The sequence below is a fragment of the Cytobacillus spartinae genome (genome assembly GCF_042865285.1).
GTDB lineage: Bacteria > Bacillota > Bacilli > Bacillales > Cytobacillaceae > Robertmurraya_A > Robertmurraya_A spartinae.
This window is the reverse complement of sequence record NZ_JBIACK010000015.1, coordinates 1-115343: the sequence shown is the minus strand read 5'-3', so window position 1 is coordinate 115343 and position 115343 is coordinate 1. Positions and strand designations below refer to the sequence as shown.

Here is a 115343-nt window from a genome sequence, read left to right as displayed (position 1 = left end):
AGTATTAAAGTGTATTTTTTATCATATGAACCTCAGTTAAAGAAGGTGAATTCTTTTGCAGGAAAATAAAAAACTCTTTGCTCTTGATATAGGAACCCGATCGGTAGTCGGAATTATTCTTGAGGAAAACGGTGAAACCTTTCATGTTGTTGATATGTTAGCCATAGAGCATTCGGAAAGAGCGATGTTAGATGGGCAAATCCATGACGTTTTATCCGTTTCAAAAATTATTGTTGAAATTAAAGAAGAACTAGAGAAAAAACATGGTCCATTAATAAAAGTCTGCGTGGCTGCAGCTGGAAGAGCTTTAAAAACAGAACGAGCAAAAGTAGCTGTAAATATTAAAGGAAAACCGATGATGCAGAAGCAAGACATTTTGCATTTGGAATTAAGTGCCGTTCAAAAAGCACAGGCTTCGGTAGCTGAAAAACATGAACAAGATAAAAGTCATTATTATTATTGTGTCGGATATTCAGTACTTTATTACCGTTTAGACGGTGAAGAAATCGGAAATTTAATTGACCAACAAGGTGACGAAGCTTCCGTTGAGATTATTGCTACTTTTTTACCAAAAGTTGTTGTTGAATCACTTATCTCAGCGCTTCATAGAGCTGACCTTGAAATGGATGCTTTAACATTAGAGCCTATCGCAGCCATCAATGTTTTAATTCCTCCTTCCATGAGAAGGTTAAATGTTGCACTTGTTGACATTGGTGCAGGAACATCAGACATTGCCATAACAGATATGGGAACGATTATTGCATTTGGCATGGTTCCTATTGCCGGTGATGAGATAACTGAAGCCATTAGCGACCATTATTTACTTGATTTCCCACTTGCTGAAATTGCAAAAAGAGAACTACATACCAATCAATCGATTACAGTAACTGACATCCTTGGTTTCGATACAGAGGTTTCAAAAGAAGAAGTTATTTCACATATATCACCAGTTCTAGACCGTTTGGCTTCTTCTATTTGTGATGAGATTTTGACCCTTAACAACCAGAAGTCTCCTAAGGCGGTTATGTTAGTAGGAGGAGGAAGCCTTACACCGGAGCTTCCCAAAAGGGTTGCCGATAAGCTTAATTTGCCGGAAAATAGGGTTGCCATTCGTGGAATAGATGCAATATCCTCCTTAACCATTTCTGAAGAAATTGCTAAAGGTCCTGAATTGGTTACACCTATTGGAATTGCCATTGCTGCACAGAAATCCCCGGTTCAGTATATTACGGTTTACGTAAATGAGCAGCCAGTTAGATTATTTGAGGTTAAAAAGCTTACCGTTGGAGATTGCCTACTTGCTGCAGGAGTAAAGATGAATAAACTATACGGAAAGCCTGGAATGGCAATGATTGTTTCTCTGAACGGGCAAAACGTTACGATTCCAGGACAGTTTGGGGAACCTCCAAAGCTCTGGAAAAATGGAGAGTTATGCTCCCTAGATGATCAAATTAGTAACGGAGATCAACTGACTGTTGAAAAAGGCCTAGATGGTGAGAAAACCACTTTACAAATAAAAGAACTTGTCGATGACATTCCTTCAAAGGAAGTGTTCATTAATGGGGTAAAATATGTGATTGCACCTACTTTTATTTGTAATGATTTTGTAGTTTCTTCAGATAAATTGATTGAAGATCGTGACCGAATTGAGTGGAAAACGGTAGAAACCATTGAGGAACTTCTAAAGAATTTAGGATTAGTGGAACTTCAATCAGAGCTTAAGCCATTTCGTATAAAAATTAACAACAAAGAGACCTTTATTCCCTCCTTATCCGGAAAAATTAAACGAAACCAGCTAGAAGTAAAGTTACAAAGTAGCTTCGAACATCTTGACCATCTAACCATCGAAAATAAGAGAAATCCAACCGTCAAGGAACTAGCAGATATAAAGAATTTAATGCTAAAACAATCCATCCCCATCACGTTTAATGGAAAAGAGTTAACACTTTCTAAGACCATTACTGTGTTTAAACGAGAAGATCAAGTCCTTTCAGAAGAGGATCTGATTCAAGACGGTGAAGAAATCATTATCTCTCAAAATAGGTTGGAACCATTTATTTTTCAAGATTTATTTAAGGAAGTTGAAATTACAATGCCACAAAAGGCAAATGGAAGCTTTATCCTATTGAAAAACAAAGAAGAAACAACTTTTTACGATAAAATTGAACCAGGTGACAAACTGGAGCTAGTTTGGCCAGTTACTTATTCATAATAGTAAGATAAGAAAAGGATGACCTTTATTTGCAATGGTCATCCTTCTTTATTTATTGCTGGTTTTCCTGTAAAGCTTTCTCTAGTGATTCAAATGTAATTTTCCAATGTGATGCATGCCAGACTACATCTCCATTCATAAACAGAATCGCTTGAGGTGATTCGTGCTTAATGTGAAATGTTTCAGCAATGTGATTGGATAGAGGACGAGCCTCTTGAACAGCTAAATAATATGTATGATTTTGTAAGTGTTCACTAGCGAACTTCTCATACTCCTCATAGGCAGCATGGCTAATAGGACATGTTAAGGAGTGCTTTAAAATAAAAATCGTTTCTCCTTCATTAACTGCTTGATCAAACTGCTCAACACTATCAATTTTCTTCATCAACTTACCTCCTGTAGCAACATCACAAGTGATTAGGGGGGGTTCTATATCCCCCATCTATTGATTTAATCGAGATTCCGTTTCATCAAAAGCTTGCTTTGTCTCTTCTAATTTCCTTTTAAGGTCCTCAACATTTTTTGGAGCTGTACGATTAGCTTCTTCTTCATATAGCTCTTCTGATAGTTTTCCAACTCTTACTTTATTTAATAACTCTGAAGACTGCTTTGATACCATGCTACCAATATTACTAGTTTTTTCTTTTGCCACCTCTGTGAGCTCTGTACTTTTAACCTTAGCATTCTCTCTAAGCTTATCTGTTCTTTCTTTTAAAGAAGTGGCTTGTAAGTTTAAGTCGTTACGAATTTCCTTTCCTGACTTTGGAGCAAAAACTAATGCTGATACTGCTCCAACAATTCCGCCAATTAAAGCACCTATCAGAAAGTCTTTTGAATTAATATTGTCATTTTGATTTTTACGATCTTCATTTTCCATCTGTTTTTCCTCCTTTTATTCTCTTCCTCTACTTCTTTCCCTAATTACAGGTTCCTCTATATGCTCTTCTTTCTTTTTAGCCTTCCATTTATCCTTTAGCTCAAGCAAAACATTGCTCCATTGAATGACCTGTGAAACCTTATCTTTATTCTGCTCTACACTCCGATTTACCGAAGTTGTAATCGTTTGAATGGATTGGTTAAATTTTTGTATAGACGTGCTGACATCTTTTACAGCGTCTACAACTGTATTTAAACGATCCGACTTTTTCTGTATATCATCTGCTAAATGATTCGTCTTATGTAATAAATCTGTCGTTTCACGAGTTACCCCATCAAGTTGTTTCTCTAGGCCTTGTAAAGTATTAGAGACACTATCTAACGTAACCTGAAGAGATTTTAGTGTTTTCGTTAAATAAATGACAAGAATAAAAAATGCAATAGCAGCTAAAGCTGCACTTAAATAAAGAATAATTTCCAAAGAAAAAGCACCTCCGTATGTATTTTATTTACCCTATTAGACAATCTACCAAACATATTTTTAGGCATATAACTTAATCTCATAACCTAATTAAGAAAAAAATTCATTGATAAGAAAATATTAACATAAATAATGACTAGATTTCAGTCTTTGGTTAATAGTTTTTAATTGTATTCAACATAAATAGAAAATTCGGTTACAATAGTATAGTGGTTGATGAAGAGTTTTGGATTATTTTAACGAAATTTAAAATTCTTGTTAGTAAGTATCTATAATCTTCAATTATTAAAACTTTTTGGAGGGAAAAGGTCATGAAGGATCCCCGTATTGCTACATTAGCAAAAAATCTAATCAACTATTCTGTTCGTCTTCAGAAGGGCGAAAAAGTACTTATTGAGAACTTTGGTCTTCAAAGAGAGCTAGTTAATGCTTTAGTAAAAGAAGCATATGAAGCAGGAGGCTACCCTTTTGTACTATTAAAAGATCACCAAGTAGACCGTGCTCTTTTATTAGGTGCACAAGAGGAGCAATTCAATATGATTGCGGACTTTGAAGCAAATGTTATGAGTAAAATGGACGCATACATAGGTCTTCGTTCTGGTGATAACATTAACGAGCATGCAGATGTTCCAGCTGATAAAATGAAAATCCATGGTTCTACAATTGGGAAGAAAGTACATCGTGATATCCGTGTACCTAAAACAAAGTGGGTAGTACTCCGATATCCAAACTCTTCTATGGCACAGCTTGCGAAAATGAGCACAGAAGGATTTGAGGACTTCTATTTTAACGTATGTAATCTGGACTATGGGAAAATGGATCAGGCAATGGACAGTCTAGTAAGTTTAATGGATCGAACAGATAAAGTGAGAATTACAGGGCCGGGTACAGATTTAACATTCTCAATTAAAGATATACCAGCCATCAAGTGTTCTGGCCAAATGAATATCCCTGATGGAGAAGTGTACACGGCACCAGTTAGAGATTCTGTAAATGGTGTAATTACTTATAACACTCCTTCTCCGTATCAAGGCTTTACATATGAAAACGTTAAGTTAACGTTTAAAGATGGAAAAATTGTAGAAGCAACAGCAAATGACACAGAAAGAATTAATAAGATTTTTGATACAGATGAAGGAGCACGCTATATAGGTGAATTTGCCATTGGTGTAAACCCTTATATCCTACATCCAATGCAAGACATCCTTTTTGATGAAAAAATTGACGGAAGTTTCCACTTCACACCGGGTCAATGTTACGACAATGCATTTAATGGAAACCACTCCAACATTCACTGGGACATGGTAAACATCCAACGTCCTGATTACGGTGGGGGAGAAATGTATTTTGATGATGTACTAGTACGTAAGGATGGGCGTTTTGTTCTTCCTGAATTAGATGCTTTAAACCCAGAAAACCTTAAGTAAATAGGAAAGGATGCTAGCTTATAAAAGCTGCATCCTTTTATTTTTATTGTAACGACTTTTCATAAGCATCTTGAAATTTTTGAATGTCCCCAGCGCCCATGAAAATAATCACACTATTTTCATGCTTCGCTAAAACAGATGTAGATTCTTCATTGATAATCTCACACTCATCAATTTTTTCACGTAAATCCTCAATTGAAAGCTTCCCGTGATTCTCTCGAGCCGATCCAAAAATATCACACAAGTAAACCTTATCGGATAAATTTAGGCTTTCGGCAAATTCATTTAAGAATGTTTGTGTCCGTGTAAATGTATGAGGCTGGAACACCGCAATAATATTCTTGTCCGGAAATTTCTGTCTTGCCGCTTCAATTGTAGCTTTTATTTCAGTAGGATGATGCGCATAATCATCAATTAAAATTTGAGTGCCAATCTTTTTCTCTGTAAAACGCCTTTTGACACCTTTAAAGCTTAATAATTGATCCTTTACTATTTCCGAGCCAATCTCTTCATAATGGCAGACTGCTATAACAGCAAGTGCATTTAATACATTATGGTCTCCATAACTTCTGATAGAGAATGAATCGTAAAACGTGTTTCTTACGAATACATCAAATGTTGTACCCTCTGTAGACTTTACGATATTCCTAGCTTGGAAATCATTATCCTCACCGAATCCATAAAATAGTACAGGTACCTTTGCTTGTATCTTTTGAAGGTGCTCGTCATCCCCACATGCAAAAATTCCTTTCTTCACCTGCCAGGCCATTTCCTGAAAGGCTGAAAACACATCATCTACATTTGCAAAATAATCAGGGTGATCAAAATCAATATTTGTCATGATTGCGTAGTCTGGGAAATAAGATAGAAAATGTCTTCTGTATTCACATGCTTCAAAGACAAAATACTCCGCATCTTGCTCTCCCTTACCAGTACCATCCCCGATTAGATAAGAAGTTGGCTTTGCACCTCCCATGACATGGGAAAGCAAACCGGTAGTCGATGTTTTACCATGAGCACCCGTTACAGCTATACTTGTAAAGTTTTGCATAAAATCGCCTAAAAAGCGGTGATATCGAACGATAGGCAGACCTAATTTCATCGCTTCTTCAATTTCTTCATGTGTATCTGGATAAGCATTTCCTGCAATGATGCTTAACCCAGGCTTTATATTTTCTTTTTGAAAGGGAAGGATCTTAATACCTGATTCTTCAAGGGCTAGCTGTGTAAAGAACCTTTTTTCTACATCTGACCCTTGAATATCGTAATTCATATCGTGAAGAACTTGTGCTAAAGCACTCATTCCAGACCCTTTTATACCCACAAAATGGTAAATAGTCATATAAAGAACCTCCAACCATCGTCTATCTCTAACACAGTATATGACATTTATCTACTTTTGCTATTTTAATGAACTCATCCTACCAAATTCCCACAACTGTGACTCACTAAAGGGGAAATGAAACAAGGTTACTATGTAAACAAATCGCCAGTTCATAGCAAAAAATCATATATTAAGTAACTGTAGTCATCATCATATTCACACATTATAACATTTTTTATATATAAAAACTATTCACTTAAAATGCACATAATATTATGTATGAAACAGAAATTTTATTGCTGTTCTTTTTAAAAAGGTCATCCAGCTACTTGGTTGATCTTCTTTTACTGTCATATCATACTCTCTTTCTAACCGTTCTAGAACACTCTTATCGTTTACCCTATACATATTTCCAATTACCAAGTCCCTTTTGATAATGGAGATTTTTCTGACGAAATATAGGTCACCCTTACTTATGGATGAAAAGTCAGCTTTTTCATAAAACAGTAAACATTGTTTTCCTGAAAAAACCTCAGATACAAACAATTCATTTTTCTCAGGGTAAATCTCCTCGATTTGAACAGGTTCAAAAACGGAGGTTAAAAAGAGAGCCCCTTGTATAAGTTCGGGCTCTGTTAGATGTTGATGATACTTTCTCAAAAATAAACTAAACATGGTTAAACCTTGAATGGTTTGATAATCATAAAGAAACCACTCCGTAAAAGCTTTTTCCTGATTGGGAGAAAATATTTGTTCCTCTGAAAGACCAATTAGGTTTCGAAAAAGGTTTCTTGCCCTAACTTTTTCGCGTATATTAGCGTTTCTTTCAGTAAACTCCATCACCTTTCGGATTAAGCCTTTAGCATTATATTCTCCTTGATTCTGCTTCTTATCTCGATAAGCTGAAATATTTAAAATTGAACGTTCCATACTCATTCCAACTATTCTACTTTTTCTAGTCTAGGATTAGGACGATATTTCCTTCCTGCTTTTGCTTCGTGCTCTCCATTAATTAGTACATTATCCCCTGTAAAACCAATATTGATTTTAAGAAGACTGCTTCCCACCCCATACATATCGACAGGAACACCTTGCTCTTCAAATTCTAAGATTCTCGTCTCATTAAAACCACCACTAACAACGATTTTCACATGATTATACCCTTCATCGTCTAATGCATTTCGAAGAGCAAAAATTAGCTCTGCGTTAACGCCCCTCGGATCAAATGTTCCTAGTACGTGTTGATTTCTTAAGAAATATTGGTCAATTAACATCCTAGATGTATCTACTCGAACACCTTTAAGCTCCGAGCCAAATTCTCTAGCAACTTTCAATGAATCATTAATGGCGTCATTGTTATAATCCACAAGTGCAATTAGATCATCTTCGGGAAAGGTGTCTTTATAAGCTTTAGCCGCCGCTACAACATCTCCGTTAAAAAGCTGTATTAAGGCATGTGGCATCGTACCAATCCCTTTTTTGCCCCACCATTCGTTCATGGCATGAGTTGCTTGAGCTGTAGCACCACCGATAAACGCTGCATAGCCATCCCCAGCCTGCGTAATATAGTGATCGTCTCGGTCACCCATAAAGATTACTTGTTTTTGAGTTCCTGAAACTCTGGCAGCCTTGACGACATTGTATACATTGGTGGCAACAGAAGTTCTTCTTGCTAAAATCCCATCAATAATCCCTTCTAAATAGCCGAAATTTTGATAAGAACCCGTAATTGTTAGTACAGTTTCAAAAGGGCTTATTTTGTCTCCATCTTTTAAAGAGTAAATTTCAAGCTCATCTGGATTATCAGCAAATTCTTTAAGTAGGGCAATTACCTCGTCCGTACCACATAGGACTCCACTACTTTTTTGGAAAAATTGCATGGTAATTATATTATTTTCTTTATGTTTCTTTACGATTTCTCTCGTTTTTAAAAAGTATACAGCAGAAAACCAGCCGTCTCGGACACGCTCATCGAACTTGAATGTTTCGTTCGTTAGTCGCTTAATTTTTCCCTGTAACTTTAATTCAATTTCCTTCATTCTAAAGCTCCTTACAAGCATTAAAGTACTTGAGATTAATTCGAGGAATACAGTTTGCCTATATCCTTAGTATGAAAAACATGCAAGTAAAGAATACCATGTATTAATTTATAGTACTAGTGTCTTGTATTGATTCAAGGTCTGATTCGGTAATCAGCACATCCCGAGGTTTGCTGCCCCTTGCTTCAGAAATGAAGCCTTGGTCTTCCATCATATCAATCAAACGGGCAGCACGATTATAACCTATTTTAAAGCGACGCTGAAGACTTGACGTAGATGCTCCACCTTGATCAACGACAAACTCACATGCTTCTAAAAATAACTCATCTTCTTCTTCACTTACTTGAGCTTTTTTCAATAACTCCTCTTGTTCAAATAAATATTGTGGTTTTTGTTCCCTTTTTACATGGGCTACTACAGCATCGATTTCTTCATCAGAAACAAAAGTTCCTTGAAGTCTTACTGGCTTTGATGAGCCGTTTTCTAAAAACAGCATATCTCCTTTTCCAAGGAGCTTTTCTGCACCACTAATATCAATAATGGTTCGTGAATCAATTTGGGATGAAACTGAAAACGCGATTCTTGTTGGTACATTTGCTTTAATTAAGCCTGTAATAACATCAACGGAAGGTCTTTGGGTCGCAATGATTAAGTGAATTCCACATGCGCGAGCCTTCTGAGCGATGCGACATATGGCTTCCTCAACATCCCCTGGTGCCATCATCATTAAATCTGCCAACTCATCTATAATAATCACAATATAAGGTAGCTTATCTGAATATTGCTTATGACTTTCTGCAAGCTCATTGAAACGAGTAATATCTCTTACACCTGTATGAGCAAACAACTCATAGCGTCTTTCCATTTCTTCCACTGCCCATTTTAACGCTGCTGTTGCAGCTTTAACATCCGTTATAACAGGACTAACGAGATGTGGAATTTGGTTATAAGGAGCTAGTTCAACCATTTTCGGGTCGATGAGTAATAGCTTTACGTCATTTGGATTTGCTTTATAAAGTAAACTAACTAATATGGTGTTTATGCATACACTTTTACCTGAACCTGTAGCACCTGCGATTAAGCCATGTGGCATTTTTCTTAGATCCGTTACAATCGGCTTGCCTGATATGTCTAACCCAAGTACTGCTGTTAATGATGAGGGTTGATCTTGAAACTCAGGACTATTGATGATCTCACTAATAAAAACAGGTCTGCTTTGAGGATTCGGTACTTCAATCCCAATTGTGTGCTTCCCTGGAATAGGTGCTTCAATCCGAATATCCTTTGCTGCAAGACTAAGCTTAATGTCATCCGCTAAGTTGGTTATTTTATTTACCTTTACACCTGGTTCTGGCTGAACCTCAAATCTTGTAACTGAAGGACCTTGAGTGACATTCACTACATTAGCCCGTACATTAAAGTTCAATAGCGTTTCATTCAGTAGCTGTCTCTGATAATCTAACCATTCGGTGCTCATATCTTGATTAACAGATGGCTTTAATAAGTCTTGAGAAGGGAAAACATAATACTCATTTGTTTCGTTTTCTTCTAAATCATCTTCTTGTTGAATGGAAACAGCCGCTTCTTTCCAGGCTTGATTCACAGATTCATTCGTTTGTTCTCTCGGGTTATTAATAGACTCTTGAACATTATTTTCTTCTACCCTAGTTTTCAATTTTTGCTCAAGCTTATATTTATCTTGTTTTAGCATAAGAACATTAAACGGAATATGTGACCTTTTTGCTTGGGAGGTTGTTTCATCATTCTGCTGAATAGCAGTTTCTTCTTGGTTAACATTATTCAAAACTACTTCATTATCTGATTGGGTTTCCAAGGAATCTACTTCTATGCTTTCCTCGGGGAGAAGTTTTTCTTTATCAGTATCTTCTTCATAAAGGACATTTACTTCTTCTTGAATAGACAATTCTCCCTCTTCATAAAGGACATATGCTTCTTCTTTAATAGTAAGATCTTCATCTTCCATCTGTAGACTAATATCTTCTATCAAATCTGTTTCTTCAAAGTCATCTTCTTGTCTATCAAGCTCGTCTGATAGATGATGTTCTTCTAGTACAACAGAATCTGTGAAAATGTCCTCTTTATGAATTTCCGTTAAATCACCCTGGTTTTCCATTTGAATAAAGTGTTTATCCTCCATAATCTCTCGTTTGGTTGAGAATTCATTAGAGGGACTAGAAATTAAGTCTTGAGCAGAAGTTTCTTTGTCCTGATGGTACTCGCTATCAACGAATTCATCTGAACTAGTTTCAAATCCCCCCTGAACAGTAACAGGGTTTACCGCTTGCTTAAGGTTTGAATCATTATGTATTTCTAAAGTGTCTTCTCCATGTTCGAATGGTGTTTTTATAAATTCATCTAATTCATATTCCACAATATCCGATTTTCTTGGCCTTTGCTCATACCCAAAAATAGGTGAAGGTATTTCAGTAGGACGAAAAGGTCTCTTAGAATAGTTATTCTCTTTCTTTTTTGGGATTTCTATATTGGTTTCCTTCGACGTCTTCGATGGAGCTGGTTTCTTACCAGAATCCTGCCTGATTACTTTTGGTTTTCTCCTCTGTTCTAAATCACCTGCTTGATCCTTTACCTGATGCGCTCTAGAAGACCTTTCTCTTCCTCTTGGTTGCTCATCAGGAATTAATGGAAAGCGAAACTGCCCTTTTGGATACTGGTATAGCACTTTCGCATCTACATCTTTTTGATCGTTATAACGCGGTGGGGTTGAATACTTAGTTTCCTTAATACTTTCACTGCTTATATCTATGGTTTCATCATACTTATCTTTATTTTGAAATTTTCCTAGTATCTTTTTCATCCAACTCAAATTAATCACTCTTTCTACTTAGCTATTTTCAAACAGTCTTCCTCTACTTTAATGATGACGATCCTACATGCTGACTGAAGAACGACAATCCAAATAAAAACAGCCCTACTTCTTTCTCTCTTATTTTATCAGTAATTCATAAAAATTCGATAAAAAATAATAGAATGCTACTTTTTAACGATATACTCCAGTTTCTCTTAAGGCTATTGAACCTTTCATAATAACTGAATAATAAATTGAAATAAGAAAAGGATCACCCTTGTTTTGGTGACCCTCTAACTCATTTTTTTCTATTTTTCCCTAATATAAAAATTGGCTCCAACTCACCGTTCTCATATAAAAAGGATAGTGCGGTGATAGGAACACGTCCGCTAGCAAAAAAGCTCATAGTCATCTGTGCCAGAACGTCGTAGCCTGTATCGTTTTGAATATCAGCTATAATTAACACATCCTGATGTGGTACAGCTACTGCCATTTTACCCGTAAGCTGTGACTCCATCTTTTTCAAAAAAGACTCATTCAGAATTCTACTAGCGTCATACCCATCATTCCTGTTTAAAAAATAGAACGTGTTGCCGGCTACTTGATCTTCCTTCATGCTTGTTGGGAGGGATCTAACATTAAACATCGCAATTTCACGGATTCGTTCTAAGTCCCAACCTTCTTTTTCCAAAATCTTTTGATCTATTAGGCGATAGGTTTTTTCCATATCAAGCGCATAGTATATTCTCGTTTCTGCCGTATGCTCGTCAAAAACGAAAGGAATATCCTCATTTGTCTTTATCGGGAAAGATGTAGAACGAATAACCGGAAAGATCCGCTTTTCCTCACCTGTCATCGTTAAATCATTTTCCATAGCTTGAAGACCTTGTTCTACATAGTAAACAACCTCATCTATAGCTTGATCCTTTTTTTCTTCCCATTTTGCAATAATTCCTGGTAAAGCAATCGTTATTCCTTTACCAGACTGTTTATTCTCAATTCTTAACTCGTCCTTTTTCCGATCATAGGTAAAAGTTCGATTTGAATTTGATAACCTTTTTTCAAGTTCACTTTTCATTCTCTTACTATCCATTTTCATGATAGCCCCTCCTTTTAGGGATGTACGGTTCTCATTTTACATGAAAAGCCCCCTCATCTCAAAGAAGAGGGGGTAATCGGTTCCATTTATTTTAAACCTTCAATAAATTCCTCAATTTCTTCTTGCGTTTTACGGTCTTTACTCACGAATCTTCCTAGCTCTTTTCCATCTTCAAAAGCAACAAAGCTCGGGATTCCAAAAACATCTAATTGACCACAAAGATCAATAAATTGGTCACGGTCAACATAAATAAATGTAAAGTCCTGATATTTTTTTTCTACTTCCGGTAAAATCGGTTCTATCACACGGCAGTCCGGGCACCAATCAGCCGAAAACATAAAGATATGTTTTCCTTGGTCGCGTAATTGCTGAAATTGCTCCATCGATTCAAGCTTTTTCATTTTTGTTCTCCTCCTGTTTGGATTAGCATATCTCCTGCCTTAATCCATCCTTTTTTCCTCATATATTCAGATAATAACAAGCTTATGATTGCAGGTCCAACGAAATGCAAAAGAATCACTTTAAACCAAATGTCTCCTCCAAAGCCCATGGTAGTAAAAGTCATAATTTGTCCGACCAAACCACTTGTACCCATCCCTGCGCCAGCAGCATTATTTTCTAATAGTAAAATAGTTGTTCCTAATGGTGCTAGCAAAGCTCCAGCTACAGTTGGCGGAATTAAAATCCGCGGGTTTCTTACAATATTCGGAACTTGCAACATAGAAGTACCCAAACCGATAGCAAACAAGCCACCTACTTTATTTTCGCGATAGCTACTTACTGCAAAGCCAACCATTTGTGCAGCACATCCTATGGTTGCAGCACCTGCGGCCAAACCATGTAAATCAAGCATAAGCGCAATAGCTGCACTTGAAATAGGAGCTGTTAAAGCTAACCCCATTAAAACAGCAACGACAATCCCCATGATGATCGGTCTTTGTTCTGTTCCCCACATAATAATATCTCCAAGACCCTGCATGAGGTAGTTAATACCAGGTCCAATGGTTGCGGCAATTGTATAACCAGTAAAAATGGTTACAAATGGTGTGACGATAATATCAATTTTGGTTTCCTTGCTAACTAATTTTCCTATTTCCGTTGAGATTAGCGCAGCAATAAAACTTCCAGCTGGTCCTCCTAGTGCAGCTCCTGCCGCACCACTTGCAATAGCGGAAAAGATAACTAGAGGTGGTGCTTTAAGTACATAGGCAACCGCAACCCCAATTGCAGGTCCCATTAAGCCCATTGCCAGAGTACCCATCTCAGTAAAAAATGGAAGCCCCACTCTGTCTCCAATTGTTTTTATAATCAAGCCGATAATTAAGGATGAAAAGAGTCCAAGTGCCATTCCACTTAAAGCATCAATAAAATAAACTTTTGGTGAAAGTGTAACACCTTTTCTATTTAAGAAATTTTTCATAATAGGTTATCCCCCTTTATTCTTACATGTGTCAAGACAATTGTTATGTGTCTATTGTAATCTTCTATTGGCAGAAAGGGAAACATTTTACATCATGGTTGAATTCTTATTTTGCGACACAAATATGTATTAGATTCAAAAACTTATTTTATTACAAAAAAAGAGCGAAGATGAACAAATCATCTTCACTCTTCATTATTGTTGTAGCTTCACTGAATTTACAATATCCATCATAATTTCAGCTTCTGATGCTAGATTTCTTGTTTTAATTTCTGTGGTAAGTTTAACTCCACCAATTCCAACAGTAAGAGAGTTTAAATCATCATCTAATTTTCTAATTAGAATATACCCAAACTTCTTATCCTTCGTAAATGTCTCATTTACATCATATTTTTCGTTTTGTTGTACCGTTGAGTTGTAGACCACTTGACTATCTGATCCTTCGTGCTGGTTATAAAATAAGATATAATTCTTAGATCCATTTTTTAATAGGACATTGTTTGGTGTTTCTTCCTCTATCTCAAATCCAAATGGTATATGAAAGTTAATTACTTCACTATCTTTATTAGGCTTAATAGGTTCTTCATCAAAAGCTTCCTCAACTGCAAGCTTTGCTGCATCTTGTTCTTCATCAAAGGAAGCGGAGCACCCGCTGAGTAATAATAGCGCAGTGATAAGACCAATTACTGCTTTTAAGTGCTTACTCATACTTTTTTCCTCCTTGCTAGGAACTATGTCACCCTTTCTATCATACCTTGCCTAGTAAACATCTGACAACCCTGGAATTTTTCCAATTTACTAAAAAAGCGGAGGGGGCTCGTTTAGCGGCGTATGAACTGGAGCCAAACCGTATGAGATAAAGGAAACACGATGAACGCTAGTGAATCGATGTTGACTTATCGTAAGGAGGGTTGGTGAAGTTCACTAGACGCTGAGCACCCGGAGCTGGACATAGAAAAGCGGAGGGGGCTCGTTTAGCGGCGTATGAACTGGAGCCAAACCGTATGAGATAAAGGAAACACGATGAACGCTAGTGAATCGATGTTGACTTATCGTAAGGAGGGTTGGTGAAGTTCACTAGACGCTGAGCACCCGGAGCTAGACATAGAAAAGCGGAGGGGGTTTAGCGGCGTATGAACTGGATTCAAACCAGTTTTAGGGGGGCCCTATCACTTAAGGTTTCTAGAGAGAAATGATAAGATAGAATTAATCTATGACAGGAGGGACTCTTTTTGGAATTAACTATATATCTAGCTGGGGAAATTCATAGCAATTGGCGCGAGGAGATTAAAGAGAAAGCAAAATCTCTTGATTTACCACTAAAATTTGTAGGTCCCATGGAAAATCACGATCGTTCAGATATGATTGGAGAAGAAATTTTAGGTGAGCAACCAGATAAGATTTTTCGTGATGAGGCAGCTTCTAGCATCAATAATTTAAGAACACAAGTGTTAATGCAAAAATCTGATATTGTCGTAGCGTTGTTTGGCAAGGAATACAAACAATGGAATACAGCTATGGATGCGAGTGCTGCGGTTACGCTAGGAAAACCACTTATTCTTGTTAGACCAAAAGAACTCCATCATCCGCTTAAAGAGTTATCAAGGAAAGCAAATGTAACGGTCGAGAACGTCGATCAAGTCGTGAAGGTGCTTTCTTATATTTTTGAAGACAAATAAACAATGAAACTAAAAACAAGGAGTTGGCTCAAAAAAGCCTAAACTCCTTGTTTATTTCTATATTCATATTGTCCAACCAATAACTTCATTACATGTCCGAACATGTCCGCTCGATTAATTAAGCCATTAGTAAAAATCCCAACAGCCCCTTCATTTTTTCGAACATTCTCTTTTTTACTAAAATCATCCATGACCGGGCCTAGTTCTTCTCCTGCTAACAACCTCTCTGCTATAACATTTGGTAAAAGTATTCTAGCACCTCCACCTATTATAGGAGGTTGATTTTTTTCAACTAGAGCACCCCAATTACATAAAAACAGGCCATGTTCTGTTTTTTGAACTCCTCCTTCAAGACCTATGCCAATATTTCCTTCACCTTGTTCTAGTGCTAAATTGGCTCGATTGATTGCACCTCTAATTGTTTCATCGTCTGAAAAAGGCTGTTCGCTCACACCAGAAGGCACATCTAAATATAAAAAACTAGAACTATAATTCGAAAAAGCTTCTTCTACAGCCCTCGTTTTCGCTGGGTTCAGAGAACCAATAATAATCTTCATATCCTTCCTCCCAAACACTTAAAAAGAGGCAGCCATCGGCCGGCCACCCCTCTTTAAGTTTATCATTAACTATTTTGTTTAATAGAATCAACTGTAGACTGATCACATGATTTCACTAATTTTACTAAAAGTTCTTTTGCAGCAGCATAATCATCCACATGAATAATTGATGCTGAAGTATGGATGTAACGTGAGCAGATTCCCACAACAGCACTTGGTACACCTTCATTAGATGTATGTACTCGTCCTGCGTCAGTACCACCTTGGGAAATGAAATACTGATAAGGGATGTTATTTTGCTCAGCAGTATCCAACACAAATTCTCTCATTCCACGGTGGGTTACCATAGAACGGTCAAGGATTCTTAATAGAGTACCTTTTCCTAAATGACCGAATTCCTTTTTATCGCCTGACATATCATTAGCTGGACTTGCATCCAAAGCAAAGAAAATATCTGGCTTAATCATGTTAGCAGCCGTTTGAGCTCCCCTTAGACCAACTTCCTCCTGAACCGTAGCTCCAGAATAAAGGATGTTAGGTAACTTTTCATCTTTTAATTCATCTAATAATTCAACAGCTAATCCACAACCATAACGGTTATCCCAAGCCTTTGCTAAAATCTTTTTATCGTTAGCCATCGGAGTAAATGGACAAACTGGAACAATTTGTTGACCAGGCTTGATTCCAATTCTGATTGCATCTTCTTTGTCATCCGCTCCAATATCAATGAGCATATTGCTAATTTCCATTGGCTTCTTACGTTTTTCCTCGTCTAATAAATGAGGAGGGATTGATCCAATAACCCCAATAACAGGACCATTATCAGTTATCACTTCAACTCGCTGAGCTAACATAACTTGGTTCCACCAGCCACCTAAAGTCTGAAAACGTAGCATGCCATTATCAGTGATCGATGTAACCATAAATCCAACTTCATCCATGTGGCCTGCAACCATGACTGTTGGCCCTGTTTCATCTCCTCTTTTTACACCAAAAATGCTACCTAATTTATCTTGGACTACCTCATCTGAATATTTAGCAAGCTGTTCACGCATAAACTTACGAACTAAATGCTCATTTCCAGGAGCACCCGGAAGTTCTGTTAACGTTTTAAAAAGCTGTAATGTTTTTTCGTTCATGTAATCGACCCCTTTTCAATATGTAGGCTTTTCCATATGTATATTGTCTATTTTACAGAACTTTCTTACGTCTTACCACCTTAAAGTTTAGGCTTCCTAAATACTTTTTCTTTTCTTCTATAAATATCATTTCACATGAATCTTGACCATACATTATGATTAGAGTAATAAATACAAATTATTATGTTTTTTTAACTCATGTTCTTCAAAAATAAATTAACACATATAAAAGCGGGTAAAGATTAGATATACTACATCGTTCTTTGCTATGATGAATATAAAGAGAGAGTTCTATTAATAGGAGGGATTGCTACGTGAATTGGAAATCTTTTTTATACGGATTGGGAATTGGCTTAGTAAGTGGCTACGCGACCAAAGAAATACTAACTCGTAAAACATTTGTCTCACCTGAAAAAGCTTTAGCCAATGCTAAAAACACCTTCAAAGAATTGGGATCGATAAGTGGCTCGTGGATTCATATGAAACCAGAGGTCTTCGAAAAACAACATATTACGTACAATGTATACAAAGGCGGGATCTCCAGATTTGTTGAGGAAGTACTAGAACAATATGAGTTTGTTGCAGATGCGGAAACTGGAACGATATTAGATGTATATAAAATCTAGTCCGATTGTTAACGGAACATATAAAATAAAACCCCCAAAATGGAGGTTTTATTTTATATGAGGATCGGATATCTATCTATCGTATCCTCTCCACTTTATCTAAAATGTTGTTTTCAGTATCCCATTTAATTGCTCTGTAAAACGCATCGTGATAGAAAGTGAACCAAGCTTTATTTTCTAATCCATACTTCATCCATTTGTCTTTTGCCTTAATTGAATCCATTGGATAGTCATCATAGGCCATAACCCATAAAACATTTTGGTGGGCGTGGGTACCCATGATATCTGCCATATGGATAACTAAGTCTTCACCATCCTCAATAACGACGATAGAATGCCCATCACTATGACCACCAGTGTGAACCATTTTAATTGGACCTAAATTCCACTCATCTTCAAAAGTTTCTACTTGATTTTGTATGGCTTCCCAATTTTCTCTCCAATATGTATTTTTAGATCGGATGTTTGGCTCTCTCATTTCATCCCATTCTACTTTTGAAGCAATAATTTTACTATTAGGAAAAACAGAAACATATTCACCATCTTGACTTCTTGTTAAACCACAAGCATGGTCAAAATGAAGATGAGTCATTAAGATATAGTCGATATCCTCAAACGATAACCCTAAAGATTGTAGCTCATCTTCAATCTCGGATTCCTCTAACACTCCAAAGTTTCTTTTTTGTTTTTCATTTAGCTTTCCCTTACCAATCCCAGTCTCAATTAATATATTTTTGCCTTCCCATTGGATTAAAATGGGGTCTGTTCGTAGCTCTATTTGATTATTTTCATTATGCGGATATTTTCTTGACCAAAGAGCTTTTGGAACAACTCCAAACATTGCTCCCCCGTCCAGATGAGTGACTCCACCCTTTAGCCATGTTAGCCTACAATTGTTTAATTGCAATGTCTCCATCTAGCTTCCCCCTTCTGAATCATACTATCTATATTTTAACATTTTAATGGTAGACTTGTCAGAAGATTCATGCAGAGAAGTGTTTGGTTACTAACAAAAACATCTAAATTATTGCCTTGGCCGTTTTATACATAGCTCCCTAATATCTTTATAGATTACTTTAGCAACAAAAAGAGTACTCAGCATAATCGAGCACCCTTTTTACACAACGTATTCATCTATCGATATTGAACCTCACAGCGATAAATTCTACTTCCCTTACTGGAGAATTTTTCTTCATATTCGGTCATGATATTACCTTCAAAATCGCTATTATGTAGGTCTAGGCTAACATACTTTAATAGTAAACCGTACTCAGAAAAACTCATTAGAGAGTATTCAAACAATCCTTGGTTATCGGTTTTAAAATGAATTTCTCCCCTGTCCTTAAGAATTCCCTCATATACCTTCAAGAAGCTTTTGTAGGTTAACCTCCGTTTGGCATGACGAGTTTTCGGCCAAGGATCGGAAAAGTTTAAATAAACTTGATCAACCTCTCCTTTTTCAAAAATATCTCCTAAATCATTAGCGTTTACATTCATAAGTCTTAAGTTCGGTAAATTCTCTTCGATTAATAAATCCAAAGCTGTCACAATGACGTTTTCATTTAATTCAATCCCAATATAGTTAATATGAGGATTTGCCTTTGCCATCCCAGTAATAAAACGCCCTTTGCCTGTTCCTATTTCGATATGAAGAGGCTGATTTTTAACAAAAACCTCATTCCATTTACCTTTATATTGTTCCGGAGAAGACAGAACGTATTGAGGGTAGGATTGTAATTTATCCATTGCCCAAGGTTTATTTCTAACACGCATGTTGACACCCCTAAAAAAATAATATCGTTCAAACCATATCATGCAACGATTAATGATGCAACAGTCTTTGGGAATTCTATAAGAGATCTGAAAGAATGAAGCTTTTACATTCCATTACTTATTATTAGCAAATTTAAAAATTTGAGTAATCATCATAAGATGGGGTGTTTTTCATGATTTAGCGTATAAATAAAAAAAGGAATTCACAACCTACACGTGAATTCCTTTTTTTTGTTTCACTAAAAAAAAGTACCCTAGAGAGGTAGTGTCCGTATGCCATTGAATCAATATGACCAAGTAGGTCTGCTAAAAGATATATTGAACAACCACCAAATGGATTGCTGCGGTTCAGTTGCAGAGCTTAAACAATTAGAAAGACTCATTAAGTCCTTGTTAGCAAACACGAACATTGACCAAAATGTAAAAAGTGTATTGGAAGAGATATATTACTATAGCCAACATGGGATTAACTCAAATAACTTAGATCAGCATATTGAATCCCATCAAGGTAACTTATCACAGTGGGTAAGTGAGATTGATCAATTCTCATAGAAAGTGTAAGACCGTTAGCAATTAACTAACGGTCTTAAATTTATACTATTCTTTTAAGATGAAGAATCGCTTTTTCCATTTCTTCTAAGCGATTTTTCGTTTTGTAAAATTGAATAGAAGTGATGGTTTGAGTAATTACATACCATTTCATTCTAAGGGTTAGCTGGTCTGTTAATTCAATTCCGTAGAGCCTTACCCAATCTTGCCATGCATTTTCAGGAATATACCAATACAGTAACATTCCTAAATCAATAGCTGGATCTGCAATCATAGCTCCATCCCAATCAATTAAATACAATTCGTTCGTATCCGTCATCAACCAGTTATTATGATTAACATCACAATGACAAACAACCATTTCCTCACAATACACATTCGTAAGCTCTTTTTTTAAAAAATTCATAGAAGTTAATATGACTGGAAGATTACGAACCTCCAAATCTAATTCTTCTTCTAACAATTTTAGAAGCTCTTCAGGAAGAAGTGGAGATTTCCCAAGTCTCTTTAACATGCCTAACAACGGTTCTGATTGGTGGATTTTTTGCAGTAGCCTTGCCACACGTAACCCATTCATTTCTGAAGGTTCCAACACCCTCCCGCTTAACCATTGCTGTGCAGAGATCACATCTCCATTTTCCAATCTCTTTGTCCAAACTAGTTTAGGAACAATTCCTTCTGCTGACAAAACGGCAAGGAAAGGAGAGGAATTACGCTTTAAAAAAAGCCTCTGTTGGTCATGTTGTGCAATAAATGCTTCTCCGGTAGCCCCGCCGGCAGGGACAATCTCCCATTCTTGTCCAAGTAAGTGTTCCAAAATCGTTCACCTTCATTTGTGTATATTTCATATAAGATAGGCATTCCAATGAACTAAATTTTGTATGTTATGAACAAAATGCTAGCTCTTTATTTAGATCAGTAGAATAAACAAAAATAGCCTAAAACAATTAAAAACCCACTGGAAATGTCAAAATAACGTGTGGGTATTCTCTGGATTATTTATATAAAGTGAAAGAAATATTTTAAAATAAAAAAACAGCTATTGTAGCAAGAAACAACAATAGCTATCCTTTTAAATTTTATCTCCTAGTTGCTACCTTCGTCAACCCATCTAGCGTAATATCCTCATTAATTTACAAGAAACCATAATGCCTATTAGGGTTTTAGTCATAGTAAATTATTATAAGAAAATAGCTTTTAAGCTAAATTATTTGGCAAGAACAAAGCAGCTACAAGGCATGATTGTCACTTTTCCATCTTTTATTATAGTGATAGGTTCTAAGCCAGCAACCGACTCGTTGACCAATAAGTTCCATCCTTTATCGGGTAAATCAACTCCAAATTCTTCCTTTTTTGGATTAAATATTGTGATAATGGTACCCCAATTACCAAATTGTGCGACATCATTTAATGAGTATCCAATGAGAGGCTTTGGTAGAGACAGAAACTTCACGTGTTTTCTTATTAAATCTGAATCAGGAAGCCTAAATGCTCCATGAGATTTTCTTAGTTTGATTAAGCCCATAACATACTGAACATATTCCATGTTCTTTTCCTTCAAATCCCAGTCTAATTGATTTACTTTATCTAGCGAACGATAACTGTTCCCTTCTCCATTTTTCGTACGGAAAAATTCCTGTCCACTATGGAGAAAAGGGATTCCTTGTGATAAAAGAACCAAGGCATTAGCAAGCTTTTGCCTTTTCTTCCTAAACTCTACAGTTTCATCCGCTTCACACACATTGAGTTTATCCCAAAATGTATGATTATCATGGGACTCCACATAATTCACACATTGATTTGGTTCTAAAAACAATCCCTTATCCTTTTTAGAAAGGCTTACACTACCAGCAATCACTTTCTTTGCAGAATCATAATAATGCTCATTCGCTAGTGCATATCCTTTGTCATAAAGGTTAAACGTACTTCCTTTTATAGAATCACGGAACCAATCGTTAAACTGGCCAATACGAGGCAATTCGCGCTGATTCCTTATATTTGATTTTTTCTCGGCAGGAAGCGGCGTGTTTAAATCCCACCCTTCTCCAATGATCATTGTCTTGTTATCCATTTGGTCCAAAGCATTCCTTATTTCTCTCATCGTATCTACATCAAGAATACCCATGAGATCAAAGCGGAAGCCATCGATGTGATACTCACGTTTCCAAAAAGTTACGGAATCAACAATAAACTTCCGGACCATCAATCTTTCCGAAGCAATATCATTCCCTACTCCTGTTCCGTTGGAGGGCATTCCGTTTTCATCGTGTCGAAAAAAATAGCCAGGAACTATTTTTTCAAAAGCTGATTCTTCACGGATGTATACATGATTATAGACAACATCCATGATGACTCTTAGGTCTTCCTGATGAATTGTCTGAATCAATTGCTTTAGTTCTTTTATTCTTGAGTAAGGGTCAGCCGGATTCGTAGAATAGCTCCCATCCGGTACATTGAAATGAAGAGGATTATAGCCCCAATTATATTCCTGTTTTTCGCCGGATTCATCTACTCCTTCAAAGTCATTGAAGGGCAGAAATTCAATATGAGTGACGCCTAATTCTTTTATATAAGAAAGACCCGTTAATGTCCCTTTCTTCCCCTTGGTATGGAGTTCGCCAGCTCCTAAGTAGGTTCCCTTCCTTGTTACGCCACTATTTTTATGGATTGTAAAATCTCTAATATGTGTCTCATAAATAATACAGTCAACAGGATGTTCAAGTTGGCGGGATGGTCTAACATTTTCTAATCTAGTCTTGGACAAATCTACAATGACTCCAAGTTTCCCATTTTCATTTACCGCAACAGCATAGGGATCAACCGCTTCCCTCCACTCTAAATTTACACATACTAAAAATGAATAACGATAACTCTCTATATCCCTATTAATCGAAATGGTCCAAACCCCTTGTTGTTCTCTCTTCATATTAATAGGTTCTTCTTCTACTTCGTCAGGTGTTGCTAGCTTTAACCTTACGTTTGTAGCTGTAGGAGCCCAAATCTTAAAGGTTGTTTCATTCTTGCTGTATTGAAAACCAAGTTCCCCTTTAAAAAAGAACCTTTCATCAAATTCTCGTGTCCGAATAACTGCTCCAATCTGAAGGTCTGTTCGGCAGTTGTGTTCATCAACAATCCAATACTGACGCCCAATTTCAGGCTCTTTCTCACAAGAACAAATATACTTAATAGAATGATCTAGCTCCAGTTGCTCTTTTATCGTTAGTTGTTGGGAACTCCCCTCTTCTTCTTCTAAAGTAAACGTAGAGGATTTTCCTCCGTAATATGTTTTAGGTAACAAGATTGTGATCTCATTGACTTGATCTAAATAACACTGGAATTCCCTATCAATTACAATCATTAGAAGTCAGCTCCTTTACCTCCTCTTCATTCTTTATTCCCCTCTTAAGAATTGGTAACACCTGGTGACAAGCCTGAATTTTCAAAGGAGTTCCTCCGATATATTCACCATCAACATGAACATCCATAGGGTTTTGAGATTGAATCCCTATACTTCTACCTTTTAAGAATTTTACTTCTCTAAAACGGGTGTGCCCGGCCCAAAAGACCGTTATAAATACAAATAACAGCTTTACCCTAGAAAGCTTTTGAACAACTGTGACATCTAACAGGCCGTCATATGGTGAGGCTTCTGGTGAAATTTTCATTCCTCCCCCATAATAAGGCTGGTTTGATACCGTCACAAACCATGTAGATTCGAACAAATGTGTCTTACCATCTATCACGACTTCAACCGTTTTAAGTTCGTAAGTAAATAGATTTTTTAGTAAGAAATACACGTATACGAAACTTGTGAGTCCTAGGCGATTTAATATACCTTTCATTCTAGAAGAATTAGCTTCTTTCGATACCAAGGCATCAAACCCTGCTCCCATGCTACTAATAAAGAATGCCTCATCAGAACCATGTTCAATTCTACCAATATCCACGTACTGATCTTCTTTTTTTATTTGACGCAATATGAGTTTGAGGGCTGCAATAGGATCTTTGGGTATATGGTACCCCCTTGAGAAATCATTTCCAGATCCACCTGGAATAAACCCTGTTATAACATTTTTATATTTTACAACCCCATTAACTACTTCATTCATCGTACCATCCCCGCCAACAGCAACGATAACGATTTTTTCCCCTTTAGACTTCTTTACGATTGAGTGAACAATTTCCTGGGCATTCCCACGGTATTTAGTAAAAAAGGCCATATAAGGGATCTTTAAATCACAAAGTTCTTTTTCAACCTGTGCCCACACCTTCTGACTATATCCATTTCTTGCTTGAGGATTGATAATAAAATAGATTGCCTTCATACAATCTTCCTTTTTCTATTTGTTTAGCTCTGTTAAAGAACCATGTGTTTTTTCACAGTGTAGATTGGAGGGGAATTCAACTCCCACGTTTAACAGAGCCATTTATTACATGCCGAATGTATTAATCATTCATCTCCCATTCAAGTCGCTTCACACTCGTAGTCTGGCAGTATTGTAACAATGCTTGAGCCGCCTTAAACTGGATGTGCTTAAGCGGAGACCGATGAGCTCTCATCGTTTGAAACCATTTTTCATAGTTTCTCCTTTCAACAAATTGAACATCATAAGGTACAGTTGGATAATCAATGTATCCATTTCTGCTTAATACTACCTTATGTATCGGAAGCTCTATTTCGTACAATTCTAAAATTTTCTTTATGATTTTTTCTGTTCTGTTTAAAGCAAGTAGTGGATTTAAAACTTTTTCTTCTTTTTCTTGATTACGCTTAATCCAGAAACGTTCCTTTGATCCTACATACACAGACAAATCCTCATCCTCTAGAAAAGTAATACACCAGATTTCGGTTGGCGTTATGATAATGGGATCAACTTCTACAGGTGCCTTTTTTAATAAAAAGATAGGATTATATAAAACGAGAAACGTATCCGGGAACCTTTGTAAAAAATATTTTAATCGTTCATCAAAATAGTAACTTTTTTCTACAAATGATTGTTCTGTTATAGTGGTACTTGCCCATTTCATTTGAAAGCGAAATAACTGATCTAGGAATTGTAATTTCAATTCATCTATTGTGTTAGGTCTAAATGAGAAGGAGGGGTTGAATTGCAGAGAGGAATACCCTTCCTCCTCATATTCTTCTTCCTCTTCCTCTATCTCCTCTTGTTCATCAAGCTCCATGTCTTTTTTCCGAATCTTTAAGAATCCTTTTAATTTATTGAATAAAGGTTGTTTTTCTTCTAACCATTCAGGGATAGAAGGCTCTTCTTCAAAAGACTGAACAAACGTTGATTCGTTTTCCCATAGGGATTGGACTTTCTCCCACTGTTGTTTTTTCAGTCGGACATATCTTGAAGGGTATTGAAAAATATTTTGTTCATAGCGCGATACATAATCTTGTAGTTTTATTAATTGTCCCATTAAAAAATTGACCTGCCTTACTCTGTATATTTTTAAGGCTGTGCCCGTATAGACTATCTTTTATCAAGTCTGTCTATTGACTAAGCGGAAACGTTTGAATCGTTTCGTACTTTGGTATTCGATCTAAATTTGTTTGGTATAACACAACCTCATTGGCTGTAAACGTCACAGGTTGTTTTGAAAAAATATTACTGTTTTCAAGCTGTTGCTGTGTGAATGGCTGGTCACCAACCCACTTCCTAGCAAATGTAATATGTGGTCGGAATGGTCTTGTTTCTAGTTCAAATCCTGCCTCTAGACAGGAGGAAAAAACTTGTTTTCTTACACCATCTAAAAGAGGCTCTTTTTGAACATCAGCCCAAAATATTCTTGGAAACTCCTGCTTTCCAAAGACTCCTAGTTGATGAATCGTTAACGTAAAGCTAGGACAATCGACGATATTACGTTTGACAAGCTCTACTGAAGATTTCAGTTTAAGTTCAGGAGCATGTCCTAGAAATGCAAGAGTAATATGTAAATCTTCATGATGGACCCACGTTTTAAAAGAAAGCTTACTTTTTAAGTCCACCATTTGCTCATTTAACATTTCTTTAACTTCACGAGGCAAACTAATCGCATAAAAATAATGAGCCTTCTTATCCATTATAACGTCCTTTCTTAACACATTTTTAATAATTTTAGCAAAAAGGGGTTGAACTAGCATTATAAATAAAAGCAATGCATAGAGGAGTTAGCTGCTTATAGTCAATTAAAATAAAATTCACCCTTACCTGAGGCAAACGCTACCATGAACAAAAGACAACAACATCTTCGATAGTAAAAAGCCTAAATAAATATCCTAGTATACCCTTTGATTTGATTGGAATAGTATGTTTTATGTATGATAATAGAAAGTAAACTAATTATGTTTAGACTACCTATTTAAGAGCATTTTAATCCCAAAGGGAAAACGATTTGGGATTCATATTTACTTTTAACATTGGTTTTTAAAAATAGATGCCTTACCTAGAAGGAGAGAAAAGGGAAAATGAAAGTAGTCGGTAATATTTCAGATTTAATTGGAGATACCCCTTTAGTTAAGTTAAACCGTTTAGCACCTGAAAATGGTGCATCTGTCTACTTAAAACTTGAATTTTATAACCCAAGTAAAAGCGTTAAAGACCGTGCAGCCTTTAACATGATTGTAAAGGCTGAAGAGGCTGGTCTTTTAAAAAAGGGATCAACCATTATAGAACCTACTAGCGGTAATACAGGAATAGGGCTTGCAATGAACGCTGCTGCGCGTGGCTATCGAGCTATTTTAGTCATGCCTGACACGATGACCCTAGAGCGAATCAATATTTTAAAAGCATACGGTGCTGAGGTAGTACTAACTCCAGGAGATGAAAAAATGCCTGGGTCTATACAAAAAGCAAAAGAACTTGCAGAAGAAATACCAAATAGTTTTATTCCTATGCAGTTTGAAAATGATGCAAATCCAGATGCTCACAGGCAATCTACAGCTCTAGAAATTATTGAGGCAATGAAAGAGATTGGTAAGCCACTCAAGGCCTTTGTAGCTACAGCTGGGACAGGTGGAACGATTACAGGAACTGGAGAGGTTCTAAAAGAACATTATCCGGATATTCAAGTTCACGTGGTAGAACCCGCAGGATCACCTGTATTGTCTGGAGGCAAGCCAGGAAAGCATAAGCTTGTAGGAACAAGTCCAGGGTTTATTCCAGAAATATTAAATCAAGATGTCTACGACAAAATTCATAAAATTAAAGATGAGGAAGCGTATGAAATTACACGCCGATTAGCAAAAGAAGAAGGAATATTAGTAGGTCCATCCTCTGGTGCAGCATGTTTCGCCGCTATAGAAGTAGCGAAAACTTTACAACCAGATGAAGTAGTTATTTGCATTGCTTGCGATACGGGTGAAAGATACTTATCAAGTGACTTATTTATGTTTGACTAGAATCAATAAAAGAACCTCTAGAGGTTCTTTTATTTTTTATTTGGCTAATTCATAAATTGCTTGAGCATAAATAGCCGTTGCCTTTACTAAATCATCAATGATCATATATTCATCTTTTTGGTGTGCACAATCGGGTCTCCCTGGAAATAGTGGTCCAAAAGCCACTCCTGCCTTCAGAGACCTTGCATATGTTCCTCCACCAATAGCCAATAGTTCAGCTCTTTCACCAGTCTGCTCCTCATATACCTTCTGTAAGGTGGTAATTAAGAATTCATTCTCGTCAACATGGTGTGGCGCTGAATTTGAAAAGCTTTCAATTGTAAATCCAGATTCATTTACAACTGTATGTAAAGTGTCCTTCATTTTATCAACATTCGTGGTAACAGGATATCTAAGATTAATCCCAACTGTGCCACCCTTCTCGTGGTGAAAGGATAGCTTACCGACATTAATCGTTAAGTCCCCCGAAATAGCGTCTTCATATGCAATTCCAAGCTTTTTCCCTCTAGAATCGTACAAAAAGTATTGAGTAACGAATTTGAAATAGTCTGTTGCAAATTCATCAATGTTTAACTTTGATAAGAACAATCCTAAAAACAGCCCTGCATTTACACCATTGTTAGGCTCCATTCCATGAGCCGAAACACCTTCAACTTCTAATATCAATTCTCCACCATCGATATGGTACTTTCCTTTAAGGTCTTGTTCTTTAAGAAAATCCTCAAACATTTGAACAATGACTGTTTCATTATCCGCTGTAACAAGGGATACCTTAGCATAATCTGGAACCATGTTAAATCTTCTACCTGACTCAAAATGGACTACTTTATTTCTAGTGTCGGTATTAGATTCCCTAGTACGACTCTGAACGATAACGATATCACATATCCCCTTTTCAGCGTTTATGATTGGGAAATCAGCATCTGGAGCAAAGCCCATAGTCGGCATTTCTTCATGCTTAAAATAATGATCAACACACCGCCAGTTGCTTTCTTCGTCAGTCCCAATGATCATGCGAACTCGCTTATTAATAGGTAAACCTAATTCTTTCACAATCTTCATAGCGTAGTAGGCTGCCATTGTCGGCCCTTTGTCATCAATTGCCCCGCGAGCAAATATTTTGCCATCTCGAATGTCAGCACCATAAGGATCGCTAGTCCAGCCATCTCCTTCTGGTACCACATCAACATGACAAAGAATGCCAACACTTTCTTCACCTTTACCGAATTCCAAATGCCCTGCTAAGTTTCCTACATTTTTAGTAGTAAAACCATCTTTTTCACCTATATTTAACATGAATTGAAGTGCTTCTTTAACTCCCTCTCCTAGTGGAGCATCAGGGGTAGGATTTTCTTCGTCTAATACACTTTTAATCTGCAGTAGACTCTTAGTATCCTCTAAAAGCGCTTCTTTTCTTTCCTCAACCTCTTGCAGCCAATTAATTTCTTTCATCTAGCCTTCCTCCTTAATGCTCATTCCCGACGATTTTTTTGTATGTTTCTTCGTTACATATTATATAGAGTTTAGAATGAACATCAATGGCTTCATCTAATCTACGATTAATGTTAAGATTTTCTCCGTTGCTAATCAATGTAGCTCCTTGTTCTAAGAGGTCATGAAATGCATCGCGATAAGTAGTCCACTTTGGGTTTGTTGGAATCTGATACAGATCATCCCCTAGTTTTCTACTCATTAGTTGCGAGTAAATATTCGTTACCCCTCTAGCAAGAACAGATTGTGCAGCCATTTTTGAAATCATTTCATCTGAAATAATAAACTCATCGACAGATACATGCTTAAACAATTCAATATGCTTCTCCACTTGGATCTCTACTGTTATATGTAAATCCCCAGCTAATCTCTCAATACTGGTTGCAATGAGTAAGGATTTCCCGTCCGATAACTGACTGTCTTTAATCGTATCATCAGCAAAGATAATGACACTCCTAGAATACTTGATATTTGCCTTGTTTAGAATGATGTCATCCGTTGCATCTCCATGGATGAAGTGAACACGATCATGTTGAATCGGTGTCTTTTCTAGCATTGAAATTAAAACAATCTCAATTTTAGAATCAGCTTCTAGTATTTCCAATAAAGCATAATGAGCTTTTTTGGACCATCCTATGATTACAACGTGGTTTTTATCAAGATAACTCATCTTACCCTCCTCTTGTTTCAAACGAAATTGAGCAAATCCCTCTACTACTTTCCCAATGACGACTCCAATGAAGCCAATGCCAAATAAATATAAAAATACAGCATATAGCCGGCCTAAGATTGATACGGGATAAAAGTCCCCATACCCTACTGTTGTGACCGTCGTCATGACCCACCAAAAGGAATCAAAATAAGTGGGGAACGTTTCAGGTTCAATGAATCTCATAATGACAGTGCTCACAAAGATTAGCACGACACTTGAAGAGATAATCAGCCAATTATTTAAAGTTAACAACTTCTTTAAGAACCGTTGAAAGAAAATAACAATCCCTCCAGTCTTTACTTTTTTAAAATGGCAGTCTTTCCGTTACTAATAAGCCTACCACGAAAATAATCGTTGTTAAAATAAATGCAACACTAAATAGACTATTCATGCAAAAACTCATAGCTTTAAAGTATCCTTCCTCCTCCTCATACTTTTTCATAAGAGGGTGAGAAACCGTAATTTTCTTCCATAATAACCCTAACCACGAATATAAAACGATTAGAAAGCCTACTAGGATAATAATTTTTATCCAAATAGGTGGTACAACAATAAGGGCAGTGGCAGTAACAAATATGATTTGTAAATAGGCGAGCCAGTAGGAGTGATTTCTAATAAACACCTTAATAAAAAGTTCAATAAATCCATTTGCTGCCGTTCTTTTTTTAAATATTCTTTTAGATCTTTTATTAAGAAAGGGCTTTGTCCTTGTCGACACATTTGTCTTCTCTATTTCATATGAAAATTGATAAATAACATGAACGTATTTTAATTTTTCTTCTTTTTCAATCGCTAGCTCGTATTCAAAGGAATCTATTTTTTTAATCGTGGGGATATGTAAAAGAATGGATATAACCGATATCAGTATGGAAATCATACTACAAACCAGCCCAAAACCAGCTTCCCAGAAGAAGAGCATCGTATAAGATAGGACTCCGAATAATATTAAGCAGATAAACCCAGTCAAATAACGAAGATCTTTTCTACCGATCCTTCTGACCCTTGCCTTAATATACATGGATAGCATTTTTATAGCTAGCAAATAGATAAAATATTGAACAACCAAGATGGGTTCTAAAGAAAAATGCCGTATCAGGAAAGGTAAGAGCAGTGTGGTTATAAGAATTGTGTTTAAACTCTGAACGACAATGGAGTAGATAAATCCTTCTCTTTTCATATTAAGAAATAACCGATTATTTTTAATTAGAAAGACTTTATCAGCCTCTTTGACGAATGTTCGATATTGCCCCGCCAAGGCTAGCAAGCATCCAATAAATAACAAAAGATGGAGAGGAATCGCTTCAATCCATACCGGTGATTCAATCCACCATGAGCGATAAACAAAAGAAAAAATCGCTAAACTTGGAATGATGATGTATAAAATAATGGTCCAATCGGCAACCGATCTTATAATTTTATATTGAAATTTCCACTCATCTATAAGTCTATTCATAAAAAGTCGTGTACTATTCATCTTCTAATTCCTCGGCAATAAAGTGAAAACAATCAAATAATGATCCTTCTGGCAAGTTACATTGCTGACGTATTTCCTTAATTGTTCCAGACGCAGCTAGTTTTCCATTGTTTACAAGAAGGAAACGGTCACAAACCTTTTCGGCAGTGTCTAAAACATGGGTAGACATCAAGATCCCTACTCCACGTTTTCTTTCCTCTTGAATGGATGTTAAAAAGGACTTCATTGCATTTGGATCTAGTCCTATAAATGGTTCATCAATAATATAAATTTCAGGAGAAGTAATGGTAGCTAACACGAGCATTGCCTTTTGCTGCATCCCCTTTGAATATGTGGTAGGAAGTTCGTGTCCAAAATCTAGAAGCTTGTATAATCGAAGTAGTTCTTCCGCCTTCTTCTTATAAGCTTTATCTTCCAATTCTTCCACTGCAGCAATAAAATCCAAATGCTCCCATAACGTCAATTCATCATAAAAAATGGGTCTTTCAGGTATGTATGAATATCTATTATCATAAAAAGAAATTTCACCTTCCATATTCTCTATAAGCTGTAGGATTGATTTTATGGTTGTACTTTTCCCAGCACCATTAGGACCAATAAGTCCAACTAGTTCTCCCCTCTGTAAGGAAAACGCAATATCTTGAATAATGTTTTTTTCTTTGTCATATCCAGCATTTTTTATATCGACTCTCAATAATGTCATGACTACTTCCCTCCTGCCCATATATACGAATGAATATTGGAAAAGTTTTCAATTCTTTTAGGGGATATCAAAAAAAATAGACTGCCAGATGACAGTCTAGTAAATCCTATTCCTGCAGATAGGAATCAAATAATTGAATAAAATTATTACTTTCGTATTGGACCGCATAATCATAGGCTGTTAATCCGTCTGTATCCACATAACTTAGATCTGCATGATATTGTAATAGCAATTCTGCCATTTCAATATCATCCATGAATACCGTACTCATCAAAGGAGTAGTATCATAAGAATCCTGTGTATTTGGATTAGCGCCTTGTTCTAATAAAAATTCAGCTGCCTCATAGCTATTATAAAAAACAGCCCAGTGAAGTGCAGTAGAACCATCGTTATCAACTTCATCAATATCATGACCTTCGTCCAATAACACTTGTAACTCTTCTACATCATTAGAGCTCGCTGCATCCATTAAAGGGGTAGTCCCTTCTAACCCAGCAAAAATTTCAGAAAACATGTCCACTTTTTCTAAAGTTTTATAGCCTGCGAAAAGACCTGTACTAACAAGAATGGTCGAAAACATGGCAATAATTAAGCCAATCCACACTTTTCTTTTCGGTTCACTTAGCACCTCTGTCGTGTCAGAAGCAAAGAGGATAGAAAGAGAATAGATTCGTTTTGGTAAATGAGGATGACTGGATAATTTTTCATTTAACCAAACAAAGAATCCTGACTCTGTTTCTAACTGCTTCATATATGCTTGCTGGTTTACTTTTGAATAAAGCTCTTTTCCAATTGCTAAAATGGTTAATGCATTTTTAGCAGCATCTAGAGATTGAACATAATAAGCTGCATAGCGATCACAAGTATACTCACAAGCTCGCATATATGCATTCCCTAAAAAAGGAACCCACATAGCAGGTAGAAGCAGCAAGCTCACGATAACGTGTTTTCTTTTTAAATGTGTGAATTCATGGGCAAGGACAAATAATACTTCCTTCTCCCCTTCTCTTTCAATCAATTCAAAAATATCAGAGTACAGTACAACCATGTTTCTACCGAAAAACCTTGTAGCAAATGCATTTAATATTCCTGCCGACTCCACTACATAGATATCAGGGATTTTCTTTAAACCTATATCAGTTGCCACCTTAACTGCTTTTTCATATAAATCTGGAAACTGCTCCTCACTGAGCTTTACTCCATTTCTTCTGATTCCCCCCATCATTAATCCGTGAAAAATAACAGAGATAAGAACCATGAAAGCAATAATAACGATCCCTATTATGGAAAATGCCAAAAAGATGTAAGTAAGTATGCTAAACAATAAAACAAAAGCAAAGTAAATATTTTCTTTTCGATGCGTTAATTGAGACTGTATCGATGGATCCAAAATTTTGTCGTCCTTTCAAGGAAAATGGAAATACGTGAAGATTATAATAGAAAAATAATTGTACGAATAGAGGAAATTGTGTCCTATTTTTTCTAATTTTCAAACGATTATCATATTTACAAGCCTTCATCCCATATGATATATCGAAAGCCCTAGAAAGGAAGGTGAGCGGAAAAAGTATAATTTTTATAAATTCTGTTAATATTTTGTAAAAAGTAATGAAAAAGTAGAAATTATTTGAAAATAAGGTTACAATAGTAACAAGATCTTTGACATCTAGATTTTTCTCATCTTAGAACACGAAAAGGAGTTGTCTAGGAAAAGAAAATTACATACTTTTGAAGAGTAAACTTCAAAGAAGCTGTCGGTTGCAGGTATATGCCATGGTTTGAAAAAAGGATAGGGAGTGGTTCTTTGAAACCTTCGACTAACCGGATGTTAAACCGTATCAAATCCATCTACATGTTTATTAATAATCATGGGACCGTTACAACCCAAGAACTAGTGGAGGAATTTGGTATAACCCCTCGTACGATCCAAAGAGATTTAAATGTCTTGGCTCATAACGACTTGGTGAAAAGTCCCAGCCGCGGCAAATGGACAACGACGCAGAAAAAAGTAAAGATGACATCTTAAATTTAAAAATCAAATATAAAGAAAATCGCCCTATTTGGGCGATTTTTTTGTTATATGAACAAAGCTTTTTATTTTAACTCTCGTATTTCATTAACATCTGAACTTCCTCATCTGTTAATTCTCGGTATTCACCTAATTCTAATGTTTCATCAAGTTTTAGTGGCCCCATAGATATTCTTTTCAGATAGGTAACCCTCTTTCCAACGGCTTCAAACATCCTTTTTACTTGATGGAATTTACCCTCCGTTATCGTAAGTTCAATATCCGAGCGGATTCCTGATTTAAGAATCTGAAGTTCTCCTGGTTTGGTTACATAGCCGTCATCTAATGTAACCCCTTCTCTAAAAGCGATCACGTCTTCTTCCGTCACTTCCCCATCTATAACAGCAAAGTAGGTTTTAGGTACATGCTTTTTAGGAGAAAGTAGTCTGTGTGACAGCTGCCCATCATTTGTTAATAACAATAACCCTTCTGTATCTTTATCAAGACGTCCAACTGGGAATGGAGAAAATACTAAATCCTCCATCTCTAATAAATCTACTACTGTTTCATCTCGCTGATCCTCTGTTGCTGATATAACACCAGGAGGTTTGTTCATCATTAAGTATATAAATTCTTTATATTCAATGACTTCCCCATTTAACGTAACCACATCGTTTTCGGGGTCCACATGGTGCTTCGAATCTTTAACTGGCTTTTCATTTACTAAAACTGCACCGTCTTTTAAAAGCTTTTTAACCTCTTTCCGGCTCCCATAGCCAAGGTTAGCAAGCATTTTATCTATTCTCATAATATTCTCCTCCGTAAAGACTTGGAAAGAGTCTTTTTCATTCTCTATTGAACAGAGCCCTATGTCTTAAGACGTAGCTTTCTCATTAGTCTATCCACTCTTTGACCGAATAAAAAGTATACTAACTTAGATTTTATCCCTAAGAAGAAGTAGATTCCTGCTCCGACAAGTGCACATATACTAATCATAGCCAAAGACTGAATGACAGATGTTGGACTTAAGAATAACAATAAGATTTTATATGTTACGCCAGCAGCCACAAACATAATGATGGTAAAAATAACAATTAATAATCCCCTTCTTAAAACCAGTCTAAAACGGTACTTTGAGTGCGATTTAATGACATACATATTAATTAAAATAGCTACTCCATATCCTAATGCTGTCGCTAGGATAGCACCATGTGTTTCAAATAATTTAATGAGCGGAATATTTAAAGATAGTTTCACAAGTATCCCAACAAGCAAGCTTAAAATTGTAAACTTCTGCTCATCTAACCCCTGTAGGATAGCAGCTGTTACCGAAAACAGAGCAAATAACATGGCAACTGGAGCGTATGTACGTAGCACTTCTGCTCCTAAAAGATCGTGTTCATAAAAGACTCTGTAAATCGGTTCTGCTAACAAGGACAAACCAACTGCGGCTGGCAACGTTAGAAATAATAGTACTTGAAACGTTTGATTCAACTGACGATTCATATTGTTTTGATCCTGCTCAATAAAAGCCTTTGTAATACTTGGAACCAATGTTAGCGAAAATGCAGTTGCCAACGATACAGGAATAATAACAAGTTTATGCGTTTGATAATTCAAAATAGATAGAGCATCCTCTGATATATGAGTTAATCCTATTGATGTCATCGCTCTATTGAATGTTAATAAATCGATCATTTGGAATAATGGGTTGGCAATCCCTATTAGTACAAACGGAATTGAATAGATAATAATTTCTTTGTACATATCCTTAAGGGAAATATCCATCTGCCTTTTATCTTGCTCTAACAACTGATCAAGGTGGGGCTTTCTTTTATACCAATACCAAAATAACACCCCTAAACTACCCAATCCCCCTATAAATGCTGCGAACGTAGCTACACTTACAGCAGTAACTAAGCTCCCTTTTAATACATTTAAAACAACGAATGCTCCCGCTAGTAGAAAAATGATTCGTACTATCTGCTCTACTACTTGAGAAACAGCTGATGGTCCCATCGATTGATGACCCTGGAAGAACCCACGAATCAAACTCATAAAAGGGATGATAATCAATGCAAAGCTAACCGCTCGAATAACCGTAACAACATCACTTGGTTTAGATTTTAAGTCATTATCATTAATGATGATTTCTGCTAGCATAGGTGCAGAGAAGAAGAGGACGAAGAAGGATGTGATACCACTAGCTAGCATAATAAGAAGTCCAGATTTAAATAGCTTTCTTCCTACTGCATATTCCTCTAATGCATTGTATTTTGATATAAACTTAGAGACCGCTAAAGGTACACCAGCGGTTGCAATACTAATAAAAATCGTATAGGGTACGTATGAATATTGATATAATAGCGTCCCCTCTGAGCCCACAATTTTATAAAAAGGAATGACATAAAATAATCCTAATACTTTTGAAATCATTGTTCCTAAAGTTAAAATGAAGGTCCCTCTTAAAAGCTTTGATGACATATAATCCCTTCCTACTTTTAAAATTCCAATCCCGTTTCGTAAGGGTCGATAATTTTTTGCACTATTTGTAGTTTACACTTCTACAACTAGAAGTGCTAGCCTCATTATTATGTTATGTATTCTTTCCTTCCTTTTTGTGAATGTTCTATAATAGTACAAGGCTACATGTCAGGCCTTTGATTTAAACATTGTAAATAGAAAAGATGGTGACAAAATATGAAATACGAATACGATGTAATTGTAATTGGTGGAGGTCCTTCTGGTCTTATGGCTGCCATTGCTGCAGGTGAGCAAGGTGGGAACGTCCTTTTAATTGATAAAGGTGACAAACTTGGCAGGAAACTTGCTATTTCAGGTGGCGGGAGATGTAATGTTACAAATCGACTACCTGTTGATGAAATCATCAAACATATTCCAGGTAATGGGCGTTTTCTTTACAGTGCCTTTTCCATTTTCAGCAATGAAGATATTATCCGATTTTTCGAAGACTTAGGAATTAAATTGAAAGAAGAAGATCATGGGCGAATGTTCCCTGTTACTGATAAAGCACAGTCAGTAGTAGATGCACTCATACATAAATTAAAAACCCTTAAGGTTGATATACGTACGAATGCTCCCGTTGCAGACATAGAATTCAATGAGCATGCTTCAATGGTTCATATGAAAGATGGAAAAAGCTATGAAGCAACATCAATTGTGATAGCCGTTGGGGGAAAATCGGTCCCTCATACGGGTTCCACGGGAGATGGGTACATCTGGGCTAAAAAAGTAGGTCACACGATCACAGATCTTTTTCCTACAGAAGTACCGATTACTTCAAGTGAGCCATTCATTAAAAACAAAACGTTACAGGGCTTATCACTTCGAGACATTAATCTAAGTGTTCTAAATCCAAAAGGAAAACCACTAGTTTCGCATAAGATGGATATGATTTTTACCCACTTTGGCGTAAGTGGCCCTGCTGTATTGAGATGTAGCCAGTATGTCGTTAAGGCTCTTAAAAAATGGGATTTAAAAGAAGTAACGATGAGCTTAGATGCTATCCCTGATCAAAAAGAAGAACCATTATTTCAAGATGTATTAAATCAACTTAAATCAGAACCAAAGAAAAGTGTAAAAAACATTCTTAAAGGGCTGCTTCCTGAGAGATATCTTTTATTCTTATTAGAGCTAAACGATATCGATCCTTCTGCACAAGCTGGAACGATTTCCTCACAGAAAATTAGAAGCTTCGTGAAAACATGCAAGGATTTCACGTTCAAAGTAAATGGAACATTACCTATTGAGAAAGCCTTTGTAACCGGCGGTGGAGTCTCTGTTAAAGAAGTAGAACCACAAACAATGGCCTCAAAAATAAAAGAAGGACTTTATTTCTGTGGAGAAATTTTAGATATTCATGGATATACCGGCGGATATAATATTACTTCTGCCTTAGTAACAGGAAGACTTGCTGGAAAAAATGCAGCTGAGTTTGCCTTGTCGGTTAGAAAATAAAAGAACTTAGGGAGGGAATCAATTTTCTTTTTGATTCCCTTTTTCTTAGTTCCCACTTTTGCTGACAATGCTTAAATTAGGTACTAATCTCCCACTTTAATTCCACTTTTTTGAGGAATATGATGATTTTACGTATTAACCTACAGACTTAATGACCATTTTTTATGAAATAAGCTTAATTTTTGGTAGTAACACGCTATCTTAAGACCATTTTCTGAGGAATTCGCTATTTCTAGGTATTAAGCAGTCAGCACTTAAACCTATTACACTCGGTATATCACCATTGCTGAAAAACAGTAAATCTGCTCATCTTCCTCTTCTTGAATAGCAGCAACATTGTATTTAATATCAATAAGCTTATTTTCATCTATCTTTTCAAGGAAGCGATTCATCATCACTTCTAAATCTTTCTCATGCTCTTGATCAAAAAGTTTGACCTTAATCAACCTTCTCTCCCTCTCTCGCTTTTTTATTAACCAGTTTAGCCAAGTTTGTTAGATTTTAAAAAAACAAAAAAGCTAGCCTAAGCCAGCTTTTAAACAATCTTTATTTCGTTTCTCCAGTCCACTCTAGCATTCCGCCAATCATATTACGTACTTTGTAGCCTTGATCCTTCAAATAGTAACAAACATTTTCACTTCGACGACCTGAACGACAAATAAAGATATACTCTTTGTCTTTGTCAAAATAATCTAGATTCTCCGGAATTTCTCCCATTCGAATATGCTTAGCTCCCGGAATCATTCCTTGTTCTACCTCTTCAAATTCCCTAACATCTACAAGTTCAAGATTTTCCCCTTTTTCTAGTTTGTTTTGCAATTCTTCTGTTGTGATGATTTCGATATCCATATTAGTTCAACCCCTCTATTTTTGTAGTCCAAGTTAACATTATTCACATGTGTTTTTTATTATATAACAAATTATGTGAACTGACCCAAATTAAGCCATCAGTATAAAAAGCATCCCCTAAAATTAGGAGATGCCAATAAATTAATTCGCTACAATATTAACAAGCTTGCCTGGAACAGCAATGACTTTTCGTACGGTCTTCCCGTCAATTTGTTCTTTGACTGTGTTATCATCCATTGCAATTTGCTCTAATGATTCTTTATTTGCATTGGCTGGAACCAAAAGTTTAGCTTTTACTTTCCCATTAATTTGAATAACAATTTCGACTTCGTTATCAACAAGCTTTGCTTCATCGAATGCAGGCCATGCTTCGTATGAAATGGTCTCACTATGTCCTAACTTCGCCCATAGCTCTTCGGCGATATGTGGAGCGATCGGAGCTAATAATTTCACGAATCCTTCCACATAGTTCTTCGGAAGAACTGTAGCTTTATAAGCTTCGTTGATGAATACCATTAGTTGCGAAATCGCTGTGTTAAAGCGTAAGCCTTCAAAATCCTCAGTAACTTTTTTCACGGTTTGGTGATAGATCTTCTCTAACTGAGCATCGTCACTTTCTTGAACTTTGGCACTCAATTCACCATTTTCTTCGATAAATAGACGCCATACACGATCTAAGAAACGGCGAGCACCATCAAGTCCTTTCGTTGACCAAGCGATTGATGCATCTAAAGGTCCCATAAACATTTCATAAAGACGAAGTGTATCTGCCCCATGACTTGCAACAATCTCATCTGGATTTACAACATTCCCTTTAGACTTACTCATCTTTTCATTGTTTTCACCTAAGATCATTCCTTGGTTGAACAACTTTTGGAACGGCTCTTTCGTTGAAACAACACCGATATCATAAAGGAATTTGTGCCAGAAGCGAGCGTATAGCAAGTGAAGAACTGCGTGCTCTGCTCCACCGATATAAATATCAACTGGAAGCCATTCCTTTAATTTTTCTGCATCAGCTAATGCTTCTGTGTTCTTTGGATCGATATAACGTAAGTAGTACCAGCAGCTTCCTGCCCATTGTGGCATCGTATTTGTTTCACGACGGCCTTTTTTACCTGTTTCAGGGTCAACAACATTAACCCAGTCAGCAATATTTGCTAATGGAGATTCACCTGTACCAGATGGGCGAATTTCAGTTGTTTTAGGTAGAACTAACGGAAGCTCTTCATGAGGAACTGCAGACATTGTGCCATCTTCCCAATGGATAATCGGAATCGGCTCTCCCCAATAACGCTGACGGCTAAATAACCAATCACGAAGACGGTAAGTTACTTTCTTCGTACCAATGCCTTTTTCTTCTAGCCAAGCGATCATTTTGCTGATTGCCTCATCTTTATTTAAACCATTTAAGAAGTCAGAATTAACGTGCGCTCCGTCTCCTGTATACGCTTCTTTAGAAATGTCTCCACCAGCTACTACTTCTTTAATTTCAAGGTTGAACTTCTGTGCAAATTCATAATCGCGCTCATCGTGACCTGGAACTGCCATGATTGCACCAGTACCATAGCTTACAAGTACATAATCAGCAATCCAGATTGGCATTTTCTCGTTATTCACTGGATTAATCGCATAAGCACCAGTAAATACACCTGTTTTGTCTTTAGCTAAGTCTGTACGCTCTAGATCACTCTTGCTTTTAACTTGGTCAAGATATTGTTCAACTGCTCCACGCTGATCTGCGTTCGTAATTTTTTCCACTAATGCATGTTCAGGTGCAAGTACTGCGTATGTTGCTCCATATAATGTATCTGGTCTAGTGGTAAACACAGTGAACGTGCTATCATGTCCTTCAATATTGAAAGTAATCTCAGCACCTTCTGAACGCCCAATCCAGTTACGTTGCATGTCTTTTAAGCTCTCTGGCCAATCTAACTCATTTAAATCTTCTAATAGACGATCAGCATAAGCAGTAATTTTTAACATCCATTGCTTCATTGGACGACGTTCAACCGGATGTCCACCGCGCTCACTTTTACCATCAATGACTTCTTCGTTTGATAAAACCGTTCCTAATGCTGGACACCAGTTCACCGCTACCTCGTCAATATAAGCTAATCCTTTTTCGTAAAGCTTTAAGAAGATCCATTGCGTCCATTTATAGTAGCCAGGATCTGTTGTGTTTACTTCACGATCCCAATCGTATGAGAATCCTAACGCCTTAATTTGACGCTTAAATGTTTCAATATTTAATTTCGTAAATTCCGCAGGATCATTCCCTGTATCTAATGCGTATTGCTCCGCTGGCAAACCAAATGCATCCCATCCCATTGGATGAAGTACATTATAGCCTTGAGCACGCTTCATTCTTGAAAGGATATCTGTCGCAGTATATCCTTCAGGATGGCCTACGTGTAGTCCTGCACCTGATGGATATGGAAACATATCCAGCGCGTAAAACTTGCGCTTACCTTTTTCTTCACTTGTTTTAAATGTTTTGTTTTGCTCCCAGTGACTTTGCCACTTCTTTTCAATTTCTTGATGATTGAAGCTCATCGTAATTTCCTCCTAAGACTTAGTTACAATTGATTATTACCTTTAGAAAAATAAAAAAACCCCTCGCCCCAAAAAGGGACGAGAGGATTATGTATAAATCTCCCGCGGTACCACCCACATTAGTGACAATTAATGTCACTCGCTTCATTCATCCTTAACGCGGCAAACGGCAAGCATTACTATTACTTCACACTTGCGACTCAAGAGGCGAGTTCATGATGGGCCTGATTGACTTTCACCAACCGTCAACTCTCTAAAACAGGGTTACACCACTACTATTCCTCGTCATAGTCATTCATTTATAAAAGTATAACGTTATTTTATTAGATTTCTCTTGCGGATGCAAGTCAATGTATAGATAGTTGCTATTTTATGTAAAAAAATGGGTTTTGTGACTTATTTCAGGGTAACTAACTACATAGTATACCTATATTTCCGCGATAGTTTAGAACTTTTCCGCGATTTTATCTCCTTGGGCGCGGTACGATTCCCTGCCTTCCCTGCCACGAATTCAGCGTTTTATCCTTGGTCACGGCACGATTCCCCGCCTTCCTTACCGCGAATTCCCCATTTTCTCCTTGGGCGCGGCACGATTCCCCGCCTTCCTTACCGCGAATTCCCCATTTTCTCCTTGGGCGCGGCACGATTCCCTGCCTTCCTTACCACGAATTCACCATTTTCTCCTTATTCACGGCACGATTCCCTGCTTTCCTTACCGCGAATTCCCCATTTTCTCCTTAGGCGCGGCACGATTCCCCGCCTTCCTTACCGCGAATTCACCATTTTCTCCTTGGGCACGGCACGATTCCCTGCCTTCCCTGCCACGAATTCTCCATTTTCTCCTTGGGTGCGGCACGATTCCCCGCCTTCCTTACCGTGACTTCCCTATTTTCTCCTTTGGCGCGGCACGATTCCCCGCCTTCCCTGCCACGACTTCCCCATTTTCTCCTTGGGCGCGGCACGATTCCCCGCCTTCCTTACCGCGACTTCACCATTTTCTCCTTGGGCGCGGCACGATTCCCCGCCTTCCTTACCGCGACTTCCCTATTTTTTCCTTGGTCGCGGCACGATTCCCTGCCTTCCTTACCACGACTTCGCTATTTCCTCCTTGGTCGCGGCACGATTCCCTGCCTCCCCTACAATGACTTCACCATTTTCTTTTTAGGCGCGGCACGATTCTCCGCTTTTCTTAGGTGCCATGCTAAGCTTAAACAGCATTACATTAATAGTTTTTAAACATAAACATAATAACAAACACACTCACTGAAAACTCGAGTTTGTAAGCAAATATAAAAAGACAGCCCCCCACAAAAGGAGCTGCCTTCCCAACACATATTCCTACTGAACCGTATATCCACCATCCATAACAACAGCCTGGCCAGTAACACCTTTAGCTTTATCACTCGCTAAAAAGATTGCATAATCAGCGATTTCATCAACCTCTAACAATCTCTTTTGCGGTACTAATGGGTAAATAACCTCTTCTAGCACTTTTTCTAATGCTACATTTCTAGTTTTTGCTAGGTCAGCTAACTGATTTCGTACTAGAGGTGTATCTACATACCCAGGACAAATAGAATTCACTGTAATTCCATGTGGAGCTGTCTCTAGTGCAGCTACCTTCGTTAAACCAATAACGCCGTGCTTTGCACTATTGTATGCAGCTTTTCCAGCAAATCCAACTAGACCGTTAATCGATGCCATATTAATAATTCTTCCAAACTGCTTTTCTTTCATATACGGTAATGCATGTTTGATGGCAATGAATGGTGCCGTCAGCATAACCTTAATCATGAATTCAAATTTCTCAGTTGGAAAATCCTCAATATAAGACACATGTTGTAATCCTGCATTGTTGATTAAAACATCAATTGATCCAAAATGGTTTACTGTTTGTGAGATTGCCTGCTTAATATCTTCTTCAGAAGTCACGTCACATTTAATCCCTAACGCGTCGTATCCTTCTTCTTTTAACTTATCAGCAGCCTCTTTAACCGCTTCTTCTTGAATGTCTGTTAAAACAACTTTTGCACGCTCTGAAGCAAATTTTTTACCGATTTCATAACCAATTCCTTGTGCAGCTCCAGTTATGAAAACTACTTTATTTTCAACCATAAAATCCCCTTCCTAAATACCCAATCCGAATGAGAACAAGATGATAGCTAAAGCAACACCGATTAACGGTACAATAACCGTAACAGCTCCTACCGCACCATAAGCGTCTTTGTGAGTCTCACCACAGATGGCTCTTACCGTTGTTACAACATATCCATTATGAGGTAGTGAATCTAATGCACCTGAAGATATGGCAACAACCCTGTGTAGAGCTTCCGTATTTACGCCCATGTCCATATAATGTGGGGCAATTAAAGGTAAAGCAATTGCCTGACCACCTGATGCTGAACCTGTCATCCCAGCAATAACACTTACTGCGATAGCTCCACCGATTAGTGGACTTCCTGGAATACTTGTCATGAAATCTACTGCTGTTGCGAAGGAAGGAACAGCCTTAGCAACTCCACCAAATCCTACTACTGCAGCCGTATTACCGATAGCAATTAATGCACCTAGTGTACCTTCAGAAACTGCATTCCAGAAATTCTTAAAGTATTTACGATTTAATAGATAAGTAGCAATTACTCCACCAAGTAGGGCAATAATAAGTGCTGATTGTTTTAGTGAATCATGGAAAATGAAAGAAATCACTAATACAACTAGTAATGGAACAAATCCCATAAATGGATTTGGTAAATCTCTCTCCTCAGATACTGGATCTGAATTTCTAGCAACAAATCCTTCTCCCTTTGCGACAGCCTTCGTGATCATGCGTTTTAACCACCAATATCCAAAAATCATCATGAACACTGCAACAATTAAACTGACTTCCCATCCTGCATAAGGTGAAGTTCCTAAGTAATCAATTGGAATCCAGTTTTGAATTTCTGGAGAACCAGCTGATGTCATCGTAAATGTTACTGATCCAAATGCTAAAGCGGCTGGAATAAATCTTCTTGGTAAATCCGCTTGTTTGAATAAGCTTAACGCCATCGGATAAACAGAGAACGCTACAACGAATAAGCTCACTCCTCCATAAGTTAACACAGCACAGGCAATGACGATTGCTAAAACAGCATACTTCATTCCTAATTTATCAACGATAAGTTTAGAAACGCTATCAGCTGCCCCACTATCCTCCATAACCTTACCAAAGATAGCACCTAATAAGAACATTAGATACCAAGCAGTCACAAACCCAGAAAATCCAGTCATGTAGTTTCCAACTAAGTTTGCTTCCCCTTCACCAACCAATTGTGGAAACAATGGCATTCCATTTAAAACTGCTACAAATAGAGCTGATAATGGACCTGCTACAAGCAAGTTCATCCCTCTCATCGTTAGCACGATTAGTAATACTAATCCACCAACTAAACCTATCATACCTAGCATTTCTTTTCCCCCTTAATTGTGAATGTTGATCCTACGGGCTTTTTCCCCAAGTTAAAAAGTATATGAAAAGTACAAATTCTTTAGGAAAAAATCCATAGATTTATAGTCATTATTTTTCTAAATAAAAGAAAAATAACAAATACCCCTTTGTAAAAAGCCATTGATTAAAAGCCGACGGTTATACCGTTACCCCTACTTTTACATCGTCAATAATCAAAGTTGATTCTGTGGAATTTACAATATCTTCTACTGTAAAGCCTTCAAAAACTTCAACAAGCTTCAGACCAGCCTCAGTAACATCAATAACTGCTCTTTCCGTAATAATACGGTTAACAACTTTCTTACCAGTTAAAGGTAAGCTGCAAGCGTTTACAATTTTTGGGCTTCCATCCTTTGAAACATGCTCCATGATCACAATGATTTTTTGAGCCCCGTGCACCAAGTCCATTGCACCGCCCATCCCCTTAATCATCTTTCCAGGAATCATCCAGTTAGCTAAATCTCCGTCACTAGAAACTTCCATGCCACCAAGGATTGCAACATCTATGTGTCCCCCTCGAATCATTCCAAATGACTCTGCACTACTGAAATAAGAAGCTCCCTTTATTGCAGTTACTGTTTCTTTTCCTGCATTGATTAAATCAGCATCTACCTCATCCTCTGTCGGATATGGGCCAATACCTAGCAAACCATTTTCAGACTGAAGCACAACTTGTTTATTTTCCTGAATAAAGTTGGCTACTAATGTAGGCATACCGATTCCAAGATTAACATAGTTGCCATCATTAATTTCTTGCTCTGCTCGTTTCGCAATACGCTCTCTTAAGAGTTTTTTATCCATAAATTTACCTCCTCTACGACTTATCTTGTTGTTACTCTCTCAATTCTCTTCTCTTGTTTCGCAACAAGTAGCCCTTGCACATATATCCCTGGAGAATGAATATGATCTGGGTTTATCTCTCCCGCTGGGACTAGTTCCTCTACTTCTGCAATCGTTACCTTACCCGCTGCAGCAATCATTGGATTAAAGTTTCTTGCTGTTTTATTGTAAACAAGATTTCCCATGTCATCTGCCTTATGAGCTCTGACTAAACTAAAGTCCGCTTTCAAGGCTGTTTCCAACACATACTCTTTGCCACCAAAACTACGAATCTCTTTATTTTTAGCAACTTCAGTTCCGACTCCAGCTGGAGTATAAAACGCAGGAATTCCAGCGCCACCGGCACGAATTCTTTCTGCTAAGGTTCCTTGCGGGGTTAATTCTACTTCGATTTCACCAGCAAGTACTTGTCTTTCAAACTCTTTATTCTCTCCAACATAAGACCCGATCATCTTCTTAATTTGCTTGTTTTTTAAAAGCAAACCAAGCCCCCAATCATCAACTCCACAGTTATTTGAGATAACAGTTAAATCTTTTGTTCCTTTTTCGACTAGGGCTAGGATTAATTGTTCTGGAATACCTACAAGACCAAATCCTCCAACCATAATGGTTGAACCGTCTTCAATGGATGCAACTGCTTCTAAAGGACTTTGATAAAACGCTTTCAAAAAAAGACCTCCTTAATTTGTTCTCCCTAAAAACTAATGCAACTTCCGTGCCAAAACTTAAAATAGTGCGAATTCTGTATTTTTGAAATTTTTGTGAATATTTTTTCCGAAAATCCGGAAATCAAGACTACAAAGAAATAAAGCAAAAACTTCTAATTAACAAAATAAGGTCTATAAAAGGTTGAATCTTCTAACAAAATATAAAAAGTCCGGATTTCCGGAAATTATTCCAGATATTCGGACTGTTAATTTTCAAGATTATATTTTTTTAATTTTTCATACATCGTTGACTTACTAATCCCTAATACTTTGGCTGCTGCAAGCTTATCGTCACTATATTTATTTAAGCTCTGCTGCAGTATTTTTCTCTCAGTTTCCTCTAAAATTTCTTTAAGTTTCTTTTTTCCAAGAGGATATAGAGATGTGTCCTTTATATAATCTGGTAAGGAATCAACTGTAATACTTTCATTACTGGTTAAATGGATTGCTGCTTCAATCACATTTTCAAGTTCTCTGATATTTCCGGGCCAGCTATAGCTGTTAAAGACGTCTAAAACTTCTTCCTCGACATGATTAATCCGTTTACCAGACCTTTGGGTTATCTTTTTAATAAAGAACTCGAGGAGAAACGGGATATCTTCCATTCGCTCTCGCATTGCTGGTATTCTAAACGGAATAACATTAATTCGGTAAAATAAATCCTCTCGGAACCGTTTTTCTTCCATCATTTTTTCAAGAGGCCGATTAGTAGCGGCAATAATCCTCACATCTACTGAAAGAGTTTTGGTAGACCCAACGCTTTCTATCTCACCTTCCTGGAGTGCTCTTAATAACTTCACTTGCATATTTAAAGGCATGTCACCGATTTCGTCTAAAAACAAAGTTCCCCCATCAGCTAACTGAAACTTTCCTTTTTTTCCACCTTTTTTAGCACCTGTAAAAGCTCCTTCCTCATATCCAAAAAGCTCAGATTCGAGTAAATGCTCGGGAATCGCACCACAATTTATTTTTACAAACGGTTGATGACTCCTATTGCTAAGCTGATGAATACTGTGGGCAAAGAGCTCCTTACCCGTTCCACTTTCCCCTCTGATTAGAACTGAGATGTCAGTTGCAGCAATCATCTTCACTTTCTCTTTTAAGCTACGAATCTCTTTTGATTCACCTAGAATATCCTCAATTCCGTATTTCACACTTCGATCAATATCTTGGATGTAGGTTTGGATTTTGGCAAGCATGCTCTTAACATGGCTGTTCATTTTTTTCCATTCTTGTGTATCGCGAAAAAAAACAGTACCAAAAGCACCAACTACTTCACCGTTAGATATGATAGGGATTCGGTTTGCAATCATATAATTTCCTCGTATATATTGGAGGTCCGCAATTTCTTCTTTACCGGTTTCAGCGACAATATGCATCCTAGAATTTTCAATTACATCTGTAACATGCATTCCGATTACATCATTTCTATTAACCTGAAGAAAGTCACAATAATTTTTATTAATGTATATTATTTCTCCTTGCTGATTAACGACTACTAACCACTCAAAGGCATTTTCCACAATAGTTTCAACGATTTCAATTGGAATATCTAATAGAGTCGTTCTCATAGAAATCTCCCTTACAATAAAAATTCAACTCTCTCTATATTATCATAGCGCTTACATATTTAAAGAGCTGTAAGTTTTTACCTTACAGCCCCATAAGAGATTAAATATAAGCAGTTTATCCGAAGAAGTTATTGTAGTTTAAACTCTACTTCTCCCACACCTAGTTCTGTATTTACCGTAATAACCTTATCTGAATCCTCATATACATCATTTACATAGACTCCATCCCCTTGCGAAATAAAGCCCTTAAATTCAGCACTTCCAATTCCTTTTTTCGAAACAATCTTTACACCTACATCCTTAGGTAAAAGTACTTCTGTTTTACCAACCCCCATTTTTAGATCCACATTAAAACCCTCATTCCATTCACCAGTTAAGTCTACCGTCATATCCCCAACACCAGCATTTACATCTAGAGAAGTAAGCTGAACTCCTTTTAGGCTAAGATTCGTATTTGAAGCTCCGGCGTTCACGGTTAAATCAATGGGGACGTCATTAGAAAGTTTCAAATCCCACTCGTTCTTAATGTCTCCCATTTTAATATTTGAAAGGCTTTTTTGCTTTTGCTCAATAATTAAATGCCCTTCATCACCATTCATATCATAATTAACTTTAGGTTCAAGCTTATCGTTATTGTAAACAACCTCTCCCTCTAACCACTCACCTGTTCCTTTTGAAACGATTAGCTCACCAGCACCCATATTTAATTCAACTTCTAATTTTTCCGCATCATCCTTAGCAACTTCGATTGATTTTTGCTCAGTTTTTTCTGTTGCCATAACATTACATCCTGATAATACTAACAGGGCTCCAGCAGCGGCAGCGCCTAACATCCACATTTTTTTCATTTCTAATTTCCTCCTAAGTCATCTTATACACTTATTGTAAGGAAAACTTTGGAACCTAATAACAGGCTCCCGCTTTAAAATAATCTAAGACTTAGGGCTTATATCTTTTAACGTACTATAGAAAAAGTAAATACCTTTTAGTAAAATATAGAAAAATATATTAAAATAGAAACTTATTCCTATTAATAAAGAAGGTTGAATAAAATGTTACGTCAATTTAGTCATGAGCAGCTGTTCTTTAACGCCTTTCAGAATGCTGCCATAGGGATGGCCATTATGTCGCTTGATGGTAAATGGATGAAGGTAAATCCATCTTTCTGTCAGAAAACAGGCTTATCTATGGAAGAATTATACGAATCTCATTTCTCAGATATCATTCACCCAGATGATCACGAATATATTGTAAATAAATTAAGAGAATTTGAGAATGGAGACATTAGTTATAACCAATTAGAAGTCAGGTGGATCGACAAACAACAAAGAGTTTTATGGGGGAATGTGACCACTTCTTTAGTTAGTGATCAACAAAACGAACCACTTTTTTTAATTGTTCAAATTGAGGATATAACCGAGAGGAAACAAATTGAAGAAAATTTACTAAAAAGTGAAGAACTTTTTAGAAATATGTTGGACAACTCTCCAGATCCAATGGCAGTTCATACCGATGGCGTTCTTGTTTATGCCAATTATGCAGCAGCGAAAATTGTTGGTGCCAAGGACCCTTCCCAGGTTATTGGAGTAAAAATTGAAGAGTTTTTGGAACCTTCTTTTATAGAAAAATCAAATGAAGTACAAGAGTACGTAAAAAGTACTGGCCATTCATTGGAAAATGTGGAATTTCAATTAAAAACAGCTACAGGAGAAACAGTCGAGATTATCCTTTCTTGTTCATTAATTACCTTTAATGGAAGAGATTCGATTCAGGTTAGTTACAAAGATATTACTACTAGAAAGACTTTAGAAGAAACACTCTCGAGAAATCATATGCGTCTTCAGGGGATGTTTAACGAGGCAGGAGTTGCGATTGCCCTAGTGGACGGAAATACAGGAAAAACGATTGATTGTAATCCGGCGCTAGAATTATTTACAGGATATACAAAAGATGAATTATCAAAAATGTCCTTTTCCGACTTTACCCATAAAGATGATATTTTAAAAGATTTATCTCTTTTGACAAAGCTTCTTGCGAGGGAAATGTCTTCTTATCGTATGGAAAAAAGATATGTGACAAAATCAGGAGAAATTGTCTGGGGATTGCTAAATGTATCCCTTCTTGAAGATGTAAGTCCAAATTATGTAATCGGTGTTGTTCAAGATATTACCCAACAAAAACAAGTGGAAGAGAAACTCCAAATCGCTAACAAACAGTTGACCCTGTATTCTTATCAAGATGGATTAACAGGTATCTTTAACAGAAGATATTTTGATGATTATCTACAAACCGAATGGAATCGAGCTTACCGTGAAGGAACACCTCTCACACTAATTTTGTTCGATTTAGATTGCTTCAAACTGTATAACGATACGTACGGACATAATCTCGGTGATATGTGCTTGAAGAAAGTAGCCGAAACAGCCAAAAATACAGCTATGCGTCCTGGGGATGTAGTTGCTCGTTATGGTGGAGAAGAGTTCGCTATGATTCTTCCAAATACTCATAAGTTTGGCGGGGAAAAAAAGGCCGAGGAATTAAGAGCAAGAATTGAAGAACTGGCTATTCCACACATCCGTTCAAAAGTAAGCACTTTTGTAACTATTAGTGTCGGGGTGGCAACGATAACCCCTACCGCTCATGAGCTTCCTTCGACTATTATACAAGCAGCCGATGAAGCCCTTTACTTGGCGAAAAAAGAGAATAGAAACTGTATCAGAGTGTATTAAAAATAAACGGAGAGATATCCTACATATCTCTCCGTTTTGTATTAAGAAACTTTGGAAGCTAAGTTTTCTCCTTCTTTTAGCTTTTTATCATAAATGGATGTTGTAAATATGGCTACGACAAATAATAAAATTAATACCGTAAAGAGCATAGACATCCCATACAGATCCACTAGCACACCGCCTAATAGAGGCCCTATCATTCTTCCTCCTGTTGCCGTACTATTTACAATTCCTTGATAAAACCCTTCTCGACCCTTCGGTGCAAGCTGGTCAGCAATGGTTGGAACAGCTGGCCATATTAACATTTCCCCAATAGTTAAAATAACCATCGCAGTTACAAACGCAGAAAAATGATTGGCTGATGCAGCAACTGCAAACGAACCAATAAAGATCACCATACCAACAAGCATCTGTGATTTTAGGCTTTTACCGAAGTACTTAATCGCCCTATTCATAAATGGCTGTCCTAGCACAATTAGGGCACCATTTACTGTCCATAGAATACTGTATTGCTTCAAGGTAATGTTAATTTCTTGTGTATACGCGGCAATTGTAGACTGCCATTGCACATAACCAATCCAGCATAACAAATAACCAAAGCACAAGATTAAAAGAGCATAAAGCTTCGTGTAATTTTTTATCACTGGTTTTGCCTGTATAATATTTGTTTGGTTTCCCTTTGTTTCGATTCCACGATAGCCAAAGACAGCAATCAAGAGGAAGACAATATACATAAGTGCATTAGCAATAAATATTAACTGAAACGAATAAGAAGCAACAAGCCCTCCTAGAGCTGCACCGACTGCAACACCTACATTTTGTGCAACATATATAGCGTTAAAGGCTCTTCTTCCACCTTCTTTCCAAACAGAACCAGCCATCGCGTACATGGAAGGAAACACAATCCCTGATCCGAAACCGGTAATCGTTAAAAACACTACATATGCTGGCCATCCGTGCCAGAAGGTTAATCCTATTAAGGATAAGGCTGTAATTCCAATCCCTAAAAGAATCGACTTATATCCACCAATTTTATCGAAAAGATATCCTCCGATTAGGTTTCCGATGACACTTGCTGCTGAGTTTAACATTAATACAAATCCTGCAATGGAAAGGGACTTTCCTAAGTGTTCATGAATGTAGATCGCATTTAAAGGCCATAAAAAAGAAGAGCCTGTTACATTCACTGCCATCCCTATAATTAATAGCCATAAGGCACGTGGCATGAAGAAAAACTCCCATCTCTTAAAAATATACATCTCTCAATCTCTAAAGATAGTGGTAAAAAAAGACCTCGTTCTAACTAAATTTTTTCAATGTTTCATTTACCTAACAAGATTAATGGACATATTTATTACATTTATTTCGTACACCAAAACAATTTTATTTGTTTTTTAACACCCCTGCAATATAAATCTTCTCAATTGGAAAATATTTTAAAATTCTGGATATAGTCCGAGCTTTGCAATGGAGATTTAAAAATCTTAGAAGAATTTAACATATCTAGTCAAAAAGTTTCTTTCATCTTAGGCATAGGGATCTTTGGGGCTGAAGACATTTGGATCAACCAGTAGAAAACTTTATATTTAAGGTGTAATTATTGCTTTTACATTGACAGATGTTCATAAATTTGTCACTATAAAGAAAACACCGTACATGAATTTTGTACAGTGTTTTCATTCTCGTTTATTTTAATCTATTTTTTTGGAGCTGGCTGTTGAGTAGGGAAGTAACTATTAATAGCATGTTCTTTCTTTTTAAAGTTATCTTTCTCTCCAGTAACAGCCTTCTTCACTTTTTCTATCTCTTTATTTAACTCTTCTAGGCTGACACCTTTTTTCACAAGTTCCTCAGTAGCGATTAAGATTGCTGCATTAGATTCTACCTCAGATATACGTAAAGTATCCATTCCGCCTTGTGGATTATGGAAGCCTGCACCATTCTCAGCTGCAACGATATCCCACATCCATTGACCTTTTCTAACATGTTCCTGTGCTTGTTTTATTTTAGCTTCATCGACACCGCTAGTAATCATTTTATTAATATAATAGTGCGCAGTAATGGAAACATCCTCCGCTTTGTGAAGTGCCTTCATATGGGTATCTTGAATATCCCCTACACGCTCTTCTAACTCTTCTATGTCTCTATTACTATGACAAGTTGCACAAGATTCTTCCATTGTCTTAAGAGGTGAAGTCCACCAGTGAGAAGTAATCTTCTTTTTACCGTCTGCTCGCTCATATGGCATATGGCAATCTGAACAAGATACATCAGCTTTTCCATGCGGACCTTCCATATGAGTTTCAAACTCTGGATGCTGTGCTTTTAAGATTGGTGTGCCCGATACCGTATGAATCCAGTCCTGTTCAAATCCTGTATCTTTCGCAATCGTATCATAGTATTCGTACATTTCTTCAGGCTTGAAGCCTTCTGCCCATGGGAATGTAACTTCGCCATTTTCAGGAGCAAAATAGTACTCTACGTGACATTGACCACATACAAAAGAACGCATTTCATTTTTCGTCGGATTTGAAACGTCTAACCCTTGTGATTCCATTGCTTTAATAAAACTTGGGCGTGTAATTCTTAAATCCATCGTTTCAGGATCATGACAATCAGAACATCCGATTGCTGAGTGCCCCATTTCTTCAGCCTTTGGCCAAATATCTTTGTTAAAGTTACCTCCCCAGTAATCGTCTCCCATTTCCTCAATCATATGAGGAACTGCACTTGATTTACAAGTTAAACACGACCCTATTGACTTATCTGTGATACGTGCAATGTCTCGAACATCTTGGTTCGCATACACGTGCCCACGATCTTCATTATATTCAGTTGCAAATCCATAACCATTAAACAATATTGGTAGATATGGCTCCTTATCAGGATCATACTTACTACGTTTAACGGATCCACCATATTTTGTATCTTCTTCTTCTTCATTTTTCATGTAACTGTTATATTGAAGCGGAAACAAATCCTTGAAAGCTTCATTATTTATTTCGTCCTTTGATAATCCTGTCGTCAGTTCAGCGGAACTATTTGCTTGTTCAGTTGAGCAACCTGATATCAGCAACATAACAGCAACTAGGATGAGAAATGATATATGATATTTCCTAGCCATTGTCTAATGTCCCTCCTTTATCTTCTAATAGTTCACCAGGCTTTGGTGGTTTAAAGTAATCTTCTGTTTTGAATCCTTTTCCATGCGGTACCTCTTGGTGACAACTCATACAGCTATCCTTCGAATCATGGGAAACGTTATCAAGCGTACTTTCATGGCAGTCTACACAGTTTTGCTGAATGACTTCCATTGAATTATCTGTTGCATGTAATACATCTGGGATTTTTTCGCTCCCTATCGTGTTATAGTACATGTGACTCATACCTGCTTTTGCTTTGTAAGCAAGCTTGCCCACTTTAGTTTCATGTGGTAAATGACAATCATTACAAGCCAATTTCGCATGTGTTGAATCAGTAAAGGAAGCATGTACATTGTTCATGATGTGACAACTTTGACAAAAGTCTGCTGAATCTGTATAGGCTAATGTTTTTGCAGTAACTGCGGAAATAACAATTCCTGTAAAAACCCCTATCAGTATTAGTAATTTTTTATCGATTGAGAATAATTTCTTTAGCATTCATTTCACCTCCTTCCAATCAGAAGATTCTATTAAAACGCAAATCACAGCATTTTAATCTTGGTTGAGGTGCATGTTTTCAATTAGTTCAATAAGTTTAGCCTTGGTTGTTGGTCCCGTAAATCTCTCACGTATCATTCCATCCTTGTCAATAATGATCGTATCAGGCTGACCAATAACACTGTATTCCTTTGACACTTCTTCCTTCGTGTCCAATAAGTATGTGAGTTCTGATTTTGTATCGTTTATATATTTTTCCATTCTTTTCTTCGTTTCACCCTTAGCTACAATAAGGATTTCCGCTTGGTCATATTCGGTCCCAAACGCCTCTAGCTCAGGGGCTTCTTCAATACAAGGATCACACCATGTTGCAAAGAAGTTGACCACTACTACTTTCCCTTTATAATCGGACAAAGTATGAGAATTCCCATTCATGTCAATTAATTCAAAATCAATGGCAGCATCACCAGGGTTTGCTGAAGCTTTCCCTTTAAGGCCGGTTAAAAGAACACTTAATATAGCTGTAACTGCTATTAATACAATTAGTGGAACGAGTTTTTTCCTCATTCTCTATCACCTACTCTATTGTTCTGAGTTCCATTCTTTTAATACTTGAAGATCCTTTTTAAGTTGGCTTTGTCTTCTTCCTAGTACAAAAATGTATCCTGAAAGTAACGCCCAAATTACCGTATAAGCTGTAAATAGATATTCCATTTTTTCTTCCTCCTATAAGTTTTTTATAAGTGCTTTCTTCTAAAAAAATGTTACAGAGTAACTCTACTTAACTAGCAAGTCTTTCAATGGCTTTGTTTTTCGCCTTTTTCAACTGAAGTCTCATTTTCTCAATTTGTGTTCCTTTATTCATTAGGAAAGAATAGAGCAATGTGATGGTTCCAATACAGAATAGCAAGGTAACTAGCATATCAGGCTCAATCCCTCCACCTGACTGGTTTTTCCCTTCACCAAAAACGACCGGATGAAGCTTCGTATTCCACCAGCGAATAGCCATAAAAACAATTGGAACGTTTAAACAGCCAATAATTCCGAATACCGATGAGAGTTTAGCTATTTTCTCCCAAGATCCTTCCATTTTCCTTACAAAAAGGTACGCCACATAAATAAACCAAAGGATCAATGTGGTTACAAGTCGCGGTTCCCATGTCCACCAAGTGTTCCACGCTGATTTACCCCAAATCATCCCTGTGATTAGCGTAATAGTCGTAAATAAAACACCTATTTCAGCAGATACACCAGCTTTTATGAACCGATCTTCTGTTGGCTTCTTCAAAGTTAGGACACTGTAAAAACCTACTACAAAAAAGGCTAAAAACGCTACCCAGGCACTTCCTACATGAAAGTAAAAAATCTTTTGTGTCACACCCATTTGTTTTTCAATAGGCGACCAAACAAATACTAGATATAAAGATATGAAAAAGGCTGGTACTAATAAGTAAAATAGGACTCTATCAAGCAGATTAGATGTGGGTTTCATTACGATCCCTCCATAATATATTCAAATAAGAAAAAGCAAGCGGCTAAAAACAGTAAGTCGTATGCAATAATCATCTGCAGCCATGACACTGCATCGCTTATCCCATCATTGTTTAGGACAATTCTAGTAGCCTGAACTGCCGCGATCATAAGTGGGCTCAATAGTGGTAGCAATAATACCGGAAGTAGCATTTCACTATTTTTGGCATTGGCTGATAAAGCAGCTAAGAATGTTCCGATAATAATAAATCCTAAAGTTCCTAATAAGACAATTAATAAAAACCAAATCATTAATCCGTTAAATTTGTAATCAAATAGAATGAATAAAACTGGAACACTCATTACTTGAACAATGGAAACTAACACATAGTTTGCTAGTACTTTGCCAAGGTAAATACTAACGGGATCAATTGGGGCTACTCTTAAGCCAATTAAAGAATCGTTTTCTTGTTCAGATATAAAAGATCTATTTAGTCCTAATAACCCTGAAAAGATGGTGATGATCCATACCAAACCTGGAATGACAGCTTTTACTGTGTTATTGGTCGGGTCAAAGGCGAAACTGAATACAAGAATCACTAGACTCGAAAAAATAATCATAATACCAATCGTTTGTTTTGACTTTAATTCGTTTCGCAAATCCTTTTCCGCAATCGTCCACGCATCTGATATAAGAGACATCATCCCTTTGTCACCGCCTTTTCATACCAGGCTTTCAATGTTTGTAGATTCATGTTATCTACAACCTCTGTTTCAGCAACTATTTTTCCTTTATCCAGAACGACCACTCTCTTGCAAAGGTTTAATACTTGCTCGAAGTCATGAGAGATTAGTAATATTCCCGTTCCATCCGTCTGCTTTTCTTTAATGATGGAATTCAGAACTTTTACGGCCTCTTGGTCTAGTCCCGTATGGGGTTCATCCAGAAAGAGAAGTTCTGGTTCAGGCAATAGTACTCTTGCTATAGCAAGTCGTTGCATCATCCCTCTTGAAAATGAGCGTATGGGTATATCTTTAAAGTAGTGCAAACCTACTTCCTTTAATAATCTTTGAGATTTTTCTTCGATATTTTTCACTTTATATAGCTTTCCGTAAAACCTTAAATTTTCCACGGGCGAAAGAGTGTTGTAAAGAAATGATTCATGGCCTAAAAACCCAATCTTCTTTTTCAACAATGGTGAGTTCTTTTTAATAATTTCCTGATCTAAAATAATTTCACCACTTGTAGGCTGTAATAATCCGACCGTACACTTAAAAAAAGTACTTTTTCCTGCACCGTTAGGACCTATTACTGCTAAGCTTTCTCCGCGTCTTAATGACAAGGACACATTCCGTAAGATGGTTTTATCGCCAATGATTTTTGTTATTTGTTTTAACTCAAGCATATCTCCCAACTCTTTCAATAGGTTTATTCCTAAGTGAATTTAATCAGTTCGTTTTTCACATGTTCTAGGTGCTCTTTGTACTCGTCTATGCTCTTTTCGTAAAGTTCGATTGAAATGTCTCCTTGCTTTTTTTGCTTTTCAAGCATTACGATCTGCTGCTCTATTACTCTTCTCTTATTCAACAAATGCTGAAACATGTTTTCAGTTGTATCAATCTTATTTTCCCTCAAGCTTTTCCTTTTTTTCATATAAAGAAAAACTATTACACCTATAATGACAACCAGCACTAAATGTGGTTCGATACTTCTTAGAACCGGAGTTGTTAGCCAAAAGGTTATGAGCCACTCTGGATGAAAAGGGGGAAATTCACTCATCACTATTTCCTCCCTTTTTGTTTACGAAGGGCTTCTAACTCTTTAATAATTTCGATATCGATTTCTTTTTGGCTTCCTTTCCCTTTTTTCTCTTGGTTAGGGATAGAGTCACCTTCCTCTTTTAGGAGGTTTGCTGCCATAAGATTGTATTTCTTTTTCATGATTTCGAAGTCTTCCTTAGAGATCTTTTTCATTAAAAAATCCATCTCTATTTCATTAACTGTCGCATATATCATCTCTAATGATGATGTGTGTTCATCTTCTTTAGATAGAATCAGTTTGCCACCGCCATAAAAAAATGGAGCAATGATAAAATAGAAGCATGTAATAATGATAACTGAACCTATTACTAGGAATATATAATCCACTTTTTATCGCTCCTTCCTCGAGCTAGGTCTTTAACTCTAAAATAACTTTCTGCGTTCCTCTTCAATCGTTTGTTCAAGGATTTTCTGCTCTGTTTCTGAATAATCTTTTTCTAAGAAAGGGCTAGTCTCAACTACTTTTGGCTCTTTTACCGTAAGCCTCTTAATTCCGAATGCAACTACAATGGCTCCAATTAAAAATCCGAATGCCGGCATTCCCCAAGCGATAACTCCGCTTCCTTTCGTGTCGGGTGTTCTTAATGCTGCTTGGCCATACTCTGATACATAATAATCAAGAATTTCTTTCTCACTTTTACCTTGGTCTAACATTTCAACAACCTCATCATAATAAACTTTCTGTATCGTACAAGTTGAAAATTCATGGTCTGCGTGTCCTTGCATATCTAGTTGTACAATGATGTCGCGGAATTCCTTTGAGTTATAATTTTCATTAGCTATCACGAGTGACGGTATGACAATTAGATAAAAAGCAGTTAATAAAAGGACCTTAGATTTCAACTGTATCACCTACCTTTTGTATCCTTTACTAGAGTACAAATTTACTAGAATCTATTAGCGTCTGTATCTGATTGTGGATGTTTTTCCTCCTATTAATGCAACTGCAGTACCAACTACCATAATGATTCCACCTAACCAAATCCAGCTAACAAATGGATTTACTTTTACTACAAATGTGACCTTATCCTTGTTTTCCCACGAGCTAAGAACAAGGTATAAATCTTGACTCCAGTTTGTTTTGATGGCTACTTCTGTTGAAGGCTCTGGCCATGTTTCATAGAAGATTTTTTCAGGCTTGATTTTTCCAATATCCTCGCCTTTGTACACAACCGAGATGTCAGCGTAGACAATCCCATTATTGTTTCTAGTAGTCTCTGTTAATTCATTAAAAGTTAATTCATAGTCTCCAATTGTAATGGTTTCACCAGTATTTACAGTCTTCATTACTTCTTGCGAGTAGGCATGAGATGAAATGACCCCTACTGCCAAGACCGCAATCCCTATGTGAACAATATATCCCCCGTAACGCCTTTGGTTTTTCATCGTTAATCGAACTGCAGCCTGTAAAAATCCTTCTTTAGTTGCTTTTCTCCGAGCCATCATCCCCCGCCAAAATTCTAGAAGGTGGACAGCAAACATAAAGAAGGTCGTAGATAGACCAATAATCGCAAACGTACCCCTAACTCCTATAATCAATAAGATAACTCCGAATACTGTACCAGCTACAAGTGGTGGTAAAGTATTTTTAATAAATCGATCTAGTGCTGCTTTTTGCCATGTAATTAATGGACAAATAGCCATTAATAGAATGAGTGATAAAAAGATCGGTGCCATGACCTTATTAAAGTATGGTGGACCAACATTGATTTTCGTTCCTGTAAATGTTTCGGAAATTAATGGGTACATCGTTCCCCAAAATACCGCGAACGTTGCTGCAATTAAGATGAAGTTATTCAGCAAGAAACTACTTTCTTTTGAAAAATAAGAATCTATTGGGACACTTTCTTTTTTAATCAGTTGATAGCGACTCGCTACTACATAGATGGATAAAAGAATCATAAAACTCATAAATATTAAGAAGTACGTTCCTAGATTTCCATCTCCAAACGCGTGGACACTTGTTAAAATACCGCTTCTAACTAGAAAGGTACCAAATAGTGTTAAGACATAGGAAAGAATGATTAACACTAAGTTCCACGTTCTTAACATCCCTTTACGTTCTTGAATCATCATGGAATGAAGAAATGCTGAAACTGTTAACCATGGCATAAAGGATGCATTTTCAACCGGATCCCATGCCCAGTAGCCTCCCCAACCTAACTCTAGGTAGGCCCACCAACCACCGATGATGTTACCCAGTGTTAAAAACAACCAAGCAACTAACGTCCAACGTCTCGTTAATTTAATCCACTCTGCATCCATTTTCTTCAACAGTAGGGCAGCTATTGCATAAGCAAAAGGAACCGCAAGTCCAACATAACCAAGATATAAAGTAACAGGATGAAGGATCATTCCTGGGTGTTGAAGCATCGGGTTGAGTCCCTTTCCATCTGCAGGAATCTTATCTGTCATTTCAAATGGGTTCCCACTTAAAAGCATGACAAGGTAAAAGAAAGCAATATTTAATAACAAAATAATAGCTACATAAGGGACCATTATATTTTGTTTCTTTTTGGATAAGACTACCATTCCAATATATACACTCAATAAGAACGTCCATAATAGGAGTGAGCCTGCATTCCCTGCCCAAAAGGCGGTTAATTTATAGACAATGGGTAAATCCAAATTTGTATAGGATGCTACATACTTATACTGAAACTGACTTGTTCCAAGGATGTAAAGCAATAGAAATGTACATATACCGGTAACAAAGGTGATGGATAACACGCCACCTCTAGCGCTTTCCAACCATTTGTTGCTTTTACTTTTAATTCCGATCATATAAGCAACGATTGAGTATAGGGAGATAATTAAACCAAGGATTAAAGCTATATTTCCAATTAAGTACATATGAACCCCCGCCTGTTAGTTGTTCTGCTTTTCTTTGTAGAGCTCTTTATGCATTTCTGAATCGTAGTTTTCTATGTCTTCACCTTCATATTTCGAAGGACATTTCGTTTGAACCTTTTCTGCTTCAAACACGCCTTCCTTTGTAATAAACCCTTCTACTATAACAATTACATCCTGCGTGAAGTTATCAGGCTTTACACCCTCATATCGAATAGGGAGGTTCTCTGTTCCTTCTTCATATATTTCGAATTTCAATACAATATCGTCTGGATTCCAATCGATTGAGGATACGTCTAGAAGACCTTGTGTCATAATGTATTTTTCCTCATAAGACTCCTTGTTCGAGAGCACCTCGTCTATGGTAAGTTCTTTGCTCCCTGCGCTTGGCATCGTAGAAAAAAACATAATCGCAATAGCCGCTGCAACAAGAGACAAACCAAAAATGATTTTTTTATTTTTTGACATGTCACTTTCCTCCAATCTTTTTTAATAAATCGTTGTACTCTTGCTCTGAAATACTACCTTCTATTAACATCGCTCTTAATCTAGCTTTTTTATCTTCATTTGGATGCTGATCAGTTACTTGGTTAGCTGGTTTCTTTATTTTTCTTTTCCTCTTTAAAAGGAACATTAAGACAGCTCCCGAAAGGATGCTTATTCCCCCAACAACTGAAATACTCATAACGACTGGAAGAGTCTTATTTTCTTTTGTTACTCCTTCGCTCTCTGAGGAATTCCCGGCCATTTCATTGATTATGTCCATTGTTGTTCTCGTCTCGGCTCTCTTGTATTCAATTTCAAACTTTCTAACCTCATCTCGTTCCATTCCTTGTAACTGATACATAAACATGTTCATTCCATAAGGGTTCTGTTGATGAGATTCAGCAGCAGGAGTCATTTTGAAATTCTCTGCCTTCAATGGTTCTAAAATAATTAGAGAAGTAATTCCAATATCCGCAAAGCTTTTGTATTCGTACGAAAACGATTTACCATCCTCACTGGTTTTAATTTGATCTGTGTAGTATTCAATAACGAATTTGTATAATTCTCCAGGGTAAATCTCTTCACTTGTTTCCCAAGATATTAATCCGTTCTTTTTATCTAGTTCATATTCGATTTCATTCATTTCCGTATAATCTCGGTTGTAGTCGGCTACAAAACCGATACGGAAATTCTTTTCCTTCGTTGGAAGGGGGATTTCGATTTGTCCTTTTTGTGGTTGTTCCGTTTTATTCATCAACGTTCCATGGTAACCAACTAGCAAGGTAGGTTGCTTTTCTTTCTTATCTTCTGGATGATACGCAAACTCTGGCATTACCTGTATTTCTAATTCCTCCATAGACAACACTTGATTCTCCTCTGCAAGAGGAGAGATGGGGAAGAGAATCACAAAACAAGCAATTATATATTGAGCTACTCTTTTCATCTTTTTACACCCTTTCAAAATGCGATGATTTTGGCACCAACATGATTTAATCATCGCCCGTTTAACGATTACTTTCTGGTTCAAATTAGTTATCCTACCAATTTGAATTTTTTGTGAACGTCTTCACAAGTAAGTTTTTTAAAAAAGCATTCGATCAATCGATATTTGTTTTTTTGTCTAACTTATTTAAACCATTTTGTAATGCTTCAATTCTGTGACCTAATTCACAGTTTCTCTTCTAGATGGTTACCACTTTGTGAACGACAAAAAATGGCATATTCCTCATGTCTTTTTAACCATGCTATAAGAACTATTAATTATGAGAGTTTACCGGAATTATTTTAATATATCTTTTTGGTTATAAAGAAAAGGCCGACCAAGAAGGTCAGCCTTTTCATGTTATGAAGATTGCTCAGGTTCTGGGTGGAATTTTGATTTAACTGGTTGCCCACCCATTTTTTCATATTTTTTCTTAGAAGACTTAACCGGGTCATAGTCTTGGCCAAGTTCGAGGTCCTGATTATTGATGCCGTTCCGGGTTTTTTGTTCTGGATTATTCTGTTTAGAGCGTTTTTTGACCATTCTTACCTCTCCTTAGTGATCATTTAGAGTCATATTGTTTTGCAGCTGTTGTAGTTGTAGCCTCATACGGTGAAGCTGCTCACGCTGTTGTGAATTTGAACTCAATGCCAGTTGAGCCAAATCATTATAAGCATCCTCTAATTGCTGCATGGCTCTTGTATAATCATCATCATTGTAATGCTCTTGCCTGCTGCTCTCTTTATATTCCTCATGTGCATTCCTAATAGCGTCCTCACACTGTTGAAGAAGGTCTTCTACCGATTGACGTGTTGCCATCTTTGTAACCCCCTGTCAAAAGTTAATAAGCATGTTGAAGCTAAAATGTGCTTCTTTTTTATTTTGCTCACTTCAACATTTTGCTACCACATATTCGGTCATATAAATACTTCCAATTCCATTTATATTTGGATAAGCAATCTCGTTCATGGTAAAATTCACTTTATGTGTAGAGTCAGTTTCAATCACTTAAAATAAATCTTTTTATGAGCCCAAGGCGGTAAGTAAGTACCTTACAAATAACTTTTAAAGGAGGTTAACCGTTCATGAAGCAACCTAATCCATTTAAATACGCGTATGATGACAAACGCTACCACACGTGGAATTACCACTTACGACAACACTTTGGACATAAAGTATTTAAAATTGCTTTAGACGGTGGATTTGATTGTCCAAACCGCGATGGTACAGTGGCCCACGGTGGTTGTACGTTTTGTAGTGCCGCAGGTTCTGGAGACTTTGCAGGCAACCGAGTTGACGATTTAGAAACACAATTTAAAGAAATAAAAGATAAAATGCATCAGAAGTGGAAAGACGGTAAGTATATGGCTTATTTCCAAGCCTTTACAAATACACATGCACCCGTGGAAGTCCTTAAAGAAAGATACGAGAAAGTTCTTCATGAAGAAAATGTAGTCGGACTTTCGATCGCAACGCGCCCAGACTGTTTACCAGACGATGTGGTTGATTATCTAGCTGAACTTAATGAACGAACCTATTTATGGGTTGAACTCGGTTTGCAAACCGTACACGAACGCACAGCACTACTTATTAATCGTGCCCACGATTACGACACCTATATTGAAGGCGTCAATAAACTTCGCAAACATGGAATTCGCATTTGTTCCCATATTATTAACGGACTCCCATTAGAAACCCCGGAAATGATGATGAAAACAGCTGAGGAAGTAGCCAAATTAGATGTTCAAGGTATTAAAATTCATTTACTCCATCTGTTAAAAGGGACTCCAATGGTGAAGCAATATGAAAAAGGAATGCTAGAATTTTTGAAATTTGATGACTATGTAAACTTAGTATGTGATCAACTTGAAATTTTACCTCCGGAAATGATTGTTCATCGGATTACTGGTGATGGCCCTATTGATTTAATGATTGGTCCAATGTGGAGTGTAAATAAGTGGGAAGTGCTTAATGCCATCGATGCCGAGTTAAAAAGAAGAAACAGCTATCAAGGAAAGTTTTACAACAGAGTAGGCCGCGAAGTACTCTAGTCTAGTACGGAATACTTTTAGGAGAGGATATTTAGAGTGAAACTTGATCGAATTTTACCTTTTGCAAGACAACTTCTACAAAAAGCACTTCAGCCTGGTGACATCGCCGTTGATGCTACTTTAGGCAATGGCCACGATACTTTATTTCTTGCAGGTCTAGTTGGCGAAAATGGGCATGTTTACGGCTTCGACATACAAGAAAAGGCTCTTGAAGCTTCAAATAGTCGATTGCGTGAGAATGGGCTTTCTAGCAGGGTAACACTTTTTAATGAAGGGCATGAGCACATTTCTACTGCTATTCCGCTTGAGCAACATGGAAAGGTAATGGCTGCGATTTTTAACCTAGGATATTTGCCTGGTGGTGATAAATCGATCGTTACAAAGCCTGAAACCACGATTGCTGCGATTGAACAGCTAATTGAAATGATGGCTCCTGAAGGAATCATTGTCTTGGTCATTTATCATGGACATGAAGAAGGCGCCGTTGAAAGAGATTATTTGCTTCAATTTGTTAGGGAATTAGACCAGCAGACTGTACATGTACTTCAGTATCAATTTATCAATCAGCAAAACCACCCACCATTTATCATTGCCATTGAAAAAAGATAGTATGTTTTTGCATACTATCTTTTTTTCATGACAGCTATTTAGTAGTCATTTTACCCGTCTTAGCAGGTAACCACTTCTGAAATGTACGATATGCTCTCCCATTCCAGTAAAAAAAGGAACTGATTGGGCCACCACTTTTAATCATTTCTCGGGCTAGACGTTTAATGGATTTTTGTTTTCTTACTTTTTCGTCTGAAAGATAAATTCCTAATAACCCCCGGTTAATTAAACGGTGAAACTGACGATGAGGTAAGCTCTCCGTATGTTTATCAGCTTCAATTACAAAATGCTTTAACCGTTCAAAAAGTTCTTGTTCACTCTTATAATAAAAGCAAAAATTCAAGTCTCCACCTAACCTGTCTTCTTCTTGATCTATAAAGTAGTCAAGTAGGATGTGAAGACCTTGAATGTAAGGGAAATAACCATTATGGATGTTAGCTGTATCTTTTTCTGTAAAATCATCACTCATTCCGTAGGAAACGAGGCAGAAAATTCCAAGCGTTGACCCTGAGCATGCAGAGAATTCATACCACTCCATTTCAGGAATTTCATCCTTAAGACCCTTAAACCAATTTTGCAATCGTGGAACCCTTTCCTCGACTTTTACATGTTTATGTATTTGCAAATCACAGTAATGCTGACAAAGCTCTAATAGACTTTCCTTTATATGTTCGTAATTACCCATATCACTTAAGACACTTTGGCAAGTAGTAACTAAGTCACGGAGGTAACCACCGTCATCTTGCTCATGTCGGAACCTATAATAATTTACCTGCTCTTTATTTAAAGATAAAGCACCCTTCATTGAATCATGTATAGCTTCAAAATCCAATGGATCCAGAGATGTACTCCGATCACATAAATTGTCTAAATAATCGCTAATCGTTTGGTAAGCAACAATAAACTTTATTGCACTTTTATAGTGCTCCTTAGCTAAAAGCGCTAAGATTCCACCACCCTCACAATGAAATGTTTTATGTTCAATACTAGCTAAGGCCTGTTTTTGTAACTCAGGGTTAGGGATGGTTGTAGCTCTTTCCTTCCAATAGGATAACTCTTTATGAACAGTAGGTAATATTTTTCGATATACTTCTGACATTAAACGAATTGGCATAGTTGGAACGGTCATTTAGACACCTCACTTAATCAATATGGCCAATATTTTTTCTAATAAAACACAACATTTTTTATTTGGTCCGTTATTGGCAAAGGCTGTTTTGGCGTATGAAACACTTTTTCACTGAATTTTTTCATGATATAAAAATTATAAAGAACTTAAAAGCAACAAAGTTTCCGGAAAAAATCCTAAGTAAATGTCCATTCTATTTCCAATTTTAACACCTTCCATCCACATGACAAGCAATAGCCATCTACAGAAGAAAATAAGTAAAATTATTTACAAAAAACAATTTACTATCATTGAAAACATTTGTGTTGGTAAAATAGAAGTAGGCCATGAGCTTTAGTGTATGTAACGGTTGTAATTATTGACTATTAATGATTCCAAGGAGAGATTATAGATGATTTACCCATTTAATAACAAGTATCCTAAAATATCTGATTCGGCCTTTATTGCCGATTTTGTAACCATAACAGGTGATGTAGAAATTGGGGATGAATCAAGTGTATGGTTTAATTCTGTGATTCGAGGGGATGTCTCTTCGACGATCATCGGAAAAAAAGTGAACATCCAGGACAACTCTATTTTACATCAAAGTCCTAATAATCCACTTATTTTAGAAGATGAAGTGACAGTTGGTCATCAAGTAATCCTACATAGCTGCATCATTAGGAAAAAAGCTCTAATTGGGATGGGTTCCATCATCCTTGACAATGCAGAAATTGGAGAGGGAGCATTTATTGGTGCCGGAAGTCTTGTTCCACAAGGTAAAAAAATCCCGCCAAACACCCTTGCATTTGGAAGACCAGCAAAAGTGATTCGCGAATTAACAGAAGAAGATATTATTGATATGAAGCGGATCTCGAGAGAATATGCGGAAAAGGCCCAGTATTATAAATCGCTACAAGACAAAAGCAAGTAGAATTTGTAATTCAATCCCTAACTATTTTTATTTAAAAGTTCAAAAGTCACAAAGTTTGCAAATAAGTTATCTTAACATATAGTGCTTTTTTACCGATATACACAATAATAACTTTTACTAGGTAGCTTGTAGGTGGTGCTAATGAATATCTTATTTTTAATAATTGGTTTACTCCTTCTACTTTTTATTTACTTGCTTATAAAAGTCAGAAAAGGAACTGGTCTATTAAAATCATCCATCATGTTTTTATCGGCTTTTTTAATCATAGTAATCGCCTTTATCTTTGAAAACTCTAAAACAACTCACATTGCAAACGCTGTGGAATCAATTAAATTATTATGGGTTCAAACACCTGTTGAGAAAACAAACACATTATTAGATAAGCATTCTGCCATCTCTATTATCAAGATTAAAGACGAGGTTTTATTAGATGCACCTGCAATCAATCAATTTCCAGAGCTACCACGTGGGTGTGAGGTAACAAGCCTTGCGATGCTTCTCCAATATACTGGTATTAATGTAGATAAAATGACTCTTGCTGAAAAAGTCAAAAAAGATCCTACACCTTATAAAGTTGAAAACGGTAAAGTATATTTCGGTCATCCCAATGTAGGATTTGTAGGTAATATGTATACATTTGATGAGAAAGGCTATGGAGTTTATCATAAGCCCATTAAAGAACTAGCTGAAACCTATTTACCAAATCAGATTACAGATTTAACAGGCTCTGGCTTTGAAGAGATTAAAATCCATCTTTCAGACGATCGCCCTGTCTGGGTCATAACGAATACGACTTATAAAAAGTTACCGAAAAATTACTTTCAAACTTGGTATACACCAATTGGAGAGGTCAATATTACACTTAAAGAGCATTCTGTTCTAATAACTGGTTATGACCAGCAATTCATTTATTTTAATGATCCTTTGACTGGCGAGAAAAATAAAAAAGCACCCTTAGTGGATTTTGAAGAATCCTGGGTGCAAATGGGAAGACAGGCAATCACCTATCTTCCTAAGGAATAAAAATACTAACTATATGATTTTTCTTTTAAGTACTCCTGTTCGAAGGAGTATTTTTTTTCTACATATACTTGATGCCACACCATAAACATTAACACAGTCCAGATTTTACGGCTATTATCTGCTTTTCCTTGACAGTGGTCTTCAAGTAATTTTAATACATAGTCTTTGTTTAATAGATGATCTGTGTGACTTTCACGGATAATCGTTTTAGCCCAATCATTCATTTCATTCTTTAGCCAATGACGAATTGGTACCGGGAATCCTAATTTTTTACGGTTTAAGACATGGTCTGGAACGATTCCTTCTGCAGCTTTACGTAGTACATACTTCGTTGTTCCATTCGCTGTTTTTAGGCTAGTAGGAATTTTTGAGGCTGTTTCAAAAACAACTTTATCTAGAAACGGTACACGAAGCTCTAATGAGTGTGCCATCGTCATTTTATCTGCCTTTAATAGAATGTCCCCACGCATCCAAGTATGGATATCAATATATTGCATACGATCAACTGGATCATACCCTTTGCTTTCATTGTAAAGTGGCTTGGTAATATCTTTATAATTTAAACCTTCATTATAAACATGTAATAGATTACGCTTTTCTTCCTCTGAGAACATTTTTGCATTCCCAATATAACGTTCCTCCATAGGAGTTACTCCACGCTCTATAAAGCTCTTTCCCTTCATTCCTTCTGGCATTATCTTTGCTATGACTCTAAGGAATGCTTTTAACGTTGCCGGGATCTTGTTAAACACTTCTAATGATTGTGGTTCACGATAAATATTATATCCACCGAACAATTCATCCGCACCTTCACCAGATAACACAACCGTAACATGCTTACGAGCTTCACGAGCTACGAAATACAACGGCACACAAGCGGGATCAGCTAAGGGATCATCCATATGCCACATAATTTTCGGAATCTCATTCATATATTCCTGTGGTGTAATGACATAGCTAATATTCTCTACACCTAGCTTTTCGGCTGTTTCCTTTGCTACATCAATTTCACTGAAGCCATTATGTTCAAACCCAACAGAGAAAGTCTTAATGGCAGGGTGGTATTGTTTCGCGATAGAAGCGATGATAGAAGAGTCTATTCCACCTGATAAAAATGAACCAACAGGAACGTCACTTCGCATATGAATTTTTACTGAATCCATTAATACGTCTCGAATTTCCTTGATGAACTCATCTTCTGATTTTTGAACCGGCTGGAAATGCGCTTTCCAGTAACGATTGATTTTCATTTCCTGGCCAATTTTCTTTGTGAAGTAATGTCCTGGCTCAAGCTTAGAGATTCCCTCTGACATAGTATGTGGCTCAGGGACAAACTGATAGGTTAAGTAATGCTGAAGAGAATCATAATTTAATACATCATTCTCTAATGCAAGAAGAATGCTTTTCTTTTCTGAACCAAAGAATGTTTTATCTCCATCATTGAAATAAAAAAATGGTTTAATCCCAAACGGGTCCCTTGCCCCATATAAGCTCTGCTCTTGTTTATCCCAAATGACAAATGCAAACATCCCTCTTAATTTTTCAACTGCTTTTTCTTTCAGATGGCTATATAATGCGATAATTACCTCTGTATCAGAATGCGTTTTAAACGTTAAGCCTTCCTTCAGAAGCTCTTCTCTAAGTTCTAAATAGTTATAAATTTCCCCGTTGAAGATGATCCAATAGCGCTCATTTTCATAAGTTAGTGGTTGATGGCCACTTTCAACGTCAATAATACTTAGACGTCGGAATCCAAACTGTATATGCTCATCATAAAAATATCCGTCATCATCTGGACCACGGTGTGTAATGATATTATTCATATTTTCAAATTGCTGTTTTTCAACTTCACGTAAATCTTGAGATTTCTCATGAACACATCCAATAAAACCACACATTATGTAACTCACCTACTCCGTTCTTACCAATTTATTTAATTCCCAAAATTAGGGTTCTTGTTAACAAATTTTGAATCAAATCTAATACTACCATTATTCTATTAAAAATGGCACTGTAAACCTAAAAATCTGACAGGGAAATTGATGGAACCTTTTTTTATTTCCAAACCCAATAAGATGACCATACGTTTACATTACAACTATTAGACGTAATAAAAAGCCGAGAGTTACAAATAATTGTAACTCTCGGCTTAAGTTGAGAATTATTGGTTTAGTGCTTGGTTACGAAGGTCTTCTGCTTTATCAGTACGCTCCCAAGGTAAATCAACATCCGTACGACCAAAGTGTCCATAAGCAGCAGTTTGCTTGTAGATAGGACGGCGTAGGTTCAACATATTGATGATTCCAGCTGGACGTAAATCAAAGTTGTTGTTCACAACATCAACTAATACTTCTTCGCTAACTTTTCCAGTTCCAAAAGTGTCAATTGAAATGGAAACTGGACGAGCAACACCGATTGCATATGCAAGTTGAACTTCAACTTTATCTGCTAAACCTGCAGCAACGATGTTTTTCGCAACGTAACGAGCAGCATAAGCAGCTGAACGGTCAACTTTTGTAGGATCCTTACCAGAGAATGCTCCACCGCCGTGACGAGCATATCCACCGTAAGTATCAACAATAATCTTACGACCAGTTAAGCCAGCATCCCCTTGAGGTCCACCAATTACGAAACGGCCAGTTGGGTTAATGAAATATTTAGTATTTTCATCGATAAGTTCTTTAGGAACTACCGGGTTGATAACATGTTCCTTCAGATTACGTTGGATTTGCTCCAAAGTAATTTCTGGGTGATGTTGAGTTGAGATAACAATGGTATCAATACGTACAGGTTGATTGTTCTCATCGTACTCAACTGTTACTTGCGTTTTACCATCTGGACGTAAGTAAGGAAGGATCTCTTCTTTACGTACTTCTGTTAAGCGGCGTGCTAATTTGTGTGCTAATGAAATAGGAAGTGGCATTAACTCCTTTGTTTCATTACAAGCGAAACCAAACATTAAACCTTGGTCCCCTGCACCAATTGCTTCGATTTGCTCGTCCGACATTTGTCCTTCACGAGCTTCAAGAGCTTGGTCAACACCCATTGCGATATCTGGTGATTGCTCATCGATTGAAGTTAACACTGCACAAGTTTCGGAGTCGAATCCGTATTTTGCACGAGTGTAACCAATTTCTTTTATCGTTTCACGAACGATTTTAGGAATATCTACATATGTAGATGTAGTAATCTCACCTGCTACTAATACTAAACCAGTTGTTACACTTGTTTCAGCTGCAACACGAGCATTAGGATCCTTATCTAAAATAGCATCCAAAATGGAATCTGAAATTTGGTCACTGATTTTGTCCGGATGACCTTCAGTAACTGATTCAGAAGTAAACAAACGACGTTTTGTTGACATCTGACTTCCTCCTTGTTTTATAAAAATGAAAACGAGGTTATGATACGTTTACCTATATGTAAACCTCGAATGGTTTGATACGGAACTCATTCCCTAAGTAGTATTAAATAAACATGGAGTTTTTATTAGGAATAGGGATAATTTATCCTTATTTATAGTAAAAAACTCGCATTTGAGTAAATTTCATAATGTTTTTTTGCACTGCTGTGTTTGTACGAAGTTATTTTAGTTTGGGTATCTAGTAAGTACTAAAATAACGATCGTTTTTGTCTATGAAATTCATCGTTTTGTTCCAAAAAGCTCGAACCTTTACAAATAAAAAAACCTTTCCAGTTATGAGGAAAGGTTGAATGCAAATAAATCCGCGCCTTTCACTCTTATCGTTCAAGGACTAAAATCCTTGCCTCAGGTTTAGCACCTTTGCTCAGAAAATGTCCGGGGGTAAAGGGGTGTATATAGAGACTGCACATGCATATTTGTCTGGCAAGCTTTCATGCTTGCCTGGTCAAGCATTCGCTTGACCGCCCGAATAAAAATGATGAAAAAAGCAAATGCATTTGCTTTTTTCACCCTTTTTATTGGGCAAAGACAAATATGCTATATCGTATTCTCAAACCTTTTCCGGTCGCTTTCTTCGTTTAGCAGGTTGCTGGGTTTCATTGGGCCTGTCCCTCCACCAGCTCGGGATAAGAGAGTATCCGTTCAATGTAGTATCATATCGTAACGTGTCAAACTATGTCAATGATTTTACTTAATTTATATATTAATTTTTTTCTATTATTTTAGGGAACGTTTAAATTAGAGAGAACAGCTTCCGTCATCACATTTTCGTTTTAAAAATTTATGTCTATTCTTGGCAATCCATCTATAGATAGGGGAACCAATTAGGTGAACGAAAGGGATATATAATGGTAGGGCAAATACAAAAGAATAGGGAGAACGTAACAGTACACTTCTTACGGCAAAGAATCCTTTTAAAGCCTTCCCACTCGGCAATAAAAGATGAAGTTCTTTTCTAAGCTCGACTGGATGAAAGTCACATTCACCATTCTCTTCATTATATTGCTGCAGGGATATCCACTCGACTTGATTCAATACATCAAGCTTTTGAAAAATTTTCTTAGATTCTTTACATAGAGAACACTTTCCGTCATAAAGAGCAATTCTTTTCATTATAATCATTCCCATTACATTGTAATTAGAATACAATACTTATACTCATGTTACTTTTGCCTATCCCTTTATTCGAGGAACTAATTTTTCTCGCAGAGCATCGAACTTTTGAAATAGGTAACATTATTCTGTAAACAAGGGTTATTTTGAATATTCAATCCTTATTGCAAACGTGAAAAACACCTGAGATATGGCAACTTGATGTACCACAATTAATTGTTCTTACTCTCATTTTAACATAGGGTTACTTTAATTTATTTTAATTTTGTTTGGAGTGATATTTACTCAAATACTGACAAAAAAACAAAACCGAATCAATTTGAAACTCACCAACAACCTTAATGAACGATGAGTATAATAGTACATTTTATAAAATTAAGATGGTAAATTTTTTTATTAGTATAGACTAATTATTTAAATGTGTTATACTAATTTTGAGATGTAATCACTTACAATTAAAATTAAAAAATTTAAAAGATAAAGGAAGGTATTCATCAGATGAACTCTGTTAGTATTTCCAACCAAATAAATGAATTATTGAAGTCTGATCATGTTCACGTGCAATTATCAGTTCCACAATTAGTGGAAAAAGTACTAAACCGTAGTGAAGGTCTTTTAACCTCCACAGGTGCTGTACGTGCAACAACAGGAACATATACAGGACGTTCTCCTAAGGATAAGTATATCGTTGAAGAGCCTTCTGTTAAGGACAAAATTGACTGGGGAAAAGTAAACAAACCAATCTCTCAAGATGCGTTCGATACATTATATAATAAAGTAATTAACTACCTAAATGAGCAAGAAGAAGTATTTGTGTTCAAAGGATTTGCAGGTGCTGATAAAAAACACCAAATGCCAATTCAAGTTATCAATGAATACGCTTGGCATAACTTATTTGCTCACCAATTGTTTATCCGTCCTTCAGAAAGTGAGCTTTTAGAACATCAAGCTGAATTTACCGTTATCTCTGCTCCGAATTTTAAAGCAGATCCTTCTGTAGATGGAACAGAATCTGAAACTTTCATTATTATTTCGTTCGAAAGACGTACCGTTCTAATCGGAGGAACTGAGTATGCTGGAGAGATGAAAAAATCAATCTTCTCAGTAATGAACTATATGTTACCTGAAAATAACATTCTATCTATGCACTGTTCAGCTAACGTTGGCCGCGAAGGAGATGTAGCGTTATTCTTCGGACTTTCTGGAACAGGAAAAACGACTTTATCAGCAGACGCTAACCGTAAGCTAATTGGTGATGACGAGCATGGTTGGTCTCCTAATGGAGTATTCAACATTGAAGGTGGTTGCTACGCGAAATGTATCAATCTATCAAGAGAAAAAGAGCCTCAAATTTTTGATGCAATCCGCTTCGGTTCGGTTCTAGAGAATGTTGTCGTTAACTCTGAAACTCGTGTGGCTGACTATGATGACGGTACATTGACAGAAAATACTCGTGCTGCTTACCCAATCCAAGCGATCGATAATATCGTTGATCCTAGTGTTGCAGGTCATCCAAATACGATTGTATTCTTAACAGCAGACGCTTTTGGGGTACTACCTCCAATCTCTAAATTAACGAAAGAACAAGCAATGTACCACTTCCTAAGTGGATACACATCTAAATTAGCAGGTACTGAAAGAGGAATTACTTCACCACAAGCTACATTCTCAACATGCTTTGGTTCACCATTCTTACCGCTTCCTGCAACTAGATATGCAGAAATGCTTGGTGAGAAAATTGATGAGCACAATGCAAATGTGTACCTTGTTAACACCGGATGGACTGGTGGAGAATACGGTGTTGGTAACCGTATGAAGCTAGCTTATACTCGTGCAATGGTTCAAGCTGCTCTTGAAGGAGAATTAAACAATGTGGAAACCGTTCAAGACGAAATCTTCGGCTTAAACATTCCATTACATGTACCAGGTGTACCTGATGAAGTATTACAACCAAACAAAACTTGGGCAGACCAAGCTGCATATGAAGTAAAAGCAAAAGAACTTGCATCTAAGTTCAAAGAAAACTTCAAAAAGTTTACAAACGTACCTTCTTCTATCGTTGAAAAAGGTGGACCTACTGCTTAAAATAAGAAAGGGATTCAGCTTCAATCTGCTGAATCCCTTTTTCTATCTATTTTTCTATAACCGTAACAGTAGTCGTACTACTCATGAATCTAATCTCAACTTCACCACTATACTTTATATTTAAGTCTCCAGTATAAGTCGTAATTCCACCAGATACTCCTGTCCTCGTAAATATAACACTGTTTCCAGAAAGTCTTTCTGCTGATTCATAAAACATTTGCAAATGTACTTCTTCCGGTAAATTTGGAATAGTCGATTCAATTTTTATATCCTCATGAATCCCTACCGTTAAATTCCCTTCCGAAATAAATAATTTTGAATTTCCGATTTTAATATGCGGCTCCTCCACATAGATTAAAAAGCTACCAAACTCTTCTCCCTCCACGAAATAATTTAAATTCCACAACCCTGTTTTCGTAAAAGGTTTAAAGCTTGTTACGGCACTTGCACCAGTCCCGTATAAGCCGCCCCCTAGTTCTACGCTACTTAATTCAATTACTTCACCTGTTTCGACATGCTGACCTTCCACTTTCAGTCTTTGGCCAACTAACTCATCAGGCTCTCCCCAAACAAATGTCATGATTTTTGCAACACTTTGTTTATCATTAGCCATCCATATTTCAGGTGCTAGAATCCCAAGTTTATTAGGAACTCCTATGATTTGATCTGAATATTGCGGGTTTCCGTCTTCATCAATAATGGTAAATGTAATGGCTTCGGGAGCTTTCTCTACACCGCTAGCTTGGTTAGTTTGACTTGAATCCAAGTTTGAATAGTACAAAATAGGTCCGATGATTAAAAGCATTAAAACTGCCGTCCAGACACCTAATTTCGTAAGAAGGGTAGGTCTGACTTTTTGTTCTTGTTGATTTCTTATTTTATAAACCATCCGTGTTCTCTCCTCATTCGAAAGTTCATGCTTAGGTAGACTTTTCATTTTCTTTAATAGCTCATGCTCAGAAAGATTGCTCATACTCTATTCCCTCCTTTAGCACTGAATTTAATTTAGAAGTAGCTCGCGAAAATGTAACATTCACTTTATTTACACTCCACCCCAATACCTGAGCTGCTTCTGCAGAAGATAACTCAGCAATCCCTCTAAGTAAAACAACATCTCGATAATTTGTTTTAAGTTTACTAATGGCTTCGTATAGGTTCTTTGACTCAAGGTCCTTTAGTAATTGTTCAATTGGAGCAGGTGACACCTTATCGGGCCTCTCATTTAGTAACTTCTGTTTTAGTTTGTTTAGAATTCCTTTTTTCCTGTAGGAATCAATGGCTGTATTTCTTGCAATTGAGATCAACCAAGTTTTTGGATTCGCATCACTTCTATAACGGTCATATGCTTGGTATGCTTTTATAAAGGTATCCTGAACTAAATCCTCTACATCCATCGAACCTGTATAATAAATTAAATAATTTAAAATATCTTTTTCATATTTATAAAACCATTTCTCAATTTGTTGGCCGGCCTCCACGTGGTCTCTGCCCCCTTCCTTCACTAATAAGACGGAGTGAAATCTGAAAATCTTACACTTTTTATCAAGATTTTTATTTACGATTGTTTGAAAAAAACAAAAAAGCAGGAGCATTTAATAGCCCTGCTTAATTGATTGAGTGTAATGCGACGAGTTCATATGTAATCGTTGTTTGATTATTTTCAAGCTCTACCTTTTTTATTTTTGCTGTACCACTTAACTCTCCACCAATTGTTCTCCTCACTTCAATCGGAATATCAATTGGATAGAGTCTATACCCTTCCTTTACTAGAGAGAAAAGGTTTTCTGCCACTCGGGTCTCTTTCCCTTTCGTAACAATTAATGTATTTAGCTCTAAAGGCATTCCCATTCATCTCACCTCAGCTCTGTTTTATGTGTTTTATTTACTTACTTCTACTATTCACTAATAAGAGTCCGCATCACCTTTATTTTATCATTCAATCAATTGATTTTTCATCCATTTTGTTAGGTCAGAAACGACATTTCGATTCATAGCTGGAGGAAAGTAATGAGTGAAATCATCAAAGTACCAGCTTTCAACCTTTTTTCCTAGAGCTTTTAACCTTTTTTCAAGTCGATATGCATGGTCTACAGAAACGTTATGATCTTTTACACCATGAATAATTAATGTTGGAGTTTTCAATTTATCTAGATGAAAGAGTGGTGTTCTATACTGATATCGATCTGGAAACTTAGTTGGTGTTCCTCCTATGACTCTTTTCATCATTCTGCGTAAATCTTTCCGCTCTACGTAAGTTAAAAACATATCACTAACGCCACCCCATGTTACAAGAGAAGCTGTTTCAGGAAATTCAATCGCAGTTAATAAAGCCATTACCCCACCTCTTGAAAATCCAAAAACATGTACCTTCCTAACTTGTGGGTGATTCCTCAATATTTTAAAAGCTCCGAAAGCATCCTCTCGATCTTCTCCAGCGAAATCTTCATTGCCTTCCCCCCCTTGATTTCCACGGTAAAAAGGAGCAAACACAATGAATCCCTCAGAAGCAAACTGAACGATTCGCCCTGGACGGACCTTTCCTACATTTTTAATCCCTCCACGTAAATAAAGGAAACCCTCATACATCCCATTTCCCTTCGGTTCCGCTAACAACCCTTTCACTTTCAGACTACCTGAATAGTATGTAACAATTGATAGCTCAATATTTGGGTTTGGAGAAGGGAATCTTTGTTTTGTAATCATTTCACCATTATATAGTTCCATATTTTCATCTCCAATCTGACCAAAGATACTTAATTTAAAAACTGACGCTCTGAAAAAGATACAAATATATTTTTCCCAATATAGGCATTCACACATTTTTCATCATGTTCATACGATATGTTAGCGAAATGAAATTTTATCTGTGTAATTTAGGAGGTCTATATTTTATGAAAAAGTGGTTTAAGGTCGGTTTCTCTGTGCTTGTAATTGCCTTTCTTATTATACCTTTAGCAGCGTGTAATAATGAAGAAGTTCAAACCGTAAAGATAGCAGAAGTAACTCATTCCATTTTCTATGCTCCTCAATATGTTGCCCTAGAAAAAGGCTTCTTTGAGGAAGAGGGGCTAAATGTTGAACTAACGACTACTCCAGGTGGGGATAAGGTTATGACTGCACTCCTATCTGATGGTGCAGACATAGGACTTGTAGGTTCAGAAACATCGATTTACGTATCTACACAAGGGTCCGATGATCCGGTGATTAATTTTGCCCAACTTACTCAAACAGACGGTACGTTCCTTGTTTCGAGAGATAAAATCGATAACTTCTCTTGGGATCAATTAAAAGGCTCCACCTTCCTTGGACAACGTAAAGGCGGTATGCCACAAATGGTTGGTGAATTTGTTTTAAAGAAACATGGCATTGATCCACAAGAGGATCTTGAATTAATACAAAACATTGACTTTGCTAATATTTCAAGTGCCTTTGCTTCTGGTACTGGTGACTTTGTTCAATTGTTTGAACCACAAGCTAGTGTTTTTGAACAGGAAGGTAGAGGACATATCGTAGCCTCTTTCGGAACGGAATCAGGCCATGTTCCATACACTACTTTTATGGCTAAAGAAAGCTTTATCAACGACAACAAAGAAGCAGTAGAAAAATTTACTCGTGCCATCTATAAAGCTCAGCAATGGGTAGAATCCAATTCTGCAAAAGATGTTGCTGAAGCTATTCAGCCTCACTTCTCAGATACAGATATTGAATTAATTGAAATGGTTGTAGATCGTTATAAGAGTCAAGGATCTTTTGCAACAAATCCTGTACTTGATGAGGAAGAGTGGAACAATCTACAAGACATTATGGATGAAGCAGGAGAGCTACCTGCACGTGTTGACCATGGAACACTCGTTAACACAGAAATTGCTGAAAGCGTAATGGAATAAAAAAAAAGCGGAATCGCCGATATGAGTGATTCCGTTACCCTTTTAAATTAAATTTTTTAGAGGAGGCCGCGAGATGACTTTTTTAAAGGTTGATGGTATACACCACACATATTTCACAAAAAACTCTGCAACAACGGCCCTCTCCGATATTTCGCTTGAGGTTGAGGAAGGAGAATTTGTCTCCTTTCTCGGTCCTAGCGGATGCGGTAAAACAACTTTACTATCTATCATTGCAGGATTATTCAAACCTACAGAGGGATTAATTACTTTAGAGAATAAAACTATTAATCGAAAGCAAAACAAAATAGGTTACATGCTCCAGCAGGATTACCTCTTTCCTTGGAAGACCATTGAAGAAAACATTTTATTAGGGTTAAAGCTAATGGATAAATTAGATTCTTCTAAGAAACAGAATGCTCTTGAATTACTAGATGAAATGGGGCTTAAGGGATTTGAAAGTCAATATCCCAATCAATTATCAGGAGGAATGAGACAAAGAGTAGCGTTAGTTCGAACATTAGCAACTGAACCTAAGCTCTTGATGCTAGATGAACCATTTTCCGCCCTTGATTATCAAACGAAATTAAGGTTAGAAGATTTGGTATCTACTACTTTAAAACAGTTTGGTAAAACTGCCATTTTGGTTACTCATGATATCGGTGAGGCGATTGCCATGAGTGATCGTATTTTTCTATTTTCAGCCAGACCTGGCCAGCTTCATCGAACATTTATCGTCCCAGAAGAATTAAAGAAATTACCTCCATTTAAAGCACGTAATCATAGCTCATTCACTAAAATCTTCGAGAGTATCTGGAAGGAGTTGGAATCCCTTGAGTCCGAAAACGAACATTGAACTCCTCCATCAAAAATATATCGAATCTTTAAAACGTGAAAAGAGATGGGTGCGGTTTTACCAGATCATCATATTCATTCTTTTCTTTTCTGGATGGGAACTAGCAAGCCAAAAACGTTGGATTGACCCATTGGTCTTCAGCTCCCCTTCAAAAGTTTGGAATCTTCTCATTGAAAAAGTCCAGGATGGATCTCTACTAGCAAATCTCGGTGTTACACTAGGAGAAACTGTCTTTGGTTTTATTCTTGGTACATTGTTAGGGACTGTTTTGGCAGCCATTCTTTGGTGGTCACCTTTGATTTCAAAAGTACTTGATCCCTATCTTGTCGTATTAAATGCAATGCCGAAAATTGCATTAGGTCCTATATTAATCGTTGCGCTAGGTCCTAATTTTGGGTCCATTGTTGCAATGGGAGCTTTAATCTCGGTCATTATTACAACCATTGTTGTGTATACCTCTTTTAGAGAAGTAGATCCGAACTATCTAAAAGTGCTAAACACCTTTGGAGCTACAAGAATGCAGAGCTTTAAAGAAGCAATCCTTCCAGCCTCATTTCCTACCATAATTTCGACTTTGAAGGTTAATGTTGGGCTTTCATGGGTCGGAGTCATTGTTGGGGAATTTTTAGTATCCTCAAGAGGGCTAGGGTACATGATCATCTACGGTTTCCAAGTATTTAACTTTACTCTTGTTATCCTATCACTTCTAGTAATAGCCGTATTTGCAACCATCATGTATCAGCTTGTTGATTTATTGGAGAAAAAATTGATTAAACATGGTTCGTAATGAAATGTGAAAAGAGCTTGGGAGTTCCCCAGGCTCTTTAAGATTTTAACTGCCATAAGGTCCCTTTAAATTTATGGGGCTTTGACACATAGCTTTCAATAATGAAACCACACTCCGTACAAATAAGGTATTTCACATCAGAACCTAGGCTCATTTTGTTATCAGGGTACATAGCTGCATAGCCACTATGTTTTCCTACTCCTATTTCTTTCTCACCGCATTTTGGGCATTCTGTAACGTTCGTAGTCTGAATCATCAGAGAAGCTCCCTCCTTAAGTAAAGATATCCTTACTTTTATGTACGTATTAGAAAGACAAAGGTTTCGAATGGAGAAGAGGGACGATAAATTTCATTATTTTTTGAAAACAAAAAGAATAAAACCACTATGGATTCTATCCTCTCGCCTATACTATACATCCCGGCTACAAATTTTGTTTTCTTATGCCGTTTACATACTTAAGACTTTCTTCTATAACTCTGTCCTTCATGATAAAGCTATATTGACTATCTAACCTTTTTTCCAATAAGTCTTCCCCAATGAGAACAGGACCATCTGTTTCAAGATAATTTTCTTTAGGGACAATCCTTTCTACTTTCCCATAAAAAATAGCCTTGATAAAGATATTGTTCTTGTCCAACACTTCATAGTCGCCAATATGATCAAGAGACCTTATAACAGCACCTGTTTCTTCATAGACCTCACGCTTTGCAGCAGCTTCTAGCGTTTCATCTGCTTCAACTTTCCCTCCTGGAAACTCCAATCCACGCTTTTTATGATTAGTAAGCACCCACTGCCCATTGTACTCACAAATGACCAAGACATGCTTAGCTAGTTTTATAAAAGTATTAGGTTTAAAAGACAGCCGCACCGTATTCCCATTAAAATCTTTAAACTCTTCCATAAAATACCCCTCAAAAGCTTCATTCTTCATGCTATTATTATATAGGATAATTCTATTGTACTCATATACAACTAAATATGAAAATGAAACCTTTTACCTTTTAGTTCGTATAGAAGCAAGAATAACAAAAAGGGGATGTAGATATTGAAAAAGACTCTTACCATCTTAGCAGGATTCTTTCTAGTTTTTATGCTAGCAGCTTGTACTCAAACAGCTGAACCTGTAGCCGAAAAAGACTCAACTAAAGGTACAAACGAAGAACCAAGTGCAACTGAAAATTCAGAACTAACACTTGAGGAAGTGTTAAATAAATCTGTAGAGGCTTCAGAAAGCTTAAAAAGCTTCTCCATGAGCATGGAAATGGGTCAAGAAATGGCTTCTGACCAAGAAGAAGCTCCAATTAAAATCGAGTCATCAGTGAACATGGATATTGTGACAGAACCTATGGCGTATTATCAAACTATGTCTATGAAGATGGAGGGCTCTGAGGAAGCAATAGAAATGGAGAGCTATTTTTCAAAAGATGGCTTATTCTTATACGATGCTGCTGGTCAAACTTGGATGAAGTTTCCTAGTGAAATGTCCGATCAATTAATTCAATTATCAGACCAACAGACAAACCCAGCTGAAGAGCTTAAGAAACTACAAGAATTTGTAGATGATTTTAAATTTGAGCAGGACGATGCTAATTTCATTTTGAGCCTAAATGCTTCTGGAGAAAAATTTAACTCATTCATTAAAGAAATAGCTCTTCAAGGACTTCCACCAGAATTAGCTGCAAATACAGAGTTAATGGAAAACATGGTTATTAATGAACTACAATATACATTTGTCCTGGATAAAACTACTTTCTATCCAACAAAATTGGATATAAAGATGAATATGGATATGACTACAGACGGACAGACAATCAACATTATTCAAAATATGAATGGTGAGTATACAAAATATAACGAGTTAACAGAGATTACCATTCCTGAGGATGTATTAAAAACAGCAGTAGAAATGGAAATGTAAATATCTATTATTGGCCGCTTCCCTCCAAAGGAAGCGGCTTATTATTTATTCATGGGTATCCTGTTCTAAAATCCCCATCGATTCAATATGTTTCTTTGCATCGTCATCCCCAAGCCTATATATCATTCCATACACTTTTTTCATGGTGTCATCATAGGCATCATTTTCCCGATCATAATGATATTGCACATAGGGTACATGGGCCCTAAAAAAGTTTTGCCAATCCGTTGAGTAATTTTGTTCGAAATATTCTCTTAATGCTGTTATTTCTTCGTCTGTCGCTTCAATTTTAAAATTCCAAGGCGAACTTGTACTACTCTGAGAGATTTCGCCAGTTCCAACCGCTATATAATATGTCTTTTTTATATTATCCATTTTTGTTCACCTCAACTTTTCTAAGTGTTTTCTCTTAGTGTTTCGCACCTGACCAGTTTTTTTACATCATTCCTTAAAAAATTTATAGAATATTTCACATATTTAAGGGTATCTAATAAGTATAATGATAAAAATATAAGAAATTTAACTAGGGGGTGGAGAAACTGAAGTTAGTGGACGAAATTTATGAATTCTATCGTGATAAGTTAACGGGTGATGATGAAGATATTGATATGCTTGCTTTTGCGATTCTAGAGGAAATGACGAAAGAAGATATATTAAAAATGATTAACGACTTAGATAAACAGGAACTTTATGACCTTATGGGGCTATACTTAATTGAGGGATTAAAAGGAAAGTTCGCACAAGAAGAATATGGGCAACGAAGGGCATCTTCCTTTCACCAAAGAAATTTACACTAATACATAAAACGTAATAGAAAAAAGAGCTGACCACATAAGTCAGCTCTTTCTCATTTTATCCTTTTACATCTAATCGTGACCCTAAATATGGGTGGGGAGCTTGGACAGCTTTTTGAGTTTGAGTCATATCTTCAATCATTGTAGTAACTGCAGCCGTTTGAGTGGCCATCTGGCTAGAGAGAAGATTAAGATTTAACGTATGTTGAAGCTCACCTACTTGCCTCGCCATCATTTGTGATAATTCCATAAGTAAACCTCCACTTTGAAAACTCTCTAACAACAGTTTAGCATATATTCCCACATTTTGCCGACAAAAAAGCTGACTTTTCCACAAAGCCAGCTTCATCTCGTTATCCTAAGTATGCTTTAAACATCCAAATATGTTTCTTTAAACTTTGCTTAATGGATATTAGCATATCTGCTGTACCCTCGTCATCCGCTTGTTCAGCTAAATCAATACCAGTTTGTAACTCTTCAACTAGTTTTTCGAAATCCTCGGTAACTGATTTAACCATTTGCTCTTCATTTTCATTTCCTGTTGCTTCTTGAACAGTGGCAAGCTGCAAGCATTCTTTCATCGTTGCAACAGGATTTCCCTCTAGTGCTAGAATTCTTTCTGCCAACTCATCAATATGTTGATTTGCTTCATTATAAAGTTCTTCAAATTTTTCATGAAGAGTAAAGAACCCTTTTCCTTTCACATACCAATGGAAATTATGGAGTTTAACATACAGCACAGTCCAGTTCGCTACTTGTTTGTTGACAGTTTGTACTAATTCAATTGACATATATATCATCCTCCCACATTTATATTACCCTTAAAGAATGTATTAAAACGTAAAAGTTTGCGTTCATTTTTACAATAAAAACAAACATTTTCATGATAAAATGAATCTGATAGGATTTGGAATTTTGCTTTACTCTAGGAGGCGAAAAAATGACCATAGTCTTAATTATTAGTATTATTATTGTTTTCGTAGTATTACTTTTGAGTGTATTAACTACATCCAAAGCATATGATTATAAACATACAGTTGACTCTCTTGAGGATAATCCACACTTAAAACAGGCAGATTATGATTCTAAAGCTAACGAGCAACAACCGTAAATCCATTATTTAAAAATAAAGTCGTGGGGAACAACCTATGGAAATTTTTTCTGTATTACTTGGGATTATCTTTGTACTAAATATCTTTTTCGCGATCATTCTTATTTTCCTTGAACGTAGAGATGCTGGAGCAACCTGGGCTTGGATTTTGGTTCTATTCTTTATCCCTGGATTTGGATTCTTTTTATATTTACTTTTTGGGAAAAACTTGAGTAAACATAAGTTGTTTTTATGGGAAGATCGAAAGAAAATTGGATTAGAACAGCTTATATCTGAACAAATCAACAAACTCAATACAAATCAATTCCTTTTTGCAAATAAAACTGAAAAAGATAATCGGGACCTAATTTACATGCATCTGATTAATAACGATGCAGTCTTGACTCAAAATAATACGGTTCATATCTTTAACGACGGTAAAGAAAAATTCGAAGCGCTTCTTCAAGATATTGAAAAAGCTAAACAACATATTCATCTTCAATATTACATCCTAAAAAATGATAATATTGGTAGGAAGGTCATCCAGGCGCTAACTAAGAAAGCACTAGAGGGAGTTAAGGTCAGAGTCCTTTATGACGACCTCGGATCAAGGAGACTAACTAATACATTCTTCAAAGAGCTAAGACGAGCAGGTGGAGAAGTGGAAGTTTTCTTCCCGGCAAAACTAAGTTTTATCAATCTCCGTATGAATTACCGAAATCATCGAAAACTAGCAATTTTTGATGGACAAGTAGGATATGTAGGTGGTTTTAATGTTGGGGATGAATACTTAGGACTGGACCCCAAGTTCGGTTACTGGCGTGATACTCACCTTAGAATTGAGGGAGATGCTGTCCATGCCATCCAAACGAGATTTATTTTAGACTGGAACCAAGCATCTGACCGACATGACATTAATTATTCTCCAGAATATTTCCCTGACAGCTATACTTCCATTGGGAAGACAGGGATTCAAATCGTCACAAGTGGCCCAGATTCAGAATGGGAACAAATCAAAAATGGTTATATTAAAATGATAACATCCGCTAAGAAATCTATTTGGATACAGACTCCCTATTTTATCCCTGATGCAAGTCTTTTGGATTCGTTAAGAATTGCCTCTCTATCTGGTGTGGATGTTAGAATTATGATTCCGAATAAACCTGACCACATGTTTGTGTATTGGGCTACGTATTCATACATAGGTGAAATGCTTAAAACCGGTGCAAAGATTTTTATTTACGATAATGGTTTTATTCACTCAAAATCACTGGTAGTCGATGGCAAAGTGTCATCTGTTGGAACTGCAAACATTGATGTTAGAAGCTTCCGATTAAACTTTGAAGTTAACGCTTTTATTTATGATGAGCTAATTTCTAAGGCATTACAAAAGAGCTTTAAGAAGGATATGACCGTCTCTACAGAGCTAACAGAAGATGCCTACATGCAACGCTCGCGGAAAATCAGATTCAAAGAATCTATTTCGAGGTTACTATCTCCGATTTTATAGAATCATCCATAATGAGGACATCGATATAGTAAAACACCGGATGATCCTATTCATCCGGTGTTTTTTGTTAGAATACTTCTCTTAAGTTTTCTTTCGTTTGTTCAAGCCAGAATCGCATTAAACGTTTAGCTCCTTCTAAATCATGAAGCTTCGCTTGACCGCATTCCTTCGGAGTCGCTGCAGGTATTACATCCACCTCAACAGCTTCTTTTAAAGTATCTTCAAGTAAATCAATAATTTCATCCACTGTTGGCTCTCCACTAACTACTAAGTAGTAGCCTGTTTGGCAACCCATTGGGGAAATATCAATAATATCAAAATGGTCATACTTTTCAGCATGTGTACGAATGTTAATTGCTAATAAATGTTCTAATGTATGGATAGCATCTGGTTTCATAGCCTGCTTGTTTGGCTGACAAAAACGAATATCATATTTATTTACAACACCATCTGTACCTACTTTATGAACGCCACAGTGTCTTACATAGGGTGCTTTAACCGCATTATGATCTAGTTCAAAGCTTTCTACTGAAGGCAAAACAATCACTCCTTTTATAATCTTTAATTTATTATACATTAAATTCCGAGTATTTTCATCAAATTAATCCGAGTTGGTCTTATGTATCACAGAGAATTACGGAATGTTAGACTAATATCACTTAGTATGGTATCTTTTTAAGAAATAATCCTTATGGTATAAGGTAGGAAGATTGAATCATGATAAATAAAATACTACTAGCCATTATCCGCTTTTATCAAGTTGTGATTTCGCCACTAAAGCCACCTACATGTAGGTTTTATCCTACATGCTCTCATTATGGTTTAGAAGCAATCAAAAGATTCGGACCCCTTAAAGGAAGCTGGCTGACCATTAAAAGGATTCTAAAATGTCATCCCTTTCACCCTGGAGGTATCGATCCAGTTCCGGAAAAAAAGACAGCGGATAAATCATAGCCTTCCTTTACTACATCTAGTTTACCTGTTTCAGGATTTATAACTAAACCATGAACGGGCACATCCTTAGGCAGTAAAGGATGTTTCTTTATCATTTCAACACTATGTGCTACGCTTTCTGTAACTTTCTCAAAGCCGGTAAGCCATTCAGTAACGTTAATCCCTGAGTAGCATAGCATTTCTAACGTCTCACTCTTGACGCCTCTTTGCATCATGTTTTCGATAACATCTTCAGCTACTATTCCGCTCATTCCACAATCATGATGACCAATAACTAAAATTTCTTGTGCCTGTAATTGATATACAGCCACCAATAAACTCCTCATAATACTCCCAAATGGGTGCATAACCAAAGCGCCTGCATTCTTAACGATTTTAACATCACCATTTCCGACATTCAGAGCCTTAGGCAAAAGTTCAAGAAGTCTAGTGTCCATGCATGTTAAAATAACCATTTTCTTATTTGGGTATTTAGTAGTTGAGTACTCTTTATATCTTTTCTCTGTCACAAATTGATTATTATGATATAATATTTCTTCTAAAAGTCTCATCCTAACACCCTTTAATATAAAGTTATCATTCTATTTATAAGCATACATAATTTAGCAAATGTAGACAATTTTAATGGTTGCAATTCTGTGAAATATTTTGTAAGATACATAGTGTAAATCGGAACGGTTTCGTATTAATTATACTTAACTATGAATCAATTATATTTTTTTGAAAATTAAATCGAAATAAATACGTTTTAAGAAACGAGGGGAGATATCATGAAAAAACTTCTATATTTAATCTTATTGATTTTGCCAACAAGCCTATTTTTATCAGGATGCTCAGAAGAGTCGAACACGACGACTAAGGAGAGCTCTTCAACGGAAGAGACAAAACTATCTATTTACACAACGGTTTACCCACTAATGTACCTAACTGAACAAATTGGTGGAGATCTAGTAAACGTTCAAACCATCTACCCACCAGGCGCAGATGAACACACCTTTGAACCGTCTCAAAAAGATATGATAAATTTGGCTGATTCAGACCTGTTTATATATGTTGGATTGGGTCTTGAAGGTTTTGTTGAAAAAGCAAAAAATACTCTTGAGAACGAAAATGTTACATTATTAGCAGCAGGGGAAAACATTTATATTGAAGAGTCTCATGAGGAAGAGCACAGCGAAGGTGATGGCCATTCTGAGGAGTCTCATGAGGAAGAGCACAGCGAAGGCGATGGCCATTCTGAAGAGTCTCATGAAGAAGAACATAGCGAAGGCGATGGCCATTCTGAAGAGTCTCATGAAGAAGAGCATAGCGAAGGCGATGGCCACTCTGAAGAGTCTCACGAAGAAGAACATAGCGAAGGCGATGGCCACTCTGAGGAGTCTCACGAGGAAGAACACAGTGAACATGACGGGCATAACCATGGAGATATTGATCCACACATTTGGTTAGACCCACTATATACAAAAGAATTAGCAGAAGTGATTAAAGCTGAACTAATTAAGCAGTTACCTGATCATGAAGATGAGTTTAATACAAACTTTGAAAAACTAGCTCAAGAACTTGACCACTTACATGAAGAATTCGAGCATACCTTACATGAAGCGAAGCATAAAGAAATCATAGTTGCGCATGCAGCATATGGATACTGGGAAAAGCGTTATGGTATCACTCAAATTAGTGTTGCTGGCCTGTCCACTTCAAGTGAACCTTCACAAAAAGAACTTGAACAAATCATTTCTACTGCAAAAGAACATGAAATAAAATATGTTTTCTTTGAACAAAATGTTAGCTCAAAGTTAACGGAGATTGTTCAAAAGGAAATGAATGCTGAAGCACTATCTCTTCATAATCTTTCAGTATTAACAGAACAAGATATTAAAGAAGATAGAACTTATATTTCTATTATGCAAGATAATTTGAAAGCTCTAGAAACAGCATTAAATAATTAGTTTAATCGACATTCTTCCTCCCTACTTGGGAGGTTTTTTGTTTTTTATATCCAAAATTTCTTCTAAACTTTTCTACCAAGTTGTTTCTTTTCCAATCAAGGAAATCATTACATATTTCTTTTCTTTATAGAAAACAATAACAAAGTAGATAATTTGGAAGGGAAGATAAACTGATGGATGATTTACTGATTGCCCGATCGTTATTTGGGACAACCATGGGGTTTCATATTATTTTCGCAACAATAGGGGTTGGCCTCCCACTTATGATGTTAACAGCTGAGTTACTGTATCAAAAAACAAAAGATCAGGAATATGTCGTGATGGCCAAGAGATGGACAAAAGCATTTGCCATTCTCTTAGGAGTTGGAATCCCAACCGGAACTATTGCTGGGGTTCAGCTTTCATTACTTTGGCCCGGGTTTATGGAAGTCCTCGGAGTGGTTATGGCTCTACCATTCCAAATAGAAATTTATGCTTTTTTCATTGAAGCATTGTTTATGTCTATCTATGTATATGCAGCTGAGAGAATTCCACCCTGGGCTAGAATATCCAGCCTAGTACTTGTGGCATTAGGTGCACTAGCATCTGCTGTACTAATTACAAATGTACATGCATGGCAAGGTACTCCTCGTGGTTTTACAATTGAAAACGGTCAAATTACAAATGTCGATCCATGGGTAGCATTTTTCAATCCAAGCTTTGCAGTTACAGCAACACATGTGGCCCTTTCTGCTTACACAACTGGGGCATTTGTTATTGCGTCTGTGGCAGCCTTCAAAATGTTAAAATCGGAGTTCGGTACACGCATTTATAACTTTCATAAAAAAGCACTCATGTTAAGTTTAATTATTGGTGGAATCTTTTCATTTTTCACTGCGATTAATGGACATGAAGCAGCACAATACCTACATGAATATCAACCTGAAAAACTTGCAGCAGCTGAAGGTTTATTTGAGACCCAGTCCCACGCACCATTAGCTATAGGTGGGTACACAGACCGTGAAACAGAGAAAGTCAAATGGGCCATACATGTTCCTTGGGCGTTAAGCTTTCTTGCAGGGGATAGCTTTGACACTGTTGTGCTAGGCCTTAATGAATGGCCAGAGGAAGAATGGCCACCTCTATTCGTCCATACCCTTTTTAACGCAATGGTCGGAGTAGGTACATTACTAATCATGCTTTCCTTAGTAGCTTACGTATGGAACAAGCTATTGAAAAAGGATCGCTTTCCTAAGTTTCTCATGTGGTTATTTGTGGCATCTGGCCCAATGAGTATTTTAGGAATTGAATTTGGGTGGATTTTTGCATGTACAGGACGCCAACCTTGGGTTATTTATCGAACACTAGCGACAGGGGATTCTGTGACAACAGCAACCAATTTAGGAATTCTCTTTATCATGTTTGCAGCCATCTATGTCGTTTTAGGAATAGCCGTCGTGTTTGTGCTTCTATATTACTTTAGAAAGAATACAGTTATGGATGACCTTCATCGTGCAGAGCAAAAAGGAGTACCTTTATATGGGGCAAATAATTAAGGGTAACCCTCACTAGTTTTTATAGCTCAGCTTTTTATAAAAAAATGTTTGTTTAGCATCTTGGTATCTTTTCATAATAAAGGAGTTGTAAGGAATGACAGACGCTCTACTAGCAATAACGGTGCTGTGGGGATTTGTTTTTATATATGCTGTAATGGCTACCATGGACTTTGGGGCAGGTTTTTGGTCTATGGTTTATATTAACCGCACCAAAACAAAGGCAACAAACATAGCAAACAGATATCTATCCCCGACGTGGGAGGTTACAAATACGTTTATCGTTGCTCTCGTAGTTGCTGTTTATAGTTTATTCCCTACAGCTGCTTACACCCTTGGGACGGTTCTATTAATTCCCGGAAGTATGATTCTACTATTACTAGCTGTTCGAAGTGCCTTCCTCGTTTTTTCGAATATTGCATCGGAATACCGGAAGCCTCTTACCTATATCTCTGGAATATCAGGTATCATCATTCCAGGTCTATTAATAAGTGTTTTGCCAATCACACATGGAAATTATGTAGATTTTACAGATGGTAGACAAACTCTTGATTTAGCAAAGCTTTTTACAAGTCCCAATGAATATGCTTTTGTTGGATTTGCAATCAGTAGTACTTTATTTCTTTCATCACTTTTATTAGCCGACTATTCTAAAACTGGTGAGGAATATGAAGCCTATCATGTTTATCGAAGAGACGCTATTATACTAGGACCTATCTCGCTTATTATGGCGTTCATCATTATGTTAACACTCAGAACAGAGGCATCATGGCTGTATGACAATATGATGGAAAGTCTTCCTTTGCTAATCGCATCAGTTATTTTCTTTTTAATAGGGGGCCTTGGCTTATTTCTACCTTCTGTAACTGGTGGTCCTAAAGGGATGCCAAGGCTTTCAGTTATTGCTATTACCATTCAATACTTAATAGCAGCCCTTGTGTATGGGAGGGCTCACCTACCGTATATGGTGTATCCTGAAGTAACCTTTCAAGAAGCCTTTACCGATCCAAATTCATTTAGGGCCATACTCGCTACTTATATAGCCGGGTTTGCCATTCTATTTCCTGGTTTCTTTTACTTCTGGAGCTTATTTATGAATGATAAGCGCTATTTAAATCCAGAAAAAACAGAAGAACCGAAATAATAGCGGTTGTATTAGGAAGGATAGTTCGCTAGATATAATAACTTTGTCTTTCATTCGTGTATATGAAAGACATTTCTGTTTAGATGTAATTATACTTTGTCCTTCATCGGTGCCATGAAAGACATTTCTGTTTAGATGTAATTATACTTTGTCCTTCATCGGTGCCTTGAAAGACAGTTCTGCTTAGATATAATTAAATTTCATCCTTCATCGGTGCCTTGAAAGACAGTTCTGCTTAGATATAATTAAATTTCGTCCTTCATCGGTGCCTTGAAAGACAGTTCTGCTTAGATATAATTAAATTTCGTCCTTCATCGGTGCCTTGAAAGACAGTTCTGCTTAGATATAATTCCTTCATCGGTGCCTTGAAAGACAGTTCTGTTTAGGTGTAATTATACTTTGTCCTTCATTGGTGCGATGAAAGACATTTCTTTTTTTGCCAAAAATAAAATTGTCCTTCATACTACATACCATGAAGGACAATTTTATGAGTTTTATCTACACAGCTCTTCCCTACGATTCAATCGGTCCCCATTTGATTACGTTTGCGGCCCAAGCATAGCCTATGCCAGCAGAAATCATGGAGAGAACGGTTCCATCTACAACTTTTCCTTCTCCTAACGCTAGATGAAGAGATAAGATTTGATCAATCTGCCCCATATGCCCATAGTTGCTTAAATAAATAGATTGATCTTCATTTAAACCTAATAACTCGAGCATATATTTGTGCATGGAGTATTTAAAATGAAGAACGGCTAAATAGCCTAACTCTTTTTTATCTACCCCAGACTTTTCAAATGCTTTATCAATACACTGTATCCAGTTAGGCATGGATACATCATTCAGACGATCCTTCATATGTTTTTCATCAAACAATCTTAATGATCGGTATGCCTCGTCAATATTCTCTTTCGTAATCGGTTTTTCCGTTCCACCGAATTCTACACCAGCATCCCTTGCCATAGTTCCATCCGTCATGATATGTGAGCCTAATAATACATTCCTATTGTAGTTCTTTTTCAGAATGATGGCTCCTCCACCCGCAGATAGATTATACATCATAGACATCGCTTTATCTGTATAGTCGACGAAATCACCGTTTCGATAACCGCCAACAATCATGACCGTATTTATGGAGTCATCAGCAATCATCATATCTTTAGCAATCTTCATAGCCGCTACACATGTACAGCATCGTTGTTGTAAATCAATGGCCCATGCGTTTGTTGCTCCTATTTGTTCTTGAATATAAATAGCAGAGGTAGTAAGAGGATATTCCTTCCATTCCTCTCCAATGCCAATCACAAGGTCAATTTCCTTTGGATCAATGCCCGTGTTCTTTAAAGCATCTAAGCCTGCCCGTACACCCATTTCCTGTGTTCCGTCATTCTCACCAGGGATAGGTTTTTCTAGAATTCCTAACTTATTTATAATCGCATCTTCCGTCCAAACACCATTTGTTGCATCAGCCAGTTCTTTAGCAGTCATTCTAGGTTTTGGGATATATAGACCAGTTCCTACTACCCCCACGTTTACAGTCGTCATACCGCTCCCCCTTATTTAACAAAGCTTATTTCTTTACAAGAAACTGTTGCAATATTTGTGCCAATGCAAGCTACTAGAAGGTGTAAGACAGAGTGGATTTTCCCGCTCTAAAAATTTGAAATCGCTTACAGATAGTGTAGTATTTTCGTACAACTGTCTGATATCTGTACACTTTATTCAAGCTTATACTTTTCTATTTTGTCGTAGAGACTTGAGCGACTAATTTTCAACAAACTAGCTACTTTCGCTTTATTAAAATTAGTGTCCTCTAAGCATTTCATGATCACTTCTTTTTCTGTATGCTCGACAATCTCCCTCAACGATTGCCCTTTGTAATTCATAGCCTTTTCTATGTTTTTCAAAAGATTGTAAGGTAAATGCGAAGTATGAATGGTATCATCGTCCGCAAGATTCATAGCCCGCTCCAATACATTCTCAAGCTCCCTCACATTCCCAGGCCAATCATAGTTCAACAAATGTGCCATAGCTTCACTTGATACTTGTTTTATATAAACACCTAACTCATCTGAGAGTTTCTGAAGGAGCTTTATTGTCAATGGTTCAATATCCTGCACTCTTTCTCGTAATGGAGGAATTTTAATGCACATCACGTTTAGCCTATAAAATAAATCTTCACGAAAGCTTCCTTCCTTTACCATGTCGTCGAGATTTTTATTAGTGGCCGCAATTACTCTAACGTCTAGGGGGATTGTATGAGACCCACCAACTCTTTCAATCTCTTTTTCTTGTAAGACTCGTAAAAGTTTACTTTGCATAGAAAGAGGCATATCTCCAATTTCATCTAAAAAAATACTACCACCATTGGCTAATTCAAACTTTCCAATTTTCCCATCCTTTTTAGCGCCCGTAAAAGCACCTTCTTCATAGCCGAATAACTCTGATTCTAATAAATCAGCTGGAATGGCAGAACAATTAATTTTGATAAACCTTTCATGTTTTCTATTGCTCGAATGATGAATGGCATGGGCAAATAGCTCTTTACCCGTTCCACTTTCACCTAGTAGAAGTACGGTTGACTTTGTTTTGGAGGCCCTTTTTCCCATTAGGATTGCCTCCGAAATACCAACACTATTTCCTAGAATATGCTCCCAGCTATACTTTGCACCATTTATTTTCTGAAGCTGTTTCTTTGCATGGCTTAACGCATGCTCTAGTAATTTATTTTTTTCGATTATATCCTTAAATTCTTTTACATCTTGAAAAAGTAAAAGTCCGAAGCCGTATAATACTTCATTGTTTTCATCGAGAACAGGAATACGATGCACGATCGCTGTCTTCCCATTCTTAAATTTATGCTTCCATGCTATTTCGGACTTTTTATTTTTTAAAACGTATGGAAATCGTGAATACTCATCCACTTCTAAAACCTTTTTACCGACAATTTCTTCCTTCGGATACCCTAAAAAATCTGCAAATATTTTATTAATCATAATGACTCTTGTATCTTTATCTACAAGGATAATCGGAACTGAAATCGGGTCAAAAATTTTCTCCATGGTATGTATAAATGCAGTTGAAGAAATGATTTCTTTTTCTTCTGTTGTTAGGATATTTGAAACTTTTAAACTCATGAAATCACCTTTTCCAGATTGATTTTCCTATAGCCTCATTGTAAAGCAATGGTAAGATAATTTCTATTATTCTATATATTATGTATTTTATTACTTTTCAATTTGGCAAGAATCTTGCATACTTGATTATGGACACCATATTTTTAGGAGGTATTATTTATGCGTTTAAAAGATAGAGTAGCGATTATTACTGGAGCTGGAAGAGGGATTGGAGAGGCAACCGCAAAGAAATATGCAATCGAAGGGGCCAAGGTTGTTGTAGCGGACTTAAACGAGGAAGATATTAATCGTACTGTTAGTGAGATCATGGAAGCTGGCGGAGAAGCTGTTGGCATGATTGTAAATGTAACAGACCGCGCGCAAGTGGAAAATATGATTACTGATACAGTTGAGAAATTTGGAAGCGTTGACATTGTTGTGAATAATGCCGGAATTACGGCTGATGCTCAGTTGGTAAAAATGGATGAATCTGAGTGGGATCGTGTTATTGATGTAAATCTTAAAGGAGTTTACAATGTGGCACAAGCCGCTGCAAAGCAAATGAAAGAGCAACAGCGGGGGGTTATTTTAAATGCATCTTCTGTGGTTGGATTGTATGGAAACTTTGGCCAAACGAACTACGCTGCAACTAAATGGGGCGTTATTGGCATGACAAAAACGTGGGCAAAGGAACTTGGACGTTACGGAATTCGTGTAAATGCGGTTGCACCTGGATTTATCATGACTCCTATGGTAGAGAAAATGCCTGAAAAAGTAATTGAAATGATGAAAGGAAAATCTCTACTTGGCAGCCTAGGTTATCCTGAAGACATCGCAAATGCCTATACGTTTTTAGCATCAGATGAAGCTAGATTTATTACAGGAACGGTTTTAAGTGTAGATGGTGGAGTAGTCATTTAATAGCTACATAGTTTTTAGCTGAATCTTTTTTTAAGATTCAGCTTTTTTAAAAGGAGGAGTAAGCATGCCAATTATGAATGTTAATGGAAATGACCTGTTCTATGAAATTCACGGTAACGAAGAAGCAACAGAGACCATTGTGTTTCTAAATGGGGTAATGACGACGACAACAAGCTGGTCTCTTTACTACCCGATTTTCGAAAAACTGGGATATAAGATTCTACTTCATGATTTTAAAGGACAGATGAAATCTTCTAAGCCTGAAGGTCCTTATACATTTAAGGAACATGCAGAGGACACAAAGGCACTTGTTGACAAATTGGGACTTCAAAAAATTCATCTTATTGGCACCTCTTACGGAGGAGAGGTGGCGTTACGCTTTTCGATTGACTACCCGGAGATGGTACAAAGCCTTGTTGTAATTGATGGTGCAAGTGAAATCGATGATGTATCTAGGCTATTTGTAGAAGGTTGGAGAAAGTTGGCCAAGGAGAAAAACGGAGAAGAGTTTTTCTGGGGAGCAGTCCCTTCTCTTTATTACAATAAGTTTGTCGAAAATAATAGAGAATTTTTGGAAGAACGAGGTAAAGCACTTAATGCCATCGATGATGAATATTTTAAAGGTCAAATCCACCTCTACAACACTTACATTACCGACTTAAGCTTAACTGGTGAACTAAAGCATATACAGTGTCCAACACTAATTGTACTTGGAGAAAATGATATTTTAACACCAAGGAAATTTTCTGAAATACTTGTAGAAAAAATACCAAATACAGAGTTTATCATTATTCCAGAATGTGGTCATGTCACCATCTTTGAACAACCTGAGGTACTAAAGTCAGCTCTAGTAGGATTTATTATAAAAAATACGTTATAGAAAAAAGCCTCTCAAAATGGGAGGCTTTTTAACCTTACAAATCTTTAAAAAAGAAAAACCTCTTCTTTAATGGTAACTTCTTTTAGCCTTTTTTCATTTATTTCAAACCCAATTCCTGGGCCCACTGGAACCGAAATAATCCCGTCTGTCACTTCAACTTCTGGTAAAGTGATATCTTCCTCCCAGTAACGACTTGACGCAGAGATATCTCCTGGGATTGTAAAATTAGGAAGAGATGCAAGTGCAATATTATGTGCTCTTGATACTCCGAATTCGAGCATCCCACCACACCACACAGGGATATCTTTTTCTAGGCAGAAATCATGAATTTTTTTAGCTGTTTGTAACCCACCAACTCTACCAATTTTAATATTAATGATTCTACAGCTACCCAATTCAACTGCATTTTGTGCATCATCAAAGGTAACAATGCTTTCATCTAGACAAATAGGGGTACGTAACTGACTTTGAAGCTTTGCATGATTGATAATGTCATCGTGCTGCAGAGGCTGTTCAATCATTAGTAGGTTATATTCATCTAATGCTCTTAGTCGGTTTATATCCTTTAACGTATAGGCAGAATTTGCATCAGCCATAAGCATGAGGTCAGGAAATCGCTTTCTAATTTCAGAAACAATTTGCAAATCATTTTCTGGACCAATTTTAATTTTCACTCGCTTATAACCTGATTGGAGATACTGTTCAATTTGTTCAATGCTTTCCTTTAACGTTTTTGCACCGACAACGACACCTGATGGAATTTTTGAAACAGTACCTCCAAGAAGCTTGGATAATGACATTCCCTCGCCTTTTGCATACAAATCCCATAATGCAGTCTCTAATCCTGCTTTCGCCATATGATTACCTTTTAGCTTATTAAAAAGCGCATTCGCATCGCTCGGATGGTGTATTTCACTTTTTTGTAGCAATGGAATAAAGAAGTCTCTTATCATATGGTAACAGGTTTGTACCGTCTCCTCTGTATACCAAGGCGAAGAAAAAGCGACTACTTCCCCATAGCCTTTTACTCCATCAACATCTGTTACCTCAACTATGATACTTTCACGATCACTCACCGTTTCCAAATGAGTTGAAAAAGGAAGCTTCAAGGGCATACTGATTATATAAAGTTTTATCCCTTTAATTTTCATCTTCCTGATTCCATGCTTTCTTCTAGCTTTTCTCTAAGTTTCCGTCTCAGTAACTTTTTAGATGCATTTCTCGGAATTTCATCAATAAAATACATTTCTTTTGGAATCTTATATTTCGCCAACTTTTGCTGACAATATTGTACAAGCTCTTGTTGCGATATTTCTCCTTTTTTCACCATAAAAGCGACAGGAATCTGTCCCCATTTACTATCCGCCTTACCAATTACACCGGCATCTAAAACACTTGGATGCGAGGTTAAAATTCCCTCTATTTCTGCAGGATAAATGTTTTCCCCTCCAGATATAATAAGGTCTGAACGTCGGTCCTGCACAAATAAAAATCCCTCCTCGTCTAAATATCCTACATCTCCTGTTGATAGCCAGCCATTTTGTATATTCTTGTTCGACTCTTCTTCTTTGTATAGGTAACCCTTTGTAACGTTAGGTCCTTTAACGACAATTTCCCCAGACTCATTTGGACCCACATCATTTCCTAGGGAATCGATAATTTTTAATTGAGATGGAAAGAGTGGCTTTCCAGCGGAACCGAGCTTATTTAAACTGTATTCTGGAGATAACGTTACTATTTGGGAAGCCGTTTCTGTCATCCCATAAGTTTGGTAGACAGGAACATGTTTTTCAACACACCTTTCTAATACTGAAAGTGGAGCAGGTCCTCCGCCTAAAAGCATGCAACGGAAGTAAAAAGGAAGCTTTTCTTCTCCAGTAACTTCAAGAATTCTTGGTACCATTGTCGTAACAACCGACATAATGGAAACCTTCTCTTTTTTCACATCTTCAACGACTTTCTGTTCATCAAAGCCATTATGAAGCACAATCTTTATTCCATATATAATACTTCTCATTAAGATTGAGTAACCACTGATATGGAACAACGGCATCGTACACAACCAACAATCTTCCTCTGTTAACCCAAGATTTAGTGCTGAACCTACCGCACTCCACCAATGATTCCCATAAGTTTGGAGAACACCTTTTGGATTGCCAGTGGTTCCAGACGTATACATAACCGAACAAACATCATCTAGATGAATCTCTTCTACAATTCTAGGTTCTTTAAAGGGGATCGATGGTAACTCTTCTTTTAAAATAAGAGGAATAGAAACCTCGTTCTCTAGTGTCCCACTCAAGGCCGCTTCCGTTATAATAGCCGTAACCTTTGAATCATTTATCTGCCAAGCAAGTTCTTCTGTTGTAAGGCGATTATTCAATATGACAGCTTTCACACCTAATAATTGGAGAGCAAGAAGAATAACAAGGGTATCGACATGATTTTTCAAAAGTACAGCTAAGTATTGATCCTTTTCAATCTCTTTCCCAGATAACCTTCCTGCTATATCAAAGGTTAGGTCATAAAGATCCTTAAAGGTATACGCTTTATTCTCAAAAACAACAGCTGTACGTTCAGGTGTTAAGAAAACACGCTTTTTAAAAAAATTCGGCATCGTTTCATTCATATGTATTTCACCTTCTTTATGCTGAGGACTTCCTTAATAGTAATCATTTCTTGCTATAAAAAACAGCCTGACGGGTACAACCATCAAGCTGCTGTTTTATCTTAGAATTAAGGGAAACGAGGGAATTGACCAAAGTCAGGCTTACGCTTTTCTTTGAATGCGTCGCGTCCTTCTTTTGCTTCTTCCGTTGTATAATATAGCAAAGTTGCATCGCCAGCAAATTGTTGGATACCAGCTAATCCATCTGTATCTGCATTCATTGCTGCTTTTAAGAAGCGAAGAGCAGTTGGACTCTTTTCTAGCATTTCGTTACACCATTGAATCGTTTCTTCTTCTACTTTATCTAATGGTACAACAGTGTTAACTAATCCCATATCTAATGCTTCTTGAGCATTGTACTGACGGCATAAGTACCAAATTTCTCGAGCTTTCTTATGTCCAACGATTCTTGCTAAGTAGCCTGAGCCGTACCCAGCATCAAAGCTTCCTACCTTAGGACCAGTTTGTCCAAAGATTGCATTGTCTGCAGCAATAGTTAAATCACACACAATATGTAATACGTGTCCTCCGCCAATTGCATATCCTTTTACCATTGCAACTACAGGCTTTGGAATTACACGTATTAAACGTTGTAAGTCTAAAACATTAAGACGAGGAATTTGATCTTCCCCAACATAACCACCATGCCCACGAACACTTTGGTCTCCACCAGAACAGAACGCTTTATCTCCTGCACCAGTTAAGACGATAACACCAACATTTGAATCATCACGAGCCCACGCAAAAGCATCAATTAGTTCCATTACCGTTTTTGGACGGAATGCATTGTGTACCTCAGGACGGTTAATCGTAATCTTAGCAATGCCATTGTACGTTTCATATAAAATATCTTCATACTTACGTTCTGCAATCCACTCTACAGTCATAACGAAATCCTCCTTCTATTCTCACTCTAAAGGTTTTGCCGTAAATTGTTTTTTGAGATAAGATAAAAAAGTCGCCTTCGCTTTTCTAATTATGTATTCGACAAAAACCTACTTACTATTGTACCAAATTTTTCAGGTTCTTCCACATGAATTGCATGGCCGCATCCATTTATCTTTTCCCATTTTGCATTTTTGAGCTTTTTCATCATATTTTCAGCAATTCCGCAAAATTTTTCATCAAGTGAACCTGTTAATAAAAGAGTCTCTATTGGAAAACCTTCTAACTGATCCCACCAGGATGGTTGTGCACCGGTTCCCATTCCTAACAAACTATTCTTAAGCCCAATTATAGAGTTCTTTAAACGCTGGTCTTTTATACGAGCTTGTGTCGATTTAGACAACCTTTTTTGACTTTCAAAAAGGGGAATGTTCTCCCAATAGTCAACAAACGGCTCCATTCCGTTTTTTTCTATATAGGTAGCTAAACTTAAATCTTGTAAAATTCTTTTCTCTCTACCATCTTCATCATCAATTCCAGGTGTAGAACTTTCTAAGATTAGCTTTCTCACCTTTTGCGGATATGTAACTGCAAATGAAAGGGCTAGTCGACCTCCCATAGAATAGCCAAGTAAATCAACTCTCTCCAAACCCATTTGCCCAATAAGTTTGTTTAAATCTTCAACTACAGACATCATGTTGTATCGCTCAACTTGTTCAGGAGAACTAGACTCCCCATGACCGATAATATCAACTGCAATTGATTTTGACTCCTGCCATTTCTCATAAAAAGGGGACCATGTAGTATGATTCCCCGTAAAACCATGTAGAAGAAGAAGGGGAAATCCCTCTCCCCTTATATCGACATGATATCGAATGCCGTCTATGACATATTTCATTGGAATTCACCATGCACAAATCGACTTATTTCCTGGGAAACATCATTCAACAATTCTCGATGCTCCTGGAGGTTTTTATCTCTATTTGTCGGAACCTCCATGACTTTAAGGCCATCTTTCTCCATATTTTGCATGAGAGAGGAAGTAAAATGAGACCAATCCGTGATAAGTTCATAATGACCGTTATACAGATTAACAGCATGCTCAAATGTGAGGTCTAAAGGTGTGCCGAATAAGAGCTCAAAATTGTTAGGGTGATTAGACTGAGGAAGGAATGAGAAAATCCCCCCGCCGTTATTATTGATTAAGATGATATTTATATTTATTTGGTAAAGCTTTGAAGCAATCAATCCATTTAAGTCATGGAAGAATGTCAAATCTCCAAGGATGAGATACAGAGGCTGACGTTTAGTAGCAGCCCCCAAAGCAGAAGAAACAATTCCATCAATCCCATTGGCTCCTCGGTTTGCCATTACATGTATTGATTTTTGATTAAAGTGAAAAAAGGTATCTAGATCACGAATAGGCATGCTATTTCCAACAAATAAAGTAGATTCCTCTGGTAATAGCTCCGTAAGTTGAGAAAAGAGCTTTGCCTCACTTAAATCCTTAATAAGTGAAACATTTGCTAGCTTTTCTTTTGTGAATTTGTTTAGATTTAGCCATTTTGTTAAATACTCAGACGATGCTTTTGACTCAACAGTAGAGGAAACAGCTAGACAAAATTGTACTTCATCGCAATAGACCATTTGAGTAGCAATTAATGACGGGTCACGCCATCCTTCGCTTCCATCTACAACGATTTGTCTTATATCCTGATTTTCTTTTAGAAAGATGGTCAAAGGCTTTGAAACAGGCACAGCACCGAATCGAATGATGATATCAGGTTTCATTATCCTTTTAGCGTCTTCATTTCGTAAAAATGTATCGTATGTATCAATAATATTTGATCCATCATGATTGCCACTTCTTAACTGTGAAAGCGGGTCCGCTAATATCGGAAACTTTAGTCTAGTTGACAACTCCGTTACAGCTTCCGAAAATTCATCATTGTCTATTTGTCCACAAATAATAATTCCATTGTTAATAGAACTCAATTGGCCACTCATTTGCTCAATAACCGTTTGATTTAAACTTAGGTGACCTTGTTCTATTTGAACATAACCGTCTAACCTTTCATGAAAATTGAATAAATCCTCATTTTCCAGATCAGGTATTAGTGGCTCTCTGAAAGGAAAATTCAAATGGACAGGCCCTGCTGGTGAGGAAAGAGAAGTTGATGCTGCTCTTGCACAGACAGTACGTGCATACCGAACCATTTCATTCGTTTCTTCCGGAGGTGCCATTTCAACAAACCATTTCACATGCTTCCCATAGAGATGGATTTGATCAATGGCTTGAGGAGCTCCTACATCTCTTAACTCGTGTGGACGGTCTGCTGTTAGCACGATTAATGGAACTCTCGAGTAATACGCTTCTACAATGGCTGGAAAATAATTTGCTGCAGCTGTTCCTGACGTACAAAGGATGGCTGTTGGTTTTCCTGATGCTTTAGACATTCCTAACGCAAAAAAAGCAGCCGACCTTTCGTCTACATGAATATGAAGACGAAGGTCTGGATGCTGTGCCATTACCATTGCCATCGGAGTCGAACGTGACCCAGGGCTTACTACAACGTCTTGTACACCCGATTGCACTAATTCAGCAACAAAAGCAGCTATATAAGTGGTTAAAGCTTTCTGGTGATTCATTTAGTTCTACCTCCAAGCGCAGAAAGCATAGGACGAAACTTTATTTGTGTTTCAAAATATTCACTCTCTACATCAGAATCTTCTACAATACCACACCCAGCAAAAAGGGAAGCTTCGTTTCCTTGTATAAGTCCCGAACGAATCGCAACCGCAAATTCACCGTTCCCCTCGAAATCCATCCATCCAATAGGGGAAGCATAGAATCCACGATCTAATTCTTCCACTTCTCTAATTTTCTCTATAGCCTCTTGCTTAGGTAATCCCCCGAGTGCTGGTGTTGGGTGAAGTAAGTTAATCAATTGTAACAGAGAACTATCTTTGCTAGAAGTCCCTCTTACAGGCGTGTACAAATGTTGAATATGTCGAGTTTTTAGAAGTTGCGGATGGTCTGGAATATCTACATCAATTGAAACCTGTTCCATAGCATCTTTAATCATCTCAACTACATATTGATGCTCCATTAGGTTCTTCTCATCTGACAGAAGAACATTTCCTAAGAGTGTATCTTCTTCTACTGTTTGTCCTCTTGAAATCGAACCAGCCAAACAAGTAGAGAATAAGCTGTTTTTTTGTTTCTTTACTAAACGTTCAGGAGATGCCCCAACAAAACAATCACCATTTGATTCCAATGCAAAAATAAAACTTTCTCTTTGTTCTTTTAGAAGATTATTCACAACTAATTCAATTGAAATATTTTCATCAAAAATTAGTCGTAGCTCTCTTGCTAACACAGCCTTCTTCAATGATCCTACCTTCAGATCATTTATTAGCTTTTGTACCGTTTCCTTCCAACTATTTGGGCTAATTTCTAACTCATCGATTAAATGAGAATTTATAGAAAAGCTCGGTGGTTTCACGCATGAAAATATTTGCTGCCTTTCAATACCTAAAACATCAAAAATAGATGGATCATCATGCTGGGTACAAACCACATTGGTAGTAAGGAATACGTCTCCATTTATTTTTGTTAACAAATATTTTGGGATATGAAATAAGGACTGAGAAAACTTCGACCATAAAGAGGTTTTCTTCTTTAAAGGATCGAAGGAAAACCCGCCAAACATAGTGGGACCAGTCGCTTGTTTCTTAAAATCGTTTATAATAATTCCGTTACTAATAAAACGCTTCCACTCTTTTTCTACATGAAAAAAGCGGTCAGAAGCCTGATCCGATTGAATTTGTTTACTTATCCCTAATCCAACTAAAATGATTTCATCAGAAGGGTCCTTCCAAAAAAAGCGTTCCCCAAAATAGCGCTCCCCGCCTGCGGCAAAAAAGGATAGAGGGTCTATATTGTCGATTTTTTGAACTTCACTTACTAATATGGGCATCGAAAGCTTTTTAGCTTTTCCAATCGCTTCTAGGATCCCTTCTTTTAGCTCCGTATCTTGTATGGTAACCAAAAAAATCCCTCCAATAACAGCCCTAGAGACTGTTATTTAACGTTTTAAACTTATTTTAAGATACACCTCATCTATGAGTGTGTCAATAATAGTGATTACCTTATCCCTAGTATTTTCCTTATTAATATATTTTTCATCAAATTCAGGTGGAATTATTGTTCCCCAATGACCAAAACCTGAACCGTAAAAAATGGATTTACTAAACAAAATAGAAAGGCGTCTTCAAACTAACTAGCGATATCTACACCATTTCCACTATATTCTCCAACTTGTAATTAACCCCTCATTTACAGGTAAAAAGTCATTGACACTAATCCTTCGATTCCCTAAACTTAAGTTTGTAGCACAAATATCTTTTTATGCGCTTTGACTTTATCGATTACATTTTGTAAAATAATAAAGTTTGCTATAGAGATAAAACATAAACACTAACTAAAAGGGGAGAGTCCCATGCAACCACAAATGCAGACAAGTTCTTCACCTGCTATAAATAAAAGCTGGCGAGTATGGTGGCAACTTACACGTCCTCACACTTTAACAGCAGCTTTCGTTCCTGTCTTACTTGGAACAGCTTTAGCTATTCACCAAACTGATATTCATTTTGGGCTGTTTTTTGCCATGCTTATTGCTAGCTTGCTTATCCAGGCAGCTACAAACATGTTTAATGAATACTATGACTTTAAAAGAGGACTAGATAATGAAAACTCAGTAGGAATTGGTGGTGCGATCGTTCGTGATGGAGTGAAGCCACAAACCGTTATGAAAATTGCTTTTGGCCTCTATGGAGTTTCATTGCTTTTAGGTGTATATATTTGTATGAATAGCAGCTGGTGGCTCGCTGTAATAGGTCTAATCTGTATGGCTGCTGGTTATTTTTACACAGGTGGTCCTGTTCCGATTGCGTATACACCTTTTGGAGAGATTGTTGCAGGTTTCTTTATGGGGATGCTCATTATTTTAATTTCTTTTTACATTCAAACAAGCACGATTACTTTAACAAGTATTTTAGTTTCAATCCCAATTGTAATAACCGTTGGGGCAATCTTGTTAGCAAATAATATACGTGACCTTGATGGTGACAAAGAAAACGGACGAAAAACACTTGCGATTCTGTTAGGTAGACAAAAAGCGATCTATTTATTAGCAGGGATGTTTATCGTATCTTACTTTTGGGTTTTCGCATTAATTGGCATGGCTTATACTTCAGCATGGCTTGCCATCGTTGCTCTTAGTGCTCCAAAAGCTATTAGAGCAACAAAAGGATTTATTGGTAAAACAATACCTATGCAAATGATGCCTGCTATGAAAGCAACAGCACAAACCAATACCATTTTTGGTTTCTTACTTTCAGTGGGGTTATTCTTGGGATATTTCTTATAAGAAAAGCAGAAGCGGGTGAAGTTTACTAGTCGAGCTAGACACCAATCTAACTTGAAAACTTATACTTTCTTACCTAGTAAAAATCAAGGGTGGACAATGAAAATTGTCCACCCTCTTTTTGTAGATAAACTTAAAGTTAAAATATACATATTTCGAGACAGTTTTACCTTTTTAGTTACGAAGTAGTAAATTGCCCTACAGGTTTAATGCTCCAAATTTCCTTGGCATATTGTTCAATGGTTCTATCGCTCGAAAAATATCCTGACTTCGCAATATTCATAAGGCTCATTTGAAGCCACTTTTGTTGATTTTTATACGCTGTATCAACATCTCTTTGAATTTGGATGTAAGAGGCAAAATCTCTTAAGACAAAATAGTGATCATTTTGCATTAATAATGAATCATAAATAGCCTCGAATTCATCTTCAACCCCTTCAAAGAATCCATTCGTCAATTGATCAACAACTTTTCGAATTCTTTTATCGTGATGATAATACTCCATGGAGCGGTAACCCCCATGTTGATAATAATTCAAGACTTCTTCTGCCTTTAATCCAAAGATAAATATATTTTCATCGCCAACTCTGTCTTTTATTTCAATATTCGCTCCATCTAGAGTGCCGACGGTTAGTGCCCCATTCATCATAAACTTCATATTCCCTGTTCCTGAAGCCTCTTTGCTCGCAGTTGAAATTTGCTCACTAACATCTGCTGCTGGAAAAATATCTTCTGCCAACGATACCCGATAATTTTCTAAAAAGACTACCTTCAATTTTCCATTTATAGATGCGTCGTTATTCACTTTTTCTGCAACGGTGTTAATTAATTTGATGATTTTTTTCGCATAATAATAGCCAGGAGATGCTTTTGCCCCAAAAATAAATGTCCTTGGGTACATATTAAATGAGGAATCCTCTTTTAAACGATTATATAAGTGCATAATGTGTAGGATGTTTAAAAGCTGGCGCTTATAAGCATGAAGCCTTTTTACCTGGATATCGAAGATAGAAGAAGTATCTACGACAATCCCTGTTTGGTCTTGAATTCTTTTAGCGAGCAATTCTTTGTTTAATTTTTTTATTAAAAACATCTGATTAAGAAAAACGGAGTCTTCTTTGAAGGCTTCTAGCTTTTCAAGTAGTTCTGGCTTATGAATCCAATCATTTCCTATTGCATCACAGATAAGGTCTGTTAGCTTAGGATTTGACTTAATCAACCACCTTCTATGTGTAATTCCATTTGTTTTATTATTAAACTTCTCCGGATAAACCTCATAAAAGTTTTTCATTTCTCTCTTTTTTAAAATTTCCGTATGGAGCTCAGCTACCCCATTTACACTATGGCTACCAACAAGTGCAAGGTGTGCCATCTTAATTTGGTCATGAGCGATAATAGCCATTTCCTCAATCCGGTTCCAATCTCCAGGATATAGGTCCCAAAGATTTTTACAAAAGCGCTCATTAATTTCATTTACAATCATGTAGATTCTTGGTAATAGTGGCTGAAAAATTCGAATTGGCCATTTTTCTAAAGCTTCCGCTAAAGTAGTATGATTTGTGTAGGATATTGTATTAAGTGTAATGTGCCACGCCTCATCCCAGCTTAGCTGTTCTTCGTCAATTAGAATTCTCATTAATTCAGGAATAGCGAGGACTGGATGAGTATCGTTGATATGAATGCTTATATGTTGATGAAAATCTACTAAACTACCATATTGCTTACGGTAAGAGCGTACAATCGATCGAATACTTGCAGATACTAAGAAATACTGCTGTTTTAAACGAAGAATCTTCCCTTCATCATGTGTATCATCTGGATATAAAAACTCTGAAACAGATTCTGTCTCTCTTTTGTATTGCATGATATCCCGATTAATGGGATAAGGAGAGGGCTCAGCGTTCCATAACCTTAGTGTATTTACCGTTTCAGTTTCATACCCTACAACCGGCATGTCATATGGAACCGCAGTAATCATTTCAGCATTCACATGTCGGAAGATCATACGTCCATTCTCTTCTGAGACTTCTACTTTTCCCCAGAATGGAACCTCAATCGATAGATCAGCCTTTCTGACCTCCCATACATGCCCATGACGTAGCCACTGCTCTGGGAGCTCTACTTGGTACCCATCGACGATTTTTTGTTCAAATAGACCATGTTTATATCTAATTCCACAACCATGGCCTGGTAAATTAAGTGATGCCAAGGAATCTAGAAAGCATGCAGCTAATCGACCTAGTCCTCCATTACCAAGTGCAGCATCCACCTCTACATCCTCAATCTCATCTAAGTGAATTCCAAGCTCAGCTAACCCTTCTGACACAACTTGATCAATCTTCAAATTGATTAGATTATGTCGTAAAAGTCTCCCTAATAAAAATTCAATTGATAAATAATATACCTGTTTGTTTTTTGCTACACGGTTTTTCTCTTTTGTCTCTATCCAGTTTAAGCTTACATATTCACGAATCATATTTCCTAATGTATCATATTGATCCCTTTTCGTACTTTCAGCAAAGCTTTTTCCACATGTCATTTCTAGCCTTCTTAAAAAGGTTTCTTTGAATTCCATCTTATTAGAAAACATGACTTTCACTCCTGGATATAAGTTCTGCATATAGGCGATTATACTTAAATGCAGACTGTGCCCAACTATAATCTATCCCCATGGCATTTTTGACAAGGTCATTCCATATTTGCTTATCCTCGTAAATGTTAATGGCTCTTCGAATCGTATAAAGCATGTCATGAGCATTAAAATGACTAAAGGTGAACCCATTTCCCTCACCTAATTCCTCATTATATGACTGAACGGTGTCATTTAAGCCACCTGTTTCTCTCACGATTGGAATTGCTCCATAACGCATGGCAATCAACTGACCTAACCCACAAGGTTCAAATTTAGAAGGCATTAAAAATAAATCACCTGCTGCATATATCTTATGAGCAAGCCCCTCATCAAAGCCAATATAAGCTTTAAATTGTTTTGGGTAATGGAACTCCATTTCTCGGAAAAACTGCTCATATTGCTCATCTCCAGTCCCTAAAACAATAAATTGAACTGACTCTGAAATGATTTCGTGAAATACATGTCTAACTAGGTCTAGCCCCTTTTGTTCTGTAAATCGAGTGACCATCACCATTAAAGTTATATTTTCATCTTCTGCCAATCCAAACTGCCTCTGAATAGCTAGTTTATTTTCCAGCTTATTTTTTAACTGCTGAGCATTATAGGTCTTTGACAAAAACAAATCGTTCTCGGGATTATAAAATTCATCATCAATGCCATTTAATATTCCTTCTAAATCATCCGATCTCTTTTTCAAAAGGCCGTCTAGTTTCTCACCGTAATATTCTGTTTGTATCTCATTTTTATAAGTCGGGCTTACAGTCGTAATTTTATCAGCGGCAACAATAGCAGCTTTCATAAAATTAAGATTCCCAAAAAACTCAAGCTGATCTACGTTAAAGTATTGGTCACTTAAACCGAATAAGTCACCTAAAGCCTCTTTAGACATAATTCCTTGGAACATCAAGTTGTGAATAGTAAAAACCGTTTTAATTCTTTCATATCCTTTTCGGTTTTGATATTCAATTCGGAGTAAGAAAGGAATCATACCCGTATGCCAATCATGACAGTGAATCACATCCGGATAAAAATCAATCTGGCGAAGACTCTCAAGAACGGCCCGATTAAAAAAGGCAAACCTTTCGCCGTCGTCATAATATCCATAAAGCTGTTCTCTTTTAAAGTAATATTCATTGTCCACAAAGTAGAATGTGATTCCTTCGTACGTAAGCTCTTCGATTCCACAGTATTGGTTTCTCCAACCGACATTCACAGTAAAATCGAGTTTTTTATTCATGCCTTGCTTAAATTCATTTGCTATCGAGCTATATTTAGGAAGGATGACTCTAACATCCGTACCTAACCTTTTTAAATCTTTAGGCAATGAACCTGCTACATCAGCCAATCCACCTGATTTTACAAATGGAACACATTCGGAAACAGCAAATAATACTTTCACGACTTCATCAACGCCCCTTGTACAGTCCCTTTGCGTATAACATAAGGATAATCTTTGGAACCACTCATAATCGTTCCTGATTCCACCTTAACATCTTTGTCTAAAATAACTGAATCTAATACACAATTCTCACCGATTTGGCACTTTTGCATAATGATGCTGTTTTTTATGATAGACCCTTTTCCAATCTTCACTGCTCTTGAAATAATGCTATTTTCAACTGTACCTTCTATGAGACATCCGTTTGCAATCATCGAATTTTGGACCTGAGCACCTTTCAAATACCTAGTTGGGGGTTCATCCTTTACTTTTGTATATATAGGATGAGACTGAACATATAACTTTTTCCATGTTTCTGGTTCAAGTAAACCCATACTTACTTTAAAATACGATTGAACAGAATCAATGATTTCAGCAAAACCATTATATTCATAAATACATAACTTATGAGTATGATGAATATCGGTCACAACATCTCTCATACATGTATAGCCAGTTGTTTCTCTAGTTTCAATTAGTTCTTTTAGCAAGGATGTTTTCACTAGATACATATGAAGAGATTTTCCGTTCTTACGAATTTCGGTAATATCACACTGTGAATTGATATGCCACTCCAACACTGGTTTAAAGTCCATGTTAAACACTGTAAAACAATTTGATATTAAAGCATATTGTTGTTTGCTTCTATTAAAGTAATCTATATTAGCTGCAAAATGATTAAACGAACCAATTCCGTTACTTTCGCCATCTAACATTGGAGAAGGGAAAAAGAATAAACCATCACGCTTCCTATTCAAATCCCAGTTCTTCCCTGACCCTAGATGATCCATTAATGAACGATATTGAAACTTTGGAAAAATAGCAACACTTTCAATCCCAGAGTTAACCATATTCGAAAGAATAAAATCAATTAATCGGTACCTTCCACCGAACGGTACAGCAGCTAAAGACCGATTCACCGTTAATTCTTCTAACTCTTCACAATAAGTTGTGGCATCAATTACCCCAAGTAGCTTCTTTATCAATTAAGTGCCCTCCCCAAAAATTCTTTCTCTATAGAAATACAGTTTTAATACGATTTATAAGGATCCCCTATTTAATAGTTTATTTAAGAATAGATTTTTTTTAGCATTTCCTCTGTAACTAAAACAATATCATCCTCAGAATTATCTTCCCCTCTAATGACCGTACCATCAGGGATGTTCATATTAGGAGGAACAATTGCTTTTTCAATGTATACATTCTTCCCAATAACTGCATCAGGCATAATAACTGAATGCTTAACAGTAGCCCCACTCTTTACTGTTACCCCTTGAAAAAGAACAGATTTTTCTACTTCCCCCTCTACGGTACATCCCTCATTAATAAGTGATTCCAACACTTGAGCTTCTGGTGATATAAATTGTGGAGGATGATTAGGATTGACCGAATATATTCTCCAATCATAATCAAATAGGTTAAGTTCACAATCTTCATCTAATAGGTCCATATTAGCTTCCCACAAACTTTTCACTGTACCTACGTCTTTCCAATACCCTTTAAAGGGATATGCAAAAAGCTTTTTCTTTTCTTCTAAAAGAAGAGGGATTACATCTTTTCCAAAATCATGACTTGAATCTGGGTTGCGGTCATCCATCTCTAAATATTCCTTCAATATAGACCAATTAAAAATATAGATTCCCATTGAAGCTAAATTATTTTTAGGAAATTGAGGCTTTTCATCAAATTCAACTACCCTCATTTCCTCATTCGTGTTCATGATTCCAAACCGACTTGCTTCTGCCCAAGGGACTTCGATGACAGAAATCGATACATCTGCACCCTTTTTTATATGTTCTGAGAGCATAAGTTCATAATCCATCTTGTAAATATGGTCTCCAGAGAGGATTAGAACATATTCTGGGTTATATTGCGTTAGAAAATTTAAGTTTTGATAGATAGCACTTGCTGTCCCTGTATACCACTTTACTTCAGAAGATTCACTATACGGAGGTAAAACGGTTACTCCACCATTTTTTCGATCTAAATCCCAAGCGCTACCGATACCTATATATGAATTCAATACCAAAGGTTGATATTGTGTTAATACTCCTACCGTATCAATCCCAGAATTCGTACAATTGCTTAACGTAAAATCAATTATTCGATACTTACCACCAAAAGGCACAGCTGGCTTAGCTATATATTTAGTTAAGGAGCTAAGTCTACTCCCCTTTCCTCCTGCTAACAACATCGCTACACATTTCTTCTTTCCCATTACCCTTTCTCCCCTTTCGATGTTTTATGGGACGCAGAACCAAGAAACCAAATGGTGGGATGGACAGCTCAATTGAGAATGGCTTTCCGTGATAAGGTTGTTTCTTTGACTGAATCACCTTTTTATTTATGACATCTGATCCACCAAATTGTTCTTTGTCGCTATTCATAATCTCTCTATAAGACCCTTGCAAAGGGACACCCACTAAATAGTTCTCATACGACTTCTCAGTGAAATTACAGATTACAATTAGTAAGTCACTTTCCGTTATTCCCTTTCGAACAAAAGAAAAAATTGATTGATTATGGTTGTTAACGTCTATCCATTCAAAACCATCTTGTCGATGGTCTAGCTCATAGAGTGGTTTTGAACGCTTGTAAACTTTAACAAGTTCTTTAACGTAATCGTTCATTTTCTGGTGCATATCAAATTCAAGCAAATTCCAATCTAGTTGTTCTTTATCCTTCCATTCAGAAAACTGGCCGTTTTCAAATCCCATAAATAAAAGCTTTTTGCCTGGATGAGCCATCATATAACCTAGTAATAAACGAAGTTGGGCAAATTTCTGCCAATAACCGCCCGGCATTTTATTAAGTAAAGATTTCTTCCCATGTACGACCTCATCATGCGAAAAAGGGAGAACAAAATTTTCGGTAAAAGTATATAAAAGAGAAAAGGTAACTTTATCATGAAAGAATTTTCTTTCGTTAGGTTGTTTTTCCATATACTTTAAGATGTCATTCATCCAACCCATATTCCACTTATAGTTAAATCCGACACCCCCATAGTTTGTGGGACTAGTTACTTGTGGATAGTCAGTAGAATCCTCTGCAATCATTAAAACGTGGGGGTCATATTCATATAATGTTTTATTCAATTTTTTCAAAAAATCGATTCCTAACTTATTTATCCTTTTTTCATTAGAATTTGGCCAATAGATGATGTTTGAAACTGCATCTATTCTAAAACCATCGATATGATAGTACTCTAACCAAAATCGTGCGTTTGAAATTAAAAAGCTTTGCACCTCTGTCTTTCCTAAGTCAAAATTTGCTGTGCCCCAAACCTCATTTTCACGATCATATATCGTTTCATACTCATAAAGGAAAGTCCCATCAAATTTATACAACCCATGGGCGTCCTTACAAAAATGCCCCGGTACCCAATCTAAAATAACTCCTATATTATTCAGATGACATTGATCAATAAAATACATGAGATCATGTGGAGTTCCGTATCTACTTGTAGCTGAATAATACCCTGTTCCTTGATAACCCCATGAATCATCGAGCGGGTGCTCAACGAGAGGCAATAATTCAACATGTGTGAAGCCATGGTCTAAAATATATGGGATTAATTCATGTGCCATCTCTCTGTATGTATAATAGGTGCCATCAGCTTTTCTTTTCCATGAACCAAAATGCATTTCATAAATAATGACCGCTTCAGTATAAACTCTCTTTTTTTCCTTTTTTTCAAACCAGCGATGATCATTCCATTCGTATCCTTCAAGTGAGTAGACGACTGATGCTGTATTCGGCCTAACCTCCGAATAGAAAGCAAACGGATCAGCTTTTACAAGCTTTTCACCATTTAATGTATCTATTTCATATTTATAAATCGATCCCTGCATATCTCCATTAACGATCAGAGTCCATACGCCTTCTTTGTTAACTTTTTTAAAGGAGTATCCCTCACCATTCCAATCATTAAAATCCCCAATCAGAGTAACACTTACTGCATTAGGTGCCCAAACGCAAAAACGGGTACCTATTACACCATCTAATGTAATGATGTGTGCTCCAAAAAGGTCATAACTTTGAAATAAGTTACCCTCATGAAAAAGGTGTAACTGATAATCGGTCGGAGCCATAGCATCTACCGCCATCCATACTTCACGTCCTTTAAATTCTTTACCTTACTCTAAAGCCCAAATATAGGCAGCTTTAATCTTATATTCTAGCCCATAAAAAAATCTCCTTGTAAAAGTTTTTTTAATTTTTAGACAGATTATTTGAGAATATGATAAATAATGAGAAATAGTAAGATGCTTCTAGTCTATTCGACAACTTTCTCTCCAAAATTAGTCGACAACTACCCAAAAATATTTTATAGAGAATAATAAATTTTAGTTCACAAAGTGGGAAATTATGATTAAAATTTTTGTATTTTTGTAATGAAAAATAGTTTTGAATCATTAAAATATTTAGATAATAGTTAGAATAGTAAGGTTGAATTAGGAAAGGGTGCCTATTGTAGGATAGAAAGATATAGGATATGAATGAGTACTCATTTATTATTCAATTGAAAACATTTTAGTTTATGTTTATTGAGTTAAGATCGCTTGGGATACAGTTTAGAATGGTAGAAGATTAAATGTGGATCATTTAGAAAGAATGGTCTAGAAAGGTAATAGATAGGATGCCAATGGTGGTTTTTAAAAGTGTATATACAGTATACATACAAAAAAAGCTGCTGACAATTGTCAACAGCTTTTTTTGTATGACCCCTACGGGATTCGAACCCGTGTTACCGCCGTGAAAGGGCGGTGTCTTAACCGCTTGACCAAGGGGCCTTAATATGGCGGAGAAGGAGGGATTTGAACCCTCGCGCCGGTTACCCGACCTACACCCTTAGCAGGGGCGCCTCTTCAGCCTCTTGAGTACTTCCCCATATGGCTCCGCAGGTAGGATTCGAACCTACGACCGCTCGGTTAACAGCCGAGTGCTCTACCACTGAGCTACTGCGGAACAATAATACTTTAATTCTTACTGAATTAGAGCATAATGATGGGCCTAAATGGACTCGAACCATCGACCTCACGCTTATCAGGCGTGCGCTCTAACCAGCTGAGCTATAGGCCCATATATTAATATGGAGCGGGTGATGGGAATCGAACCCACGACATCAGCTTGGAAGGCTGAGGTTTTACCATTAAACTACACCCGCATTATATGGGGCGACTGATGGGAATCGAACCCACGAATGTCGGAACCACAATCCGATGCGTTAACCACTTCGCCACAATCGCCATTACATTAATGGTGGCTCAGGACGGAATCGAACCGCCGACACAAGGATTTTCAGTCCTTTGCTCTACCAACTGAGCTACTGAGCCATAATTATTATAAATTAATGGCGGTCCCGACGGGAATCGAACCCGCGATCTCCTGCGTGACAGGCAGGCATGTTAACCGCTACACCACGGGACCATCATTTTTAATTAATTGGTTGCGGGGACAGGATTTGAACCTGCGACCTTCGGGTTATGAGCCCGACGAGCTACCAGACTGCTCCACCCCGCGATAATATAGATTTGTATAAGAAAATGGAGGAGGTAGAGGGATTCGAACCCCCGCGCGGTTTGACCCGCCTGTCGGTTTTCAAGACCGATCCCTTCAGCCGGACTTGGGTATACCTCCGTTAATATATATGGTGGACCTTGTAGGACTCGAACCTACGACCGGACGGTTATGAGCCGTCTGCTCTAACCAGCTGAGCTAAAGGTCCATATTATTATTCCTAAACTTAGGATTTGTCTGTCCATAGATTTAATTTGGTAGCGGCGGAGGGAGTCGAACCCACGACCTCACGGGTATGAACCGTACGCTCTAGCCAGCTGAGCTACACCGCCAAATTAGTGAATCTATAAAATATATGGTGGAGCCTAGCGGGATCGAACCGCTGACCTCCTGCGTGCAAGGCAGGCGCTCTCCCAGCTGAGCTAAGGCCCCATAATATATGTTTCTACTGGTCGGGAAGACAGGATTCGAACCTGCGACCCCTTGGTCCCAAACCAAGTGCTCTACCAAGCTGAGCTACTCCCCGTATATATATGGCGCGCCCGAAAGGAGTCGAACCCATAACCTTCTGATCCGTAGTCAGACGCTCTATCCAATTGAGCTACGGGCGCATATATAATAATTATTAAAATGGTGCCGAGGACCGGAATCGAACCGGTACGGTAGTCACCTACCGCAGGATTTTAAGTCCTGTGCGTCTGCCAGTTCCGCCACCCCGGCACATTAATAAAATTTGGAGCGGAAGACGGGATTCGAACCCGCGACCCCAACCTTGGCAAGGTTGTATTCTACCACTGAACTACTTCCGCATATTTATATTATTTTAAGATGGTGCGGGTGAAGGGAGTCGAACCCCCACGCCTTGCGGCGCTAGATCCTAAGTCTAGTGCGTCTGCCAATTCCGCCACACCCGCATATTATCTTATTTAAATGGTGAGCCATGAAGGACTCGAACCTTCGACCCTCTGATTAAAAGTCAGATGCTCTACCGACTGAGCTAATGGCTCATAAATGGTGCCGGCGATAGGAGTCGAACCCACGACCTACTGATTACAAGTCAGTTGCTCTACCAACTGAGCTACACCGGCATATTTAATTACTTGTACATATATGGTGGAGGATGACGGGATCGAACCGCCGACCCCCTGCTTGTAAGGCAGGTGCTCTCCCAGCTGAGCTAATCCTCCATATATATAAGCCTGGCGACGTCCTACTCTCACAAGGGGACAGCCCCTAACTACCATTGGCGCTGAGAAGCTTAACTTCCGTGTTCGGTATGGGAACGGGTGTGACCTTCTCGCCATCATCACCAGACTATTTA

At 37.1% G+C, this 115343-nt stretch carries 108 protein-coding genes, 21 tRNA genes, 1 rRNA gene and 1 other annotated feature; of the genes, 28 read left to right on the top strand and 102 right to left on the bottom strand.

Features of this window, described 5'->3' with window-relative positions; translation table 11 throughout:
* Window positions 1-55 precede the first annotated feature (55 nt).
* A complete protein-coding gene (pilM, locus tag ACFYKX_RS22810; RefSeq protein ID WP_389363907.1) occupies window positions 56-2212 on the top strand; it encodes a pilus assembly protein PilM in 2157 nt (718 codons plus the stop codon).
* Between the two features lie 52 nt (window positions 2213-2264).
* Here pilM and ytxJ read toward each other — a convergent pair whose 3' ends face one another.
* From ytxJ to ACFYKX_RS22795, 3 genes are read right to left on the bottom strand one after another with little or no spacing between them, the layout of a single operon-like run.
* Entirely contained in the window at window positions 2265-2597 is a 333-nt protein-coding gene (gene ytxJ / locus ACFYKX_RS22805; protein WP_389363905.1) for a bacillithiol system redox-active protein YtxJ, read from the bottom strand.
* A 57-nt stretch (window positions 2598-2654) separates the two neighbouring features.
* Window positions 2655-3089, bottom strand: a complete 435-nt coding sequence (locus tag ACFYKX_RS22800) for a YtxH domain-containing protein (RefSeq protein ID WP_389363903.1) — start codon at window positions 3087-3089, stop codon at window positions 2655-2657.
* 15 nt (window positions 3090-3104) lie between these two features.
* Window positions 3105-3569: a DUF948 domain-containing protein gene (locus ACFYKX_RS22795; RefSeq protein WP_389363901.1), complete on the bottom strand. Its 465-nt coding sequence runs from the start codon at window positions 3567-3569 to the stop codon at window positions 3105-3107.
* Window positions 3570-3880: 311 nt separating this feature from the next.
* On the opposite strand from ACFYKX_RS22795, the gene ACFYKX_RS22790 reads away from it, so the two are divergent.
* The gene (locus ACFYKX_RS22790) at window positions 3881-4996 is read left to right on the top strand and encodes an aminopeptidase (protein WP_389363899.1); all 1116 of its coding nucleotides are present in this window, start codon (window positions 3881-3883) and stop codon (window positions 4994-4996) included.
* Between the two features lie 43 nt (window positions 4997-5039).
* On the opposite strand, the gene murC is transcribed toward ACFYKX_RS22790, so the two are convergent.
* From murC to ACFYKX_RS22750, 8 genes are all read right to left on the bottom strand, one after another.
* The gene (gene murC / locus ACFYKX_RS22785; RefSeq protein WP_389363897.1) at window positions 5040-6338 is read right to left on the bottom strand and encodes a UDP-N-acetylmuramate--L-alanine ligase; all 1299 of its coding nucleotides are present in this window, start codon (window positions 6336-6338) and stop codon (window positions 5040-5042) included.
* 255 nt (window positions 6339-6593) lie between these two features.
* Complete coding sequence (locus tag ACFYKX_RS22780; RefSeq protein ID WP_389363895.1) at window positions 6594-7250, bottom strand: hypothetical protein; 657 nt, start codon at window positions 7248-7250, stop codon at window positions 6594-6596.
* 11 nt (window positions 7251-7261) lie between these two features.
* Complete coding sequence (locus ACFYKX_RS22775) at window positions 7262-8359, bottom strand: nicotinate phosphoribosyltransferase (RefSeq protein WP_389363893.1); 1098 nt, start codon at window positions 8357-8359, stop codon at window positions 7262-7264.
* Window positions 8360-8462: 103 nt separating this feature from the next.
* Window positions 8463-11195: a DNA translocase FtsK gene (locus tag ACFYKX_RS22770; RefSeq protein WP_389363916.1), complete on the bottom strand. Its 2733-nt coding sequence runs from the start codon at window positions 11193-11195 to the stop codon at window positions 8463-8465.
* 289 nt (window positions 11196-11484) lie between these two features.
* Window positions 11485-12279 (bottom strand): DUF1444 domain-containing protein, encoded by a 795-nt coding sequence (locus tag ACFYKX_RS22765; protein ID WP_389363914.1) that lies wholly within the window; start codon window positions 12277-12279, stop codon window positions 11485-11487.
* A 92-nt stretch (window positions 12280-12371) separates the two neighbouring features.
* Window positions 12372-12686 carry a thioredoxin family protein gene (locus ACFYKX_RS22760; protein WP_389363891.1) on the bottom strand — a complete coding sequence of 105 codons (315 nt, stop codon included), beginning with the start codon at window positions 12684-12686 and terminating at the stop codon, window positions 12372-12374.
* Entirely contained in the window at window positions 12683-13705 is a 1023-nt protein-coding gene (locus tag ACFYKX_RS22755; RefSeq protein ID WP_389363889.1) for a PTS transporter subunit IIC, read from the bottom strand. The genes ACFYKX_RS22760 and ACFYKX_RS22755 overlap by 4 nt, the downstream gene beginning before the upstream one ends.
* A 195-nt stretch (window positions 13706-13900) precedes the next feature.
* The gene (locus ACFYKX_RS22750; RefSeq protein ID WP_389363887.1) at window positions 13901-14413 is read right to left on the bottom strand and encodes a hypothetical protein; all 513 of its coding nucleotides are present in this window, start codon (window positions 14411-14413) and stop codon (window positions 13901-13903) included.
* 524 nt (window positions 14414-14937) lie between these two features.
* Here ACFYKX_RS22750 and ACFYKX_RS22745 point away from each other — a divergent pair.
* Window positions 14938-15384, top strand: coding sequence for a YtoQ family protein (locus ACFYKX_RS22745; protein WP_389363885.1), 447 nt, complete (start codon window positions 14938-14940; stop codon window positions 15382-15384).
* A gap of 38 nt (window positions 15385-15422) precedes the next feature.
* Here ACFYKX_RS22745 and ACFYKX_RS22740 read toward each other — a convergent pair whose 3' ends face one another.
* Both ACFYKX_RS22740 and ACFYKX_RS22735 read right to left on the bottom strand, forming a co-directional pair.
* Entirely contained in the window at window positions 15423-15941 is a 519-nt protein-coding gene (locus tag ACFYKX_RS22740; RefSeq protein ID WP_389363883.1) for a DUF84 family protein, read from the bottom strand.
* 65 nt (window positions 15942-16006) lie between these two features.
* Complete coding sequence (locus ACFYKX_RS22735; protein ID WP_389363881.1) at window positions 16007-17080, bottom strand: M42 family metallopeptidase; 1074 nt, start codon at window positions 17078-17080, stop codon at window positions 16007-16009.
* Window positions 17081-17394: 314 nt separating this feature from the next.
* On the opposite strand from ACFYKX_RS22735, the gene ACFYKX_RS22730 reads away from it, so the two are divergent.
* Window positions 17395-17706, top strand: coding sequence for a PepSY domain-containing protein (locus tag ACFYKX_RS22730; protein ID WP_389363879.1), 312 nt, complete (start codon window positions 17395-17397; stop codon window positions 17704-17706).
* A 76-nt stretch (window positions 17707-17782) separates the two neighbouring features.
* Here ACFYKX_RS22730 and ACFYKX_RS22725 read toward each other — a convergent pair whose 3' ends face one another.
* Together ACFYKX_RS22725 and trmB are read right to left on the bottom strand one after the other, a co-directional pair.
* Complete coding sequence (locus ACFYKX_RS22725; protein WP_389363877.1) at window positions 17783-18622, bottom strand: YtnP family quorum-quenching lactonase; 840 nt, start codon at window positions 18620-18622, stop codon at window positions 17783-17785.
* Window positions 18623-18840: 218 nt separating this feature from the next.
* Window positions 18841-19479 carry a tRNA (guanosine(46)-N7)-methyltransferase TrmB gene (trmB, locus tag ACFYKX_RS22720; RefSeq protein ID WP_389363875.1) on the bottom strand — a complete coding sequence of 213 codons (639 nt, stop codon included), beginning with the start codon at window positions 19477-19479 and terminating at the stop codon, window positions 18841-18843.
* Window positions 19480-19752: 273 nt separating this feature from the next.
* Between trmB and ACFYKX_RS22715 the strand changes: the two genes are divergently transcribed.
* Window positions 19753-20031: a YtzH-like family protein gene (locus ACFYKX_RS22715; RefSeq protein ID WP_389363873.1), complete on the top strand. Its 279-nt coding sequence runs from the start codon at window positions 19753-19755 to the stop codon at window positions 20029-20031.
* Window positions 20032-20071: 40 nt separating this feature from the next.
* Here ACFYKX_RS22715 and ACFYKX_RS22710 read toward each other — a convergent pair whose 3' ends face one another.
* The 5 genes from ACFYKX_RS22710 to thpR all read right to left on the bottom strand — a co-directional run bounded on the left by ACFYKX_RS22710 (window position 20072) and on the right by thpR (window position 26095).
* Window positions 20072-20845, bottom strand: coding sequence for a phosphotransferase (locus ACFYKX_RS22710; protein WP_389363871.1), 774 nt, complete (start codon window positions 20843-20845; stop codon window positions 20072-20074).
* A gap of 390 nt (window positions 20846-21235) precedes the next feature.
* A complete protein-coding gene (gene pulA, locus ACFYKX_RS22705; protein WP_389363869.1) occupies window positions 21236-23386 on the bottom strand; it encodes a type I pullulanase in 2151 nt (716 codons plus the stop codon).
* On the bottom strand, window positions 23373-24353 hold the full coding sequence (locus tag ACFYKX_RS22700; protein WP_389363867.1) for a diacylglycerol/lipid kinase family protein: 981 nt from the start codon (window positions 24351-24353) through the stop codon (window positions 23373-23375). The genes pulA and ACFYKX_RS22700 overlap by 14 nt, the downstream gene beginning before the upstream one ends.
* Window positions 24354-24474: 121 nt before the next feature.
* Entirely contained in the window at window positions 24475-25452 is a 978-nt protein-coding gene (locus ACFYKX_RS22695; protein ID WP_389363865.1) for a nuclease-related domain-containing protein, read from the bottom strand.
* A 73-nt stretch (window positions 25453-25525) separates the two neighbouring features.
* On the bottom strand, window positions 25526-26095 hold the full coding sequence (gene thpR, locus ACFYKX_RS22690; protein ID WP_389363863.1) for an RNA 2',3'-cyclic phosphodiesterase: 570 nt from the start codon (window positions 26093-26095) through the stop codon (window positions 25526-25528).
* A 384-nt stretch (window positions 26096-26479) separates the two neighbouring features.
* On the opposite strand from thpR, the gene cysK reads away from it, so the two are divergent.
* Window positions 26480-27412 carry a cysteine synthase A gene (gene cysK / locus ACFYKX_RS22685; protein ID WP_389363861.1) on the top strand — a complete coding sequence of 311 codons (933 nt, stop codon included), beginning with the start codon at window positions 26480-26482 and terminating at the stop codon, window positions 27410-27412.
* Between the two features lie 36 nt (window positions 27413-27448).
* Here the strand turns inward: cysK and pepV are convergent, their stop codons facing one another.
* From pepV to ACFYKX_RS22660, 5 genes are all read right to left on the bottom strand, one after another.
* Entirely contained in the window at window positions 27449-28864 is a 1416-nt protein-coding gene (gene pepV / locus ACFYKX_RS22680) for a dipeptidase PepV (RefSeq protein ID WP_389363859.1), read from the bottom strand.
* A 13-nt stretch (window positions 28865-28877) separates the two neighbouring features.
* Window positions 28878-29894, bottom strand: coding sequence for a potassium channel family protein (locus tag ACFYKX_RS22675; RefSeq protein ID WP_389363912.1), 1017 nt, complete (start codon window positions 29892-29894; stop codon window positions 28878-28880).
* A 25-nt stretch (window positions 29895-29919) separates the two neighbouring features.
* Window positions 29920-31089 (bottom strand): ABC transporter permease, encoded by a 1170-nt coding sequence (locus tag ACFYKX_RS22670; protein ID WP_389363857.1) that lies wholly within the window; start codon window positions 31087-31089, stop codon window positions 29920-29922.
* Window positions 31082-31792 carry an ABC transporter ATP-binding protein gene (locus ACFYKX_RS22665; RefSeq protein WP_389363855.1) on the bottom strand — a complete coding sequence of 237 codons (711 nt, stop codon included), beginning with the start codon at window positions 31790-31792 and terminating at the stop codon, window positions 31082-31084. The genes ACFYKX_RS22670 and ACFYKX_RS22665 overlap by 8 nt, the downstream gene beginning before the upstream one ends.
* 106 nt (window positions 31793-31898) lie before the next feature.
* Window positions 31899-33182: a M48 family metallopeptidase gene (locus ACFYKX_RS22660; RefSeq protein WP_389363853.1), complete on the bottom strand. Its 1284-nt coding sequence runs from the start codon at window positions 33180-33182 to the stop codon at window positions 31899-31901.
* 414 nt (window positions 33183-33596) lie between these two features.
* On the opposite strand from ACFYKX_RS22660, the gene ACFYKX_RS22655 reads away from it, so the two are divergent.
* Window positions 33597-33818 carry a DeoR family transcriptional regulator gene (locus ACFYKX_RS22655; protein ID WP_389363851.1) on the top strand — a complete coding sequence of 74 codons (222 nt, stop codon included), beginning with the start codon at window positions 33597-33599 and terminating at the stop codon, window positions 33816-33818.
* Between the two features lie 73 nt (window positions 33819-33891).
* On the opposite strand, the gene ACFYKX_RS22650 is transcribed toward ACFYKX_RS22655, so the two are convergent.
* On the bottom strand, window positions 33892-34608 hold the full coding sequence (locus ACFYKX_RS22650) for a pseudouridine synthase (protein ID WP_389363849.1): 717 nt from the start codon (window positions 34606-34608) through the stop codon (window positions 33892-33894).
* 59 nt (window positions 34609-34667) lie between these two features.
* Window positions 34668-36284 (bottom strand): putative polysaccharide biosynthesis protein, encoded by a 1617-nt coding sequence (locus ACFYKX_RS22645; RefSeq protein WP_389363847.1) that lies wholly within the window; start codon window positions 36282-36284, stop codon window positions 34668-34670.
* Window positions 36285-36500: 216 nt separating this feature from the next.
* Here ACFYKX_RS22645 and ACFYKX_RS22640 point away from each other — a divergent pair, with 216 nt between their 5' ends.
* Window positions 36501-37778 carry a BaiN/RdsA family NAD(P)/FAD-dependent oxidoreductase gene (locus ACFYKX_RS22640; protein ID WP_389363845.1) on the top strand — a complete coding sequence of 426 codons (1278 nt, stop codon included), beginning with the start codon at window positions 36501-36503 and terminating at the stop codon, window positions 37776-37778.
* Between the two features lie 263 nt (window positions 37779-38041).
* Here the strand turns inward: ACFYKX_RS22640 and ACFYKX_RS22635 are convergent, their stop codons facing one another.
* From ACFYKX_RS22635 to ACFYKX_RS22595, 9 genes are all read right to left on the bottom strand, one after another.
* Entirely contained in the window at window positions 38042-38224 is a 183-nt protein-coding gene (locus ACFYKX_RS22635; protein WP_389363843.1) for a sporulation protein Cse60, read from the bottom strand.
* Between the two features lie 100 nt (window positions 38225-38324).
* Window positions 38325-38627: a rhodanese-like domain-containing protein gene (locus tag ACFYKX_RS22630; RefSeq protein WP_389363841.1), complete on the bottom strand. Its 303-nt coding sequence runs from the start codon at window positions 38625-38627 to the stop codon at window positions 38325-38327.
* Between the two features lie 141 nt (window positions 38628-38768).
* Window positions 38769-41183, bottom strand: a complete 2415-nt coding sequence (gene leuS, locus ACFYKX_RS22625) for a leucine--tRNA ligase (protein WP_389363839.1) — start codon at window positions 41181-41183, stop codon at window positions 38769-38771.
* Between the two features lie 71 nt (window positions 41184-41254).
* Window positions 41255-41481, bottom strand: a binding site (T-box leader).
* Between the two features lie 1040 nt (window positions 41482-42521).
* The gene (locus ACFYKX_RS22620) at window positions 42522-43298 is read right to left on the bottom strand and encodes a 3-hydroxybutyrate dehydrogenase (protein WP_389363837.1); all 777 of its coding nucleotides are present in this window, start codon (window positions 43296-43298) and stop codon (window positions 42522-42524) included.
* Between the two features lie 12 nt (window positions 43299-43310).
* Window positions 43311-44630, bottom strand: coding sequence for a GntP family permease (locus ACFYKX_RS22615; protein WP_389363835.1), 1320 nt, complete (start codon window positions 44628-44630; stop codon window positions 43311-43313).
* Window positions 44631-44808: 178 nt separating this feature from the next.
* Window positions 44809-45471, bottom strand: a complete 663-nt coding sequence (locus tag ACFYKX_RS22610) for a 3-oxoacid CoA-transferase subunit B (RefSeq protein ID WP_389363833.1) — start codon at window positions 45469-45471, stop codon at window positions 44809-44811.
* A 20-nt stretch (window positions 45472-45491) separates the two neighbouring features.
* Window positions 45492-46178 carry a CoA transferase subunit A gene (locus ACFYKX_RS22605; protein ID WP_389363831.1) on the bottom strand — a complete coding sequence of 229 codons (687 nt, stop codon included), beginning with the start codon at window positions 46176-46178 and terminating at the stop codon, window positions 45492-45494.
* Window positions 46179-46423: 245 nt separating this feature from the next.
* The gene (locus ACFYKX_RS22600) at window positions 46424-47788 is read right to left on the bottom strand and encodes a sigma-54 interaction domain-containing protein (protein WP_389363829.1); all 1365 of its coding nucleotides are present in this window, start codon (window positions 47786-47788) and stop codon (window positions 46424-46426) included.
* A gap of 128 nt (window positions 47789-47916) precedes the next feature.
* Window positions 47917-48636, bottom strand: coding sequence for a toast rack family protein (locus ACFYKX_RS22595; protein WP_389363827.1), 720 nt, complete (start codon window positions 48634-48636; stop codon window positions 47917-47919).
* Between the two features lie 204 nt (window positions 48637-48840).
* On the opposite strand from ACFYKX_RS22595, the gene ACFYKX_RS22590 reads away from it, so the two are divergent.
* Entirely contained in the window at window positions 48841-50517 is a 1677-nt protein-coding gene (locus ACFYKX_RS22590) for a GGDEF domain-containing protein (protein ID WP_389363825.1), read from the top strand.
* 41 nt (window positions 50518-50558) lie between these two features.
* Here the strand turns inward: ACFYKX_RS22590 and ACFYKX_RS22585 are convergent, their stop codons facing one another.
* The 16 genes from ACFYKX_RS22585 to ACFYKX_RS22510 form a co-directional block, all read right to left on the bottom strand.
* Window positions 50559-51743: an MDR family MFS transporter gene (locus ACFYKX_RS22585; RefSeq protein ID WP_389363823.1), complete on the bottom strand. Its 1185-nt coding sequence runs from the start codon at window positions 51741-51743 to the stop codon at window positions 50559-50561.
* Between the two features lie 470 nt (window positions 51744-52213).
* Window positions 52214-53641: an ammonia-forming cytochrome c nitrite reductase subunit c552 gene (locus tag ACFYKX_RS22580; protein WP_389363822.1), complete on the bottom strand. Its 1428-nt coding sequence runs from the start codon at window positions 53639-53641 to the stop codon at window positions 52214-52216.
* Window positions 53634-54158: a cytochrome c3 family protein gene (locus ACFYKX_RS22575; protein WP_389363820.1), complete on the bottom strand. Its 525-nt coding sequence runs from the start codon at window positions 54156-54158 to the stop codon at window positions 53634-53636. Before ACFYKX_RS22575 ends, ACFYKX_RS22580 begins: the two co-directional genes overlap by 8 nt.
* A gap of 54 nt (window positions 54159-54212) precedes the next feature.
* A complete protein-coding gene (locus ACFYKX_RS22570) occupies window positions 54213-54725 on the bottom strand; it encodes a TlpA family protein disulfide reductase (RefSeq protein ID WP_389363818.1) in 513 nt (170 codons plus the stop codon).
* A 15-nt stretch (window positions 54726-54740) separates the two neighbouring features.
* Window positions 54741-54872: a CcmD family protein gene (locus tag ACFYKX_RS22565; protein WP_389363816.1), complete on the bottom strand. Its 132-nt coding sequence runs from the start codon at window positions 54870-54872 to the stop codon at window positions 54741-54743.
* 67 nt (window positions 54873-54939) lie between these two features.
* Entirely contained in the window at window positions 54940-55650 is a 711-nt protein-coding gene (locus ACFYKX_RS22560; protein WP_389363814.1) for a cytochrome c biogenesis protein, read from the bottom strand.
* Complete coding sequence (locus ACFYKX_RS22555) at window positions 55650-56333, bottom strand: heme exporter protein CcmB (protein WP_389363813.1); 684 nt, start codon at window positions 56331-56333, stop codon at window positions 55650-55652. The genes ACFYKX_RS22560 and ACFYKX_RS22555 overlap by 1 nt, the downstream gene beginning before the upstream one ends.
* Window positions 56330-57034, bottom strand: coding sequence for a heme ABC exporter ATP-binding protein CcmA (gene ccmA / locus ACFYKX_RS22550; RefSeq protein ID WP_389363812.1), 705 nt, complete (start codon window positions 57032-57034; stop codon window positions 56330-56332). Before ccmA ends, ACFYKX_RS22555 begins: the two co-directional genes overlap by 4 nt.
* Before the next feature lie 29 nt (window positions 57035-57063).
* Entirely contained in the window at window positions 57064-57408 is a 345-nt protein-coding gene (locus tag ACFYKX_RS22545) for a hypothetical protein (RefSeq protein WP_389363811.1), read from the bottom strand.
* A gap of 2 nt (window positions 57409-57410) precedes the next feature.
* Window positions 57411-57776, bottom strand: coding sequence for a hypothetical protein (locus ACFYKX_RS22540; RefSeq protein ID WP_389363809.1), 366 nt, complete (start codon window positions 57774-57776; stop codon window positions 57411-57413).
* Between the two features lie 36 nt (window positions 57777-57812).
* Window positions 57813-58292 (bottom strand): cytochrome c-type biogenesis protein, encoded by a 480-nt coding sequence (locus ACFYKX_RS22535; protein ID WP_389363807.1) that lies wholly within the window; start codon window positions 58290-58292, stop codon window positions 57813-57815.
* Window positions 58293-58346: 54 nt separating this feature from the next.
* Window positions 58347-60302, bottom strand: a complete 1956-nt coding sequence (locus tag ACFYKX_RS22530) for a heme lyase CcmF/NrfE family subunit (protein ID WP_389363806.1) — start codon at window positions 60300-60302, stop codon at window positions 58347-58349.
* A 15-nt stretch (window positions 60303-60317) separates the two neighbouring features.
* Window positions 60318-60767, bottom strand: a complete 450-nt coding sequence (locus ACFYKX_RS22525; protein WP_389363801.1) for a cytochrome c maturation protein CcmE — start codon at window positions 60765-60767, stop codon at window positions 60318-60320.
* Between the two features lies 1 nt (window position 60768).
* The gene (locus ACFYKX_RS22520) at window positions 60769-61728 is read right to left on the bottom strand and encodes a hypothetical protein (protein ID WP_389363799.1); all 960 of its coding nucleotides are present in this window, start codon (window positions 61726-61728) and stop codon (window positions 60769-60771) included.
* A 399-nt stretch (window positions 61729-62127) separates the two neighbouring features.
* Window positions 62128-62310, bottom strand: coding sequence for a glycogen biosynthesis protein GlgD (locus ACFYKX_RS22515; protein ID WP_389363797.1), 183 nt, complete (start codon window positions 62308-62310; stop codon window positions 62128-62130).
* A 12-nt stretch (window positions 62311-62322) separates the two neighbouring features.
* On the bottom strand, window positions 62323-62586 hold the full coding sequence (locus ACFYKX_RS22510; RefSeq protein ID WP_389363795.1) for a YtzC family protein: 264 nt from the start codon (window positions 62584-62586) through the stop codon (window positions 62323-62325).
* A gap of 266 nt (window positions 62587-62852) precedes the next feature.
* Here ACFYKX_RS22510 and ACFYKX_RS22505 point away from each other — a divergent pair, with 266 nt between their 5' ends.
* Both ACFYKX_RS22505 and ACFYKX_RS22500 read left to right on the top strand, forming a co-directional pair.
* Window positions 62853-63818, top strand: coding sequence for a TIGR01212 family radical SAM protein (locus ACFYKX_RS22505; RefSeq protein ID WP_389363793.1), 966 nt, complete (start codon window positions 62853-62855; stop codon window positions 63816-63818).
* Window positions 63819-63854: 36 nt separating this feature from the next.
* The gene (locus tag ACFYKX_RS22500) at window positions 63855-64427 is read left to right on the top strand and encodes a class I SAM-dependent methyltransferase (protein WP_389363791.1); all 573 of its coding nucleotides are present in this window, start codon (window positions 63855-63857) and stop codon (window positions 64425-64427) included.
* Window positions 64428-64461: 34 nt separating this feature from the next.
* Here ACFYKX_RS22500 and ACFYKX_RS22495 read toward each other — a convergent pair whose 3' ends face one another.
* Window positions 64462-65556: a tetraprenyl-beta-curcumene synthase family protein gene (locus ACFYKX_RS22495; RefSeq protein WP_389363789.1), complete on the bottom strand. Its 1095-nt coding sequence runs from the start codon at window positions 65554-65556 to the stop codon at window positions 64462-64464.
* Window positions 65557-65947: 391 nt separating this feature from the next.
* Here ACFYKX_RS22495 and ACFYKX_RS22490 point away from each other — a divergent pair, with 391 nt between their 5' ends.
* Together ACFYKX_RS22490 and ACFYKX_RS22485 are read left to right on the top strand one after the other, a co-directional pair.
* Window positions 65948-66469 (top strand): gamma carbonic anhydrase, encoded by a 522-nt coding sequence (locus ACFYKX_RS22490; protein ID WP_389363787.1) that lies wholly within the window; start codon window positions 65948-65950, stop codon window positions 66467-66469.
* A 141-nt stretch (window positions 66470-66610) separates the two neighbouring features.
* Window positions 66611-67492 carry a C39 family peptidase gene (locus ACFYKX_RS22485; RefSeq protein WP_389363785.1) on the top strand — a complete coding sequence of 294 codons (882 nt, stop codon included), beginning with the start codon at window positions 66611-66613 and terminating at the stop codon, window positions 67490-67492.
* 5 nt (window positions 67493-67497) lie between these two features.
* On the opposite strand, the gene asnB is transcribed toward ACFYKX_RS22485, so the two are convergent.
* The 3 genes from asnB to ACFYKX_RS22470 all read right to left on the bottom strand — a co-directional run bounded on the left by asnB (window position 67498) and on the right by ACFYKX_RS22470 (window position 72029).
* The gene (gene asnB, locus ACFYKX_RS22480) at window positions 67498-69390 is read right to left on the bottom strand and encodes an asparagine synthase (glutamine-hydrolyzing) (protein WP_389363783.1); all 1893 of its coding nucleotides are present in this window, start codon (window positions 69388-69390) and stop codon (window positions 67498-67500) included.
* 263 nt (window positions 69391-69653) lie between these two features.
* Window positions 69654-70856, bottom strand: coding sequence for a methionine adenosyltransferase (gene metK, locus ACFYKX_RS22475; protein WP_389363781.1), 1203 nt, complete (start codon window positions 70854-70856; stop codon window positions 69654-69656).
* A 798-nt stretch (window positions 70857-71654) separates the two neighbouring features.
* On the bottom strand, window positions 71655-72029 hold the full coding sequence (locus ACFYKX_RS22470) for a thiol-disulfide oxidoreductase DCC family protein (protein ID WP_389363780.1): 375 nt from the start codon (window positions 72027-72029) through the stop codon (window positions 71655-71657).
* A gap of 498 nt (window positions 72030-72527) precedes the next feature.
* Here ACFYKX_RS22470 and pckA point away from each other — a divergent pair, with 498 nt between their 5' ends.
* Window positions 72528-74114, top strand: coding sequence for a phosphoenolpyruvate carboxykinase (ATP) (gene pckA, locus ACFYKX_RS22465; RefSeq protein WP_389363778.1), 1587 nt, complete (start codon window positions 72528-72530; stop codon window positions 74112-74114).
* A 46-nt stretch (window positions 74115-74160) separates the two neighbouring features.
* Here the strand turns inward: pckA and ACFYKX_RS22460 are convergent, their stop codons facing one another.
* From ACFYKX_RS22460 to ACFYKX_RS22445, 4 genes are all read right to left on the bottom strand, one after another.
* Window positions 74161-75087, bottom strand: coding sequence for a hypothetical protein (locus ACFYKX_RS22460; RefSeq protein WP_389363776.1), 927 nt, complete (start codon window positions 75085-75087; stop codon window positions 74161-74163).
* The gene (locus tag ACFYKX_RS22455) at window positions 75071-75592 is read right to left on the bottom strand and encodes an RNA polymerase sigma factor (protein WP_389363774.1); all 522 of its coding nucleotides are present in this window, start codon (window positions 75590-75592) and stop codon (window positions 75071-75073) included. Before ACFYKX_RS22455 ends, ACFYKX_RS22460 begins: the two co-directional genes overlap by 17 nt.
* A 127-nt stretch (window positions 75593-75719) precedes the next feature.
* Window positions 75720-75962 carry a DUF2584 domain-containing protein gene (locus ACFYKX_RS22450; protein WP_389363772.1) on the bottom strand — a complete coding sequence of 81 codons (243 nt, stop codon included), beginning with the start codon at window positions 75960-75962 and terminating at the stop codon, window positions 75720-75722.
* Between the two features lie 84 nt (window positions 75963-76046).
* Complete coding sequence (locus ACFYKX_RS22445; RefSeq protein ID WP_389363770.1) at window positions 76047-76838, bottom strand: alpha/beta hydrolase family protein; 792 nt, start codon at window positions 76836-76838, stop codon at window positions 76047-76049.
* A gap of 167 nt (window positions 76839-77005) precedes the next feature.
* Here ACFYKX_RS22445 and ACFYKX_RS22440 point away from each other — a divergent pair, with 167 nt between their 5' ends.
* The 3 genes from ACFYKX_RS22440 to ACFYKX_RS22430 all read left to right on the top strand — a co-directional run bounded on the left by ACFYKX_RS22440 (window position 77006) and on the right by ACFYKX_RS22430 (window position 79641).
* Complete coding sequence (locus ACFYKX_RS22440; RefSeq protein ID WP_389363768.1) at window positions 77006-78001, top strand: ABC transporter substrate-binding protein; 996 nt, start codon at window positions 77006-77008, stop codon at window positions 77999-78001.
* Between the two features lie 73 nt (window positions 78002-78074).
* Window positions 78075-78854: an ABC transporter ATP-binding protein gene (locus ACFYKX_RS22435; RefSeq protein ID WP_389363766.1), complete on the top strand. Its 780-nt coding sequence runs from the start codon at window positions 78075-78077 to the stop codon at window positions 78852-78854.
* Entirely contained in the window at window positions 78832-79641 is an 810-nt protein-coding gene (locus ACFYKX_RS22430; protein WP_389363764.1) for an ABC transporter permease, read from the top strand. The genes ACFYKX_RS22435 and ACFYKX_RS22430 overlap by 23 nt, the downstream gene beginning before the upstream one ends.
* Window positions 79642-79678: 37 nt before the next feature.
* Here the strand turns inward: ACFYKX_RS22430 and ACFYKX_RS22425 are convergent, their stop codons facing one another.
* Together ACFYKX_RS22425 and ytkD are read right to left on the bottom strand one after the other, a co-directional pair.
* Complete coding sequence (locus ACFYKX_RS22425) at window positions 79679-79897, bottom strand: transcription initiation factor TFIIIB (RefSeq protein WP_389363762.1); 219 nt, start codon at window positions 79895-79897, stop codon at window positions 79679-79681.
* Window positions 79898-80063: 166 nt separating this feature from the next.
* A complete protein-coding gene (ytkD, locus tag ACFYKX_RS22420; protein ID WP_389363760.1) occupies window positions 80064-80543 on the bottom strand; it encodes an RNA deprotection pyrophosphohydrolase in 480 nt (159 codons plus the stop codon).
* Window positions 80544-80687: 144 nt separating this feature from the next.
* Here ytkD and ACFYKX_RS22415 point away from each other — a divergent pair, with 144 nt between their 5' ends.
* A complete protein-coding gene (locus ACFYKX_RS22415; RefSeq protein WP_389363758.1) occupies window positions 80688-81560 on the top strand; it encodes a DUF6612 family protein in 873 nt (290 codons plus the stop codon).
* A 45-nt stretch (window positions 81561-81605) separates the two neighbouring features.
* Here the strand turns inward: ACFYKX_RS22415 and ACFYKX_RS22410 are convergent, their stop codons facing one another.
* A complete protein-coding gene (locus ACFYKX_RS22410; protein ID WP_389363756.1) occupies window positions 81606-81935 on the bottom strand; it encodes a hydrolase in 330 nt (109 codons plus the stop codon).
* 164 nt (window positions 81936-82099) lie between these two features.
* Here ACFYKX_RS22410 and ACFYKX_RS22405 point away from each other — a divergent pair, with 164 nt between their 5' ends.
* Window positions 82100-82357 (top strand): DUF6154 family protein, encoded by a 258-nt coding sequence (locus tag ACFYKX_RS22405; protein ID WP_389363911.1) that lies wholly within the window; start codon window positions 82100-82102, stop codon window positions 82355-82357.
* A gap of 55 nt (window positions 82358-82412) precedes the next feature.
* Here ACFYKX_RS22405 and ACFYKX_RS22400 read toward each other — a convergent pair whose 3' ends face one another.
* Both ACFYKX_RS22400 and ACFYKX_RS22395 read right to left on the bottom strand, forming a co-directional pair.
* On the bottom strand, window positions 82413-82604 hold the full coding sequence (locus ACFYKX_RS22400) for a polyribonucleotide nucleotidyltransferase (RefSeq protein ID WP_389363754.1): 192 nt from the start codon (window positions 82602-82604) through the stop codon (window positions 82413-82415).
* Between the two features lie 103 nt (window positions 82605-82707).
* Window positions 82708-83145: a Dps family protein gene (locus tag ACFYKX_RS22395; RefSeq protein WP_389363752.1), complete on the bottom strand. Its 438-nt coding sequence runs from the start codon at window positions 83143-83145 to the stop codon at window positions 82708-82710.
* A 149-nt stretch (window positions 83146-83294) separates the two neighbouring features.
* Between ACFYKX_RS22395 and ytzI the strand changes: the two genes are divergently transcribed.
* A complete protein-coding gene (gene ytzI, locus ACFYKX_RS22390) occupies window positions 83295-83465 on the top strand; it encodes a YtzI protein (protein WP_389363750.1) in 171 nt (56 codons plus the stop codon).
* Window positions 83466-83502: 37 nt separating this feature from the next.
* The gene (gene cls / locus ACFYKX_RS22385) at window positions 83503-84954 is read left to right on the top strand and encodes a cardiolipin synthase (RefSeq protein WP_389363748.1); all 1452 of its coding nucleotides are present in this window, start codon (window positions 83503-83505) and stop codon (window positions 84952-84954) included.
* A 67-nt stretch (window positions 84955-85021) separates the two neighbouring features.
* Here the strand turns inward: cls and ACFYKX_RS22380 are convergent, their stop codons facing one another.
* Entirely contained in the window at window positions 85022-85492 is a 471-nt protein-coding gene (locus ACFYKX_RS22380; protein WP_389363746.1) for an S-ribosylhomocysteine lyase, read from the bottom strand.
* A gap of 179 nt (window positions 85493-85671) precedes the next feature.
* On the opposite strand from ACFYKX_RS22380, the gene yidD reads away from it, so the two are divergent.
* Entirely contained in the window at window positions 85672-85908 is a 237-nt protein-coding gene (gene yidD / locus ACFYKX_RS22375; RefSeq protein WP_389363744.1) for a membrane protein insertion efficiency factor YidD, read from the top strand.
* On the opposite strand, the gene ACFYKX_RS22370 is transcribed toward yidD, so the two are convergent.
* The gene (locus tag ACFYKX_RS22370; RefSeq protein ID WP_389363742.1) at window positions 85854-86459 is read right to left on the bottom strand and encodes a beta-class carbonic anhydrase; all 606 of its coding nucleotides are present in this window, start codon (window positions 86457-86459) and stop codon (window positions 85854-85856) included. The genes yidD and ACFYKX_RS22370 overlap by 55 nt on opposite strands.
* A gap of 219 nt (window positions 86460-86678) precedes the next feature.
* Between ACFYKX_RS22370 and ACFYKX_RS22365 the strand changes: the two genes are divergently transcribed.
* The 3 genes from ACFYKX_RS22365 (at window position 86679) to ACFYKX_RS22355 (ending at window position 90533) form a co-directional block, all read left to right on the top strand.
* Window positions 86679-87857 (top strand): metal ABC transporter solute-binding protein, Zn/Mn family, encoded by a 1179-nt coding sequence (locus tag ACFYKX_RS22365; RefSeq protein ID WP_389363740.1) that lies wholly within the window; start codon window positions 86679-86681, stop codon window positions 87855-87857.
* A 173-nt stretch (window positions 87858-88030) separates the two neighbouring features.
* The gene (locus ACFYKX_RS22360; RefSeq protein WP_389363738.1) at window positions 88031-89392 is read left to right on the top strand and encodes a cytochrome ubiquinol oxidase subunit I; all 1362 of its coding nucleotides are present in this window, start codon (window positions 88031-88033) and stop codon (window positions 89390-89392) included.
* A gap of 94 nt (window positions 89393-89486) precedes the next feature.
* Window positions 89487-90533, top strand: coding sequence for a cytochrome d ubiquinol oxidase subunit II (locus ACFYKX_RS22355; RefSeq protein WP_389363736.1), 1047 nt, complete (start codon window positions 89487-89489; stop codon window positions 90531-90533).
* Between the two features lie 513 nt (window positions 90534-91046).
* Here the strand turns inward: ACFYKX_RS22355 and ACFYKX_RS22350 are convergent.
* Both ACFYKX_RS22350 and ACFYKX_RS22345 read right to left on the bottom strand, forming a co-directional pair.
* Window positions 91047-92078, bottom strand: coding sequence for a 3-oxoacyl-ACP synthase (locus ACFYKX_RS22350; RefSeq protein ID WP_389363734.1), 1032 nt, complete (start codon window positions 92076-92078; stop codon window positions 91047-91049).
* 173 nt (window positions 92079-92251) lie between these two features.
* Complete coding sequence (locus ACFYKX_RS22345) at window positions 92252-93670, bottom strand: sigma-54 interaction domain-containing protein (protein ID WP_389363732.1); 1419 nt, start codon at window positions 93668-93670, stop codon at window positions 92252-92254.
* A 159-nt stretch (window positions 93671-93829) separates the two neighbouring features.
* Between ACFYKX_RS22345 and fabG the strand changes: the two genes are divergently transcribed.
* Both fabG and ACFYKX_RS22335 read left to right on the top strand, forming a co-directional pair.
* Window positions 93830-94570 (top strand): 3-oxoacyl-ACP reductase FabG, encoded by a 741-nt coding sequence (gene fabG / locus ACFYKX_RS22340; RefSeq protein ID WP_389363730.1) that lies wholly within the window; start codon window positions 93830-93832, stop codon window positions 94568-94570.
* Window positions 94571-94634: 64 nt separating this feature from the next.
* Window positions 94635-95450, top strand: a complete 816-nt coding sequence (locus ACFYKX_RS22335; protein ID WP_389363728.1) for an alpha/beta fold hydrolase — start codon at window positions 94635-94637, stop codon at window positions 95448-95450.
* 44 nt (window positions 95451-95494) lie between these two features.
* Here ACFYKX_RS22335 and menC read toward each other — a convergent pair whose 3' ends face one another.
* The 6 genes from menC to ACFYKX_RS22305 all read right to left on the bottom strand — a co-directional run bounded on the left by menC (window position 95495) and on the right by ACFYKX_RS22305 (window position 103055).
* Window positions 95495-96601, bottom strand: a complete 1107-nt coding sequence (gene menC, locus ACFYKX_RS22330) for an o-succinylbenzoate synthase (RefSeq protein WP_389363726.1) — start codon at window positions 96599-96601, stop codon at window positions 95495-95497.
* A complete protein-coding gene (locus tag ACFYKX_RS22325; RefSeq protein ID WP_389363724.1) occupies window positions 96598-98079 on the bottom strand; it encodes an o-succinylbenzoate--CoA ligase in 1482 nt (493 codons plus the stop codon). Before ACFYKX_RS22325 ends, menC begins: the two co-directional genes overlap by 4 nt.
* A gap of 107 nt (window positions 98080-98186) precedes the next feature.
* Window positions 98187-99005 (bottom strand): 1,4-dihydroxy-2-naphthoyl-CoA synthase, encoded by an 819-nt coding sequence (gene menB, locus ACFYKX_RS22320; protein WP_389363722.1) that lies wholly within the window; start codon window positions 99003-99005, stop codon window positions 98187-98189.
* A gap of 89 nt (window positions 99006-99094) precedes the next feature.
* The gene (menH, locus tag ACFYKX_RS22315) at window positions 99095-99901 is read right to left on the bottom strand and encodes a 2-succinyl-6-hydroxy-2,4-cyclohexadiene-1-carboxylate synthase (protein WP_389363720.1); all 807 of its coding nucleotides are present in this window, start codon (window positions 99899-99901) and stop codon (window positions 99095-99097) included.
* Complete coding sequence (gene menD, locus ACFYKX_RS22310) at window positions 99898-101652, bottom strand: 2-succinyl-5-enolpyruvyl-6-hydroxy-3-cyclohexene-1-carboxylic-acid synthase (RefSeq protein ID WP_389363718.1); 1755 nt, start codon at window positions 101650-101652, stop codon at window positions 99898-99900. Before menD ends, menH begins: the two co-directional genes overlap by 4 nt.
* Window positions 101649-103055 carry an isochorismate synthase gene (locus tag ACFYKX_RS22305; RefSeq protein WP_389363716.1) on the bottom strand — a complete coding sequence of 469 codons (1407 nt, stop codon included), beginning with the start codon at window positions 103053-103055 and terminating at the stop codon, window positions 101649-101651. The genes menD and ACFYKX_RS22305 overlap by 4 nt, the downstream gene beginning before the upstream one ends.
* A 450-nt stretch (window positions 103056-103505) precedes the next feature.
* Between ACFYKX_RS22305 and ACFYKX_RS22300 the strand changes: the two genes are divergently transcribed.
* Window positions 103506-104435 carry a 1,4-dihydroxy-2-naphthoate polyprenyltransferase gene (locus ACFYKX_RS22300; protein ID WP_389363714.1) on the top strand — a complete coding sequence of 310 codons (930 nt, stop codon included), beginning with the start codon at window positions 103506-103508 and terminating at the stop codon, window positions 104433-104435.
* Window positions 104436-104610: 175 nt separating this feature from the next.
* On the opposite strand, the gene ACFYKX_RS22295 is transcribed toward ACFYKX_RS22300, so the two are convergent.
* The 27 genes from ACFYKX_RS22295 to rrf all read right to left on the bottom strand — a co-directional run bounded on the left by ACFYKX_RS22295 (window position 104611) and on the right by rrf (window position 115336).
* Complete coding sequence (locus tag ACFYKX_RS22295; protein ID WP_389363712.1) at window positions 104611-107022, bottom strand: glycogen/starch/alpha-glucan phosphorylase; 2412 nt, start codon at window positions 107020-107022, stop codon at window positions 104611-104613.
* The gene (gene glgA, locus ACFYKX_RS22290; RefSeq protein WP_389363710.1) at window positions 107012-108463 is read right to left on the bottom strand and encodes a glycogen synthase GlgA; all 1452 of its coding nucleotides are present in this window, start codon (window positions 108461-108463) and stop codon (window positions 107012-107014) included. The genes ACFYKX_RS22295 and glgA overlap by 11 nt, the downstream gene beginning before the upstream one ends.
* Window positions 108460-109488, bottom strand: coding sequence for a sugar phosphate nucleotidyltransferase (locus ACFYKX_RS22285; protein WP_389363708.1), 1029 nt, complete (start codon window positions 109486-109488; stop codon window positions 108460-108462). The genes glgA and ACFYKX_RS22285 overlap by 4 nt, the downstream gene beginning before the upstream one ends.
* Before the next feature lie 83 nt (window positions 109489-109571).
* Window positions 109572-110720: a glucose-1-phosphate adenylyltransferase gene (locus tag ACFYKX_RS22280; RefSeq protein ID WP_389363706.1), complete on the bottom strand. Its 1149-nt coding sequence runs from the start codon at window positions 110718-110720 to the stop codon at window positions 109572-109574.
* The gene (gene glgB, locus ACFYKX_RS22275) at window positions 110668-112608 is read right to left on the bottom strand and encodes a 1,4-alpha-glucan branching enzyme (RefSeq protein WP_389363704.1); all 1941 of its coding nucleotides are present in this window, start codon (window positions 112606-112608) and stop codon (window positions 110668-110670) included. Before glgB ends, ACFYKX_RS22280 begins: the two co-directional genes overlap by 53 nt.
* A gap of 615 nt (window positions 112609-113223) precedes the next feature.
* Window positions 113224-113295: transfer RNA gene (locus ACFYKX_RS22270), tRNA-Glu, on the bottom strand.
* A gap of 6 nt (window positions 113296-113301) precedes the next feature.
* Window positions 113302-113392: transfer RNA gene (locus tag ACFYKX_RS22265), tRNA-Ser, on the bottom strand.
* Between the two features lie 3 nt (window positions 113393-113395).
* Window positions 113396-113470 (bottom strand) — tRNA-Asn (locus ACFYKX_RS22260).
* 40 nt (window positions 113471-113510) lie between these two features.
* Window positions 113511-113584: transfer RNA gene (locus tag ACFYKX_RS22255), tRNA-Ile, on the bottom strand.
* 11 nt (window positions 113585-113595) lie between these two features.
* Window positions 113596-113669: transfer RNA gene (locus tag ACFYKX_RS22250), tRNA-Gly, on the bottom strand.
* Between the two features lie 6 nt (window positions 113670-113675).
* A tRNA-His gene (locus ACFYKX_RS22245) sits at window positions 113676-113751 on the bottom strand.
* An 11-nt stretch (window positions 113752-113762) separates the two neighbouring features.
* Window positions 113763-113838: transfer RNA gene (locus ACFYKX_RS22240), tRNA-Phe, on the bottom strand.
* 18 nt (window positions 113839-113856) lie between these two features.
* Window positions 113857-113932, bottom strand: a tRNA-Asp gene (locus tag ACFYKX_RS22235).
* Between the two features lie 16 nt (window positions 113933-113948).
* Window positions 113949-114025, bottom strand: a tRNA-Met gene (locus tag ACFYKX_RS22230).
* A 24-nt stretch (window positions 114026-114049) separates the two neighbouring features.
* A tRNA-Ser gene (locus ACFYKX_RS22225) sits at window positions 114050-114142 on the bottom strand.
* Window positions 114143-114153: 11 nt separating this feature from the next.
* A tRNA-Ile gene (locus tag ACFYKX_RS22220) sits at window positions 114154-114230 on the bottom strand.
* 47 nt (window positions 114231-114277) lie between these two features.
* A tRNA-Met gene (locus ACFYKX_RS22215) sits at window positions 114278-114354 on the bottom strand.
* Between the two features lie 24 nt (window positions 114355-114378).
* A tRNA-Ala gene (locus ACFYKX_RS22210) sits at window positions 114379-114454 on the bottom strand.
* 17 nt (window positions 114455-114471) lie between these two features.
* Window positions 114472-114548: transfer RNA gene (locus tag ACFYKX_RS22205), tRNA-Pro, on the bottom strand.
* 8 nt (window positions 114549-114556) lie between these two features.
* Window positions 114557-114633: transfer RNA gene (locus tag ACFYKX_RS22200), tRNA-Arg, on the bottom strand.
* 20 nt (window positions 114634-114653) lie between these two features.
* A tRNA-Leu gene (locus ACFYKX_RS22195) sits at window positions 114654-114742 on the bottom strand.
* Between the two features lie 14 nt (window positions 114743-114756).
* Window positions 114757-114831, bottom strand: a tRNA-Gly gene (locus ACFYKX_RS22190).
* A 20-nt stretch (window positions 114832-114851) separates the two neighbouring features.
* Window positions 114852-114936 (bottom strand) — tRNA-Leu (locus ACFYKX_RS22185).
* 17 nt (window positions 114937-114953) lie between these two features.
* Window positions 114954-115029, bottom strand: a tRNA-Lys gene (locus ACFYKX_RS22180).
* Window positions 115030-115034: 5 nt separating this feature from the next.
* Window positions 115035-115110: transfer RNA gene (locus ACFYKX_RS22175), tRNA-Thr, on the bottom strand.
* Between the two features lie 23 nt (window positions 115111-115133).
* Window positions 115134-115209: transfer RNA gene (locus ACFYKX_RS22170), tRNA-Val, on the bottom strand.
* A 10-nt stretch (window positions 115210-115219) separates the two neighbouring features.
* Window positions 115220-115336 (bottom strand): 5S ribosomal RNA (rrf, locus tag ACFYKX_RS22165).
* Window positions 115337-115343: the final 7 nt, after the last annotated feature.

Bases quoted from the DNA above. Each gene is read 5' to 3' on its own strand.
- ytxJ (WP_389363905.1), bottom strand. From the start codon at position 2,597: ATGAAGAAAATTGATAGTGTTGAGCAGTTTGATCAAGCAGTTAATGAA.
- ACFYKX_RS22800 (WP_389363903.1), bottom strand. From the start codon at position 3,089: ATGGAAAATGAAGATCGTAAAAATCAAAATGACAATATTAATTCAAAA.
- ACFYKX_RS22790 (WP_389363899.1), top strand. From the start codon at position 3,881: ATGAAGGATCCCCGTATTGCTACATTAGCAAAAAATCTAATCAACTAT.
- murC (WP_389363897.1), bottom strand. From the start codon at position 6,338: ATGACTATTTACCATTTTGTGGGTATAAAAGGGTCTGGAATGAGTGCT.
- ACFYKX_RS22780 (WP_389363895.1), bottom strand. From the start codon at position 7,250: ATGGAACGTTCAATTTTAAATATTTCAGCTTATCGAGATAAGAAGCAG.
- ACFYKX_RS22775 (WP_389363893.1), bottom strand. From the start codon at position 8,359: ATGAAGGAAATTGAATTAAAGTTACAGGGAAAAATTAAGCGACTAACG.
- ACFYKX_RS22770 (WP_389363916.1), bottom strand. From the start codon at position 11,195: ATGAAAAAGATACTAGGAAAATTTCAAAATAAAGATAAGTATGATGAA.
- ACFYKX_RS22765 (WP_389363914.1), bottom strand. From the start codon at position 12,279: ATGGATAGTAAGAGAATGAAAAGTGAACTTGAAAAAAGGTTATCAAAT.
- ACFYKX_RS22760 (WP_389363891.1), bottom strand. From the start codon at position 12,686: ATGAAAAAGCTTGAATCGATGGAGCAATTTCAGCAATTACGCGACCAA.
- ACFYKX_RS22755 (WP_389363889.1), bottom strand. From the start codon at position 13,705: ATGAAAAATTTCTTAAATAGAAAAGGTGTTACACTTTCACCAAAAGTT.
- ACFYKX_RS22750 (WP_389363887.1), bottom strand. From the start codon at position 14,413: ATGAGTAAGCACTTAAAAGCAGTAATTGGTCTTATCACTGCGCTATTA.
- ACFYKX_RS22740 (WP_389363883.1), bottom strand. From the start codon at position 15,941: ATGAAGATTATTATTGGTTCTCTGAACCCAGCGAAAACGAGGGCTGTA.
- ACFYKX_RS22735 (WP_389363881.1), bottom strand. From the start codon at position 17,080: ATGAACGAAAAAACATTACAGCTTTTTAAAACGTTAACAGAACTTCCG.
- ACFYKX_RS22725 (WP_389363877.1), bottom strand. From the start codon at position 18,622: ATGGAGACATTGCAATTAAACAATTGTAGGCTAACATGGCTAAAGGGT.
- trmB (WP_389363875.1), bottom strand. From the start codon at position 19,479: ATGCGTGTTAGAAATAAACCTTGGGCAATGGATAAATTACAATCCTAC.
- ACFYKX_RS22715 (WP_389363873.1), top strand. From the start codon at position 19,753: ATGCCATTGAATCAATATGACCAAGTAGGTCTGCTAAAAGATATATTG.
- pulA (WP_389363869.1), bottom strand. From the start codon at position 23,386: ATGATTGTAATTGATAGGGAATTCCAGTGTTATTTAGATCAAGTCAAT.
- ACFYKX_RS22700 (WP_389363867.1), bottom strand. From the start codon at position 24,353: ATGAAGGCAATCTATTTTATTATCAATCCTCAAGCAAGAAATGGATAT.
- ACFYKX_RS22695 (WP_389363865.1), bottom strand. From the start codon at position 25,452: ATGGGACAATTAATAAAACTACAAGATTATGTATCGCGCTATGAACAA.
- thpR (WP_389363863.1), bottom strand. From the start codon at position 26,095: ATGGATAAGAAGGCTCATTATTTTTATGCGATTAGTTTGCCTCGTGAA.
- cysK (WP_389363861.1), top strand. From the start codon at position 26,480: ATGAAAGTAGTCGGTAATATTTCAGATTTAATTGGAGATACCCCTTTA.
- pepV (WP_389363859.1), bottom strand. From the start codon at position 28,864: ATGAAAGAAATTAATTGGCTGCAAGAGGTTGAGGAAAGAAAAGAAGCG.
- ACFYKX_RS22670 (WP_389363857.1), bottom strand. From the start codon at position 31,089: ATGAATAGTACACGACTTTTTATGAATAGACTTATAGATGAGTGGAAA.
- ACFYKX_RS22665 (WP_389363855.1), bottom strand. From the start codon at position 31,792: ATGACATTATTGAGAGTCGATATAAAAAATGCTGGATATGACAAAGAA.
- ACFYKX_RS22650 (WP_389363849.1), bottom strand. From the start codon at position 34,608: ATGAGAATAGATAAAATGCTTGCTAACCTTGGCTATGGGAGCCGGAAA.
- ACFYKX_RS22645 (WP_389363847.1), bottom strand. From the start codon at position 36,284: ATGTCATCAAAGCTTTTAAGAGGGACCTTCATTTTAACTTTAGGAACA.
- ACFYKX_RS22640 (WP_389363845.1), top strand. From the start codon at position 36,501: ATGAAATACGAATACGATGTAATTGTAATTGGTGGAGGTCCTTCTGGT.
- ACFYKX_RS22630 (WP_389363841.1), bottom strand. From the start codon at position 38,627: ATGGATATCGAAATCATCACAACAGAAGAATTGCAAAACAAACTAGAA.
- leuS (WP_389363839.1), bottom strand. From the start codon at position 41,183: ATGAGCTTCAATCATCAAGAAATTGAAAAGAAGTGGCAAAGTCACTGG.
- ACFYKX_RS22620 (WP_389363837.1), bottom strand. From the start codon at position 43,298: ATGGTTGAAAATAAAGTAGTTTTCATAACTGGAGCTGCACAAGGAATT.
- ACFYKX_RS22615 (WP_389363835.1), bottom strand. From the start codon at position 44,630: ATGCTAGGTATGATAGGTTTAGTTGGTGGATTAGTATTACTAATCGTG.
- ACFYKX_RS22610 (WP_389363833.1), bottom strand. From the start codon at position 45,471: ATGGATAAAAAACTCTTAAGAGAGCGTATTGCGAAACGAGCAGAGCAA.
- ACFYKX_RS22600 (WP_389363829.1), bottom strand. From the start codon at position 47,788: ATGAGAACGACTCTATTAGATATTCCAATTGAAATCGTTGAAACTATT.
- ACFYKX_RS22595 (WP_389363827.1), bottom strand. From the start codon at position 48,636: ATGAAAAAAATGTGGATGTTAGGCGCTGCCGCTGCTGGAGCCCTGTTA.
- ACFYKX_RS22590 (WP_389363825.1), top strand. From the start codon at position 48,841: ATGTTACGTCAATTTAGTCATGAGCAGCTGTTCTTTAACGCCTTTCAG.
- ACFYKX_RS22585 (WP_389363823.1), bottom strand. From the start codon at position 51,743: ATGCCACGTGCCTTATGGCTATTAATTATAGGGATGGCAGTGAATGTA.
- ACFYKX_RS22580 (WP_389363822.1), bottom strand. From the start codon at position 53,641: ATGGCTAGGAAATATCATATATCATTTCTCATCCTAGTTGCTGTTATG.
- ACFYKX_RS22575 (WP_389363820.1), bottom strand. From the start codon at position 54,158: ATGCTAAAGAAATTATTCTCAATCGATAAAAAATTACTAATACTGATA.
- ACFYKX_RS22570 (WP_389363818.1), bottom strand. From the start codon at position 54,725: ATGAGGAAAAAACTCGTTCCACTAATTGTATTAATAGCAGTTACAGCT.
- ACFYKX_RS22565 (WP_389363816.1), bottom strand. From the start codon at position 54,872: ATGGAATATCTATTTACAGCTTATACGGTAATTTGGGCGTTACTTTCA.
- ACFYKX_RS22560 (WP_389363814.1), bottom strand. From the start codon at position 55,650: ATGAAACCCACATCTAATCTGCTTGATAGAGTCCTATTTTACTTATTA.
- ACFYKX_RS22555 (WP_389363813.1), bottom strand. From the start codon at position 56,333: ATGATGTCTCTTATATCAGATGCGTGGACGATTGCGGAAAAGGATTTG.
- ccmA (WP_389363812.1), bottom strand. From the start codon at position 57,034: ATGCTTGAGTTAAAACAAATAACAAAAATCATTGGCGATAAAACCATC.
- ACFYKX_RS22545 (WP_389363811.1), bottom strand. From the start codon at position 57,408: ATGAGTGAATTTCCCCCTTTTCATCCAGAGTGGCTCATAACCTTTTGG.
- ACFYKX_RS22530 (WP_389363806.1), bottom strand. From the start codon at position 60,302: ATGTACTTAATTGGAAATATAGCTTTAATCCTTGGTTTAATTATCTCC.
- ACFYKX_RS22525 (WP_389363801.1), bottom strand. From the start codon at position 60,767: ATGTCAAAAAATAAAAAAATCATTTTTGGTTTGTCTCTTGTTGCAGCG.
- ACFYKX_RS22520 (WP_389363799.1), bottom strand. From the start codon at position 61,728: ATGAAAAGAGTAGCTCAATATATAATTGCTTGTTTTGTGATTCTCTTC.
- ACFYKX_RS22515 (WP_389363797.1), bottom strand. From the start codon at position 62,310: ATGGTCAAAAAACGCTCTAAACAGAATAATCCAGAACAAAAAACCCGG.
- ACFYKX_RS22510 (WP_389363795.1), bottom strand. From the start codon at position 62,586: ATGGCAACACGTCAATCGGTAGAAGACCTTCTTCAACAGTGTGAGGAC.
- ACFYKX_RS22505 (WP_389363793.1), top strand. From the start codon at position 62,853: ATGAAGCAACCTAATCCATTTAAATACGCGTATGATGACAAACGCTAC.
- ACFYKX_RS22495 (WP_389363789.1), bottom strand. From the start codon at position 65,556: ATGACCGTTCCAACTATGCCAATTCGTTTAATGTCAGAAGTATATCGA.
- ACFYKX_RS22490 (WP_389363787.1), top strand. From the start codon at position 65,948: ATGATTTACCCATTTAATAACAAGTATCCTAAAATATCTGATTCGGCC.
- ACFYKX_RS22485 (WP_389363785.1), top strand. From the start codon at position 66,611: ATGAATATCTTATTTTTAATAATTGGTTTACTCCTTCTACTTTTTATT.
- asnB (WP_389363783.1), bottom strand. From the start codon at position 69,390: ATGTGTGGTTTTATTGGATGTGTTCATGAGAAATCTCAAGATTTACGT.
- metK (WP_389363781.1), bottom strand. From the start codon at position 70,856: ATGTCAACAAAACGTCGTTTGTTTACTTCTGAATCAGTTACTGAAGGT.
- ACFYKX_RS22470 (WP_389363780.1), bottom strand. From the start codon at position 72,029: ATGAAAAGAATTGCTCTTTATGACGGAAAGTGTTCTCTATGTAAAGAA.
- pckA (WP_389363778.1), top strand. From the start codon at position 72,528: ATGAACTCTGTTAGTATTTCCAACCAAATAAATGAATTATTGAAGTCT.
- ACFYKX_RS22460 (WP_389363776.1), bottom strand. From the start codon at position 75,087: ATGAGCAATCTTTCTGAGCATGAGCTATTAAAGAAAATGAAAAGTCTA.
- ACFYKX_RS22450 (WP_389363772.1), bottom strand. From the start codon at position 75,962: ATGGGAATGCCTTTAGAGCTAAATACATTAATTGTTACGAAAGGGAAA.
- ACFYKX_RS22445 (WP_389363770.1), bottom strand. From the start codon at position 76,838: ATGGAACTATATAATGGTGAAATGATTACAAAACAAAGATTCCCTTCT.
- ACFYKX_RS22440 (WP_389363768.1), top strand. From the start codon at position 77,006: ATGAAAAAGTGGTTTAAGGTCGGTTTCTCTGTGCTTGTAATTGCCTTT.
- ACFYKX_RS22435 (WP_389363766.1), top strand. From the start codon at position 78,075: ATGACTTTTTTAAAGGTTGATGGTATACACCACACATATTTCACAAAA.
- ACFYKX_RS22425 (WP_389363762.1), bottom strand. From the start codon at position 79,897: ATGATTCAGACTACGAACGTTACAGAATGCCCAAAATGCGGTGAGAAA.
- ytkD (WP_389363760.1), bottom strand. From the start codon at position 80,543: ATGGAAGAGTTTAAAGATTTTAATGGGAATACGGTGCGGCTGTCTTTT.
- ACFYKX_RS22410 (WP_389363756.1), bottom strand. From the start codon at position 81,935: ATGGATAATATAAAAAAGACATATTATATAGCGGTTGGAACTGGCGAA.
- ACFYKX_RS22400 (WP_389363754.1), bottom strand. From the start codon at position 82,604: ATGGAATTATCACAAATGATGGCGAGGCAAGTAGGTGAGCTTCAACAT.
- ACFYKX_RS22395 (WP_389363752.1), bottom strand. From the start codon at position 83,145: ATGTCAATTGAATTAGTACAAACTGTCAACAAACAAGTAGCGAACTGG.
- ytzI (WP_389363750.1), top strand. From the start codon at position 83,295: ATGACCATAGTCTTAATTATTAGTATTATTATTGTTTTCGTAGTATTA.
- cls (WP_389363748.1), top strand. From the start codon at position 83,503: ATGGAAATTTTTTCTGTATTACTTGGGATTATCTTTGTACTAAATATC.
- yidD (WP_389363744.1), top strand. From the start codon at position 85,672: ATGATAAATAAAATACTACTAGCCATTATCCGCTTTTATCAAGTTGTG.
- ACFYKX_RS22370 (WP_389363742.1), bottom strand. From the start codon at position 86,459: ATGAGACTTTTAGAAGAAATATTATATCATAATAATCAATTTGTGACA.
- ACFYKX_RS22365 (WP_389363740.1), top strand. From the start codon at position 86,679: ATGAAAAAACTTCTATATTTAATCTTATTGATTTTGCCAACAAGCCTA.
- ACFYKX_RS22360 (WP_389363738.1), top strand. From the start codon at position 88,031: ATGGATGATTTACTGATTGCCCGATCGTTATTTGGGACAACCATGGGG.
- ACFYKX_RS22355 (WP_389363736.1), top strand. From the start codon at position 89,487: ATGACAGACGCTCTACTAGCAATAACGGTGCTGTGGGGATTTGTTTTT.
- ACFYKX_RS22350 (WP_389363734.1), bottom strand. From the start codon at position 92,078: ATGACGACTGTAAACGTGGGGGTAGTAGGAACTGGTCTATATATCCCA.
- ACFYKX_RS22345 (WP_389363732.1), bottom strand. From the start codon at position 93,670: ATGAGTTTAAAAGTTTCAAATATCCTAACAACAGAAGAAAAAGAAATC.
- fabG (WP_389363730.1), top strand. From the start codon at position 93,830: ATGCGTTTAAAAGATAGAGTAGCGATTATTACTGGAGCTGGAAGAGGG.
- ACFYKX_RS22335 (WP_389363728.1), top strand. From the start codon at position 94,635: ATGCCAATTATGAATGTTAATGGAAATGACCTGTTCTATGAAATTCAC.
- menC (WP_389363726.1), bottom strand. From the start codon at position 96,601: ATGAAAATTAAAGGGATAAAACTTTATATAATCAGTATGCCCTTGAAG.
- ACFYKX_RS22325 (WP_389363724.1), bottom strand. From the start codon at position 98,079: ATGAATGAAACGATGCCGAATTTTTTTAAAAAGCGTGTTTTCTTAACA.
- menB (WP_389363722.1), bottom strand. From the start codon at position 99,005: ATGACTGTAGAGTGGATTGCAGAACGTAAGTATGAAGATATTTTATAT.
- menH (WP_389363720.1), bottom strand. From the start codon at position 99,901: ATGAAATATGTCATAGACGGCATTCGATATCATGTCGATATAAGGGGA.
- menD (WP_389363718.1), bottom strand. From the start codon at position 101,652: ATGAATCACCAGAAAGCTTTAACCACTTATATAGCTGCTTTTGTTGCT.
- ACFYKX_RS22300 (WP_389363714.1), top strand. From the start codon at position 103,506: ATGCAACCACAAATGCAGACAAGTTCTTCACCTGCTATAAATAAAAGC.
- ACFYKX_RS22295 (WP_389363712.1), bottom strand. From the start codon at position 107,022: ATGTTTTCTAATAAGATGGAATTCAAAGAAACCTTTTTAAGAAGGCTA.
- ACFYKX_RS22280 (WP_389363706.1), bottom strand. From the start codon at position 110,720: ATGGGAAAGAAGAAATGTGTAGCGATGTTGTTAGCAGGAGGAAAGGGG.
- glgB (WP_389363704.1), bottom strand. From the start codon at position 112,608: ATGGCGGTAGATGCTATGGCTCCGACCGATTATCAGTTACACCTTTTT.